Genomic DNA, 115,343 nt, shown 5'->3' on the forward strand with positions numbered 1-115,343 from the left:
CGCCGGCGCGAGGCCGCTGACCTCGAACTGCTCGACGACGTACGCAAGAAACTCCTCGTCACCGATCGAGTGGCCGGACAGATTGATCGTAAACAGTCCGCCACGGCCTACCTCGGTGGACGAACCGGCGATGTCACGCAGCGCCTCACGGACGACCCAGCGATCGATCCTGACCGACAGGCCGTAGCGTTCCGCCACCGGCAGAAACAATCCTGCCGGCAGGATGCCTCCCTGCGCGTCACGGTTGCGCAGCAGGATCTCGTGGCGCACCACCTCGACGGCACGGCCTGCGCCACCATGGCTTATCCGCGCAATCGGCTGTGCGAACAGAGTCAAGGTATTGTCCTTCAGCGCATGCGACAGTTCGCTCAGCAGCCACGCGTCGTCCAGGATCCGCCGCCGCGGCGTAGAGGTCTTGAAGAATCGTACCGTGCCACCGCCGTGGCGCTGCGCCTCGCGACAGGCATCGCGCGCCTGCTCGATAAGTTCGCCGGCCGACCGGATTTCGCCGCCCGTGGCGCTGATCCCGATGCTGATGCTGATGCTGACGTCCAGTGGCCGGCTCGCCGGCAGCAGGCGCAACGGCTGAACGCATCCAATCAGGGTCTGCGCAGCTTGAGCGACGTAGTCCGCGGAGCCCGGACTGACAACGACGCAGAACTGGTCACCGGCGAGGCGCGCCACGGCATACTCGTCACCCATCTGGCTGCGCAGCAACTCGGACAGCATTCTGATCACGCGGTCCGCGGCAACCGCGCCGCCGATCTCCTCGATGATCCCGAAGCGATCGACATCCAGGTACAGCACGTACGCCGACAGCGCATCGGCCTGCCCGCCCTCCAGCAGGCGCTGCAGGCGGTCTTCGACCGCGATGCGATTCAGCAAGCCGGTTTTCGGGTCCCGTGTCTCGCGTGCAACCGCGTGGCCTGTTTCGCCGGGCCGCTGCCCGGCGACGGCCGGCGACAGTTCGCCGCGACTTTCCTGGCAGCCGCTCTGCGGAGGTCCGGCGGCAACGTCGGGGGCGCGCTGATTGAGCGCCAGCTGCAGCACGCCGACGAACAGTTCGAGCATACCCTGGTGAGGGCGCACGCCATGCGGACGATCGCTGCACACCGCGACGCAACCGACCGCGTAGCTGCCTGAGTGGATTGGGAGTGCCAGCACGCTGCGACACGCCTCGAACGCATCGTTCGCGACGTCTGGCTCGACCACCGGGCTGTCGGTTTCGACCGCGACCCGACAGGCCTCGGCACTGATCACTGCCGCCTCATCGCTTGGCAGGCTGACGGCCAACGGCGCACAGGTATCACCGCCCCCTGGCACCTGGGCGTTCGCTTGCAGGCGAATGACGCATCCCGAGAATGCGGGGTGTTCCATCAGCACCCGGGCGGCATGCCGCAACAGGTCTTCGACTGGACGTCGCTGCGCCCCTGCCAGCAGGCGGCGCAGCGACACCAGGGCGTCGAGCAGGGAGAGGATGCCGCGGTTCGCGCGGCCGTGCGGGGGACGCTTGCCGCTCATCTGCCGACTCCAACCAGGGCGCGCGCGAGTTGTTCGATGTTCTCGACCCGCTGTTGCCAACGTTCCAGCGCCCGATGCAGACCCTCGGAACCGATTCCCAGGGTACGCAGCTCGTCCGCAATCGACGTCTCGCAGGCCGCAGGATCCAGGTCCCGCAGCTGGGCCTTCGCGAGGCAGTCGGCGACCCGGATCAACGCAGCCAGCCCGGCGAAGGGTCCGCTGTAGCCCGAGTCGCGGTGAGCGATCATCGCCATGGTGAACGGCGTTGGGAGGCCCCAGGCGATCGCCACCTCGCCCCCGGCGGCCGTGTAGTCGATGCCAAGGATCTCGCGCTGAATCGTGCACAGCGACCGCGACGGCTCCTGGGCGCGCCGTTTCAGCGCCTCATCCAGACCCTCGGGCGCGACATCGGCCAACACCAGCATTCCCAAGCTGTGCAGCAGGCCCGCGAGATACGCCGGGCGCAGCTCGTCCGCCGCACCCTCGGTCGCGAGCGGTGCCAGCAGCTGCGCCAGCGTCGCCACCATCATGGCGTGCTTCCAGTAGAAGGTCTGGTCGAACTGCGCGCAGTTCGACACGCTGAAGGGTTGACTGAGGATCAGCGATATCGAGATGTCGCGGACCAGATTCAGCCCAAGCAGGCGCATCACCGCATCCGTGATGTTCTGCGCAGGCTTGGGCGTGTGGAAATAGGCCGAGGATGCGATGCCCATGATGCGCGCGGCGAGCGCGGGGGTTTGCTCGATCAGCTCGATCAGCTGCAAGATATCGAGATCCGGGTCCACCAGCAGGCTGAGCAGCTGCTGGGAATGCCGTGGCAGCGGCGGCAGTGCGATCACGCCGCGTATGCGGTGCCGGTTGCGCGTGCCATTGGGCTCGCCACCTTGCCCGTTCATCGAGTTGTCGGAAGATTCACTCATGCCCCACGCACTGGGTTGTCGGGTACGCGGGATAAAGGAATATCAGGCCCAGGAGGCGGCGTCCTGAGCACCACCTGATGATTGTCTGATGTTTTCCTAAAGAATGGATTTTTATTTTTATAACAATAAATTAGGGACCAATCGTGCAACCTGAAACTCCAGACGAGGGACTGCGGATCGGCGCCTGGCGACTGCTCCCGTCGCTCAATCTGCTGCGCCGCGGCGGCGAGGAGGTGCGACTCGAGCCGCGCCATGTCGACCTGCTGGTCTACCTCGCCCGCCGACCCGGTGAGGTCGTCTCGGCCGAGCAGATCCTCGACGACGTCTGGCGCGGCCAGGTGGTGGGCGACAACTCGGTCTACCAGGCCATGGCCCGGCTACGCAGGGCGCTGGGTGACGACGCGCAGAACCCGACCTACATCGAGACGGTGCCGAAGCGCGGCTACCGCCTGATTGCCGCGATCCATCAGATGCCGAGCAGTGATGCCGAGGCGACGCCGCAGCACGGGCCGAACGCGGTATCGCCCCCACGCTGGTGGCCCCTCCTGGTGGCCGGCGCGATCGCACTGCTGGCTGCGCTGGCGTGGTGGCACTGGCGCCCAACCGACCCACCTGCTGCACCACGCACCGCACTGGTGCTGCCATTCGCGGCGCTGACCGACGAGGCCACCGACCACAACATCGCCGAAGGGTTTTCGATCGAACTGGCCGATGCTCTGGGAAGGGCCCCAGACCTGCGTGTCGTGGGACCGGTGTCGGCCGGTCTGGCGGCTGAATCGACCGCCAGCGACCTTCCGAACGTCGGGCGGCGCCTCGACGCCGACCTGGTGATCGCCGGCAGCATCCGGCGCTCCGGTGACGCGCTGCGCGTTGCCGCCCGCATCGTCGACGCGAGGGACGGCCGGCAACTGTGGAGCCGCATCGACGACTTCGCCGAGAGCGACATCTTCACCGCCCAGCAAGCGCTCGGAGGCAGAATGGCGGCCTTCCTCGCAGGCCGCGACACAGAAGACACCGCGGACAATCGAGACACGGACGCGGGGCACGATGTACAGGCCTACGACTTTTTCCTGCTCGGCCGTTACCACCGCGCACGACGCTCGCCACTCAGCCTGGAGCGCGCCGCGGAGTTCTTTCACCAGGCGCTACAGCGGGAACCCGGCTTCACCGCCGCACGCATCGAGCTGGCGACCACCCAACTGCTGCTCTCGTTCTACGGCAGACTGCCTTTGGACCAGGCGGTCGCGATCGCCGCACCCTTGCTCGATGGCGTCCTCGCCAAGGCCGGCAGCGCACCGGAAGCGCTCGCCGCGGTCGGCCTGTCGCACTACCTGAAGGGTGAATACGGCGTCGCCGAGGATTACCTGATACGCGCCACTACGCAGTTCCCCAACCGTGCGGAACCTTGGATGTGGCTCGGCCTTGCGCGCCGCCAGCAGGGCAAGCTGCTCGACGGTCTCGAGGCGCTGAAAAAGGCACACGAGTTGGAGCCCCTGTTCGCGACAGCGGCCATCAACTACGCCAATGCGCTGGCCTGGTCCGGTAAAGCCGCTGCCGCACAGGCGGTGCTCGAACCGCTGGCGGAGGCGGGCGACCCCCACCTGAAACGCACCCAGGCCGACATCGCGATCGAAAGCGGCGACCTGATCGCTGCGTACCGGTACGCACAGCAGGCAGTCGCGCTGGATCCGGAGTCGGAACTGGCGCGTGCCGGACTCGCGATGGTGCTCGCCTATCTCGGGCAGGAGGAATCCGCGATGCGCCTCGTCGGCGAACTGAGCGACGGCAACACGCCGAGCCGTGCGACCCAGCGCTACCTCGACCGGCTGGGCGCGACCGCAACGGGCCTGTTCGGCACCCCCGCCCTGACCAGTCCGGATCCGCAACCACCGGCCCAGGCCAACGTGCCCGAGATCAGCTGGCGCCTGGCCCAGGCCCGAATCGGATTGAGCGCCTACCTGGACGGCGACTTTGCCATTGCACAACCCCATCTGCGCAAAGCGCTCGAAGGCCGGATCTACCCCATCGAGCGCACCGACTACGACCTGTTCCTGTGTACCACGCTGGTGGACGTGCTGCGCCGTACGGGCGCCGCGGACGAATCCGCGCGATGGCTGGACCGCTGCACCGGCGAGATGTCCGCGAGCATCCGGCGCGGCTGGCGTACGCTCGCAACCGGCTATGTCAAGGCGCGTCTGGCGATGCTGCACGGCACACCGACACGCGCGCTGGAACGTCTCGCCAGCCTGGTGAACCGGGGGTATCGCAACCGCAACCTGCTGATGCGTGATCCGCTGTTCGAACCGCTGCGCTGCAAGGTGGGCTTTCGCAACAGTGCGCAGCAGATCGAGGACAAGGTCGAACAGGCCTGGGCAGAGGTCTCGACCGGCAGCTGAGGCAGCCGGATACGGAGATTCAATCGCGACCGCGAAACGGCAGCACCTTCTTCGCGCGCGGTTCACAGCCGTTGTCCCGGGAACGTTGCTCGACCAGATCGAGCGACTTGGCGAAATCGCCGATCAGCCGGTTGTGCAGCTCGCGCGCCTCATCGTGGTAGTAGACGAGCTCGATCGGCGCGGGGTCGTTCAGATCGTCGCGACCCTGATCGCGACGGAACAACCAGGCAAGCATGATCAACCGGCCACCCTCGCCATCGCGGACCGCGTAGGCCTGGTTGTCGACGAAGATCACCTCGTTCTCGTCGATCACCGACTGCATCTGCATGCTGCGCACCGGCACGAACACATGCGCATACTGGCAACGCGACAGCATGAGTCGGCAACGGTTGTACAGTGCGGCCGGGATGGTCAGCCGTTCGCGCGCGATCTCATCGGGTCGAAAGAAGGTCTCGGTGGTAACCGTCGCCATGCACTCGCGCCACTTCAGTCGTTGTCGCCCAACTCGGGGTCCCAACCGAGGCTGCGTGCATTGGCGATCGCGCGATCGTAGATCTCGCCGTGTTTCGCTTTCAGCTCGGGTGGCAGGTTGGAAACCAGATGTCCGTACTTGTCCCACTCCTTGGAGACCTGGTCGTACAATGCATCGATTCCCTGGATCGTCCAACCCGCGCAGGTCTCGGTTTCCGGTATCAAACCAAACAGCCAGGCGTCCCGAATGATGTTGCCGGTCGGGTTCATGGCGCCCATTGGTTCCTTGTCAATCCCCATGTAGATCTTCTGACGCATGCGCGGTATCTGCCTGGCAGTGTAATCTTGGGCCCATTCTAGCAAAGGCCCCGCACCGTTCGAACGCCGATGTCGCATCCCACCACCCTGCTCGATTTCCTGCGCCACGGCGAGCCCGTCGGCGGTCCACGCTTCCGCGGCAACGGCGTCGACGACCCTCTGTCCGAGAAAGGCTGGCACCAGATGCGCACCACCACCGGCGCGCTCGGCGGTTGGCAACAGATCGTGAGTTCACCGATGCGCCGCTGCGTCGAATTCGCCCGCGCGCTGGCGGGTGAACAGGGGCTGCCGATCACGGTGCGCGACGACCTGCGCGAGGTCGGATTCGGCAGCTGGGAGGGGGCTGATCGCGAGACCCTGCGGCGCGAGCGCAGCGCCGAGTACGATGCGTTCTACCAGGACCCGGTCAACAATCGACCGCCAGGCGCCGAACCACTGGTCGCGTTCGGTGCACGCGTCGCCACCGTGTTCGATGGACTGCTGGGCGACTTTCCAGGGCTGCACCTGCTGGTGGTGACGCACGCCGGCGTGATACGCGCCACGCTCGGTCATGTGATGCAGGCACCTCCCGCGAACTGGTATCGCAGCGAGGTCGACAACGCCGCACTCACGCGCTTCGTCCACGATCTCCGCGGTGCGCGTATCGTGACCCACAACTGGCGCCCAAACCTATAGAATGACCGGCCATTGGCCGCCCGCAGGCGGTCCGGGATTCCTGTCGCTGGAGGGTGAGATGGCCTTTGCGCGCCTCGCATTTCGCATCCTGTTGGTCGTATTCGTGTTGCTGCTGGTCATCGGCTTGCTGTTGCCCTCGTCTTCAGCGGTGGAACGCAGCATCGCGATCGACGCGCCTCCCGAAAAGGTGTTTCCGCACCTCAACGGCATGCGCGCATTCCACGCCTGGTCACCGTGGAGCAGCATCGATCCCGACACCGAATACACGTTCAGTGGCCCGGAACAGGGCGTCGGCTCGCGCATGGTCTGGCAGAGTGGCAACGCGCAGGTCGGCGGGGGCAGCCAGGAGATCACCGAAAGCGTTCCGAACGAACGCGTCGCCACTCGCCTGGAATTCGGCGACAAGGGTGACGGGGAGGCAAGCTTCCTGCTCGAACCGAGCGCCGGCGCGACCGTGGTCCGCTGGCAGTTCAAGACCGAATTCGGCTGGGACCTGTTCGGTCGCTACGTGGGCCTGATGCTCGACAACCTGATCGGCAGCTCCTACGAAAGAGGCCTGCAGACGCTCAAGGAGCACATCGAACAAACGCCGGCCGGCTGATCGGTTGTCGCCCTGCGAGCTCGCGCAATAGATAGGCTAGAGCTAAACAATATTGGAAACCGGGGGGTACTCCTATACTGGCGGTCCGTCTGGTGAATCAAAAGGCAATCGGCTCATGACCGAGGCACTCGGCAACGGCACCTATCTGATCGATGCGGCACTCTACCGGCCGCAGCATTGCGCCTGCTATCTGATCGAGGATCGTGGCGAACTGGCGCTGATCGACACCGGGACCAGCAATTCCCTACCCCAGGTGCTCGAAGCGATCGCCGAGATCGGTGCCACCACCGGGCAGGTGCGCTATGTGATCCCGACCCACGTGCACCTCGATCATGCCGGGGGCGCCGGGCGACTGATGGATGTCTGCCGGAATGCGATGCTGGTGGTGCACCCGAAAGGACTGCCGCACATGGTCGACCCGAGCAAACTGCAGGCCGGCGCGACCGCGGTGTACGGCGAGCAGCAGTTTCAGCAGCTGTTCGGCGACATTCTGCCGATCCCCGAGCAGCGGGCGACCGCCGCCAACGACCTGCAGAGCTTCGAACTGGGTCGGCGGACCCTGCAGTTCCTGCATACCCCGGGGCACGCCAACCATCACGGCTGCATTTTCGATCACGCAAGCGGCAACCTGTTCACCGGCGACACCTTCGGCCTCGGCTACCGGGAATTTCGCGAGCACGCCGAACCGTTGATCGTCGCCACGACGACCCCGGTTGCGTTCGATCCGGACGCCTGGTTCACCAGCCTCGACCACATGATGGCGCTCAGCCCCGCTGCCTGCTGTCTGACACATTTCGGCAGGATCGAACACCCGCAGCGCTATCTTGAGATGCTGCGCGAGAGCATCCGGCAGCACGTGCGGATCGCGTTGGACGAGGAACAACGCGATCCGGACGGGCGCGCAGAGCGGCTGCACCAGGCGGTCGAGCGCCTGCTGGTCGACGCCGGCACCGCACACAGCACCCTGCCGCCCGGGCGCGTGCGATCGCTGTTCGAATCAGATATCGACCTGAACGCCCAGGGACTCGACATCTGGCTGCAACGGCGCGCCAAGCGCGCATAGTCCCGGCCTATCGGGTCGTTACGAATCGCCGAATGCCGGCCGGCCCGCGCGCCGCTATAATCCGCGCGATCGCTCACAGACAGATCGACGCCATGCAGCAGACAGACGACTTACGCATCCAAGCCATCCACGAGGTCGAACCGCCCGCGGTCGTCCACGAGCGCCATCCGCTCACGATGGAGGCGGCACAGACGGTGCACGAGGCGCGTGCCGCCATCCACCGCATCCTGACCCGCGAAGACGACCGCCTGCTGGTCGTCGTCGGCCCCTGCTCGGTGCACGACCCGAAGGCGGCAATCGAGTACGCGAACCGGCTGCTGGCGGTGCGCGACCGGCTGACAGACGATCTGCTGATCGTGATGCGCGTCTATTTCGAGAAACCGCGGACCACTGTCGGCTGGAAGGGACTGATCAACGATCCGGATCTCGACGAGAGCTTCCAGATCAACAAGGGCCTCAACCTTGCCCGCGAACTGTTGCTGCAGATCAATCAGATGGGGCTGCCGGCCGGCACCGAATTCCTCGACCTGATCAGTCCACAGTATGTCGCCGACCTGATCAGCTGGGGCGCAATCGGCGCGCGCACGACGGAAAGCCAGGGGCATCGTGAACTGGCCTCTGGACTCTCCTGTCCGGTCGGCTTCAAGAACGGCACCGACGGCACCATTCGCATCGCCGTGGACGCGATGCGCGCCGCGAATCGGCCGCACGTGTTCCTGTCACTGACCAAGGCCGGCCGCTCGGCGATCTTCAGCACGCGCGGCAATGCCGATACCCACGTGATTCTGCGTGGTGGCAAGCGACCGAACTACGACACCGAATCGGTGGCCGAGGCCGCCCATGAGATGAGCGAGGCCGGCCTGACGCCGAACCTGATGATCGACTTCAGCCATGCCAACAGCCGCAAGCAGCATGACAAGCAGATCGATGTCTGCGGCGACGTCGCGGGGCAGATTCGGCGCGGAAATCGCGACATCATCGGGGTGATGATCGAGAGCCACCTGGTCGCCGGACGCCAGGACCTGAACGGCAACGGCGATGGACTCATCTACGGTCAGAGCATCACCGACGCGTGCCTCGGCTGGAAAGAGAGCGAACCGCTGCTGGATACCCTGGCACAGGCGGTCCGCAAGCGCCGCGAACTCTCCCGCAGGGGCTGAACGGCGCTCGACGGCACAATCCAGGCGTCGACCTGCGGATATCCCGGATTGTCCGATCCACCCGCGATCCGCCCCATTCGCTCACCCGCCCTGTAGCAGCGTACACAGTACCCGGCGGTCGGCGCGTGGTCCGTCGAATTCGCAGAAGAAGATGTTTTGCCAGCGCGACAGGCCCAGTCTGCCATCGACGATCGGCACGCTCTCGGAAGGACCGACCAGACCGGCCTTCAGGTGTGCGTCACCATTGCCATCCTGCCGGTCGTGCAACCAGACCCCTTGCGGTATGAGCTGCCGCAACAGGTTGACCACATCCGTCTGTACGCTGTCGTCCCAGTTTTCCTGGATCATGATGGCCGCCGTCGCACCCTGGGCATAGATGCTCACGATGCCCTGCCGGATGCCGCTGCGTGCGACGATGGCGGCAACCTGGTCGGTGATATCGACCAACTCCTCCCGCTGCGTGGATGCGAGTTCAATCGGTGCCTGCATGCGGTATTTGTCCTTCAGCGTGTCGCAGACATCAGTCTAGGTCATGCGGACAGGCCTTTTCACCACGTGGCAGGACCGGGGATGACCGGGGCCCGGATAGGTGAAGACGATGTTGCCGCGGAGTGTGCACCTCGACGGATCGAGCACCTCCCACCATTGCTCGCGGATCGGCGAACCGCGTCACGCCCATCGCGACGGTCGATCAGAAATCGTCGAAACCGGCCTTTCGGAACCACTCCCTGGCCTTGTCTTCGTCGCGGTCCACGCCGTTTCCCTCGCGATACATCATGCCGATACTGGTCATCGCTCCCTGCAGACCCTGATCGGCGGCGCGGCCGAACCATTCCAGGGCCTTCGAGCCGTTGCGCTCGACGCACTCGCCCTCCATGTACATGAAACCCAGGCCATGTTGTGCCAGACCCAGCCCCGCCTCGGCGGCAGACTTCATGTAACGAAACGCCAGCAACTGATTCTCGACCATGCCCAGACCATTCTGCGCCATGATCGCCATACGGTACTGCGCTTCAGGATCCCCCTGCTGCGCCAACGGGGCCAGCAGGCGGGTCGCCGCGGTGAATTGTTTGGACTCGAATGCGGCAATGCCGCTGCTGAGGTCCATGTCCAATCCGTCATCTTGCGTCATCGTCGTGTTCACTCCTGTTAAGTCCACCTCCGGCGCGATAGCCGGAGGGGCGGATCGCAACCTGACAGCGCACCACGACGCAGACACGTTCGTGGCGATCGTAAAACGCATACTCCAGCAGGGGAGTCGCCCGACCACGCCGCGCCAGTTCGGCACGCGTCGCCTGCTCCTGCTGTGCATCGAATGCAAACCGCAACTCCAGGTCCGACCGTCCCTCATGTCGAAAATCCAGGTCCAGACGCCGCGTCCAGACCAGGTGACCCGGGAACAATCGGTTGCAACTCAGCGCCGCGATCGGGTCTGCGAGACAGGCCACCGCACCGCCGAACATGCTGCCCCCGGGATTGCGATTGGCGCGCAACGGCAGGCGCAGGCGTACGCGACGCCAGTCGTCGCTAAGTTCCACCACCCGGACCCGCATCGCGCGAAACGGCGGGAACCACTCGAGCCGCCGTGCAGGCGACAGGTGACGTCGCACCCACTGAGGGATTCGCATACTCTTATACCACCACCCGGTCATCGACAAACGCCGCAGAATGGCAGGAAATACCAGTCTGATCTGCGTCGCAAACGCACGCGCCAGGCAGGTTAAACTGGCAACCGGTCAGATTCCATCGAACCCAGGGCAACATGCAGACAGCGCTCGCCGACTTCATTCGCGACACCTCTCAGGGCCGGGAGGCAGACCAGATACTGCGCGCCTGCGTGCATTGCGGCTTCTGTACCGCCACCTGCCCGACCTACCAGTTGCTCGGCGACGAGTTGGATGGCCCCAGGGGACGCATCTACCAGATCAAACAGGTGCTCGAAGGCGAGCCGGCAACGGCAAAGACCCGCGAACACCTCGACCGCTGCCTGACCTGCCGCTCGTGTGAGACGACCTGTCCCTCGGGCGTCAATTATCACCGGCTGCTCGACATCGGCCGCGACGAGGTCGAACGACAGGTCCCCCGGTCCGTTTCGCAGCGCCTGTTTCGCCGCCTGTTGATCGAGGTCCTCGCCTACCCAGGGCGCTTTGGCGCATTGCTGCGTCTCGGCCAGAGCGTGCGCCCACTGCTGCCGCCTCGCCTGCGTCGCGAGATTCCACCTGCCCGATCGCTGCAGCGCGCGACCTCGCAGGTGGATGCCGCACACCGGGTCATTCTGCTGGAAGGCTGTGTCCAACCGGGCCTCGCTCCGGAGATCAATCACGCGCTCGAGACGGTGTTGCAACATCTCGGGATCGCCATTCAACGCACCCCGGGAGCCGGCTGCTGCGGCGCCTTACCCCATCACCTCAGCGACAGCGAGCGTGCGCGCCAGATGGCGAGGCGCAACATCGATGCCTGGTATCCGGCGCTCGCCACGGGTGCAGAAGCGTTGGTCGTTACTGCGAGCGGCTGCGGCGCCCATATCCAGGACTATCCCAAGTTGCTGGCCGATGACGCCGAGTACGCACCGAAGGCCAGGGAACTGGTCGATCGACAACGCGATCCCTTGCAGTTTCTCGATGGCGCCGCGCTCGATCGGCTGAACATCCGGCCACGCAAGGCGCGTGTCGCCGTGCACACCCCCTGCACGCTGCAGCACGCACTGCACATCAACGGCGCCATCGAAAAGCTGCTGACCCGACTCGGCTACGAGTTATGCCCGGTGAACGATGCACATCTGTGTTGCGGTTCGGCAGGCACCTATTCGATCCTGCAGCGCGGCCTGTCTGCACAGCTCCGGGAACGGAAGCTGCGTGCGCTGACCATCGACCACCCCGATCTGATCGTGACCGCGAACATCGGCTGCCTGATGCACCTGCAAGAGCACGAAGGCGTCCCGGTCGTACACTGGCTCAACCTGGTCGCCGACGACCTGAGTCAATAGCAGGCGGTGCTCAGGCGAGTGCCTCACGCAGCCAGGCGCGCCAATCGGCGAGCAGTCTTGCATCCGTCGCCGCGATCGCGATCCGCGGTCCCAGTGCAAGCTGTTCGAACCACTGTTGGTCTTCGAAAGCGCTCAATACGCCACCCTGCACACCGCTTTCGCGGGCGACCAATCGGCCGGCAGCGTAGTCCCACAGTTTCTGCCCCCCGTGCAGATACAGTTGGCATCGCCCGCTGGCCATCCAGCACCAATCGAGTGCGACCGAGCCGAAACTCCGTTGTGACCGGTAAGGCGACCGCTCGGCCAGCGCCTTGATCAGCGCGGGCGGCAGCCGTTTCAGATCGACCATAGCCATGCATTCGCGCAGCGTAGACGGGGCATGCGCAACCGAAAGGCGTTTCCCGTTCAGCCAGGCGCCGAGGCCGCGCAGCGCGCTGAAACACTCGTCGCGCATCGGATCGTAGACCACAGCCGCCTGAACCTGACCGTCACCGAGCAGGGCCAGCGACACTGCGAAGAAAGGGATCCCGGCGGCAAAGTTGCTCGTGCCATCCAGTGGGTCCAGACACCAAAGGCCGCGCCGCGAGGAGTTCAACAGCGCCTGCTGTTGTTCTGCCGACATCTCCTCACCGAGCAGCGCAAACGCCGGCCAAATCCGCACCAGTTCGGTGCCCAGACGGCGTTGCATCGCGATATCTGCAGCGGTGATCAGCGAGCCGTCGGTCTTGATGTCTGCACCGACGACGTTGAAGCGCGCACATAGCTCTTCGCCAGCGGCAGCGCGCACGAGATCGCACAATTGTTTCAGCTCGGTTTCGTTGATCATCCTGGTTAAAGCCTGTCGAATGGCTGCCGATAACATAGTGGATCGATCTGCACTTCGTCTCAATGACATCGAAGGGGGAATCCCCTTATTGTCATGTATCGTCGCAACGCCTACGCTGAACGCGTTTGCCAACCGGGATGTCGCCACGATGCCTAAGCGTGTACTCTCAGTCTTGTTTCTGCTGGTCACCGCATGGTGGATGACACCCACCTCAGCCGGTGACCTGGAACGACAGAGAAACTCCTTTCTTGCAGCCGAAAAAGCACTGGACGGCGGCGCAAGCCGCGAGTTCAGACGCCTCAGCAAAGAGTTGCGCGACTACCCGCTCTACCCCTATCTCGAATATCGTGCGCTGTCCAAACGGATCGACCGGGCAGACAACGGCGATATACGCTCGTTCCTCGAAACCCATGCAGATACGCCATTGGCAGACCTCATGCGCAATCGTTGGCTCGACCAACTCGCGCGGCGTCAACGGTGGTCCGACTACCTCGCGTTCTACCGGCCGACGTCCGATATCACCCGCCGCTGTCACCAACTGCACGCGCTGATCGCTACGGGCAAGACGGCACAGGCGTTTACCGAGGTACCGGAGATCTGGTTGTACGGCAGGTCGCGTCCGAGCGCCTGCGATCCCGTGTTCGCGGCATGGGAACGCGCCGGCCTGCGTACTGACGGGATGGTCTGGCAACGTGTAGAAAAGGCCATCGACGCCGGAGAGACCCGGCTGGCGGATTACCTGGCGCGCAGCCTGTCGAAACCCGATCGGGCGTGGGTGAAACAGTGGATCGCACTGTTCAAGTCACCGGACCGTGCCGGCGAACTGGAACGGTTCCGCGAAGCCCATCCTTATCGGGAGGCGATGCTCGCATTCGCAGTTCGCCGTAAGGCCCGCTGGGACGGGTTGGAGGCACTGGCGCTCTGGCAACAGGTCAAGCCACGTTATCCATTCAGCACGGAGCAGATCAACGAGACCGAGCGCTACATCGTGCGTAATCTGGAACGCAGCTATGGCGACCTTGCCTACGATTTCGTCCGCTCGGTCGACTTTTCCGACGCCGATATCAAGTCCCACGAGGCACGAATCCGGACAGCGCTGTTGCGTGAAGACTGGAAGCGCGTCATCGCATGGATCGCAGTACTTCCACAGGCCATAAGAGAGCAGGACCGCTGGTCTTACTGGCTGGCCCGCGCGCTGGAAGGAAGCGGCGAGACCGCCGCTGCCAACGCACTGTACGCCAAGACCGCGGGTGAACGAACCTATTACGGATTCATGGCGGCCGACCGGATCGGTGGCGAGTACCACCTGGACCACAACGAGACGCCGGCGCGGACCGAACTGTTGGACGAGGTCGCCGCGATGGACGGCGTGCGCCGCGCCGAGGAGCTGTTTCGACTCGAGCGCTGGACCGAGGCGCGCCGGGAATGGCGCGAGGTCACTCGGAACATGGACGCGGAACGCCTGAAAGCCGCTGCGAAGATCGCCGAAAGACACGGCTGGCATGATCGGGCCATCTTCACGCTGGCGAAAACCGGCTACTGGGACGACCTGGAACTCAGGTTCCCAATGGAGCACGCCGACCTGGTCGACCAGAACGCCAAGCTGCAGGGTATCGAAAACGCGTGGATCTTCGCCGTCATGCGCCAGGAAAGCGCATTCATGAGCAATGCCTATTCGCATGCCGGCGCTGTGGGCCTCATGCAGCTGATGCCCGCGACGGCGCGCAACGTGGCACGCAATGTCCTGAAACGCCGGCCACCGCGTCGCCAGGACCTGCTCGAACCGGATACCAATATCGCGCTGGGTAGCGCCTACCTGAAGCAGATGAAAGGCGAGCTGGGCGACAGCGCGGTGCTGGCCACCGCGGCCTACAATGCCGGCCCGCACCGGGTCACCCGCTGGCTACCGGAGCGGACGCTGCCAGCCGATATCTGGATCGAGCTGGTGCCGTTCGAGGAGACGCGCGGCTATCTGCGTCGCGTGCTCGCCTACACGGTGATCTACGAGAAACGCATGGGCCGCACGCCGACGCGCCTGAACGAGCGCCTGCATCCGGTACCGCCCGACCTCGGATTGATCGGCAGCCGCGATACCGCCCCGCGCGCATCAGCCGGTTGAGGCGCCCCCGGTCATCCGCTCGCGAACCTGCTGGACCGTCGCCGGATCCATCCGCCTGATCAGGTGCTTGACGTAGTCTTCGGCCCGTTTGCTGCCGTTGATGTGCGCCAATGTCAGCCACTCCAGCGCCACGGCGTCATCCCGCTCGACCCCCTTGCCTTCCATGATCATCTTGCCGAGGGTGAGTTGCGCATTGGCCAGTCCCTGCTCGGCCGCTTTCAGGTACCAGCCGACCGCCGTCGCGACATCCTTTTCCACCCCGTACTGTGCGAAACGGTACATGGTGGCGACCAGGTACTGGGCCTTCGCGGACCCTCCCTCGGCGGCGATCAGATACAAGCGCCGCGCGCTGTCCTCGTCGACGGCGGCACCAACACCATTGGCGTGCATCCACGCGAGCGTCAGCAGCGCGCTTTCGTGACCCTGTGCCGCCGCTTTCCCGAACCAGCCTCGCGCCTGCGCATAGTCCAATGCGGCACCCTCGCCGTTGCCGTACATCACGCCGAGGCGAAACTGGGCCTCGGGATTTCCGGCCTGCGCCGCCTTGCGCAAGGCCGCCTCGGCGCGCAATTGGTCTGGGTTGAAGGTCGCGGTGGTGTTGTCGTCTGGCATGTCAATCTTCCGTCGCCTGCATCTTAACGGGCGATGTCAATCCGAATGCCCCATGGCCGACGCGGTTTCGGAGCTGGCCTCGGCGAGGCGTGATGCAACCCGGGCAGTCAACTGCGGATCTGCGACCACCTCGTAGAACCGACGACCTTCGTCGTTCTTCTCCAGCAACTGATTGCCGATCCAAAGTTTGACGGGCCGTTCGCGGATCACCAGCCCGTGCGCCACGCCGTTGGTATCGGTACAGCTACCCGCATACAGCGTGGCGCTCCGCAGGCTTCCACGCCTGCGCATGGTCAATTTGCGCAACGAGACCTCGACATGCAGTCGGGTGAACGCCGCCGGTTCCAACTCGATTCCATTCACGTTGTAGCGCACCAGTGTTGCATCGCGCTCATCACCCTGCATCGGCAAGGCGACACACAGGCCACGATGCCCCGGTTGCGGGCAGGTTTCTCGCAGCAGGGTATTGCACGACGCCAGGCTGCGGGCCCGGTTGATCGCCGGAGAGATCGTCACCCGCCGGCTCTGATCGTAGAGGTAGGTGGGCGCCTCGTCGGCGTAGCTGATGCCGATCCCCAGCTCGATCTGCGGCAGACCGATACGCCGGTGTTCGGCATTCATGGTGTCAACCAGATGCAGAATCCGGGTCGCGAGACAGCAAGCGCGTGCCACCGCGAGGCGATCGGCGGCCTCGCCACCGTGCTCGAGGATCGACAGCATCAACGCATCACCCTCCACGGCCACCTTCTGTGCGCCGAACGGATCGAGCAGACGCGTGATCGGGTCGTAAAAATAACGACTGAAATGCGCGGCCGGGTTCAGATTACGACGACGCATTTCGCCGGTGATCCGGTCTGAGCCGCGCACCTCGGTGCGGATGATCACGTGACCGACGACATTTCCCTGGGCGTCGAGCGCGAGATCGTCCAGGCAGAACACCTGCAGCGTGTTGTTGGCCAGTGACAACGCCTGTTCACGCTCGTCGTTCAACAGACGGATGCTGTCCATCGCCCTGAACATCCGCCATGCATGTTTCAGGTCGCGGCGTAATCGCAGCACGTCTCCTGCAAACCTGGCCAAGGTCTGACGTCGGCCGTAGGCCGGGTTCCTGGCGTGTTCACGGTTCAACTGGTCGATGCGGCGCAGCAGCTGCACGGCGTTGCTCACACCATCGACACCCGCCAAGCGTCGGGTCATCTCGCGCTTGCCAAGATCGCCCTTGAGATACTCGTAGACGAGCGTCTCGGCATCCTGCAGTCCGAGCGTGGGATAGATTGCCGACAACGCATAAGAGGCGCGTACCGCGCGCGCCAACTGGGCGTCGCGCAACGCGCGCTCGAAACGACGATTCAATGCGAGCTGGAGCGTCGCGATCCGCGGGTGGTGCCAATGGAACGGTTGTGGCCAGGCAACCTCCGCACCGCCCAACAGGGCGGTCGCATTGACAGGCAGGTCCAGCCAGTTGGCCGACCAGTCGGCCAGCTCACCTTCGCTGACCAGTAGACGCACGCGCCGCTCGGTCGCGATCAGTCCGAGCGACCCAGCCTTGTCACCACGTGCGGCGGCAACCGTGCCGGCGGCGACCGTCCCGTTGCCGGTAGCGATGCGCGCGCTTTGCGGCAACCAGTCGCCCAGTACGTCCAGCAGGCAAAGACCCGCGCGACGCGCATCGTCCTCGGCGTACAGCACGGCAGGATAGATGCGGCTGAAATCCCCCAGTGCGCCGAACCCGTCGAGTTGCAGGATCGGGTTGGTCAACAGGGTCTCGGCAACCGGCCAGGAACGGCCGAGCACCGATTTGCGCAACTTGCGCAGACTTTCGTGCTCCAGGCGCATCAGGTCGCGTACCGCGTGTCGTGCCACCCGATAGCGGACATGGCCGACGTTTCTCGCGAGGACCGACGACTGATGGTGGATCTGCAACCCCCGGCCATCGACTCCACGGTCCGCCTTGTGTCGCGCGTCTTCGAGATCGTTGCGCACACGCGTCAGCTCCGCATCGGTCAGATCCAGCAGCAGCCGCAGCACCGCCACCTGGAACAACTGCACGCGTTCCAGGCGGTGTGAACTGCGCGCCTGTTTGACCACGGCGTTATGCAGATCCAGCAGCACGCGCCGAAATCCTTCGCCGATCGAATCGCTGCGCGTATCGGCCGGTTGCCGCCAGATCCGCTGCAGGTTTTCGCGTACCAGCGCGGCGATGTAGATTTCTGCGGCACGGCTGATCGACGGCCCCAGCGCCACATCGATGTGCAGATTGTCGATGCCGCGCGGAAACCCCTCCAGGCGGAGTCGCTCGAATCGTGTGCGGGCGAAGCCCTCCTGAACCGCCTGTTCGGGCGGCAAGGAGGCTCGCAGACGGGACAACAGGCGGGCCATCGACTCAGGCGGGACAGATCATGGCCGGCAGCGGTCGGGCGTATGCCGAGACAGCTAGCGGGTGGTCAAGGCCTGGATGATGCGATCTTCCATCTCGATGCGCTGTGCCAACTCCTCGCCGAGTTTGCCCAGGTCCCGGTCGAGCTGTTTGAGGTCCAGGGTGTGATCGGAGGCGTCGTACTTATCGTTGAACTCCACCGCCACCTCCGAGGCCTCGGCGATCTTCGGATAGACCTCGCGGGCCACCTCGACGACCTGCGTTCGCCGCTCGCGTCCGGATACGATGCGCTCGTAGATCTCGAAATGGCCAAACGCGGAGTAATCGATCAGGACCTGGCAGAACTCCTGCAGCACGTCCACGCCCGGATTGTGTTTCGCGTAGGGTTCCAGGCCGGCGACCCGGCAGAACATGGTCAGCATCTGCTGACGCTCGTCCAGCAGCTTGCGCACCATCTCATGGGTACGTTGGCGGCGGTCTCTCTCTTTCGGTTCGCTCATGGTCATTGTTTTGTTCTCGACGTCTCCGCTGGCGACGCTAGTTTACCCCGAATCCCCCGCCCGTAAACCGCTGCGGCTCAAGGAGCTCGCCGACCGCCGTCGCACCCCCGATGGGGTTCCCAGTAGCCCCCCGCTGTGGAATATTGAGCCCGTGAAACGAGCCCTGACGATTTGCCTCTGCGGCGTGCTGCTGGCCGGCGTGCCGCAGCCGTCGAATGCGCTGTACGGCGACGACAACCCGTTCGTCGAGGCGATGCTGCGCATGATGGAGATCTTCGGACTGATCAACCGCGGTTCGCTGCCGCTCGGAGTCCCCTACCTGCCGAGCTACGGACAGTCCATGATGCCGGGACTCGGTGGAATGTCGGGGCTCGGCGGCATGCCCGGGATGTCGCCGTTGTATGGCATGGGTGGCATGCCTGGCATGTGGCAGGTCCCTGGCGGCGGCTGGCCCACCAATGCCCTGCCGGGCCAGTTTCCGGGGATGATTTCCGGGCGCTATGGTCAGACGGTGAACGCTGCGGTGAGCGGTTACCTCGACGGCATCTGGGATCTCACCAACGGCGGCATCGTGATCATCAAACGCCAGGCCGCGCGGCTGTACGTCGCGCGCGATCGTTATCAGGACTTCACGATCGGCTACGACCGCCAGTATTTCTGGTGGACTCCAAGGGGCGGCAATACCACCACGCACTACCGTTACCAGATGCGCGACGGTCGCATGGTGTTACGCGACAACGACGGCCAGGTCCTGCTCATGCGACGACGCAGTTGAACCCGCGACTGGCACGTTCGCGCTTGAGGCAGCCGGCAGTGCGCGGCACAATCCGCGCGGTGGCATCGGTCGCTTTCAACCTCTGAGACAGGTTCGCCTGAAATATTACTGAGCATGAAGATCGCAAACATCGCGCTGATTGGCGGTTCGGGGTTCGTCGGCAGACACCTGGTGCGACACCTGCGCAATCGTGGTTACCGGTGTCGGGTCATCACCCGCCACGCCCACCGCCACGCGGACCTGCGCACTGCGGCTGAATTGGTAGAGGCCGATCCATTCGACCGCGGCCAACTGACCGAAGCGTTGCGTGGCTGCGAAGCCACCATCCACTTGGTCGGGATCCTGAACGCCGACGGCGAGCGGCGCAGTTTTCGCCGTGTACACGTTGAACTGGTCGAAAACGTGGTTGCCGCCTGCCACGCTGCCAAGGTGGTGCGACTGCTGCACATGAGCGCGCTGAACGCCGACCAGGCGAGCGGCGGCAGCCAGTACCTGCGCAGCAAGGGCGAGGGAGAGAACCGTGCGCATACCCACGGCAAACCCGGGATCGCGGTCACCAGTTTCCGCCCATCGGTCATCTTCGGTCCCGACGACAGCTTTCTGAACCGGTTCGCGGCACTGCTGCGGATACCCGGTCCGATGCCGTTGGCCTGCCCGGGCGCGCAACTTTCGCCGGTCTATGTCGGCGACGTGGCCGCGGCATTCGCCAACGCGCTGGAGGACCCGGCGACGTTTGGCAAACACTACGAATTGTGCGGGCCACGTACCTATACCCTGGCGCAGCTGGTGCGTTTCGTCGCTGCGCAAAGCGGTACACGCAAAGTGATCATCGGGCTACCCGATTGGGCGTCGCGCCTGCAGGCGGCGATCCTGCAATATGTACCTGGTCGGCCCTTCACGCCGGACAACTATCTGTCTCTGGGCGTACCGAGCGTATGTCGCGAGGACGGACTGGCGGCACTGGGCGTCACGCCGACATCGCTGGAGAACGCCGGTGCACGCTTCCTGCGTGGCGAAGACAAGAACCGCCTTCTCGATCAGCTACGGCAGACCAGCGGCCGTTGAACAGGCATCAGTCGGCGGCAGCGACACTGGCGGTATGCGGAACACCCCGTGAGCCAGGGGCCAGCCGATCCAGATAGCGGGCACGCACCGCGGCCGGCAGTGTCGCAAGACGTCGGCAGGCCGTATGAAAGGCGTCCATCCGGCCGCCAAGCTGACGCAGCATCGCGGACAACGCAGGCTGCCAATCGGAATAGGTCGAGATACTCGCGAAGTGCGCATTGTTCAGCGGCCGCGCGAACCACCAGTCGTAGCCCGCGTAGCCACCCCACTCCACCTTCTGCAGACGGTACCGCTGCTGCAGTTCTCCGAGAATCCGCACCTTGCCGGTGCGCAGCGCCGCGCGGTCCGTCGTCGACGACGCGTAGAGCGCGGTGAGCTGCATCCGCGTGTCACTCAACAGCTGCAGGAAATCCGCCCGGCGCCGGTCACGCTCATCCGCCTGCCGACGCTGCGCCTCGTCGCCCCGGCTCTGCAACCAGCGCCGACGCCCCTCGTGCTCCACGACACTTGCGTAGGCCTCGTTGAACGCGCTGTCGCCGGCGAGGTACAGCGCTTCGTGCGCCAGCTCGTGGAATACCAGGCCCGCGATGTCCGCCAACGGCCAGTCGATCACGGTGCTGGGCAGGGGGTCGTCGAACCAGCCCAAAGTGGAGTACGCGGGTACCGGGTCGACCGCGACGTCCCAGCCGTCGCGCCGTGCCCGTTCCGCGTGTTCCAGCGCCGCGTCGTGACTGAAATAACCACGGTAGCTGGCACACCCTACGACCGGATAACACCATTCGCGTGGCTGTAAGCCGTCTGGCGGTGCGGCGACCAGGCTCCAGACCGCCGCCTCACGGTCAAGTGCGGCGTAGCGCCGGAAACTGCCACTGTGCGGCAGCGCGAGTTCGCTTACCGCGAAGCGACGCAGTTCCGGGAGCGCGCTCAGGCGTTCGCGAACCGCAGCGCTGGTCCGTGGATCGCCGACAACCTGATCGATCGGACGTGCAGCGCTGAGCAGGGCCGCTTGACCACGTGCTGACTGCGCATAGTACGCCACGCTGCTGCACCCGCTCAGCGCGAAAAGCCAGCAGCCGAGCAGAATCGCACGCCGCATCGTCTCAGATGGGGAAGAACACCGCTGACGCGACGCTCTGGATGACGTTCTTGATCTGGCGGTTGGTGCTGTCGACCACTACCTGTGCCATCGAATCCTGCAGCGCGATCAATTTGCCCGCGAGCCGTTCAAAGCTCAAATCGCCGTTACCGTCCAGCGAATTACTGAGCAGATAGAGCTGTCCGGTAGGGTCGCGGTCGTGCCGCAGCTTCCAGAATGCAATCTCGAAATTGCGCGCCAGGTAGTGCAGCTTTTGCGGATCGAGGCTGTCGTGCAGGTAGAAGGTCCGCTTGCCGCCGTAGCCGTCCAGCAACATCGTGCGCAGCCCCTCGACGAATGCGGCGACGCGGTCGCCGTAGTAGGCATCGTCGAATGCCAGACCGATGGCCTCGGCCGAGCGCCGCCCACCCAGATCCGGATGTCGCGACAGACGCCGCACCCCGAACAGCGCCTGAAGTGCCGCCCCCTCGGTGTGGTAGCGACCACGCCGCAGTTGATTGGGGTTGCGCACGTACAGTTTGCGCGCGAGTTCGCGCAGGTAGCCGAGACTCTGCCGGATATGGATCTCGGTGATCATGTCGACATCGCTCTTGGCGATCGACTGCAGCTGGAAATCGCTGCGCCGCACCGGTTGCTCCCGCGACGGCGCCGACCCGCAGGCGGCGAGCAGCGCGGCAAGAAAGACGGGTACGACTGGTCTAAAGGCGTTCACGCAGGTCCCTCGTCCGAAAACCGGCCAATGTGGCCGGCGTATCGGCTGCCAGTGCGATCACCTTGAACCGTTCACCCATCTCGCTCGGCAGGGCCAGGCGCTTGACCCCCTGCATGACCTGCATCGAGTGCGCGATATCGGCGAAATCCAGTTCGGAGACCTGCCGGTCGAGACCGTTGTCGATCAGGAAATGCGCCTGGGTGGTATAGCCGGCGAGTTGCATCCCGGCCGACACTGCGGACTGCGCGACCGCACTGAAATCGACGTTGGCGGTGATGTCCTGCAGCCCGGGCAGCAGGTAGGGATCGGCATAAGCGCGGTGCCGAAAATGGCAGATCAGGGTGCCTTGCCGGCGTTCCGGATGATAGTACTCACGCTGGGTGTATCCGTAGTCGATCAGCAGCAGGTAGCCGCGTTCCAGACGCGATGCCAGCGCCGCCAGCCAGGGACCGAGACGCAGGTTGATCTCCGAGCTGTAACCCTCAGCGACATCGACATCGCCGGGCCAAAGGCGTGCGAGTGCCTCGACCAGCCCGGGGCTGTGCACCGCTGTCCAGTGGTCTTCGAATGACTCGTCCCGCATCACGACCGCCAGTTCCTGCCAGCCGTCCGCGCCGCGCCGGAACCGGTGCACCGGCATCGCATCGAGCAACTCGTTCGCCACCACGACGCCGACGAAACCGGCCGCCGGCATACCATCCAACCACTCGACCCGGTCCAGCAGTTGCGGCACCCGCTCGGCCAGCGTTGCGCGCTGCAATGCACGCAAGTCCGGGCTGACCTCCAGGATCAGATAGCGCCGCGGGAGACTTTCCAGACGCGCCAGCTGCAGCAGCATATCGGCGGCCAGGCGCCCCGATCCGGCACCGAACTCGAGCACACTGCCACCGTCCATATGACCCAGGCACTCGGCAACCTGGTTCGCGACACAGGCGCCGAACACCGGTGACAACTCAGGGGCAGTGACGAAATCGCCACCCTCACCAAGTTTGCGTCGGCCGTTCACGTAGTAACCGAGACCCGGCGCATACAGCGCCAGTTCCATGTAGCGGTCGAACGGCAATGCCCCGCCGGCGGCACGAATCGCCTGCGCGAGATGCGCACGCATCGCGCTCAGCAGCGTCTGCTCGGCCTCGTCCAACGCAGGTAGATCCAAACAACGCCTCCGACACGCGGATGAACGGAAGACCCCGGCCGATTGGTATAGTCACCTCTGGGCCGGGTTGCTTTGCACAGTCTAACAATCGGGGGAACGCACTTGGAGCCATCACAGCGGCTGCAGGGAAAAATCGCGCTGATCACCGGCGGCGCGGCACGCATCGGCGCGGCGATCACGCGCCAACTGCATGCGGCCGGTGCCGGCGTGGTGATCCACTACCGCAACTCGGCCGGTGCGGCCGAGTCACTGCGCGACGAACTGCTGGCGACCCGCCCCGGTTCGGCGACCGTGGTCCAGGGCGACCTTAAGGATCCGACTGTATGGGCTCGGCTGATCGGCGATGCCTGCGCGTTCGGCGGCCGTCTCGATGTGCTGATCAACAACGCGTCGAGCTACTACCCCACACCACTGGATGACGCGACCACCGCGGACTGGGACGACCTGTTCGACAGCAATGCCCGCGCACCGTTCTTTCTCGCCCAGGCTGCCGCGGCTGAACTGCGCCGACACCACGGCTGCATCGTCAACATGGTAGACATCCATGCCGATCGACCAAATGCCGACCACCCCTTGTACTGCATGGCGAAAGCGGCCAACGCGATGATGGTGAAGGCGCTGGCGCGCGATCTGGCGCCGGACGTACGGGTCAACGGCATCGCGCCCGGTGCGGCGCTGTGGCCCGAGGGATACCTGGCGGATGCGGCGCGTCAGGAGATCCTCAGGCGCATCCCGATGGGACGACCTGCCGGTGCGGAGCAGATCGCCGAAGCGGTGCTGTTCATGGTCACCGGGCCGGACTACATCACCGGACAGATCCTGGCGGTCGACGGCGGTCGCAGCGTGCAACAGTAGGCAGCGTTCAGGGACTGACCCAGACCCGGTTGCGACCGGCACGCTTCGCCTCGTAACAGGCGCTGTCGACCAGATACAGGGCGTCTTCGGGTGAGGCGTGCGCGGCGTTCAGCTCGAGCAGCCCGATGCTCGCCTGGATGCGATGTTCGCCATGATTGCCGATGTAGAGGTATTCCTCTATCGCCTGCCGGATCGCCTCGGCGATCGACCTTGCATCACGCAGGTTGCAGTCCTCGAGGATCAGCGCGAATTCGTCCCCGCCGAGCCGGGCGACCGTGTCGATCCCCCGTACTTCCTGCAACAACAACCTGGAGACATCGCGCAGCACGTGGTCGCCGGCGAGGTGACCCTCCGCGTCGTTCAGCTCCTTGAAATGATCCAGGTCGATGTACAACAGCACCTTGCGGTCGCTTTCCGCAGCGTTCCCGGACAACAGGTCCTCGAGGCGCTGCATGAACGCATGACGATTGTACAGATGTGTCAGCGGATCGTGGTTTGCCAGCCATGTCACCTGCTCGCGTGCCTGCATCTCGTGCCGCGCACTGCTGATCATCATCCCGGTGAAGGTGACCACCCACAGCAGGCTGACGTCGAGGTAGAAGACGCCAAGATTGTGTTGCTCCAGGCTTTGCGGCGGCAGCCACGCCGAGGACAGCAGCATCAGCACGAGCACCACCAGGCCGAGCGACATCACCGCGAGCTGGTCGCCACGCTGAGCAATCAGCACGAACACCGGAATCAGCAGGTACAACACCAACGGCGAAGAGATGTTCACGACCTGCATCAGTCCGACCCCGGCGATCACCAACGCCGCGGCACTGGCAACCAACAGCTCGGCGAGCGCCCGAGCCTCCATCCGCAGCGTGCGGCGCGCGACGGCCACCAGACCGAAGCCACCGACCAGCAATATGCCGAGACTGTTGCCCATCCACCACAGCAGCCACAATTTGACGAAGTCGAACGAATTCACTTCGACCTGCTGCACGACGATGCTACCGAGCGTGGCGCTGAACACCGGGCCGATCAATGGTCCGACCAGTACGAACAACAGCGCGTCGCGCAGATGTTTGAGACCCGGGTCGATACCGAGGCGCCGCATCAGCCAGAGCGGAACGCCGGCCTCCAGCATGCTGCCCAGCGCCGCGATCGTCGCCACCGTCCACGGCAGATCCACCTGCCAGGCGAGGGCCAGCATTGCCGGCAGGATCGCCAGCAGGAAACGCATGCCGTACCAGTACGCCATCGCCAGGGCGAAACCGGACGCCGGCCAAAGTGGTGTCACACCCGTTTGGGCCGACTGGAGTTGCAGCCCGGCAATGCCGAGCAGGTAATAACCGACGATGAACAGGAGAAAGATGGCTACACCCCCGCCAAACGAAAGCGGGAGGCGCCGTGCCTGCGCGAACGCACGCCGCGTCAAGGATCCTCCCCGTCGGGGTCGTGCATCCAGGCGCCGTCGGGGATTCGGCGCAACGTCCGGCGCCCCTCCGGGTCGAAACGGCGCCACATCTCGGCGAAGCTCAGGCCGCGTTGGGGATGGATCTGCCCACCGGCCACGTCGGCGAGCGGTCCGAGCACAAAGGCGTAGCGTTCGATCTCCTCGCGCGGCAGCGCATGGCCGCCGTCTCCCACGACAGCATCTCCGTAGGTCAGCAGGTCCAGATCGAGGGTGCGCGCCGCAAATTTCTGCTCGTTGCGTTCGCGACCATGGCGCGCCTCGACCGCACGCAGCAGGCCGCGCACGCGCTCGGGGGGCAGCTCGGCGTCGAACCCGACCACCAGATTGAAAAACGCATCACCATCGAAACCCACCGCTGCGGATTCGTAGACCGGCGACACCTCGAGCTCTCCGAACAGGCCGCGCAGATCGTCAAGCGCCCCTCGGATGTGCCGCTCGCGGTCGATGTTGCTGCCGACGCTGACCCAGACACGCGGCATCAGTCCCGCTCACCGCGCTCGATGATCACACCGACATCGGTGGCACCGCGCACCGCGCCTTTCTTGTTGAGGGTCAGACGCACCCAGCGCACCGAGAACTCATCGCGGATGATCTGCGCACAACGTTCAGCGAGCGTCTCGACCAGTTGGAACTCACTCTCGCCAACGAACTCTGTCAGGCGCTTGGCGACTGACTTGTAGTTGAGCGTGTCCTCGATGTCGTCGGTCGCAGCAGCGCGGGCGATGTCTGCAGCCATCTCGATGTCGAAGATCAGCGTCTGCCGGGTGCAGCGCTCCCAGTCATAGATGCCGATCACGGCATCGATCCTGAGGTCTCGCAGAAACACGATATCCATCGTTCAGATCCCCTGTCCTGAGCGGATGTTAGCAGCTTGATCCACCGTGGGTGACCAACGCGCCTTGGCTTGACCGTGACCGGGGCTTGGCGCCTAATGTGGATCAATATGTCGATCCCATTGAGCATCCTCGACCTGGCACTGATCATCGGCGCCTATCTGCTCGGCTCAGTGTCCAGTGCGATCATCGTCTGCCGCCTGATGGGTCTGCCGGACCCGCGCACCCAGGGCTCGAACAATCCCGGAGCGACGAATGTGCTGCGCATCGGCGGCAAGAAGGCCGCGTTCGTCACACTGCTCGGGGATACGCTGAAGGGCGTGATTCCGGTCGCCGCATGCCATCTACTCGGGCGCAGCGAGTTGGTATTCGCGCTGGTCGGCGGCGCAGCCTTCCTCGGCCACCTGTATCCCCTGTACTTCGGGTTTCGCGGCGGCAAGGGAGTCGCGACCGCGCTCGGCGTTCAGTTCGGGCTGCACTGGATGATCGGTGCGGCAGTCGGGCTGACCTGGCTGTTCATGGCCAAGGTCGCCAACATCTCTTCTCTGGCGGCGTTGATCTCGATGCTGCTCGCGCCCTTGTATATCTGGCTGATCTGGCCATCGTATGCGCTCATCGCGATGCAGATCGCGGTCAGCGCGCTGTTGTTCTGGCGCCATCGCAGCAACATTCGCAACCTGCTCAGCGGTACCGAAGGGCGGATCTCCAAAGAGACACGCGGCGACTGAACGGCCCGTTCAGCGCGCGCCGGCGAGTTCCTGCATCGGCCACCGCGGCCGGATACCGAAACCCAAGGCTTCATGCTGCCCTGCCCGCAGGCGCTGCCAGGCGGCGTACGCGATCATCGCACCGTTGTCGGTGCACAACTCGGCCCTGGGATAGTAGGCGCGGCCGCCGAGTTCGGCAGTCAATGCGTCGACCCGCGCGCGCAAGGTGCGGTTCGCACTGACGCCGCCTGCCATCACCAGTGCCCGGCTGCCGGTCTGCTCGAGGGCACGCCGGCATTTGATGGCCAGGGTGTCGACCACCGCGTCCTCGAATGCCCGCGCGATGTCCGCATGCAACTGCATGAGCGCCTCTGGCGGAGTCTGTTCGGACATCTGCTGCAGCGTGGTCAGCGCAAAGGTCTTGAGACCGGAAAAACTGAAGTCCAGCCCCGGACGATCGGTCATCGGCCGCGGGAAGCGGAATCGTGTCGGGTCGCCCTGCCGGGCCAGGGCGGCCAGCGCCGGCCCCCCGGGATAGCCCAACCCGAGCAGCTTGGCGGTCTTGTCGAACGCCTCGCCCGCGGCGTCGTCGACCGATTCGCCGAGCATCCGGTAGTCGCCCACCGCGCCGACCTCGACCAACTGGGTGTGGCCGCCGGAGACGAGGAGCGCGACAAACGGAAACGCCGGCACCTCGTCTTCGAGCATCGGCGCGAGCAGATGCCCTTCCATATGATGGATGCCGATCGCCGGCACGTCCCACGCCCACGCCAGGCTGCGTGCGAATGCCGCGCCGACCAGCAGTGCGCCGGCCAGTCCGGGCCCCGCCGTGTAGCCAACCCCGTGGATCTCGGTGCCGTCCAGGCCCAAGTCGCGCAGTTGCGCGCGCAGCATCGGCGCCAGCTTGCGGACATGGTCGCGCGACGCAAGCTCGGGCACCACGCCGCCGAATTCGGCGTGCAGCGGTATCTGGCTGTAGACCGAGTGCCCGAGCAGGCCGCGTTCGCTGTCATACACCGCGACGCCCGTTTCGTCGCATGAGGTCTCGATGCCCAGCACTTTCATCTCTTTGAAACCTTTGCTTTTTCGACACCGAGGCCTTAGAATTCGCCGCCTTTGTGGGTCGATGCCCGCGATTGGCGGCCGTGATCGGCCGAGTTTAACCGTTTGCACAGCTGGGGAAGCAATGCCGCACGTACGCGTGAAAGAGAACGAACCCTTCGAAGTCGCGATGCGCCGATTCAAGCGCTCTTGCGAAAAAGCCGGTGTCCTCGCCGAGGTCCGCCGTCGCGAGTTCTACGAAAAGCCCACCTGGGAACGCAAGCGCAAGGCCGCCGCCGCGGTCAAACGCTGGCAGAAGAAGGCCGGACGCGACATCCGCCGGTTCGAACGCCTCTACTGATCCTGTCGTTCGTGCTCAAGCAGCAGATCACCGACGCGATGAAGGCCGCCATGAAAGGCGGCGACAAGGCGCGTCTGGGCGTCATCCGACTGATGCTCGCGGCGATCAAGCAGCGCGAGGTCGACGAGCGCATTGAGCTCGACGACAGCCAGGTGCTCGCGGTGCTCGACAAGATGGTCAAGCAGCGCCGCGAATCCATCAAGCAGTACAGCGACGCAGGCCGCGACGAACTTGCCGCGGTCGAGGCGGCCGAGATCGAGGTCATCCAGCAGTTCCTTCCCGAAGAGCTGAGCGACGCCGAGATCGCCGCGATCATCGAGGCGGCGATCGCCGAGAGCGGTGCCGGCTCGATCCGCGACATGGGCAAGGTGATGGCGATCGTAAAGCCGAAGGTCCAGGGACGTGCCGACGTTGGCAAGGTCAGCGGACTGGTCAAGGCCAAGCTCGGCTGATACGCCCCCTGCAGACCGCGTGCTAGCCTCTTAGCATGCCCGGCGCCATCCCCCAGCACTTCATCGACGAGCTGATCGCGCGCGCCGATATCGTCGAGATCGTCGGCCGCCGCATCCCCCTGAAGAAGGCCGGACGGGAATTCCAGGCCTGCTGCCCGTTCCACAACGAAAAAACCCCGTCCTTCACGGTCAGTCCGACCAAGCAGTTCTACCACTGCTTCGGCTGCGGCGCGCACGGCAGCGCGCTGGGCTTCTTGATGGAATACGATCGCCTGTCATTCCCGGAGGCGGTCGAGGAACTGGCCGGTTCGCTCGGCCTGGAGGTACCCCGCGAGGCCGCATTCGAGCAGGGCCCGGACCATCGCCCGCTGTACGACATCCTCGAACAGGCCGCGAAGCACTACGCCCTGCAGCTGCGTCAGCATGCGGATGCGCCGCGCGCGATCGGCTATCTGCGCGAACGCGGCGTCAGCGGTGAGGTGGCGGCCGCTTTCCGGCTGGGTTACGCACCACCGGGTTGGGACAACGTCCTGCAGGCCTTGGGGGGCGACGACACCCGCGTCCGCCAACTGCGTGAGTCCGGCCTGATCACCGAGCAGGACGGTAAGCGCTACGACCGCCTGCGCGAACGCATCGTGTTCCCGATCCGCGACGCGCGGGGTCGCGTGGTCGGTTTCGGCGGACGCGTGCTGGGCGACGCCAAGCCCAAGTACCTGAACTCCCCAGAGACCCCGGTGTTCCACAAGGGTCGCGAGCTGTACGGGCTCTACGAAGCCCGGCAGAAAAATGCCCATCCGGCACGCCTGCTGGTGGTCGAGGGCTATATGGACGTGGTCGCGCTGGCGCAGCACGGAATCGACAACGTGGTCGCAACGCTGGGCACGGCGACCACCGGGGATCACCTGGAAAAGCTGTACCGCGCGACGCCCGAGGTGGTGTTCTGTTTCGACGGCGACCGCGCCGGGCGGGACGCCGCTTGGAAGGCGCTGCAGACCGCGCTGCCGCTGCTGCGCGATGGCCGCCAGGCGCGCTTTCTTTTCCTGCCCGAGGGTGAGGACCCGGACAGCCTGGTACGGCGCATCGGCCGCGAGGCGTTTTCCGCCCTGCTGGACGAGGCGATCCCCTTGTCGAGCTTTCTGTTCGACAAGCTCGCCGAACAGGTCGATATACAGAGCATCGACGGTCGCGCGCGCCTCGGCGAGCTCGCCAAGCCGTTGGTCGAGCGTCTGCCGACCGGGGTGTTCCGCGAGATGATGTTCCAGGAGCTGCACGAGCGGATCGGTCTCAAGACGGCAGCGAAAACGCCACCCTCTCCCGATCCGGCACCCGCGGCCAAACGGCAACGCCGCGCCCAGCCGCAGGGATCGATCCCGCCGGTACGGCGCGCCGTGGCGTTGCTCTTGCAATACCCGGAACTGGCCCAACTTGAGCTCCCGAACGGATGGGAAGGACTGGATTCACCCGGTATCCCGCTGCTGTGCCGGCTGATCGACGCGGCACGCCACCAACCGGGGGTGCACAGCGCCGGACTGGTCGAGCACTGGGAGGACGCCGAGACCCGGCGGCACCTGGCCAGGCTTGCGGTGCTCGAGCTCGGGATCCTGGACGACGCCGAGGAGCAGTTCCTCGGGACCCTGCGCAGCCTGGCGCTCGAGCAGCGTCGCGCCGAACGCGAGGCCCTGCTGGACAAGAGCCGCTCGACGCCGCTGAGCGAAGAAGAAAAACAACGACTTAGGGAACTCTATCGGCCGCCGAAGGACTAACAGAAAGAGCTAATTTACTGGCAGGAAACAGCAATTACTGCTATCATGCTCGATTCAATTTCGCGCCCTCTCGCCAGGCCTACCGCATGGCGTGAGGGCGTTTGTGTCGAACCCCGAGGATCCAGATGGACCGCCAAGAGCAGCAATCCAGCATCAAAGACCTGATCGCGAAAGGCAAAGAACAGGGCTTCCTCACCTACGCCGAGGTCAACGATCACCTACCGGATTCGATCGTCGATCCCGAACAGATCGAAGACATCGTGCGCATGATCAATGACATGGGCATCTCGGTGTACGAATCGGCCCCCGACGCCGAAGACCAGACCCTGACCGACAATGCCGTGTCGACCGATGACGACGCCGCCGAGGCCGCGGCCGCGGCCTTGGCCACCGTGGACAGCGAATTCGGCCGTACCACCGACCCGGTGCGCATGTACATGCGCGAGATGGGTACCGTTGAGCTGCTGACCCGCGAGGGCGAACTGCGTATTGCACGGCGCATCGAAGACGGCCTGAATCAGGTCAGCGCGGCACTCGCCGCGTTCCCGCCCACTGTCGAGAAACTGGTCGACCAGTTCGATCTCGTCGAAAAAGGCGAGATCCGCCTGACCGACGTGATCGTCGGCTTCGCTTTGCCCGACATCGGCGACACCATCCCCAAACCCGCCAAGACGGTCGCGGACGTCACGGGCAACAAGGCTGGCGATGACGACGACTCCGACGATGATTCGTCCGACGACGACGACGATGACGACAGCAGCGATTCCGATGTCGAGGATACCGGTCTCGACGCGGAACTGGTCGCGGAACGCGTCGCCGACCTGCGCAAGCAGTTCAAGGCCTGGAAACGCGAACTCGAAAAAACCGGGAACAGCGAGAAGACGCAGAAGTGCTGCGAACGCACGGTTACCGCATTCCTCGAATTCCGACTGGTACCGCAGCTGTTTTCGGACCTCACCGACATTCTGCGCGACGTGGTCAATCGCATCCGCGATCAGGAACGCCTGATCCTGGACATCTGCGTCAACGAATGCGGCATGCCGCGGCGTGACTTCATCGCCTCGTTCCCGAAGAACGAAACCAACCTCGACTGGGTGAACGACCAGATCAAGGCGAAAAAGCCCTTTGCCGGCAACCTCGAGGCCCGCAGCGAGGACATCATGCGCGGCCAGCGCAAGCTCGCGGAGATCGAATCGCTGTGCACCATGTCGATCAGCGACATCAAGGAGATCAACCGCCGGATGTCGATCGGCGAGGCCAAGGCACGGCGCGCGAAGAAGGAGATGGTCGAGGCCAACCTCCGTCTGGTGATCTCCATTGCGAAGAAATACACCAACCGCGGTCTGCAGTTCCTCGACCTGATCCAGGAAGGCAACATCGGCCTGATGAAGGCGGTCGATAAATTCGAGTACCGGCGTGGTTACAAATTCTCGACCTACGCGACCTGGTGGATCCGCCAGGCGATCACGCGATCGATTGCCGATCAGGCGCGCACGATCCGTATCCCGGTGCACATGATCGAGACGATCAACAAGCTCAACCGGATCTCGCGCCAGATGATCCAGGAGATGGGCCGCGAGCCGACCCCGGAAGAACTCGCGCAGCGTATGGATATGCCGGAAGACAAGGTGCGCAAGGTGTTGAAGATCGCCAAGGAGCCGATCTCCATGGAAACGCCGATCGGTGACGACGAAGACTCGCATCTCGGTGATTTCATCGAAGACCAGCAGGCCATCTCGCCGGTCGACTCGGCGACGATGGAAGGCCTCGCCGAGGCCACCCAGAACATGCTCGCCGGCCTCACCTCGCGCGAGGCGAAGGTGTTGCGCATGCGCTTCGGCATCGACATGAACACGGACCACACCCTGGAAGAGGTCGGCAAACAGTTCGACGTCACCCGCGAGCGCATCCGCCAGATCGAGGCCAAGGCACTGCGCAAGCTGCGCCACCCGTCTCGTTCCGACAAGCTGCGCAGCTTCCTCGACGGAGACTGAGTCGGCTGCAAAAAGGCCGGGTGACCGGCCTTTTTGCTATCATCGCCCCGCTCTCGCAGCCTGCTGCAAGCAGTTCCCGGGCCGTTAGCTCAGCGGTTAGAGCAGGGGACTCATAATCCCTTGGTCGTAGGTTCAAATCCTACACGGCCCACCATTCGCATCGGCATCAATGGTTTTAGACGCCGGCACCATGGGACTGTAATCCCCCGGTGTATGGGACAAAATCCCTCGGTGGTCGCGCCCGGGTGGCCCAACTCGAACGGATGGGACTGCCATGCGTTGCTTCCCTACCCTCGCCCCTCGCTCACCCACTGACGGCACCTCCGGCTTGCCCTGAGGCGATTGGCTCCGTGGCATCCCCACCCGCTTTGGATCAAGTGTGCCGGGGCTCAGGGGCGCGCTCTGGGCGTCTGATGATGGGCCGTCGGGAGGCGCCGGGTCGTCGGGTACGTCGAGATGTGGGGCGAGAACCTGGGAACCTGGCTGACCAAAAAACAGTCGCTGGGCTTATGCCGATCAACTTCGCGTGTCGGCCAAGACCGGGCATTGCCCCGCGGTAGGCATAGCACTGAGGCACAGTCATAATGGCTCCATCCAGACGCGGACAGTTTCACTGTTCTCATTCTGGAAAAGCTTTTCAAGCTCCATTGGGAGCGGTTGATCTTGGGTATCGCTGAAGGCGATAGCACCGTCGCCGCGAAACGTAGCCGCAACCTCGAAGCTGGAAGCGCCTTTGTCTTTCGACTGGCTCGATGTGTTTCCTTTTCCTCCCCTCAGGCGCTGGCGCGGATACAGGCCAGTGTCCGGAATCGAGACATTGCCAAAGTCTCCGTTCTTGCCGACGGTGACACTCGCACCCCGAGGGCCCAACGAAACAGAAGCGCCGAAACCACTAAGGTTGATGTGAACGCCCGGTGGTATCTTGATTCGTTTCCCGAATCTCACCGTCAATCCTTCTTTTCTGCCTCCATCGATGAGCCGGAACTTGATGCATTGAGCCCGGTTTTGGCTTCCTTGATGTTCACGCGCTTCTGAATCAGCCAGGCAATGATGATGGCATTGAAGTAGGCGAAAAGAAGAAAGCCCACCTTGTTGAGAATGATCGTCAAGATCATACCTTCTTGGCTCACGGCGGTTGTGATGCTGACCTTCGCGTTCATGATGTTCAGGAAGGACCACCACAGCGCATCTCCGGCTGTGCGGATCGGCGAATCTTCGTGTCGCTCATACTCCAGAATCAGACTGGAACACAGTGTAAAGGCGAGAAACGTTACGAGAACAACAATGAGAGTGAGACTCTCAAATCGGCTGCGCTGTAATGATTGCGCGAGGATCTTGAACGACTTTATCGCGCGCAGGAACCGAATGATCCGAATAACGCGCGATAAGCGCCCCCAGCGTAGTGGGTCGATTGCTGGGATTGAAGAAATAAAGTCTATCCAACCCCATTTAAGGTACTGCCGCCGATCATCAGCCGCGTAGAGGTTCCAGAAAAAATCGCCAAGAAAAACGATGCAGATAGACAGGTCGATGAACTGCAGTACCCGCTGAATCTCGGGATCGGAAACGAACCACGTCTCGATCACCAGCACGGTCAGTACGTAAATGCTAAGAACGAGCAGAAACAGCTGGTAAGCCGCAGACCTTTTTTCAGCCGGCGATTCTTGTTGTGTGCCCATACATTTTCATCCGGCTTTTCTGTTTGTACGTTCTATCGATCGATAGCTAAGGGTAAAGCGCAACTGTCAAATCGAAAGCGCCCCGATTTTGCTACCCGCAGGGCACGGTCATACCCAATTGCGACCCCCAACGTCACGTTGCTCAGCCCTGTTTGTGCCACCGGGGGACATGTCTGCTGTTGGCTGTCACCTGGCGCCCCAGGAGAGTACAGGCATCTTCCACTCTTGACCGGTTTCAGTCGATCCCTGAAAGTCTGCTATTCGCGGCTGCTATCCACTGAAGGGTTTTTACCAAAACGGACGGTGGTTTGTGCGACGCACTCTGACCTGGGGGACCCACCTATGCCCCGGATGTTCGCAATTTCCACGAAACAGCGTACTGTCACAATGTACACATCCAAGAATCGATAACAATCAGACGATCCCAGACGCACCGTCCCAGGAAAGGTTCGACCAGAAGTGTTGCCGGTAGGTTCTTTTTCCGCAGATGTCGCGCAGCTGGCTAGGTGCCAACGAGGACTGCCGACAATTTCGATATCAGTTGATCACAGACGGAAGCCTCGGCACCCCGATTTAACCGCGAAAGCTATTAGCTATATTGCCGATAACAAACGGCGTGCGGCCAACTTCAATCGAGCCGACCACAGGAGCATGCGACGGCCATGTCGAAATTGCAGATCAGCTACCGCGAATTGCCGGTCTATTCGCTCGCGGCGCAACAGAACGCGTATCGATTGTTTGCCGACGCAAGCCTTCATTACCGAGTCCCGACCGAAACCGACGAAGAAGAAGCGCTGCCGACACTCTCGAACGTCACTGTTCGCCTGACGACAACCGACGATCTTCTTGAGCCCCAGGTCTGGGAGATCGGCCGGTTGATACCCGGGCAGGTGGTTCGGCTACAGGACCGGGTGCTTGAATTCGGACACAACTATCTGTTCGACCTGTCCGATGAAACCCGCCTGACTTTCACATTTAAGGTCACGAGCAAAGACCAACCGGATGAACCGCTGTTGGAACACAGTAGTGTCGTGACCGTTCTTCCAGCCAACTTCTGGGGCGGTGAGCGTCGCCAGCCGGAGCTGCTGGCGGCTTTTATCAGACCTAATGGCGTCTATGTCGAATCATTGGTCAAACAGGTCACTGAACTGCTTGAGCGCAATGGTCATGGGCGCTCGGCCGACGGCTATCAGTCCAATACGCGTGAACGCCCTTATCTGATGGCCGCAGCGCTATGGAATGTCGTGCTTGGTCAAAAAATATCATACGTCTCGCCACCACCAAGCTTTGCACGCCAAGGACAGCTGATCAGATTGGCGCGGGAGATCAGTAATAATCGTATGGGCGCCTGCCTTGACCTGTCGATTTTGTTCGCGAGTTGCCTTGAGTGTATGGGCCTAAATTCGGTAATCGCGCTAACCCGGGATCACGCGACGGTGGGCGTGTGGCTGATTGACAGCCAGTTCCCCCTTCTGACGAACGACGACCCGATGGATCTGCGAAAACGTGTCGATGCGCGCGACCTGGTGCTATTCGAAAGTACGATGGTCACGAATTCGAACCGGCCCACATTCGCTCAGTCCTGCGCACATGCCCGCTCCTTGATCGACGAGGACAAAGAAGCGGATTTCGTCTACGTGGTGGACATCGCCCAGGCGCGCGCGAGGAAGATCCGTCCGCTGTCGACGGTGGAAGAGCGCCAGGAAGAACAGTCATCGACTGAAAGCGCTCAGCATATACTGGCGCCACCGCCCCCTCTTCCGCCTGTCCGTTCAGATGAGAAAGTTGTCGAGGAAACACCTGAAACGCGCATCGATAGCTGGCAGCGCAAACTGCTGGATCTGAGTAAGCGAAACCCGCTGTTGTCGCTCCGCGAGAACGCCAGTGCAATCCGGCTGTATTGCACCGAGATAGGCGCTATGGAAGATATGCTTGCAGACGGAGGACACTTCGGATTCGTCTCGGCAGAGCAAAGTCCCATCAATGAACGCGAGCGCAGTGCCGAGTCGTTCCGTCTGGCAACGGGTAACGATCTGCACAAACAATACGCTAGAGAACAGCTTAGCCAGCATAAGCTTGTCGCGAACATGTCGCAAAATAAGCTCGAAAGCAGTTCAGTGTCTCTGTTCCGTCGAGCGAAGGAGGATCTCGAGGAAGGGGGAGCCAATACGCTCTTCATGGCGCTCGGGATGTTACGTTGGAAAGAGGACCCGCGGGATGAGCGATCATACAAGGCACCTCTGATCCTGATTCCCGTTGAACTGACTCGAAGCAGTGCAAGAGCGCCGATAAAGGTCAAGCAGCTGGCCGATGAGCAGCCGATATTCAATCTCACACTGATTGAATTCCTCAAAGTCGAACGCGATATCGATCTTAATCACCTACGTGAAGAATTGCCGGAAGACGACTCGGGCGTAGACGTTGCTCAGGTGTGGCAAATGGTACGGGACGCCATCCGGGAAGAACCGGGATTCGAGGTGGTCGAGGAATCGGTGATCGCCGCCTTCTCGTTCGCGAAATATCTGATGTGGAAGGATCTGAAAGATCGCATCGATGACCTGAAGACCAATCCGTTCGTCGCGCACCTTGTGGATAGTCCGCAAAAAGCCTATCGGCAGGAGGCAAAGTTTATTTTGCACGACCAAATTGATCAAAAGATCGATCCGGCCGACATCTATACACCGCTCAATTGCGACAGCTCACAAATGGTGGCGGTCGAGGCCTCGGGGCACCCACAGGATTTCGTGCTGGAAGGTCCGCCTGGCTGTGGAAAATCCGAGACCATCGCCAACATCATCGCCCACAACCTGGCGATGAGACGAAAAATCCTGTTTGTTGCCGAAAAGATTGCGGCACTTCACGTCGTGTATCGTCGGCTGCAGAAAATTCACCTCGATCACGTCTGTCTTGAATTGCATTCCAACAAGGCCAACAAAAAGGCAGTGCTGGATCAGTTACGTCGTGCTGTTACGCGGCGCGAGGAGCAAAGTACCCAAGCCTGGTCGGAACTGGCCGCCCGACTGCGCGATCGGCGCGACGCACTCAATGCGTTCGTGGAGGCGCTGCACCAACCGTCGGAGTTCGGAATTTCGCCCCGCTCAGCCATCGCCCGGGTAGCCGCCTACCGCAAGAACCATAAACTGAACCTCGGATGGGAGATGGCGATATCTGAGGCGCCAATCCGGGGCGAGGACGGGTATCAACGACTGATCGAGGGCGCACGTACCGTCGCCATTGCCTACTCGGATATCGAGTCCCTCGAGGCTTTGCCGTTCAAACATGTCAACGCTCGGGACTGGTCGAACGCTTGGCAGACGAGCGTCGTTGGAGCGATCTCTACGTTCTCCACCCAGGTGACTGCGACGATAGCGGATGCCCGCGCCGTCGCGGCGCAATTCAACGTGGCATTGGCGGGTTTTTCGCTCGACGTCCTAAAGCGCATGCAGTCACTCGTTGTTCTGACGAAACTGGCCGAGCGTCGAGACTTGGCCTACGTGTTCGGAAAAAACGCCAAGCAGAAGCTCGCATTAGTCGAAGCGATCGCGAAGAAAAAAGCAGCGCTGGACGCACTCGTGCAAACCATCGGCCACGGCGTCGTCGCTGGAACATTGGCTAAGACACCCATTGATGACTGGCTCGGTTGGGTCAACACGTCCCAAGCCAGCTGGTTCAAGCGACTCTTTCTGAAAGGGAAAGTCAACAAGGCCGCGAAAGCGGTAGGACTTGAACCGTTCAATGATCTGGGCGTACTTCAGCAGATCAAGGCAGCGCGCTCGGTACATGATGAAATTGCTCGCGTCGTGCCGACGGTAGAGGGGCTTGGCCTTTGGCATGGCTGGGACACCACGTCGAGTGAACTAAATGCTGCCTCTCGGGAGGGTTTATTGGCGCGCAAGTTGATGCAAAGCGCCATGGTATTGGTCGATGAACCGGCGACTCTATTGGCTCCGATCAAGGCGAAACTGATCGATGGTCGCGAGTATTTGGACTCGTCAAAGTTGGCGGCGGCATGCGTCCGATTCGAAGAGAGCCTTAACGTGCTGAAATCACGGCTGGAGGAAATGGGAAAGTTGGGGATCGAGGTGCCTGGCGCGCAGGACCTCGGCGAAGTTTCCTCCCAACTTCAACAGGTTGCTGAACAATCGCAGAAACTCAAAGTCTGGGTCGAGTGGAACTCGGCCAAGGAGCAGGCTAGCGTTATACAACTCGACGTGCTGTGTGACGCTCTTGAGGCTCGCACGGTACTCCCCGATGATGCCGAAAGTCAGGTTGTCACCGCCTTCTGCGACTGGCTCGCTCCCCGACTAATCGACGCGGATGAGAAGCTGGTCAAGTTCAAGGCGATTGAACACGATCAGCGCATTGAAGAGTTTCGCGAGCTCGACAAGCAGGTAGCGGACACCACTAGTCAGTATATTGCGGCACAGCTTGCTGAGTCGGCGCCGGATATCAATAGTCAGGAACACTCGCAGGCTTTTGGCTCGTTGTCTAAGGAGCTACAGAAAAAGACGCGCCACAAGCCCGTTCGACAATTGTTCGAGGACATGGGTGAGCGCCTGTTGGATCTGTGCCCGTGCATGATGATGTCGCCACTGTCAGTGGCGCAATTCCTGCCGTCCGATTTCAATGCGTTTGACTTGGTAGTATTCGACGAAGCCTCTCAGATGACGGTCTGGGATTCTGTCGGCGCCATCGCGCGGGGAAAAAATGTGATCGTGGTGGGCGATCCAAAACAGATGCCCCCGACTAATTTTTTCAACGCGTCGTTTGAAACGGGCAATACCGATGAGGAAGATCTCGAGTCGATCCTCGATCAGGCGCTTGCGGCGCGATTACCGCATCTTCGCTTGATGGGCCACTACCGCTCTCGCCACGAGACACTGATTGCCTTTTCCAATAGCAAGTACTACGACAATTCGTTGATTACCTACCCGTCATCTGAGACCAAGGAATCGGCCGTGACCCTCCACCGGGTCAATGGCGTCTATTCCAAAGGTAAAGGGCGGAACAATCCAATCGAAGCCCGGGAGGTGGTTGCAGAGGTTGTTCGTCGACTCAAGCATCCAAAGCTGTGCGAGTTATCTCTCGGCATAGTGACGATGAATACCGATCAGCAACGAACGATTGAAGATCTGTTGGATGATGCCCGGCGTCTACACCCGGAGATCGAACCGTTCTTCCATTCCAGCGACAACTACGACGCGGTGTTCGTGAAGAACCTTGAATCGGTTCAAGGTGACGAACGTGACGTAGTCATGTTCAGCCTCGCCTACGGCCCGACCGAACCCGGAGGCCGGACGATGAGCATGAACTTTGGTCCGTTGAACAAAAGCGGTGGAGAACGCCGGCTGAATGTTGCCATCACGCGGGCCACCACAGAAGTGGTCATATTTTCCAGCTTCGATTCCCAGATGATCGATTTGTCCCGAACATCGGCGATAGCCGTTGAACATCTGAAACACTATCTGGAGTTCGCCGAGCGTGGACCGATCGCACTGTCCCAACAAAGTTCGGCGGACTATGGCGCCGACCAGTTTGATAGTGATTTCGAACAAGCCATCGCCTGGAACCTGCGCGATAAAGGATGGAAAGTTCAAACGCAGGTAGGCGTCAGCAAATTCCGAATTGATCTCGGTGTCGTCCACCCTGACTTTCCAGGAGCTTACCTTGCTGGTATCGAGTGTGATGGTGCGACGTACCATGGATCGCCTTCCGCCAGGGACCGAGATCGTACGCGGCAAGCGATTTTGGAAAACCTGGGTTGGCGATTGGTGCGTGTTTGGTCCACGGACTACTTCCAGGATCCAGAAGCAGTTCTTGACCGTGTGCACGATCGACTCAATACCATTTTGGAGGAAGATCGTGCGCGCATGCCGGAGCCCATCGAAGTCGCCGTGGCAACGAGTGTGCAGGCGTCGAATGACGACGAACCCGAAAGTGAACAACAACCGGTCAAGGTGGTTGCCCGCCACGCGCCCGAGCCTGGATCCTTCGATGACGACAGCGAGAAGCCTGACGATACCGTCGAAGGTCAGATCTATTCGTCGGAGAGCTACTACGAACCACAGCATGAAGCGACGCTGGCGGAAATGGCGCGCGATATCCTGCGTCAGAAACCAGCGATTACCATCAAGGCACTTGCGCTTGATATTGCCCAACTACATGGACTTTCCCGTACCAGCAAACGCCAGATTGAGCACTTGGCGCGCATTCTGAAACCGTGGGCTGGTGTCTGGAGAGACGAGGAACACCTTCCCGTCTATTGGGAGGCACCGGAGTACGTGGCTGACTTAGTGGAATGGCGTGGCGTGGATACGTTTGGCTACGATCGGGATTGGTCCGAGATTGGCTTCCCAGAGGCCCGTGGTCTTGCACAGCAGGCGTTGGAAAAACAACCGGATGATCCGGTGGACTATATTTGCACCGCTTTCAAGCTCAAGCGCAGGCACGCAAAAACACTGAAAGAATTTTCACAATGGGTTGATTCTATCCGATGAGGGTCCGCACGAAGCATTTGCTGCGCTGCTGGGCCGTTAGAACCGATATGATGCTTCGTCAACTTCACTGTTTTTGCATCACTTGATCAGACGATCCCAAATGCCTCGATGGGCGTCATACCGACAAGACTGCCCTGTCTCCGCTTTCGCATTGTTCGTCAGGGACACCGCTCTTCTTGATTGGATTGATCACGTGTTTGATGCCGTGTTTGGCAGGTGAAGATGATTGCTAGTCGTCAATTTGAAATGGCCGAACAGCATGGTGTTTTTCAAGTATCTTCAAGGAACACATCATGTTGGATTTATCCGCAAATACATTTGGGTGAAGGCAAGCCCAGATTGAATATCAACAATTTCCCCGCGTGCTGAAGATCGACAGCACTTTCTTAGGAGCATCGTGATCGCCGAGTTTTTCGGCGCTTTTTGGACGGAAGGCGCGGCGTAATTTTATATATACTCTTAGGTATACAGATAAATATATAGATTAGATATTAAACATCAATCATAGGGTGACGCACTCGTTGCGTTGTCACCCACCCCCCTTAACCCTCGCCCGCCTCGCGCGGGCTTTTTTGTGCCCGGAGGAAACACACCATGTTGCACTTCAAATCCGCTGCGGACCTGCAGCAGCTGGACACCACGAATCCCGCCTTCCCCATCGTCGCCGACCTCGTGCACCGCTTGATCACGGAGTACCAGGCCGACGGCTACACCTATGACCCCGATGCTGACGGATGGGTGATCCTCGTCGAAGAGCACGACACCGACCGCCCGCTGACCGATATCTGGGACGCCGACGACCGGCTCGTCGACCTGATGTGGGAGGGCTTCACCAAGCAGGACGATCACTTCATCGGTGTCTATCTCGCCAACAACCAATGGGGCCTGGCTGTGGTGATCCCAGATGAGCCCTGGCTGGATGGCGAGCTGCGCGACGTGATCGAAGAGAACCTGGATCCGCCGGTGGAATCACGCAAAACCGGGGACCTTATGTGAGACAACTGGAGGACTGAACGATGCAAATCATCAAGAAGGGCAAGTGCCCGACCTTGTCCAACAAGAGCACGCTGACCTACGAAATCGGTCGGGACGAAGCCGACCACATCCACATGCGCATTTCATCGAACACCGGCGGTGGCTTCTACAGCGGCGAGTGGGTCGCCGTGAAGGACATCGAGGTCGCGCTCCAGAAGGAGCCCGAGGCTATCACGTCACTGGCGTTGTTTAGGCTGTTCAAGGGCAAGTCCGTGAACACGCCGGCGTTCCTGCTCGCAGCGCTCAAAGCCGAGGGCGTGGTCCAGGCCGTGAAGGGTCGGCAGCGAAAACATACCCTCGTGGATATCGGCCGCATCACGGAAGCTGGAAACACACCCGCCAGGAAGAAGTCCTCGGTCAAGAAGAAGGCGACGGCCGCTCGGTCCCGAAAGCAGTAGCCCGTCTCAGGGACTTCCTTTCCCCTGGTGTGTCGATGACGACGCACGCAACCCCAAGACACGCAACGCTTTTTCTGGTCCGTCAATGGCGCGTCTTTCAATGCCGGTCGTATACCGACCTTTCTTGGCCCTTTCTCTTTCAACGACTTACCGAATTCGGAGGTTCCGTGAGCTTCATCGCTGTCGCGGTGTTCAGCACCGTCTTGCTCGCCTTCCAGCAGACCCGCGTCTACGGCGCCGTCGGCTGGGCACTGCTGTTTCTCGCCTACCCCTACTGGACCGTCGGCACCGTGCTGGTCACCGGCTCCGGTTACTACCTGTACCAATGGAGGCAAAAGTGAACGACTACGAAGATTACTTGATCGACGCCCTCGACATGGTGGCCGCCTGGGAACTACCGGACGAAGATCTCGCCGATGCCGTCTTGGCCCAAGCCCGATTGATGGCCGGTCTTTCCGAAGACTTCGTCGCGCAACGCGACAACTTCCTTTTCTAACCCCCTCCCCTTTCTCCGACACCGAATCAATCCTGAACCGCACTGCTGCGGAGGATTAACTGTGTCCGTTAGAAAGGGTCATTCACAGGACGGTGCTAAGGATGGTGCCGATCCTGCTTTCACGAGGACCAAACCATGAATCCAATCGAACGCACGTTGATCAAGGAGTCGGATCGGGTAAACCATACCGCGGCTCTGTTCGGATTCCACTTCCCCCTGCACCTGGAGCCCTTGGTGTATGCGATGACCGAACGCCTGAGCGCTGACTACCGCGGTGGCTATTGGCATTTCTATCAGCTCGGCAACGGAGCCTTCTACATGGCGCCCGATGAGGACACGGTGTTCCACGTCGTCTGCGAGAATGGCTTTGACGGTCAGCTGTCGGCGGATGCGTTCGGCATCACCGCATGCCTCTACGCATACAGCCACCTGGCGTTCTCCGGAATGCTGGTCGCGGATGTATTTGCCCAGCAGTACCACTGGCTCAGAGAGTACGCGCTGGAGCACCCCGAGGCGGGGGCGGTGATGGCGGCGATCGACTGACCCAGACCCACCCGACGACTCGACGAGCCACTCGACGCCAGCAACTCATTGAAGTGCATGGGGTGGCGACGGGTGCGTCGAGTCGTCGGGTGTTTCTCGCTTTTCTATCGTCCCGATCCGCTCCCCACTGCGCCCCGCCCTGCCTCCTGTAGTCTCCATGAAGAAATCTTCGCTCCGACCCGACGCACTCGACGACTCGACGCCGGCCGATAGTTTTCATGGGCTTATGGGCGACGGGTGCAGCGACGAATGGCCCTCGGCGTCGGTTGACGATCACCGCCCACTCCACCCGCCACGCCCAGCCGACGGTATCAATCACCTCGTGTGGACAGATCGCTGTTGCTACCATCACCAACAAATTTTCGCCGTAGCATAAGGATTCACGATGCCGAAATTGCGAGAAGTCCATTGGTTTAGCTGCCTAGACGACGTTGATACGCTGCAATCCCTAACCCTTTGGCAAGCCATCGTCTACATTCTGCGCCACACCAAGGGCCTGCCTGATGAAGCGTATTGGCCATACATCGAAGAACTCCATGAGTTAGAAGTGGCATCTGCCGGCGACATCGTGGCTGACAGCAACAACCGCAACATTGACCCCAGCGTTCAATTTGACCTCGCTGACGGAAACGGCATTGAACATTTCAAAGTGTCCGACGCGTCTGGAGCGCCAATGCCACCCCTTGAAGATCTTGCGGTGCCTACCCCGGAACTTGACGAGTTCCTTGAGCTCCTGGAGCTCAATCGCAAGAATCTGACTGAGCAATTTGCCATCCCGAGCGTTCTATTCACGATCCTATCTGCAGAGCTAGCGAGAGCGACGATGGGCCTCCCCATCGCACTCCAGCTAAAGAACAAGACGCTTAGCTACCGGTGGCCATTGATCCGACGCACCAGTTTGAACGAATGGCAAAGAGCCAATGCACTTACTGCCTTGCACCTGCAGCAAGCCGGCGAAGCCATGCGGGCGAAGCGAAAAACTGTTGACCACACTGAGCGGCTGTATCTGCTGATCGGGATCATTGGCCGACTGATCACACAAGCGGACGATGGATTTCGAAAACAAGTCGCCCGAGGCAAGTTCAGTGTTGATGCCTTGGTCAAGCTCGTGCGCGATCGGGCGGCCGACGACCACATCCAATGCCCCGGCATCAGAACGCTCACGACTTACTTCAATGATGGTGAGCGAGCATGCATCGACCAGACACTTGAAGACCACGCTAAGTAGGCTATTCACCTCGCCGACTCCTCACTTGCCGGCCCCTGTGGCCTTTCACTGGCCACCAAACTTTTTTCCATTGTTTCACGAGCCCCCGCTCGATTCTTTGCCCTGAATTAGGCGCATTTTGCGAGGTATCGCGACCTTTTTTCTGACTTTTCCGGCACTTATCCACCCAATTCTTGCAATCCAGTCACCGCCCCTCCGCTGTTTCGTATCGTCGAATCTCCAATCTTTCGGAGATTCTTATGAAGACAAATGACAGTCCAACAACAACTGTAAATCCCGCGAAAGGGATTACCGTGACCAAACTCGGGCAAGCATCGCCCAACGGATCCTCTGGTGGCGAACCCACAACCGGCATCAGATCGGCAGAGAGTTCCAAAGTACCCGACGAACATGACGGTCCCGATGCAACGAGCAACGCCAAGGGCGCCATGTCGACGGGTTCGTCGAGCGGAGAGCTGATTCCTGCGTCGGAAATCAAATTTTCGCACGATCTGATGGTGGAGCTTCTCCTCTTCCGATCACAGCAAGGACAAGATTTCTTCGTCATGCCCGGCCCCGGAAACCCACGGTGCGTTCCCGTCGGTTCTCGTCAGGGCAACAACCTGATCCGCCGACTTGCTCAAGAAAAGGGCCATGTGCCTTCCAGCAGGGAGCTACGTGACATGAACGAGCACCTCATGTCGATCGCTGACGTAGGGGGAATCAGCGCCGAAGCTTGGTATCGAGTCGCGCCTTGCCTCGGTGGTATCGAAATTGACCTCGACGACGAATCCAACACTCGAGTCCGCGTCACCGCCAATAGTGTCGTTTTGCTTCGCGACGGTTCACCGCTGCTATTCCATCGAACGCCCATTTCGCGACCACTGGTCGAACCGGCAGAGGACGGTGATCTTGATCGACTAAATCAGTACCTGAACCTGACCGCCCCTGACATCCTGCTGCTGAAAGCGTGGATGTCGTACACCCTCGCCCACCCGAAGCAGGCGAGCGCGAAGTTCCCAATCCTCGTTTTGCAGGGCGAGCAAGGCACTGGCAAGTCCTTCCTTTGCCGAATCATCCAAACTCTGATCGACCCGAATGACGTTGGTGTGCAGATCCTGCCCGGAAGCGGCAAAGACCTCGCCATCGCCGCGCGCAATGCGCATGTGCTGGCCTTCGACAACGTCCGTGGCATCCCGCCGCAGATGGCCGACCTACTATGCATCGCGTCGTCCGGCGGCGCACTGACCTCCCGCCGGCTTTATACCGACGCCGACCAATCGACACTGCACCTTCACGCCGCTTTGATCATTAACGGCATCCACGATTTCGTGACGCAGTCCGACCTCGCCCAGCGCTGCCTTCCGCTTCATCTCAAATCGCTGGCATCCGCTAACCGCCAATCCGAGCGAGACCTGATTCGAAGGTTCCAAGCGGACCTGCCGACAATCTTTCGCGGTCTCCTCGACCTGATTTCGGCGGTGTTCGCACAGCTTCCATCGGCCGAACCGATCCACAACTACCGGATGATCGATTTCACGCACTGGCTCGCCGCGATGGAGCACGCAGAAGGCATTCACGGAACGCCGTACCAGGACGCGTACACCGATGTCCTGCGCAATGCACAGCGCGAGACCCTGCTGAATAGTCCGCTCGCGGCGGCCCTACTCGCGTTCGCCGAAAAGCTGAAGGTGCCTCAATGGGAGGGCACTCCCACCCAGCTGCTTGACGAGCTGAACGACGTCGCACCGCAGGGCACCGAATACTGGCGTTACTGGCCGAAGAATCCGATTTCGCTCTCGAAACGGCTCCAGCCGCTTATGGGCGGTCTCCGCGAACAGGGCGTCGACGTCCAGATCAGCCGGGGCAAGCAGCGCCGCATCACTATCACCGTCGCGGAGGACTTTGATCATGCGTAATCCGACGCCCGTCCCCACAGAAACCGTCAAGCTGGACAATGGCAGATGGGTAGAAAGAACGAACTACCGCACCATCGTGGCCGCCGTGGATGCGTTCATACCCTCGATGCGGCACGGTCACAGCTATACGGTCGAGACGATCGTGGGCCAGGCGTTGTGGCGGTCCCGGTTGAAATGGATTGCAGGCCCGGTGGTTGCCCATGCGGTTCGCCGGGACGAACTCCCGCTCCGGTTCGCACCTCACGGAAAACGCGCCACGAAGCAGTACGAGCTGTCGTCCTAGCCGCGGCGCTGCCGCCTCGACATCCGGGCCGGCAACTTCATCCATATCGCAATTTTCATCTTCCCTGCTTCTGGAGCACATTCCCATGCCTATCGTTAGACTGACCCAAGATCTGATCGACAACGATCAGCTGACCTGTCCCGCCGACAAACGTCGAATCGAATACTGCGACGGGAACCATAAACTCGCCGTCCCCGGCCTGTACCTTGAGGCCCGACAATCGGGGCAGACCTTTTACCTCCGCTACAAAAATGCCAATGGCAAATCCTCCCATGCCAAGATCGGCCGCATCACCGACATCGACCTCGCCACGGCCCGTGACAAGGCGAAGGAGCTGCGCGCGCGGATCGCCCTGGGTGCGGACCCCAGCGTTGAGAAAAAGGCCGCCAACGCCGCGCTGACGTTCGCTGACTTCTTCTCCGACCACTACCTGCCCTTCGCCAAGCAACGCAAACGCACCTGGAAGCGCGACCAGGAGTTGTTCAACCGTCACCTCAAACCGCAGTTCGGCCACCGCAAGCTGAACCAGATCACCCGGGCCCAAATCCAGACCTTCCATACCGGCTTGCGGAATCAGGGTCTCGCCGGCGCAACCTGCGATCACCAGGTCAAGCTCCTGCGCCGCTGCCTGAACCTTGCCGTCGAATGGGGTTTACTGCAGTCGAACCCAGCCACCGGCTTCAAGCTCTTCAACGACGACAACCGAATCGAGCATTACCTCGACGACGATCAGCTGCAACGCTTGCTCAGAGTCCTGCGCACCGACACGAACAGGGTCGTATGCAACGTCGCCCTCTGGTTGCTCTCGACAGGCGCCAGGCTGAACGAGGCGCTCCAGGCTCGCTGGGACATGGTCGACCGCGACAACCGCGTCTGGCGCATTCCCTCAGCCACGTCGAAATCGAAAAAGCCAAGATCAGTCCCGCTCAACGACGCCGCCCTCGCCGTGCTCGATGCACTCGACACAAAAGACAAGTTCGACCACCTCTTCATCAACCGGAAGACCAAGAAGCCATACACCACGATCCACAAGGTGTGGGAGCGCATACGGCACGAGGCTAGATTACCCGACCTACGGATTCACGATCTTCGGCACTCGTATGCGTCGTTCCTGGTGAACGCAGGCCGGTCGCTGTATGAGGTCCAGCAGATCCTCGGCCACAGCCAACCGCAGGTCACGCAGCGCTACAGCCATCTGTCCACCCGTACGCTTCGGGACGCCGCCGACACCGCCTCGGTCGCCATCACCCGGGCCAGCAAGACCGCCACGGACTGACCCACCCCATGGGGCACGGACGCCCCTCTCTCGCGACCTCCGCCCCGCTGCGCCAAGATCGCAGGGTGCCCCATACCTGCGTGACAGCTGACCGGCGAGTGGCTTACATGAACGCATGGAAGCGAGATAAATTGACCGTGGGCGATACCTTTTCGAAAGCGCCCAGACTAGGATGATGCATCGCGTCCAGCGGAAGCCCCTCTACACTTGAAGTCATGCTGGCCGGCGCGACACCTCGCGGCGCGGGGACGCATCGCATTTGGACGTTCGAGGAATCCGAGGCTCGACACAAATTCGATTACGTCGGTCCGCTTTCGAGTTGCGATTGAAACACCATGTGAACCGGCCACGGGTCCGGCGAGTACCCGGACGCCGCTAATCTTGCGAGTCGTGCTCTCCACGTTGACAATCGGTCAATCTCGGGCGCATGCAACAAAGAAAAGGAGTCTCACCATGATAGTCGAAGTAGTCCATCCCGAGACCGGCGAGCGCTACTCGGTAGATATTCCATCGCTGTCAGAAGAGAAGCTTGCCGCGATGAAGCGGGAATACGCGACCGATCAACAGCTAAAGGCGCATCTGGATAAACTGCCCCTACCTGCGGAAGTGAAAGCGATTCTGCACAAGATCGCGAAATTCTCGATCGAAATCGGCAAAACAATAATCGCTATCGGCAAACGGGTAATCGAGATTGCGCTATTGGTCGCCAAGAAGTTTCCCAACACGACGTTAGGATTGATCGTTGGCGCAATACTGACTGCGTTGCTGGCGCTCATCCCGTTTATTGGGCCAGCATTGTCTTCCATTATCGGCACCCTCGCGACGATCTACGCAACAACACGTGGATTCATAGACGACCTAAGGTCAAGCAATCCCCAGATAGTTGAAGAGATCAACGAAGCTGTAAGCGTTTTCCGTCCCCTCGGTGCCACGGCGTGACCTTTGATGAGCAACTGGAGGATTTCTTCAATGAAGACATCACCAGCGTCATCGCAGATCCAGACAAATTCAAGCGGCAACTCGGAATTGGTGCCGATGCCTACAAGTTGTTGTCGACAGCAGACCGAATTCACGAAGGAGGTTCCGCATTGCTCGGCGGCGCCGGGGTGGCTGGCACGGTCTACGCGGGTTGGTTCACTTCGCTGGGAGCATTGGGCCAAATCGGCCTAGCGGCGGGTCTTGTCGCGACCCCCATCGGGGCAATGGTGGCTGCCGGCACAGTGGGTGCAGGTGGAATGTTTTTGACGAGACGCTTGCTGGCGGCATGTCGTCGTGAAACCGTCGAAGAAATACCTCACTTCATCAATTCCCCGATCGATGTGCTGGGCGCATCCATAGCGGACATCATCATCCCGATCCTGCTTCGACTTGCTCACGCAGATGGGGTTATCCACGACGATGAAATCCATGTAATCGAGCGGTACCTGACCAACGAATGGGGTTTCAACGAACAATTTGTCCAATCCGCTATTGACCTCCATCAAACCCAAATTGCTGAATGGGACTGGAGTGTTGTTCGCAGTTTATTGAAAACCGCTCGCGAGACTCGGGATATCGACATAAAACAGTTTAAGGAGAAACTTCTGACAATCGCCCAGGAAGTGGCGGAGGCCGAGGGAGGCATTGTCGCCGAGGAGTCAGCGATGTTGGCAGTGCTTCAAACCAATCTCACCGAGGTACGCATGCGAGACAAGCTTCTTGATACGCTGCGCCAAGCTGAAAGATCCATCGATTCGTGCACAAAGGCAGTAAGGAGCGCGGCATCAAGAGCGCGGAGCGCGCTACTGCCGCGAAGCAAGAAATAACTGTACCGACTCGTAATCGTTTCGAACGTACCACCGCCAGGCACGGATGTCATCTTTCACCACTCGTGATGAGCCGCCAGTTCGGGCCAGAGCACATTTCCAAATTGGGTAGAACCTTCGTGCTTTCGCCGCCCTGACTCGGGAGGGGACCGAAGGCCAACAGGACCCACCGAAGTACGACGTGCTTGGTTTGCATGTGATCGGAGAAATCATCCACCGTTAAGACGATCCCACGGTCCGCGTTGCGACAAAAGCACCCATTTTTCGGCAATGCAGCCGTCTGTTGTTCGGCCGAAACTGCCGGTGGGGATTCGACCCGTCAACGACCGTATTGGGCAGGTTACCGGCCGTAGGGCACGGAATCCAATCGGAAAGCCGCCATCCGATTTTTCGTCCCACCGTTGTCTACCTCTTGCTGCCCATCGCGTCGAGTTGGTATGCGTCCGGTTTTTTTACATTTCGTTGAGTGCCCGCGGGATTAAGATTGCAACTGATGAGATGATATTCAGACGCCTTATAGTCCTAGGGGTAAGCAAATCAATCGCCTGGCGGTTTGGATGATTCGTAAGGCGACATAAATATAGGCGCCCCATTGCAATGGCATCATATTTGCTGAGTCGCAATACCAACTCAACAACTCAAAAAGCAATGGAAAGTGTCCGATGAACTTGTTTAAACCACGATGGGCTTTCGCCCTCTTCGTACTTTTCGCTCAATCTGCTAATGCCATCATCATTGAATATGATTTGACCCCGCTCGGTGGTTCGAGCTATCGGTACGATTACACTGTAGTGAATAGCGGGTCACTCGGTAGCGGCGTGTCGCTGGAGCTGTTTGACGTATTGTTCGATCCGTCATTGTATGACGAGACATCGTTGAGCATCGCAACGCCAGCGCCGTTGGCGAACGACTGGGATGAGTATTTCCTTGGATCGGGGATTGCATTACCGGCCGCTTACGAGGCATTCGCACTGGCAGGTGGAATCGCGGATGGGGCGACCGTCAGCGGGTTTGCCGTTGAGTTTACTTGGCTCGGTGCTGGCCTGCCCGGGCGGCAGGACTTTGAGGTCTACGATCCGAACACTTTCGACCTCTTGGCAGTTGGTTCGACGAGATCTCCGGAATCCGCTGTCCCGCTGGCTGCGCCTCTTCTGCTCATTTTATTTGGCATGGGTTTGATCCGTGTCCAAGCAAGAGCAAATTAGTGCCGCGACAATCACAACAACCAGTCCCGGCGTGGGTCGCTTACGCCACGACAATTTAAAATTGCAGGGAGCATCCAATGCGCATGGCCCGAGCCACGTCACTGTGCACCATCTTCGGTCTCTACTTGCTTGCCGCGTTCGTTGGCGCGATGGCCCCGGCGTATGCCGCGGATTCGCTTACGCTTGGAAACTACCAGCTAGTCTCGTCGAACCGATTGAGTCGTTACGAATTCGAGTACGGATACAAAGCGACTATTACCAACTCCGGACCCGATATTCTGAGCGCGTCGGCGAAGGTGGTGGTGGATGCACCCGGCGTGGTTGTTGTTGACGATGATCTGAACTTCGGCGAAGTAACTACCGGTGCTAGCGCACAGAGTACCGATACCTTCGTAATCAGACAGGACAGGCGCTTCCGCTTCAATGTCGCCTCTCTCTCGTGGGATGTGAACGCGACTTTTCCGCTGGCGCCGCCGAGCGACGTAGAGGTTGCCGAATTAGGCGATGGTCCTAGCGCGATCACAATCAACACGAGGGTATTCGAGGGTCAGATCGAATTGCCTCTGGCCGCGCCGTTCGTGTTGGATTCACTGAGAGTGCGAGTAGGTTTATTCGACGACTCGCCGGTCCTCCCGGATGGGCGATTCACAGCTCGGATGAACGCCGATGCGACAGCACTGTTACGGGTGGCGGATTCGGAGGGAAATATCCTTCTGTTGCAGCTGTTCCCGAAAGCGGAGGGGTTGGTTAGAGTCAACCCACAGATTGACTCGCTCAGCACAGCAGTCGCTTTAGTTGCTTTGACGCCGGGAATCATCACTTCCGATCCAATGCTAGATACGTTAGCCATTGCTGTTTTGGAAAAGCTCCCAGAAACGCATGCACTGGCGGATATTCTTGACGAAGAACTTGCGCAAGGAACGTTCGGGGTGAATAAAGACTTCACTCCGGAAACAGCGGCAGGCATTGAGACCGTTCTTCGCCGGATTGCTACGCTTAGCACCGACGATATAGTAGCAACCTCTTTAGTTGACCAAGTCACTCATTATCTCTCCAGGGTTGCTGCAGCTCTCATAACCCCAGCGTATGCGAACTCGGCCGTCGTGGAAGATTGCGCCGATGCGTTTACGGAAGATTTCGCTGGTGACACTGGTACAGAGGACGACGTGTGCATTGGTGCGGCGCTCGCAAATTCCGGTGAAACTTCTAGCTTCGCGTTCTGGAATCGAAGAACCCGATGGCTCTTTTTTAGTGACGTAACAGGCGGCGGCTCAGATACGATCGCGAAAATTCCACCCAGACATATCGATGTTCCTGGGTTCACCGATACGCTGATTGGAATAGGCGAACTGATCTTCCTTAGTTTTCGCGACATCGGCGAAATGCTCACCGATTTTGAAGGGTACTACGACGACGGCAGTGCGACCAACGCAAACCTCGAAGAAAGCTATGATGCCCGGTTTGGGCTCAGCAAGTCTGCGGAAGATCATGTGTTTGATGGCGCTGGACTCAAGAATTTGACAACCGTAGGCGTTGCGGGTTTCTTGCCGGCTGATCAGGCATTAAACAAATACGCGGTGTCCAGTTTTATCCTCACGACTGGCACGGAGTTTGTCATACCCCTAGCGTCTGTAATGCTCGATATATTTGAAAGAGACTTTTTTGGGCGTGCGTCGAGCGGAATAGATCCATGCATAGCGAGTTCTGGTCGTCTGCTGATTGATCAGGCCTCCGCGCTGAGCAGCCTTAACGAGAAAATTAGAGGTAACTCAGACAGGTCCGAGGTGGCATTGGAATATGCGACCTATTTCACTGAAGACGTCTTGTTGAATGATGATGCTTGGATTTTCATGTCCTGCATTATTGGGGACCTCGATTTATTTATTGCCAAGAAAGGTGCGGGTCTTCTAATCGATAAAATCGTCGAAGAGTTTGGCGGCCCTATAGGGCTAATAAAAAAATTGTCCTCAGGCGCTGAAGCGGCGGCAAATATTTCTCTATTCCTTACGACCCTGTTCGATACGGATCTTGCTGCAGATGACTACTATTTGGCGCGTATCGGGCCTATTCCGGCTCCAGTTGCGTCACTCACGGCAGTTCCAAGTCTGATAGCGAGTGGCGACAGCGCTATTCTTAACTGGAGCAGCATGAATAGCACATCTTGCACCGGTTTCGGATTCTCAACTGATAACAAAACCTCTGGAAGTTACACCGTCAGTCCATTGGTTACCACCGCCTACCAAGTGAATTGCTCGGGCGACGGAGGTACAACAACCGCGATTGCAGTTGTAACCGTCGAGGAGCCGCCCGAACCCAATAGTTGGTCGATTGGGGACTCTGTCGTGGTAACCGCTGATACGAATTGGCGGGAAGACATATCTGAAGGGTCCAGCGGCTTCGTTTCGTCTGGTGCTTATGGCACGATCGTGAACACCCCGGTATTCGCTGACGGTTCGTGGTGGTGGCAGGTCGAATTCGAAAACGGAATCACCGGTTGGGTCGCCGAAGACTATCTCAACCCAGCGGTCGCTCCCCCAATTGACAATGATCCGGCGACTGGACCCGGAAATGTTGTTGTAGCGAGTGGGAGGCAGTGGCTGCAGCCGGATCTCTTCAGAAATGTGTCATGGAGCGACATCAACGCCGCCTGTCCGGATGGACTATGCGTCGGAATCCTCAAAGGATTTAACGTGACGGGATGGAAATGGGCTACGGTCGAAGAGGTGAATGCCCTTTTTAACAGCTATGGAGTGAGCCCAGCGCTCGGCCCCGGGCCGGATACTGTGTGGTTTGAGAACTCAGCGAGCCCGTGGCTGATGGATTTCTTTGCCAATGGATGGCGTCCAACCATAGGGTCCCCAATTCCATCACGCGCGGTTGCTGGAATCATGCGAACACAGAGTGAATTGGGCCGCGCCACCATCGCTACCGCCTTCGACTGGCGGCCTGATTCGGGGGACAACAAAGACTATATGGAAACAAGTGGAAACGCTGAGTTGAATTGGTCAGACGTTCGGTATGGCGCTTGGCTTTATCGTGACCCCACAATTGCCCCACCAACCAACGGGCTCATCGCATCTTATCAGTTTGACGGCACCGCCTTAGACTCTAGCGGAAATCATAATGACGGCTTCACAGTCGGCGACACAAGCCCAACAAAAGACAGGTTTGGCGACAGCGATGCTGCATACGACCTTGATGGTGACGGAGACTATATCGAAGTGCCAAACACAGTCAGCCTCAACGTGTCTGAAGCAATTAGCATTTCCCTTTGGGCGAAGATGGACAGCTACGGTTACGCTGATGTGTTGATTTCGAAAGGTGATCTCACCGGTCGCCCTTTCTACCTACATTTCCACGGTGCATACAAAGTCTTATTTGGTCGATTCGCCACTGCGGATGGCCGTAATGCGGATCTATGGACTGACGTCCCGCCTCCACTGGATGGTCAATGGCATCACTATGCGATGACATTCACTTCAGGCGAGCAACGGCTTTATTTTGATGGTGTTCTAAAAGCGCAGACCTTTATCACCGGCAACTTAGCGCAGAGTGATTTTCCGATGCGGATCGGCAGTCTGACTCCGACTCCCTCTTACCATCTAGATGGACAAATTGATGACGTACGCATCTATGACCGAGCATTGTCAGAGCCCGAAGTGCAGGCATTGAGAAACGATACAGCAAAAACTTGCAACATCGTGTTTTCCGATGACTTCAACCGACCCAATTCACCCACTGTCGGGAATGGCTGGGCCACGGTAAGCGACAGCGCGGTTGACCTCCAGATCGAGGACAATCAGGCTGTCAATAATGGCCCCAACGGTCCCACCTCTGGCATCTATCATGCGCTTCCGGCCCTGAACGGCACCACCAATGTACGCGCAAAGCTCAAGGCCACCAACGGGTACATTGGTTCTGTCGATCGACACGGCGCATTCCTCTGTCTCAATAGCGAAGGCACGATGAGTTCGGGGTACTGCCTAAGATTTACGCAAGCTGCTGAGTCGTACTTGTCGCAGCTGTGGCTTTTCGATAACGGAGTTGAAGTAGCGCGCATTCCTGTGCCGGACCGATACGGTGAATACATTTACGTAGATGCGACCTTTTATCCGGACGGCAGTGTAGTCGGCACCGCCGGGGACGGTATTGCGAACAGCACGAACTTTTCGTTTGGTCCGCGACCAGTCGAAAGCTCTGGAACGAACTTGGCATACCTCACTATTCCACCGGGCTATCAATCCTCTCCGGTGCGGTATCCGGGAGTTGATGACGTGGTGGTGCAGGACAATTGTCCATAGCACAACCTACGAGACGGTGTGTGCATTGAGCGGCTGGCTAACGCACCGTCTCACCCCATGGATCTGCTTGTTGCGGTTAGTGATTTGACTCTCCAGTTTGAGGATGATCGAGCCGTGAGGGGGCTGTACTGAATTCTGTGTGTGAGCCGGTTGTTGAAATCAGTCTTCGAGCGTAAACCGCTCGCCGAATTGTATCGCTAATTGTGACTTGGCAGCCTGCCATTCCCTCGGTGGTCGCTTCCATTTCGCTTCTATCTGCCGCAGCGCCAGGTAGATCAGCTTGGTCGCTGCATCGTCGCTTGGGAAGTGCCCCTTGTTGCGGATCGTCTTGCGGATCTGGCTGTGCAGGCTCTCGATCGCGTTGGTCGTGTAGATGATCTTGCGGACCTCCGGCGAAAACGCGAAGAACGGAATCACCTGCTCCCATTAGCGGCGCCAGCTGGCGACGATCGGTGGGTACTTCTGGCCCCAGGCGCCTTCCTCGAACATGCCAAGGGCGGCCGAGGCGGCCTCGGCGCTGGGCGCCGCGTAGATCGGCTTCAAATCCTTCGCGATTGCTTTGCGCTCCTTCCAGGACGCGAACTGCATCGAGTAGCGGATCAGGTGGACGATGCAGGTCTGGACGACGGTATCCGGGAACACGGCCGTGATCGCCTCCGGGAAGCCCTTGAGGCCATCAACAACGGCGATCAGGATGTCCGTCGTGCCGCGGCTGCGGATCTCCGTCATGACGCGCATCCAGAACTTGGCGTCCTCAGTCTGCTCAATCCAGAGTCCGAGGATCTCCTTGGCGCCGGTACAGTTCACGCCGATCGCCAGATAGACGGCCTTGTTGCGGACCAGGCCCTCGTCGCGGATCTTCATCCGCAGGGCATCGAAGTAGACGATCGCGTAGGTCGCCTCGAGCGGCCGGTTCTGCCAGGCCACGGCCTCATCCATGACCGCCTCGGTGACCGCCGAGACCAGACTCGGGAAACCGTGATGCCGTAGATCTCCTCGATATGCGCCTGGATGTCCCGCGTGCTCATGCCACGGGCGTACAGGGCGATGATCTTGTCATCGAAGCCGGGAAACCGGCGCGCGTACTTGGGGATCAGCAGCGGATCGAACTGGCCATTCCGGTCACGCGGAATATCCAACACCACGCGGTCATCGACCATCGTGACCGATTTCTGCGAATAGCCGTTGCGGTGATTGCCGGCCGCCTGCTGATCATCGTCATCGAGATGAACGTCCATCTCGGCCGACAGCATACGTTCCGCCAGTCGCTTCTTCAGTTCTCCGATCAGGCCATCATTGCCGAGCAGTGCCGCGCTGTGTTCGCGGCCCTCCAGCAGCTTGTCAATCAGTTCGTCTTCAATCGTGGGCTTGGTGCGTCGTGCCATGAGATCCTCCTCGGATCGCTATCATGGCTCAACACACAGAATTTCCTACACCCTCGCCGTGAGCGCGAGTGGCCGGTTGGTAGACGGTACCTCCGGTCGGCGATAGGAATTGCCGCATGACCGTACTCGCAATTCCATTCGGCCTGCTCTCGGTCGGCTGCCATCGAGGCGATATGCAGAGGCGGCCACCGCAAAAGTCGCACTGCAGCCCTTTCGCTTTACCCACCTCGAACGGCAGCAATGGGATGCGGATTCAACCGGTCATTAAGCAATAACAATTCGTTCGGCGAGATGCTCCGGCCTACGACTGTCAACCAACCTATTGAGGTCGTTGCCGGACCTGGTCCCCAACGGCGGCTTCGGCCTACCAACGGACGATCACTGCACCTGAACCGGATCTCCGAAGTGGGCCGAACTCGGAAGAACCTACCCGCTTCACCAATATCAGCCCGTCCCCCTAAGCAGGCAATTCGACCAGAGCTGCGAAACGGAAGCCGAAAGCCACCCCGGCTCGGCCCAAGTTCGGTACCGACCCGACGCAACTCGATGACGCAGATCGACTTTTCCGCGGAAGTTCGGAGATACCGAACCGCCCGAGTTCGGGATAGGTTCGGCAGGTTCGGTTTTTCGATGAGGCACCCGAGAATTCCGTTGCGGATCTTCGGCTTATTTTTCAATGAGTTGAACCTCCGTGGTCCTCATAATCCCTTGGTCGTAGGTTCAAATCCTACACGGCCCACCAAACGCATCGGCGACAACAACGCACGGGGGCACGACCCGGGCATTTGGATCTCACGGCGTTGGCGGAACATCCGCCCGGGGTCGGCGCGGAACCGACGCCTCCCGGACTCACTCATGCACCCTGGCGACGACAACCCGGGCATCGGGCCTCTGCCGCTTCTCCCGGAAGAACGCCCCTCGAGCCTTCATCAGGGCATCGGCGACTCGTCGGTGATGACCATGCGGTTGAACTGGGTGGCATCGAATATCACCTCGAGCTCGACGAGCTTGCCATCCCGAACCCGTGCCAACTGCACCGTCCGCCGGGTACGCCGGGTTTCCAGGTTGACGGTGAAATCCAGCACGTGGCACACGAGCCCGTCATCCTCGAAGCGGTGGAGGACCGTTATCTTGTGCAGGATAGCGCCGACACCCTCCATGCTCGTGACAAAGTCGTCCGGATTGTCGAACTGCGCGATGGGACTCAGATAGCGAAACCCGGAGTCCGCCAGACAGCCGCGTACAGCGCTGAAGTCACGCGCAGCGAGGGCGGCGAGAAAGTTCTCGACAACGCGCACCGACTCGGTCATTGGCATGGCTTCCCACAAGGCCGTGGTCCCAGTTCGAATTCTAGACGGCCCGCCGATCTCATAGTCGCCAATCTCTCTGGGCGAGTGTCCCGGGGAACCCGGGTTTCGGTATGGAGCGCCTGGCCGCCGTATCGGCAGCCGGAAACGCGCTCCTCCCGAGACACCTGACCCTGCAAATCCGGGATGCCGGACCGTCCGGCGCCCCGATTCGGAGGGCGGGATCCAGGCGGTCACCGAGAATCGCGCAAACGCCGGTCACATCTCGACCCTGCTGGCCTGGGGCCGCCACGCGGGTCGAGCCGATCTGGCGTCGCACCGGCCCGATCGGGCACCGCAGGGGGAATGAACAGACTGTGATCGCCGTTTCTTCAGGTCCCGCCCTTTAGCCACGCTCTGATGTACCGCTAACAATGATGGACCGACCGATTTGGTGCCTTTGCTGTCGCCTGCGGTCGGTGGATCCTCAACAGATCGGAGCACACCATGCGTACGACCAGCACGACAGCTAAAACCGGCCATGCGTTTCCGGACATGAGTGATCTGCTCTACCTGATCGGTGTCGGCACCGCGGCCTACGCCAGCCTGTGGTGGGCAATGCTTGGCGTTATGAACGCCTGCCCGCCGAAGAAGTCGTCGCACTGACTGTAGCCACGCGCATCTCAGCTGTCGAGAAACCGGGATCCGTCCGCGGGGGAGTGGCTGGCAAGCCCCTCCAGCGTGATCCGGTTTCCGATGGACAGGCGCAGATGCCGCGTTGCGCATTCCGTGGCGCAGCTGTCTGCGCTTCCGTTGACACCATCGCTGCAGAGCCACCACGGGGACGCGAAATGAATATCGGCGCCTTGGGATCCATGCTGCTTGTGTCGCTTGTCCTGTCCGTATCGAGCCAAGCGGGCCCGTTCACGGACGACCTGTCGAAATGCCTCGTCCGGTCCACCAGCGATCACGAAAAGGGGCAGTTGGCACGGTGGGTGTTCGCCGCCATGTCGTCGCATCCGCAGGTCGCGGACCTGAGCGACGTGGACAAGCGGGAAGCCAGCGCGATCAGCAAAACGGCAGCGAACATATTCGTGGATCTGCTGGCGGTGAAGTGCCGAGATCCGGCGAGGCAGGCATTGCAGTACGAAGGCGAACAGACCATCGAGGCGAGTTTCGAGGTACTGGGCGAAGTCGCGATGCAGGCCCTGATGTCTGACCCGAGCGTTTCCACGTTCATCGAGGAAATGGCCGGCTATGTCGACTCGGAAACGCTCGGGCAGGCGCTGCAGCCGACCCCACAATAGCCCTGCGGTGTGTTCAGCGCCTGCACGGCACCCGCTTGACTCGTTTGACACCGCGCCACAGACGCCCGAACGCGTCGGGCAACGACCTGCCAGCCACCACCGACGACCATCACCGTCAATGAGGCGGGTCGAATCGACCCTGAATGACAAACCGCGTCGACGACGGCGAAAGAAACCGCTCGAACATCCGGCGAAGGCGGCTAGCCTTTAAAGCGGCGGTTGTCGCCGCGGCACAGCGAGGCGCGGATCAGGTGAAAATCCAGAACAGTTCCCTCGAATCGGTCGCGCTGAGAGCCGCCATCGCCCACTACGGCCCTTTTGTCGTCCTCGTCCTCGCGATCGTTGGACTTTCGTGGGTACTCGACAACTACCTTGGCACAGTGGCGTTCTTTCTGCCGCTTCTAATCGCTGCAGGCCTCTGGCTGATCAAGCAGGGTCTGCGAGACAAGGCCGACCACGACGCCATCGAACGGAGCCTTGGCGTGGAATCACCGGAGCCGGGCCAATGGACCGCGGTTTGCGGAAGGGCACGGGCGTTGCAACCCGATGCCGAGACCCCGTTCAGCGATGTACTGGCCTTCCGCTACCAGGTTTTCGACGAAGAACGCGGCGCAAGGACAGCGGGTGAACGCACCAGCAAACACATGACCTGTCGTTACGACGGCTTCTTCCTGGTACCGACCGGCATAGAAACACCTGCCGGAACGATCAGGCTTTCGGGCTTTCCGGATCTCATTCATCTCGAACGGCGCAGCCTGCCGGCGGGCGTGCACGAGCGAGCCCACGCGTCCGCGCAGTTGAGCCCCAGACTGTTGCCAAAGTTTCTCGCCCGGTCGCTGTTTCTCGCGCATGTCCGGGATCGGATCGAAGGCTATATCCGGTATGGGGACGAACCCGAGTCCAGTGAAGGGACCTGCAAATCCTGGCTGCTCCGCCCGGATGAACAGGTTTGCGTCTTCGGTGTCTGGCGTGATGGGGCACTTTACCCCGGCTCCGGCCGATCGCGCGGCCTGCCGGTCTATGCGGGAACCGCAGATGAGGTGCGCCAACGCCTCAAGGGTGACAGTAGCGCCTTTTTCGTCATCGGCGCGATCATCATCGCCGGGGGCCTGACGTGGGCCCTGTGGAGCACGCTGTAACACCGTGCGGAAAACGGTCCGGGCCGCGTTTGCACGACGCGACGGCTCGACACGTCACACCAGCGGATTCGTTCGATGCGGCATCGCCGGCTCCCGGCACAACGATGTAAGGTGTACTCAACCCTGGAGGCCGATATGACTGAGCAGACAATGCGAACCTTACTCCCCGCCGTGTTGGCCATCATCCTTCTGCCGGCGATCGCCACGGCCGATCTGCTGGAGAGCGCCCCGTACCGGCGTGCGTTCGTGCAGATGGCGGAGTCGACATTCACCGAGGTGTTTGCGACCGATCCCGAAACCAAAGACCTATCGGCTGACCAGCTCAAACAGAAGGCACGCGCGACGGCGGAGGCATTCGCCGAATGCCACATGATCGCGATGTCCGCATATTCCGATGACCTGCAGAATGTCGCGTACCGGACCATCCTCGAAGGAGGCAGCTACGCCGATGCGGAGTCGGCGTTCGAGTCGGCGTTGTCGGCGGTGCTGGAGGCCGAAGACGGCTCGTCCGAAGCGGCCATTGCGATGATGAGGAAATCGATCGAAATCGGCGGTGCCTGCGCCGAGCAGGTAAAAAACGATCTGTAACGATGTCGAATGGCCGGGGATACCGCCGCATACCGGCGGATACATCAGTCGCGGGTATCGCGACGGGTGCGCTGGCGGTCGGGACGGCCCGGCGCACAACGGGGGCCTCGCGGCGCACCCGAGTCGTGACGTGACCTACCGCCCCGACCAGTAGTCGGCCCGTTCCGGCAGGACCCATCGCACGCCCCCACGCGGGTCCTGCACGTCACCCGGCCGCCGTGGAATCAGATGGATATGGCAATGCCGAACGGTCTGTCCCGCCGCGCGACCGGCGTTCACGCCCACATTGAATCCGCGGATCCCCGCATCTTCTGCCATCAGGTCGCGTCGCAATATCGAAAGCAGTTCGCTGCAAGCGAGTAGCTCGTCCGTGTGCAGTGCGAAATAGTCTTCGACATGGCGCCGAGGTATCACCAGTACGTGGCCACGCGACACCGGAAAGGCATCGCGGATCGCGTAGGCGAGCGCATTCTCAGACAGGATACTGTCGGGTGACGGCGGGCAGAAGATGCAATCGGGTTGCTGCGTCACGTGTCTCACCCATTCACCGCGCGACCGCGGCCGAGCCGTCACCGTGCCGGTTCAGACCGGGATGGCGCGACGCTCATCCGGGATTGAACGAGAAATCACCGGTGAAAGATGACTCGGTCCACGGCGTCTGCAGACCGCCGGTCTCGGCGTTCACTCCCTGCAGCACGCGTTTGAACACCTGCTCGATGCTGATCCCCGGCTCCGGCAAACTCTCGAGCAGGTGCTTGGTGTAGACGCCGTGGTCCCCCTCCCCGTCCGCCGCGGTGGAACCCGGACTCGTCGCGAAACCAATGATGGTGCCCTTGGGACCGTGCACCTGGGCCAGACCGCGGGCGCTGCTGCGGAAACTGCGCGGCAATGGATTGTCGCGGCATGCATCCAGAATCACGATATTGAGATTGTCGGTCGCCTCACCCATCGCACCCAATACCTGACCAACGTCGACCGCCTTGTAGCGTACGTCACTCTGCCGCCGGATGGCCGCTTCGGTCGGGATCAGGTAGTTCGACCCATCGACCTGCACGCCGTGTCCGGCAAAATAGAACAGCGCCACGTGCTGGCCGCCGACCAGCTTGCGCCCGAATTCGTCGATGGCCAGTTCCATCTCGCGCTGGTTTGCGTCGAGCTTCAGGATCACCGAGAAGCCCAGCCGGCGCAGGCTCTCGGCCATGGCGTTGGCGTCGTTGACCGGATTCTTCAGCGGGCTCTGCTGGTAGTTGCTGTTGCCGATCACCAGCGCAACCCGGGGTACGCCCGATGCCGCAGCAGCCACCTGCGCGGCCAGTGCCGTCTGTGCGGCCGGGGCAGTTGTGATCTCCGGCTGGCTGCCGCCGAAGGCAGTGACCTCGACGTCGGCATAGCCTTCATTGTCGGCAGTCGCGCCGTAGGTATCGTTGATCCTGAAATACAACGGACCGCTTGCCTGGGCCACGAATTTGAGGTTGTCACCGATCGCGAACGGTGCACCTTCATCACCGATCCGCGCGATCAGTGTCGAATGACTGAAACCGCTGATCACTTCAGGAAACAGCGGCAACTTGAAGCACAAGGGCCCGTACATACCGACACCGTCGGGCCCGGTCACATTGCATGTCCCATACGTCTTCCACTTGCCTGTGGCGGTGACGCCGTATTCCTGCCCCTCGGCCACTTCGACGCCGGAGTTCCGCCAATCTTCGGCTGCGGCAAGCACCCTCGTGTGTACAGTGCCGCCGGAGGTCAGCGCCTTGGCGGTCACATCTTCCTTGTACAGCGACTGTTGCGGCGTACAACCTGCGCCTAGCAGCGCAAGCAGCAGCGCGATGCGGGGAATCGTCCGGTCATTGTATTGTTGTTTCATCGATCACTCGTCGAAAGCGCAAGATCTTGGTTCTCAATGGGTGGCCTACGGAGTTCACCGCGACCACAGGCTTCAGCGCAATCACTTTCCCTGACGACGACGCGCGCACACCAGGGTAAGGTCGTGGGCATTCGATGACACCACTTCCACTGCTGGCCTGCAAGCCCGCCGTGGGCAATCTCCCTTGCCGCATCCAGGTTTCGTGGCAAGGGCACCCGTGAGCAGCTCGACGGGGCGTTCATTGTAGTTGGCGGGAACAGATCGACTAATATGTTAATGGACCGCCGACCGGGCACGCGTGAGAGAGGGGTGGCGATGCGGAATACCAGCAGCGAACCCGTCGCAGTGGATCGCCGGAGCACCTGGCTGCGGCATCAGCCGCGCGCATCGAGCGGGCGGATGCTTGTACGGTATGCGAGGCTCACACTGCGGGAGAGCTGACAACCATGCGACTCTATCGATACGTTTGGGCGGCGCTGGCAATGGCTGCGCAGGCACTCGCGGCGCCTGGCCCGTCCGGACCGGCCGGCTACGAAAACGACGTCCGCACCTACAACCTCGCGCATGGACGGGTCGTGTTTTCCGAACGCTGCATGCGTTGTCACGAGAGTGGTCGCAAAGGCGCACCGGTGTTCGGTGACGCCGCCGACTGGAAGGCACGTGTCCGCCAGCCGCTCGATACCCTCATCGAGCATGCGCTGACCGGCCATGGCCGCATGCCGCCACGCGGCGACCAGCTCATCAGCGATCAGGATGTCGCAGCGGCGGTCGCCTATGTCGTCAACCGCGCCCGGGTGATCGTCGCGGTAGAGGATGGTGAGCTGCCTCCCCCGGCAACCGGTCCGGAGGGCTCCCAGAATGACGACACGGCGGACCAGGCAGTCCTGCAGATGCTTCTGCTGCTGCTCGAACGCGACCGCTGGAAATAGGCATCCATCGGGCGACCCTTGGCGGGGCGCCGCCACGGCATCCACCGGAAATCGATGTACGAACCTGCTAGGGTACCGGTCTAACGATGCAGCTTTGTTTGGCACCGATATGCAGATAATGCGTCTGAACGCCCTGACCGCGACACTGGTCGCCACGTCGATGAATGCATCGGCAATCGACGAGTCCGCGGTCAGGGAGAAGTGGCACACCCCCTTCGGCCTGTACCTCAGCGCACGCGAGGCCTACGAACTCAAGACCTCGCGCCCAGACGAGGTATTGTTCATCGACGTACGGACCCCGCTGGAACTGCGGTACGTGGGTGTGGCGGAACAGATCGATGCGAACATCCCCTATCGGTTTGACACGACCGAGTGGCGCGCGAAGTCGGGGGACCGTCACGGCACCTTTCGTCGAGAGCTGAACTTCCAGTTCGAAGCGGCAGTCGAGAACGCATTGCAGGCCAAGGGCCTCGACAAGTCCAGCCCCATCATCATCATGTGCACCTCGGGCAGCCGCGCCCCCTATGCCGCACGTGCCCTGTACGATGCCGGCTTCAAGACCGTGTATACCCAGGTCGAGGGTTTCGAAGGTGTCAAGGCGCGTTCCGGCCCGCAGACCGGCAAACGCGTGGTCGCCGGATGGAAGCACGAAGGCCTGCCCTGGTCCTACGAACTGCAGGCGGAAAAAATGTACTTCAATTTTGCGCCGACGCCGGCCCCGTCGACGGCACCCCGGACCGAATAGCACCCGCTCCCCACGGACGCGCAGAATTCTTCGCCCCGGGTGCCCATACCGGCACCGCGGCCGGCGCCTGTCCGCCGCGGGAAAACACCTGTCGACGTTCAAGATTTTGCCGATGCTGACGACTAACTGGCCAGTTGTAGCGACGACGGGAAAAGCAGGCGTGAAGAACAATCAACCGGTTACCCAGCAGGAACGCGAATTCAAGGCCGGACAGATACTGGCATCGCGGACCGATCTCAAGGGCATTACGACCTATGCCAACCAGGCGTTCATCGAGATCAGCGGCTTCAGCGAGGACGAACTGGTTGGGCGCAATCACAACGTGGTGCGTCATCCCGACATGCCGCCCGAGGCGTTCCAAGACCTGTGGGACACCATCAAGGCCGGCAAGCCCTGGACCGGGATCGTCAAGAATCGCTGCAAGAACGGCGACCACTACTGGGTCAAGGCCACCGTGACACCGGTTATGCGCGATGGCCATATCGTCGAATACATGTCTGTGCGCATCCACCCCACACGCGCAGAGGTCGAGCAGGCCGAGCAACTGTACCGCGCGATCAACGCCGGGAAAGCGACGCTCAAGCCGACAAGGGCGGCACGCCTGATGCATGCCGTGCGTTCACTGCCGACCAGTCGCAAGTTGTCCATCGCCTTCACCCTGCTGATCGCGGGGATCACCGCCTCGCTGATCGGCGCCGGTTTCTGGCACATGCACAAGGCCGCGGTCGACCGTGAGCTTCAGAATCTGAACGAACACTACGTCGAACTGCAGGGCAGACTCGACGCCGAGGTGCGCACGGCCGCCACGCTGGCCACACTGGTGGCCGAGATGCCGGATGCCCAGGACGCGTTCGCGGCCGGTGACCGCGAGCGGCTGCTACAGATGTTCCGCACACCGTTCGAACGCCTCAAGAAAGATTTCGGGGTGCGCCAGTTTCAGTTCCATACGCCGCCGGCCACCTCGTTCGTACGCATCCATAAGCCCGGCAAGTTCGGAGACGACCTGACCGGCAAACGACCGACGATCGTCAAAACGAACAATGAAAAATCACCCGTGACCGGCCTGGACATTGGTGTGTTCGGGCTTGGTCTCCGCGGCTTGACGCCCGTCTTCAAAGACGGTGTCCATCTCGGTTCGGTCGAGTTCGGCATGGCATTCAGCAAGGAGTTCTTCGAGGCCTTCAAGTCGAAGTACGGCACCGACGTGACGCTGGACCTCTTCAAAGGCTCGGATCTCGAGGCGTTTGCGAGCACCCTGCCCTCGGCGCTACCGTTCGGCAGCGAGGACGCAGCCAGGGTGCGTGCCGGGGAATCCTTCATGCAGATCACTGAGCTGGACGGCGTCCCGCTCAGCGTCTTGTCTGCACCGCTGCGCGACTTCGCCGGCGAGGTGGTCGGCATGCTGCGCATCGCGGCCGACCGCAGTGCCTTTGTTGCCGAGATGTCCGAGCTGCGCAACCTGGCACTCGTCGCCGCACTGTTTTCAATCGTGATCGGCCTCGTGGTCTCGTACCTGATCGCGCGCAGTATCACGCGTCCACTCGGACACGCAGTGGCCGTCGCGCACGCGATCACCGAGGGCAAGTACGACAACGACATTGCCAGCGACCGCGATGACGAGGCCGGCGAGGTGCTACAGGCGATGCAGACCATGCAATCGCGCCTCAACTACGACGTGCACACGGTGCAGGAGGCCCTACAGTCGAACCTGCGTGTGCGCTCGGCGCTCGACAACGTCGATTCCTGCGTGACGGTCTCCGACCGCAACAATCTCCTCATCTACATGAACAAGGCCGCGCACGACCTGTTCGACCTGATCGGCCGGCAGAAGGGCGCGGCCTTCCGAACCGATGGCTTGATGGGAACCAGCCTCGCCGACTTCTTCGACGATGCGGAACTGCGTGCGGCCTATCAGCGCCAGCTGACCGAGACGCGCACCTCACAGCTCACGGCCTGGGGGCGGACACTCAAACTGGTCACCTCTCCGGTGCGCGACGACGAAGGCGAGTACCAGGGTCGCGTGACGCAGTGGATCGACATCACCGAGGAACTGGCTGCACAGCAGGCCGAACAGGAACGCCTGCAGGAGGAACGCCAGACAGCGGCGGCCAACCTGCGTCTGAAGGTGGCGCTGGACAACGTCAGTTCGAACGTCATGGTTGCGGACCAGGACCACCAGATCATCTACATGAACGAGACCGCACTGAAGCTTTTCACCGGCGCAGAACAGGATATCCGTTCAGATCTACCGAACTTCTCGGCCAGCGCCATCATCGGTTCGAACATCGATGTCTTTCATAAGAATCCGAACCACCAGCGCGGCATGCTGAACCAGCTGAATGCGGCACACCAGTCGGAGTTCGTGGTCGGCGGCCGCACGATGCGGTTCATCGCGAACCCGGTCGTCGACATGGAAGGCAAGCGACTTGGCACTGTCGTCGAATGGGCCGATCGCACCACCGAGGTCGCGATCGAGCACGAGATCGATGGGATCGTCGAGTCGGCGCGTGCCGGCGACCTGACACAACGCATCGCCGAAGACGGCAAGCAGGGCTTCTTCCGACAGCTGGCTGGCGGCATCAATGCGCTGATCGACCAGATGGAGCGCGTGTTCGATGAAATTGCAGCGGTCATGGGGCGTCTCGCGCAGGGCGATGTGACACGGCCGATGACCGGCGAGTACGAAGGCACCTTCGGACGCGTAAAGGCGGACATCAACGACAGTCTCAACCACCTTGGCGACGTCGTTCGCCAACTGCGGGAAAGCGCGGACGCGATTGCGACGGCGTCCGACGAGATCTCGAGTGGTAACACCAACCTGTCGTCACGGACCGAGCAACAGGCGGCCAGTCTCGAGGAGACCGCGGCCAGCATGGAGCAACTCACCGGCACAGTGCGCAACAATGCGGACAATGCCCAGCAGGCCAATCAGGTCGCCAACAGCGCACGGCAACACGCCCAGAGTGGCGGCGAAGTGGTGAGAAGTGCGATCGAGGCGATGAACCAGATCAATGACGCGTCGGGCAAGATCGCCGAGATCATCGGCGTGATCGACGATATCGCGTTCCAGACCAACCTGTTGGCGCTCAACGCCAGCGTCGAGGCGGCGCGTGCCGGTGAACAGGGCCGCGGATTCGCCGTCGTGGCCACCGAGGTCCGCAACCTCGCCTCGCGTTCCGCCTCCGCGGCGAAAGAGATCAAGGAGCTGATCCAGGACTCGGTCGCCAAGGTCAAGACCGGCGCAGAGCTGGTCGATCGGACCGGGGCGTCGCTCGACGAGATCGTCGACGGGGTGAAAAAGGTCGGCGATATCGTCGCCGAGATCGCCGCCGCCTCGGCCGAGCAGTCGGCCGGGATCGACCAGGTCAACAAGGCAGTGACTTCGATGGACGAGGTCACCCAGCAGAACGCGGCGCTCGCCGAACAGACCTCGGCGGCTTCGTCGTCAATGAGCGACAAGGCGCGCGAGATGAACCAGCTGGTGGCCTTCTTCACGGTCGACGGTGCGCAACCTCGGGCCGCGACGACCAGGCCCGCGGCGTCGCCGGCCACGGCTCCCCCGCCGGCTGCAAAACCGGCAGCTGCCAAACCGAAGCCGGCCACCGCGGCGGCACCGCCCGCGCGCCGCAACAAGGTCGAGGCGACACCGGTCGACGACGAAGACTGGGAAGAGTTCTAGGCGGTCATTCCTCGGAGCGCGGTGGCCCGGGCCGCGCTCCCGACCCTTCCCGGCACGCCGGCCGACGCATCGCCGTCGAGGCCACGCCGTCGCCCCTCTCCACCCGATCTACCTTATAGTCGGAGCCACACCCATCCCACACGGCTCACCAGGGTAGGCCGCCGGGTATCCGCAAACATCGCCACCGGGAGCGCAGCGCCATGACCTCCGACTATCTGTTCACCTCGGAGTCGGTGTCCGATGGTCACCCGGACAAACTCGCCGACAGGATCTCCGACACCGTACTCGATCGCTGTCTGGAACTGGACCCGCATGCGAAGGTGGCGTGCGAGACCCTCCTGGCTGACGACTTCGTCGTCGTGGCCGGCGAGTTCCGACTTGGCCCGCCCGGGGCATTCGCGACGCTGCGCGGCGAACTCGACGGCATCGTTCGTCGCCTGCTGCACGACACCGGTTACCGCGCCGACTTCCCTGGCATCGACCCGACGGGCTGCGAGGTGCAGTTGCGTGTGCATGGTCAATCGGAGCAGATTGCCAAAGGCGTCGAGCGCGCCGACGGCGTGCTCGGCGCCGGGGACCAGGGGCTGATGTTCGGCTATGCATGCGATGAGACCGAGGAGCTGATGCCACTGCCGATCCAGCTCGCCCATCGGTTGATGCAGCGCCAGCATGCATTGCGCCACGCCGGGGAATTGCCGTGGCTGCGCCCGGACGCCAAGGCCCAGGTAACGGTGCGCTACTCCGGAGACCGGCCGGTCGAGGTCGATACCGTGGTCATCTCGACCCAGCTGCAGGGCGAACTGTCCGACGCGGCGATAGAACGCGCGGTGATCGGGGAACTGATCGAATCGGTGGTACCCGCTGGCCTGCGTAGTTCGCGAACGCGCTACCTGGTCAACCCTGCCGGACGTTTCGAGGTCGGCGGGCCCCACGGCGACACCGGCCTGACCGGACGTAAGATCGTCGTCGATACCTATGGCGGCAGCTGCCCGCACGGTGGTGGGGCCTTCTCCGGCAAGGACCCGACCAAGGTCGACCGCTCGGCCGCCTATGCGGCCCGTTGGGTGGCAAAGAATGTCGTCGCCGCGGGGCTCGCGCGGCGCGTCAGCGTGCAGCTCGCGTACGCGATAGGCCGACCCGACCCGGTGTCGATCCGGCTCGACACCCAGGGCACGCACAGCCTGCCCGAGCACCGGATCGCACAGGCGGTACGCGCGATATTCGATCTCACGCCGGCGGGCATCATCCGCGACCTCGACCTGCGCCGGCCGATCTATGCGAAGACCGCGGCGTTCGGCCACTTTGGTCGCGAACAACCCGAGTTCACCTGGGAGCATACCGATCGCGCTGCGGAGCTGCGCCGGGCGGCCGACGCCGGTTGAGCAGGCCACGCTTCCGCTCGCCCGGACACCCCGTCGGGCGTGGCGACGGCTGTCCCCGGTACTACGTCATTCGGCCCGCGTGGACGATTCCAGCAATGCCGAGATGTGGCCGGCATACCAGAACGGCTCGTTTTGAACGCCCGCACGCGCCTGTTCCGCCGCCGCTCTACCTTTCGCCACCAGTGCCGGGTCATCGCTGTGCAATGCCAGGCGCACCAGCATCGCCGAGGGCGACGGCAGCGCGCCTTCGGCCAGTGCCGATTCCTCGCCCATGCCGGGAATCAGCGGTTCGTCGTCCAGCCGCCAACCGGCCGGCCCCGAATAGCGCTGCCACGCGAGGTTGACCAGTGCCGCAACCAGCGTGCGGTCGGTCGGATCACCGCTCAAGGTTGCGTAATGCGACATGCCGTAGGCGACGTAGGCATAGTCGGCGAGCGACGCATCACCGAACGGCCGCCCCTTGTCATCGAGTGCGCGCCGAAGTTCCCCGCCGTCCCACAGGCGGTTGCGCAGGAAGTTCCGCAGACCGGCCGCCGCGCGACGCAGTGTCGGGTCCTGCCAGCGCAATGCGGCCTGCGACAGCGTGGCCAGCATCAGGCCGTTCCAGCCCGCCAGTTCCTTGCCATCGACCGGCAGCGGGCGTTGCGCGCGCACGGCGAGCAAGCGTGTACGGATATCGCCCAAGCGGTGTTCGATCACCGTCTGCGGTTGCTTCAGCGCATCTGCGATCGCCGACGCGGCCTCGCCACGTCGCGGCAGATAACGGTCGCCGAACGTCGCGACGTCCAACATCCGCCAATGACGCCGCGCCAACGCGGTGTCCTGCTCACCCAGCGCCGCATGCAGTTCCTCGACGCGCCAAAGATACACGGCGCCCTCTTCCCCTGAGCCATCGACCGCCGAGAAGCTCGCCACGTAACCGCCCTGGGCACCCGGCATCTCGCGCAACACGAAGTCGAGCGTGTCGCGCGCGATCCGCGCGTAATCCTCGCGGCCGAATACGTCGGCAGCGCGCAGGTAGAGCTCGGCCATCATCGCCTGGCTGTAGAGCATCTTCTCGAAGTGCGGGGTGTCCCACGAGGGGTCCACGGTGTAGCGAAAGAAGCCGCCGGCGAGATGATCGCGCAGACCCTCGTCCGCCATGCGGTCGAGGGTCAGCATCAGGAACTCGGCAAGCTCGGCCCGCGGCGCGCTCTGCTGCAACTCCAACAATGCCATCAGCTGCGGCGTCATGGGAAACTTGTTCTGCTCACCGAAACCGCCGCCGAGCACGTCTGCCAGACCCATTGCCTGCGCGAACAGGCCCTGCCGCAGAGCGGACTCGGGCAGCGACTCGCCTTGTTGCGAAATGTTCTCCAACGCGATCTGCAAGGAGGTGCGACGCGCGAGCTTGCGCAACTTGCCGCGCTCGTCCCGCCAGGCGCGCTGCAGGCGATCGAGCAACTCGCGGAACTGAGCGGCCGGCAGGTAGGTCGCACCGATCAAAGGGTAACCCTCAGGGGTCAGGAAGACGTTCAGCGGCCAGCCCGCCTGGCCCTGGGTACGTTCGAGAAAGTCGATCAGGTGCGTGTCCAGTGCGGTATGCAGTTCGCGGTCCAGCTTGACCGGAATGAAATGGGTGTTGAGCAGTGTCGCGATCGCGGGATCACGATAGCTCTCGCGCTGCATCACATGGCACCAGTGACAAGAGAAGTAGCCGCTGGAGACGAACAGCAGCTTGTCCTCCTTGCGTGCGCGCTCGACAACAGCCGGCCCCCAATCCTGCCAGGCCACCGGATCTGCACCATGCATCGCAAGGTAAGGCGACGGGTGTCCGGCCAGCTGGTTCTCCAGCGCTGCCACCTGCCCTGCGTACAGGCTGATCAGCAACAGCAGCCACCTCGGCATCGCCGCGATTCGCCTCAGCTGTCCAACTGTTCGAGGATATTGAGCGCCACCTTGCGCTGCGTCTCGTCGCCTTCGCTGAGAACCTCGTACAACAGGCGACGCGCCTCGCTGTCAGCGCCGGTGGCACGGAGTGCCGCGACCTGTTCCAGCTTGGCATCGACCAGTGCCTCGGTCGCAGTGCGCCGCGGGAAATCCTCTTCGTCGAGCATGTCGGCGGAGTCGTCCGCGGTCCATCGTACCGGTTCCTCGGCCGGGCCGTTCACGTCCTCACTGTCCGAATACTCGTCGTAGTCGTCGGACGCCCCGTCGGCCGGCGCATCGGATTGGGTATCCGGCGATGCCTGCTCGGCACGGGAGGCGCGGTCCAGCTCCTCGAACTCGGCCTCGATACGATCGAACTCGTCATCGGATGTGTGCTCGCCGCCTGCGACGCCTGCCGACGTCGCGCCGGCAACCGCGTGCCCGGCCTGTCCATCGACCACCGCCTCTTCGTCGCCGCCGGAAGGCGCGGCGCGGCGCTTTGCCATGGCGCGTGCGAACAGCAGTCCGATTTCGAACAACAGCCACATCGGCAATGCCAGCAACGTCTGCGAGATCACGTCCGGTGGTGTCAGCAACATCCCGATCACGAAGGAACCGACGATCACGTAGGGGCGCTTTTCACCCAGACGTTCTGGCGTGGTCGCGCCGGCCATCACCAGCAGGATGGTCGCTATCGGCACCTCGAACGCCATGCCGAAAGCGAAGAACATGCGGATTGCGATGTCCAGGAAGTCGGCGATGTCAGGCATCACCTTGACGTCTTCGGGCGTTACGCCGACCAGGAACGGAAACAGGATCGGCAGTACCACGAAGTAGGCGAACGCCGAACCGAGATAGAACAGCAGGATGCTCGACAGCAACAGTGGCAGCGCAAGACGTTTCTCGTGCTGATAAAGGCCCGGCGCAATGAAACTCCACAATTGATAAAGCAGGTAGGGCATCGCCAGAAACACCGCCGCGACGAAGGCGAGCTTCAGCGGTGTCAGGAACGGCGACAGCACCTTCGTGGCAACCATCGAGTTGCCTTCCGGCAAGGCATTGATCACCGGCTGCGCAAGCACGTGGAAGATGTCGTTGCCGAACGGGAAAAGCACCAACAGCAGCACGACCACGGCCAATGCCATACGCATCAGGCGATCGCGCAGCTCTACAAGGTGGCTTATGAACGGCTGCTCGGGCAGCGAGGCGTTATCACTCATGTTTGTCGTCAGCGGTTTCGGACCGGGGTTTCACACCCACCGCAGACTCGGCATCGGATTTGATCTGGGCGAAATCCTTTTTGGTATCTTCGACGATCTCGTGCATCGGGTTACTGCGCTTCTGCTTGTCGATGATTTCGCGCAGTTCGTCAGCCTTGATTTCACGGTCGATATCCTGTTTGACCGAATTGATGAAGCGCCGTCCGCGGCCGACCCACATGCCGGCGGTACGCGCCACCTTCGGCAGGCGTTCAGGACCGATGACCAGCAGGGCAACCACGCCGACCACCAACAACTCGAGGAACCCGACGTCGAACATTGAATCGTTCCGTCACCGGACCGTTATTGCTTTTCCTTCTCGCGCGTGGCCTCGCTGTCGATCACCTTTTCGTCGGTCTTCTCGAGGCGTTCGGGCTCATTCGACTTCTTGTCATCATCGTTCATCGCCTTCTTGAAGCCCTTGATCGCGTTTCCAAGATCGCCGCCCAGATTGCGCAGGCGCTTGGTGCCGAACAACAGCAGCACGATCACCAGGATGATGAGCAACTGCCAGATACTGATTCCACCGATACCCATGTCTCTCTCCGCTGATTTCCCACTCTCGTTGGTGGGTCGAAAACGTGGCCGCCATAATACCCCAAGGCCGGGCGTGCTGCGCTGCGTCGGCCTGCTGCCGGCTTGCGCTACTCGGTTCGACTGGCCTTTTCCTGCAGACCGGACAGGCCGAACCGGCGTTCCAGCTCGGCCAGTACATCGGCTGGCCGGAGTCCCTGCTGGGCCAGCAGGACCATGCAATGGAACCACAGGTCGGCGACCTCGTAGGTAATCTTGGCCGGATCGCCGTCTTTGGCCGCCATCACCGTCTCGGTAGCCTCCTCGCCGATCTTCTTAAGGATCGCATCGAGCCCTTTGGCGTACAGCTTGGCGACGTAGGAACTGTCGGGGTCGGCCTGCTTGCGCTGTTCCAGCACCGCCGCCAGCCTGTCGAGCGTGTCGTTCATCGCAACCACCCCCGCGCCGGCCTCACAGGCGCATCTCGATGCCGTGTTCGGCCATGTAGTGTTTGGCCTCGCCGATGCTGTATTCGGCAAAGTGAAAGATCGACGCGGCCAGCACCGCATCGGCACCACCGATCTGCACGCCGTCGACCAGATGCTGCAGGTTGCCGACGCCCCCCGAAGCAATCAACGGAATGCCCACCGTCTCGGCCACGGCCCGGTTCAATTCGTTGTCGAACCCGCTTTTGGTGCCATCGCGGTCCATGCTGGTAAGCAGGATCTCGCCGGCGCCGTACTCCGCCATGCGGCGCGCCCATTCGACAGCATCGATGCCGGTCGGTTTACGCCCGCCGTGGGTGAAGATCTCCCAATGATCGTCCACGCGTTTGGCGTCGATCGCCACCACGATGCACTGCGAGCCGAACCGGTCGGTGACGCGCGCAACGAATTCCGGGTCGAATACCGCGGCTGAATTGATTGCCACCTTGTCGGCACCGGCGTTCAGCATGCGCAATACATCCTCGGCCTTGCGGATGCCACCGCCGACAGTCAGCGGAATGAACACCTCGGACGCGACCTGTTCAACGACATGCACGATGGTGTCGCGCTCGTGTGCCGTTGCGGTGATATCCAGGAAGGTGATCTCGTCTGCGCCTTCGGCGTTGTAGCGACGTGCGACCTCGACCGGATCGCCGGCATCGCGGATATCGACGAACTTGACGCCCTTGACCACTCGGCCGGCATCGACGTCGAGGCACGGGATGATGCGTTTTGCCAGACCCATCGCCTTTCGCCCGCTATCCCGAAAGCTCGTCGGCCAGGCGTTGACCTTCGGCGAGATCCAAGGTGCCCTCGTAGATCGCGCGACCGGTGATCGCACCGATGATGTTGTCGCTGTCGGCCGCACACAGGGCGCGCACGTCGTCGATATTGGTGATGCCACCAGACGCAATCACCGGGATGCGGATTGCGTTCGCAAGACGCGCGGTCGCCTCGACGTTGACTCCCTTCATCATGCCGTCACGGCTGATATCCGTGTACACGATCGCGTGCACGCCGTCGTGCTCGAAGTGCTGTGCCATGTCGATCACGTCGTGGCGCGACAACTTCGACCAGCCCTCGACAGCGACCTTGCCGTCCTTCGCATCCAGTCCGACGATGATGTGCCCCGGAAACTGCAGACAGACCTCGGACACGAAGTGCGGTTCGCGCACCGCCTTGGTACCGAGGATGCACCAGCTCACGCCCGCATCGAGGTAGGCCTCGATCGTCTCGGCATCGCGAATTCCGCCGCCGACCTGGATCGGCAGATCGGGGAACGCCTGCGCGATGCGCCTTACCGCATCCGCATTCACAGGCCTACCGGCAAATGCACCGTTCAGATCGACCATGTGGAGGCGTCGGGCACCGGCGTCCACCCAACGCTGTGCGACCGCGAGCGGATCGTCGCCAAACACCGTGTCGTCCTCCATCACGCCTTGACGCAGGCGCACGCACTTGCCGTCTTTGAGGTCGATTGCGGGAATCAGGATCATGCTCAATACTCTTGCGGGGTTGCGTGTTCGTGCTTCGTAGCGGGCGTGTCCGTTCAGGCGCGCCAGTTGACGAAATTGCGTAACAGTTGCAGGCCGGCGTCGGCACTCTTTTCGGGGTGAAACTGCGTCGCGAACAGATTATCGCGCGCGATTGCCGAGGTAAATCGCACGCCATAATCCGTGGTCGCTGCCACCACGGAAACATCCTCCGGCACCACGCGGTAGCTGTGCACAAAGTAGAACCGGGTCGCATCCGCGATCCCCTCCCACAACGGGTGCTCGACCACCTGGTTGACCGGACTCCAGCCCATGTGAGGGATCTTCAACGGCAGCCCGTTGTCACCCATCGCGAGGCCGTCGAAACGTCTCACCTGACCGGCGAACAACCCGAGCAGCTCGGTACCGCCGTTCTCCTCCGAGCGCTGCATCAGGACCTGCAAGCCCATGCAGATACCGAGAAAGGGCTTGCTGTGCGCAGCCTGCAGGACGGCCTGATTGAGATGGTGCTTGCCGATCGCCGCCATGCAATCGCGTGCCGCTCCCTGGCCAGGAAACACCACCCGGTCCGCGGCAGCGATAAATTCGGGATCGTCGGTGACGCGCACCTCGGCGTCGCCAGCAACATGTTCCACCGCCTTCGACACCGAACGCAGGTTACCCATGCCGTAGTCAATCACGGCAATCTTTTGTGCCACGCGCTTGCCCTCTAGAGACTGCCTTTGGTTGAGGGGATCAGGTCGCCGAGCCGTTCGTCGGGTTCGATCGCCATGCGCAGCGCACGACCGAACGCCTTGAACACGGTCTCTGCCTGGTGGTGCGCATTGCTGCCACGCAGATTGTCGACATGCAGGGTCACCGCGGCGTGATTGACGAAACCCTGAAAGAATTCGTGAAAAAGGTCCACATCGAAACCACCAATCATGCCGCGGGTGAACTCGACCCCGAACACCAGACCCGGCCGTCCCGACAGATCGAGCACGACGCGCGAAAGCGCCTCATCGAGCGGCACATAGGCATGCCCGTAGCGGCGTATACCCTTCTTGTCACCGACCGCTTTTGCGAACGCCTGACCGAGCGTGATGCCGAGATCCTCGACGGTATGGTGCGCGTCGATGTGCAGGTCACCTTTGGCAATGACCTCGAGATCGATCAGGCCATGCCGGGCGACCTGATCCAGCATGTGTTCGAGGAACGGCACACCGGTGTCGAGGCGGGCCACGCCGCGACCGTCGAGTCCTATGGATACGCGGATCTGGGTCTCCAGCGTGTTGCGTTCGATGCTGGCACTGCGGGCCACCGATAGCTCCCTGATTTGGCGAATGATTTCGGTTGGATTCTACGCGAATTCGCGGACCCTTGGGCAATGCTCAGGTCTCCAGCCAGAAGGTAACCGGACCGTCATTGACCAGACTCACCTGCATATCCGCGCCGAAGCGGCCGCATTGCACGACTCGAAGACGCGATTGCGCCTGGCTGACCAAGTGATCGAACAACCGGTCACCCTCCTGCGGCGCCGCGGCATTCGAGAAACTGGGGCGACGGCCCTTGCGCGTATCCGCGGCGAGCGTGAACTGCGGCACCAGCAACAGTCCACCCCCGGTATCGAGCAGACTGAGATTCATCCTGCCCTCGGCGTCGGCAAACACCCGGTAACCCAGCAAGCGCTCGAGCAGGCGCGCCGCCCGGGTCTCGTCATCACCCCGCTGCACGCCGACCAGCACCAGCAGTCCCGCGCCGATCGCGCCGACCACCCTGCCATCGACCCGGACCTCGGCTTGACTCACGCGCTGCAGCAGACCAATCATCGTCGCCCTCCGGCCGGCTACCGGCCACCTGACGGCCGTCCGGCTCAAGTTATCCCACTTTGCCACCGATGAAGAGGTTAGTATCTCGTCCATCGGCGCGAACGAAGGGGTGTTTTTCCGGCGACGGAATGCAGTTTGATGCAAGCGAATACCAAGAAAATCCTGCAGGAGTGGCAGGGAGAGGTCGAGCGCAGCCTGGTCGAAGGCTTCCGCGCGCTGTTCGACTCTTCCAGCCAGGTCCTGCTCGAGTTCGCCGATGCCGCAGAGAACAACCGGCTGCAGCGATTGTTCTTCGACGCTCAACGCGAGTTCTACCTCAAGGAAGAGACCATCGTCGGCGAGTTCGAACGCAACCTGCGCGAAAGCCTGCTGTCGTTCACCAATGGCGCGTCGAGTTCGACCCGCCTGGGCGCGGATACCCTGAGCCTGGTCGAGGTCGAAGACTACGAACGCTCGCTGGCCCTCGAGACGATCGCCAAACGCACCGTGGACCGTCAGCTCGGCGAACTGCACGCGCTGGCGCAACGACTCTCGGCACTGTTCGGTGGCCGGCCGATCACGATTGAGAAGGTGCCGGCCAATCCGATGCAGGTGATCCGCCTTTTCGACCCGGTAAGCCGCCGACTGGAGGTCGAAAAAGAGGTCCGGCTCGTCTTCTACACCCTGTTCGACCGCTATGTCATGAGCCGGCTGGGGGAGCTTTACCAGAGTTTCAACAAGCGGCTGATCGATCAGGGCATCCTGCCCAACCTGAAATACGAATACCAGCGCTACGGACCGGGCGGTGGCGGTGGCGCGGCCCCGTCCGATGGCGCCGGTGCGCCGGACGATGCCATCGCGACGGCCGGTGAAGGCATCGCCGGTGATGCCTACGCCGGTGCCGGCGTACCCGGACAGCGCCTGCGGCCCAGTGCGCCGACCTCGGCCGAGACGCTTTCGGCGATCAGTTCGCTGTTGATGGCCAAACGCCGGCATCAACAGTCCGCCGAACCGCTGGCTACCTCGGCGCCGATCCTGCCGACTGCCGCCAACGTGGGCGAGGCGATCGCGGACGAACGCGTATTGCAGGAGGCACCGCACCCGATCCCGATCCCCACCGGACCGGTCAGCAGCAAGGTCGTCGCGGTGGACGCCGCGCTGCTGGTAAAGGTCAAAGGGGCGCTCGAGAAGCAGCGCCAGATCATAAAGAGCCTGGTGGGCCGGGAACGCCTGGAACGGCGCGAAGAGGATGTGATCGACATCGTCGGCATGCTGTTCGAGGCCATGCTCAACGAAAAGCTGTTGCCGAACTCGGTAAAGACGCTGCTCAGTCACCTGCACACGCGCTACCTGAAGATCGCGGTACAGAGCCCGGACTTCCTCGAGAACACCAAGCACCCGGCGCGTCGGCTGTTCGAGCGCATGCTGGACGCCGGCATACGCTGGGTGCGCGAAGACAACCTGCGTGCCGGCATCTACCCACAGCTGCAGGAGATCGTCACCGAGATCCTGCGCCGAGAAACGCATTCCACCGAGTTCTTCGACGAACAGATCGCCAGGCTCGAGAGCGCCGAGAAACGCCTCAGCCAGCAGTCGACAGCGGCCGAGGAGCGCACCCTCGAGGCCGAACGCGGCCGGGCGCGCCTCGACCAGGCGAAGGCCATCGTCAAGAAGACCATCGACGATATCGCCGGCGATATCGAGATCGCACCCGGCGTGGTGACCTTCCTGACGACGACGTTCGCCGACTACCTGACCCTGCTGCTGTTGCGTAGCGACCTCGACACCGAGTCGACCGCATGGAGCAATGCCTACAGCGTCGGCGAGGCGTTGATCGCGGCTGCGGTGTATGCCGCCAAGGGCCAGCCGCTGGCGCAGCCGTTACGCGACGACCTCACCAAGCGTCTCGAATCCACGGTCGGCAGTCTGATTCCGCACCACGAACAGAATATCCGCCGGGTCATCGATTCACTGGACGTGGTGCCGGAGCGCTCGACCACCACCGTGAGAAAGACCACGGCCGAACCAGCGCGGGCGCCGCAGGCAGCGGCCGGCAAGGCGTCGACGCCGGAAGCCGCCGCGCAACAGCCCGCCACGGAGCCGGCCGAAGAGCCCACGACCTCCGAGGAGGACCAACGAGTCGCATCCAAGCTGATGCGCGAGACCGGGGCCTGGTTCGTCTTGAAGACCGACGACGGAAAAGGCGAGCAGGCCGTCAAGCTGCTTTGGGTCAACCCACACACGCGCAACATGCTGTTTGTCGATCAGCACGGCGCGAAGGTGGCCCTGATGCCGGCGACGACCGTCGCCCGCAGGATGCGCGAGGGTTCGGTGCGACCGATGCAGCAAGAGACCTCGAGCTTCGTCGCGCGCTCGCTGCGCCGTATCCGGCGCGCACTGGAAGACTCTGTCAATGCCTGATCGCGAGGAAGGTGAAGCGTGGACGACCGTCGCAAAAACAATCGCATAGACGCGTACGACGCGGGACTGCGGGTCATCGACGGCATTGACGACAGCACGCTGGGCATTGTCGGCAACCTGTCGCTGGGCGGCATGATGCTGATCACCAACCGCCAGTTGTACGCCGACGGGATTCTGCAGCTGAAGATCGAGCCACCGCCGGGCTTCGACGCATCCGCGGTTTCCATGGGCGTGAAGATTCTCTGGTGTACACCGGCCAACAGTCCGGACGAGTACTGGGCGGGCCTCGAGACAATCGACATCGGGCCATCCGAGGAACGCGTCTTGCTGTCACTGCTCGACCACCTCGCGACACCGCGCTGAGCTGCCGCCGGCGCCAGACGGGAGAATCGCACTCTCCTCCGGCGCCTCCAAAACCCCTTGCCAGCAAGGGTTTTTCCCGATCGCCGGCTAAACAACCGCCGTTTTGTGCCGACATAGATCTCGATCGAGCGTGAACGCCTGAGCGCCGGGGACGGGTCGCGTCCAGCGTACGGGTCCGCGCTCGGGTGGCCGCAGCGGATCGGACAAGCAACGAGGACGGGTACGCGGAATGCACGCAACGGGTGACCGAAAGAGACGGCCATCGCCTTCGTTCGTGCATCGCACGTTGAACGCGCTGCGGGGTCTCTTCAGCGGACATTCGACCGACCGGGTGGCGCCCTCCGATCCGTCAAAGCCGCACGAACGGGCGCGTGCGCTGCTGGTGGAGGACGACTTTGTCAACCGCGAGATCGCCAAGGCGATGTTGGAATCGCGGGAATTCGCCGTGGACGTGGTAACCGACGGCGCGGCGGCGATCGACGCTGCCGCCGCACATGCCTACGGCATCATTTTCATGGACGCCCACCTGCCGACGGTCGACGGCTTCGCCGCCGCCGTCGCAATCAGGCAGCAAGAGCGGGAGCGGGCGACGCCACCTGTGCCGATCGTGCTGATGACCGCGGACAGCCACGAGACCGTGGCCGCGTCGATGCGATCTGCGTCGATCGACGATTACCTGGGCAAGCCGATCGATGGTGCGCGGGTGGACGCACTTCTGGACACCTGGCTGCATGGTTGGCCAGCACCCGGGCCATCGACGGGCGCAGACTCCGCTCCACCGGCCGCGCTGGATGCGGCCACCCTCGAGGAGTTGCGCCGGCTGGGGGAGGTACGTGGCAAGGACCTGCTGGGCGACGTCGTGCGCCTGTTTCTCGACAGTGCGCCGCGGCGGCTGGCCGAGCTCTACGCAGCGGCTGCGTCGGACAACTTTACCGCCGCGTATGAGGCCGCACACGGGCTCAAATCGGCAGCCGCAAATCTCGGCGCCACGGCGATGTCCACGCAGTGCGCGATGCTCGAACAGGTCGCCGCCGCAAAGGATCGCACGCAGCTCGCCGCCGCGGTCACGGCAATAGAAACGTCGGCCGAAGCCACCTTCGCGGCACTCGCCGAGCTGGACACCGGCAAATCGCATCCGCCACCGCTCGACACGACTGACCCGGAGCCGGTCCGGCGCACAACGGCGAAGCGCATCATGGTCGTCGACGACGACGCGCTGTTCCGTCTCGCGACCCGCGAATCGCTGCGTGCCGCAGGGTTCGATACCGAGGAGGCCGCCGACGGCATCGAGGCCATTCGGGTGTTCGCAGATTACCAGCCGGATCTGATATTGCTGGACGCGGTCATGCGCGGCATCGACGGTTTCGAAACCTGTCGCCGGCTGCGCGAGCAACCGGGCAGCGCGAATGTGCCGATACTGATGGTTACCGGCCTCAACGATGTGGAATCCGTCGAACGCGCGTTTCACGCGGGTGCAACCGGGTTTTCGACCAAGCCCGTGAGCTATCCGGTGATGATCCAGCGCATCCAGTTCATGCTGAGGGCCGGCGAAACCGAAGCAGCGTTGCGCGAACACAAGGCGATGCTGTTGACTGCGCAGCGTGTCGCCCGCCTGGGTTACTGGCGCTGGCATCAAGCCAGCGGCCGCTTCGACGTGTCGGAAAACCTGTGCGACCTGTGCGGCGTTTCGGCCGACACATCGCCGTCGGACATCGAAGGTTTTCTTGCGCTGGTTCACGACGATGACCGTGCCCAGGTTGGCGAACGGCTGCAGGCTGCGGTGCGCGACCGGCGTGCATCGACGTTCGACTACCGTGTGACCCGCACGAATGGCGACGTCGCGATCGTACAGCAGGACCTGGAACTGATAACCGGGACTACGGGTGACGTGCTGCTTGGCACGGTGCAGGATGTCACCGAACAGCGCAGGTCGGCCGAGCGCATCCGCAGGATGGCATATTTCGACACCCTGACCGGGCTCGCGAGCCGCAACCACCTCATGCAACACATCGAGGAGACGATCAAAGTCGCACGTCGACGCACGCAGGAATTCACCCTGCTGCTGCTCGACCTGGATGGTTTCAAGGACGTCAACGACAGCCTGGGCCATGACCTCGGTGATGCGATGCTGGTCAGCGTGGCGCAACGTTTGCAGAGCGTCGTACGCGATATCGACTTCGTCGCCCGTCTGGGTGGCGACGAGTTTTGCATCCTCCTGGACGACAGCAGCGATGCCGTGGACGCCGCCGATGTCGCGACACGCTGCCTCGATGCCATCAATCAGCCACTCGATCTGGCCTCGCACAGCTGGCGACCCCAGGCGAGCATCGGACTCGCGCGATTTCCGGACGACGGCGACAGCGCAAGTGACCTGTTGAAAGCGGCCGACAGTGCGATGTACGCGGCCAAACAGTCCGGCAAGCACCGCTTCGCGTTCTATCGCCCTGAGATGACCGAACAGACCGAACGCCGCCTGGCCCATGAACAGAACCTGCGGGTCGCCATCGACAACAGTGAGTTCGAACTGCACTACCAGCCGCAGATCGACCTGCACAGTGGACATATTGTCGCGGTCGAGGCCCTGGTGCGCTGGCGCAGATCGGAAAACGAACTGGTCCTACCGGTGGAATTCATCTCGACACTGGAACGCATCGGGTTGATCTGCCGACTCGGTAACTGGGTCTTGCTCGCCGCCTGCCGCCAGGCTGCGGCCTGGGCGGACGCCGGCCTGCCGGAGATCCGCATGGCGGTGAACATTTCACCGCTCCACCTGCATGATCCGACGCTGGTCGCGACGGTGCGCAGTGCGCTGGCCGAAACGGGCCTGCCGGCCAATCTGCTCGAGATCGAACTCACCGAATCGGCGGTACAGTCGGATGCGACGTCACTCAGGGTATTGCGCGAATTGCAGGGGCTCGGTGTACGCATTTCGATCGACGACTTCGGCACCGGATATTCTTCGTTGGGCTCGCTGCGCAACCTGCCGATCAATACCCTGAAGGTGGACCGGGTGTTCGTCGCCGACGTGCTGGATAACAGCAGCGACGCGGTAATGCTCGGCACCATCATCGGGCTGGCACACGCACTCGGCTTCAACGTTGTCGCCGAGGGCGTCGAGCAGCGCGAGCAGGCGGCCGTGCTCGCGGGACTGAGTTGTGACCTGGCACAGGGCTATCATTTTTCGTTCCCTGTACAGGCGGACGCCATCCCGGCACTCGTCGACCGCGGTCCATTTTTCAGCATCGCGACACGCACCCACTGGGCGCAGACCGCGGCGCAACGAGGAGCCAGTGATGCCTGAACATGCCCGCCCCCAGGACCTCCAACCGTTGCGTCCGACGCTGCGGGACCGCGTACCGGTATTGCCGCCGGGTGCACCCTACCTGTTGCGGGCACTACACGAGGACCTGCCGTTCAACGAGATTGCACGCGCGATCGAACGCGTACCCAGTGTTGCCGGCCGACTGCTCGCACTCGCCAACTCCGCCTGGTCTTCACCGATCAGTCCCGTCACCTCACTCGAGGCCGCTTGCAGCCGGCTTGGCTTGCGCGTCGTGCGTACCGCAAGCATCGCGCTTGCCGTCGCACAACCGTTCAATCCCGCACGCTGCCCGGCGTTCGACGCCGCGGCGTTCTGGATTTCGGCATTGCTGAATGCCGAAGCGGCCAACGCGCTGGCCCAGCGAATCCAACGCGACGAAGTCTCTACTGCGCGCACCGCGGCGTTGTTGAGCAACCTTGGCCTGCTGTGGCTCGCCGAGGCACTACCGCGAGAAACCGGCGCGGCGCTCGAAGCCACACACGACGGTCCCCCGGGCAGCCTGGACCGCCACCTCGAAGCGCTGTGCGGACTGGGTTACATCGAGGCCAGCGCTCAATTGGCCGAGGCCTGGAACCTGCCAGAAGTCCTGCAGGAGGCAATTGCGTCGCAGCAGCGGGCCGACGCCCAGGCGTCGGTCCTGGCCCAGTTGGTGAGCGCCGCCACCAGCATGCGTGCGACCCTGCAACGCGATTCCGGGTGGACCGAAGACCTGCGTCTTTTGCGACTTGGACTCGATCCCGCGGCACAGCAGGCCGCCTTTGCCCAGCTCAAGTTCGCGCAGGTGCGCACTGTGGAGTTGGCGGAGACCCTGTTCGCCGGCCACTGAGCGGCGTACGCGGTTCAATCACCGGCGAACGCGTCGGTCGCCTCTACGAGCCGACTGCGAATCCCCGGCTCGGTCGCCGAATGGCCGGCACCGGGAATGATCGCCAGCTCGCTACCCGCCCACGCACGATGCAGTTCCCACGCGTTTTCGAGCGGGCAGATCGCATCGTAGCGGCCGTGCACGATCACGCCCGGGATGCCATTCAGGCGGTGCGCATCCTCGAGCAGCTGGTTCGGTCGCAGAAAAGTGTCATGCATGAAATAGTGGCACTCGATGCGTGCCAGACTCAGCGCGACATGCGGTTGCACGAAATGCGCCGCAACCTGATCGTTCGGCATCAGGGTCGCCGTACGGCCCTCCCAAAGCGACCAGGCCTTGGCCGCCGCAAGACGCCGCAACTCGTCGTCGCCGGTCAGCAGACGGTGATAGGCGGACAACAGGTCGCCGCGCTCGGCGATATCGATCGGCGCGACGTAGTCCTGCCAGTAGTCCGGGAACAGACGGCTCGCCCCCTGCTGATAGAACCAGGCGATCTCGTGCGGCCGACACAAAAAGATGCCGCGCAGGACCAGCGCGCTGACGCGCTCCGGGTGGGTCTGTGCATAGGCCAGGGCGAGTGTCGATCCCCAGGAACCACCGAATACCAGCCAGCGGTCGATACCCAGGTGCTCGCGTATCCTCTCGATATCCGCGACCAGATCCCAGGTGGTGTTGTCGCGCAGTTCGGCGTGCGGCGTCGAACGCCCTGCTCCGCGCTGGTCGAACAGCACCACCCGGTAACGCTGCGGGTCGAAGAATCGGCGATGATAGGGTTCACAGCCGGCACCCGGACCACCGTGCAGGAACAGCGCCGGCTGCCCGTCCGGATGACCGACCTCTTCGACATACAACGAATGCCGGTCATCGACCGCGAGATGCTGCGCGCGGTACGGAAGGATCTCTGGGTAAAGGTCTCTCATGGCCGCCAAGTCTAAACGTTCTGTGGCAGCGGGTCGCGGTAAGGTGACTCAGCCGCGTGCAGACCTTTTGCGTTCGTGCTCCTTGAGGAATCGCTTGCGCAGGCGGATCGCATTCGGCGTGATCTCCACCAGCTCGTCGTCCTCGATGAATTCCAGCGCCTGCTCCAGGCTGAGACGAATCGCCGGGGTCAGCATCACCGCATCATCCTTGCCCGCGGCGCGAATATTGGTGAGCTGCTTCGCCTTCAACGGATTCACGGTCAGGTCGTTGTCGCGTGCGTGGATGCCGACGACCTGCCCCTCGTACACCTCGTCGCCCGGCTTGACGAACAGCCGCCCACGCTCCTGCAGGTTCATCAATGCATAACCCAGCACCTTGCCGGTGCCGTTGGAGATCATCACCCCGTTTTTGCGCGGCGCGATGCCACCGTGCTGCGCCGGTCCGTAGTGGTCGAACACATGGTAGATCAGGCCGGTACCCGAGGTGGTGGTCATGAACTCGGTCTGGAAACCGATCAGCCCGCGCGAAGGGATCAGGTAGTCGAGGCGGACCCGTCCCTGCCCGTCCGGCTGCATGTCACGGAGTTCGCCCTTGCGAACGCCGAGCGCCTCCATGACCGCGCCCTGGTCATCCGTTTCGACGTCCACCGTGAGCTGTTCGTAGGGTTCGCAGACCTCGCCTTCCACTTCGCGGAAGATCACCTCCGGGCGCGACACCGCCAGCTCGAAACCCTCACGGCGCATGTTTTCTAGCAGCACCGAGAGGTGCAGCTCGCCGCGTCCGGAGACCTTGAATTTCTCTGGATCGGTACCCTCCTCCACGCGCAGTGCCACGTTGTGGATCAGTTCGCGTTCGAGGCGCTCTTTCAGCTGGCGCGAGGTCAGGTACTTGCCTTCGCGTCCGGCGAACGGCGAACTGTTGACCTGGAAGGTCATGGATACAGTGGGTTCGTCGACCGTCAACGGCGGCAATGCCTCAATGGCATCCGGATCGCACAGGGTGTCCGAGACATTCGGGGCCTCGATCCCGGTGATCGCGATGATGTCGCCGGCACTCGCCTCGGCCACCTCGTGACGCTGCAGCCCGAGGTAGCCATATACCAAGCCGATCCTGGCCTTGTGCGTCTCACCGTCGTACTTGACGACGACCACCTGCTGGTTCGGCCGAATGCTGCCCCGGGTGATCCGGCCGACCGCGATCGCGCCCACGTAGCTGTTGTAGTCGAGATTCGAGATCTGCATCTGCAGCGGGCCCTTGGGATCGACCTCCGGGACCGGGCAGTGTTCGATGATCGCCTCGAACAACGGCGTCATATCGCCCTCGCGGACGCTGTCGTCGGCCGAGGCGTAGCCATTGATCGCCGACGCGTAGATGATCGGGAAGTCGAGCTGCGCATCGCTCGCCCCGAGGTTGTCGAAAAGTTCGAACACCTGGTTGACGACCCAGCTCGGCCGCGCGCCGGGTTTGTCGATCTTGTTGACCACCACGATCGGCCGCAGACCGTGCTTGAACGCCTTCTGGGTCACGAACCGCGTCTGCGGCATCGGCCCCTCCTGGGCATCGACCAGCAGCAGCACAGAATCGACCATCGACAGGACGCGTTCGACCTCACCGCCGAAATCGGCGTGCCCCGGAGTGTCCACGATGTTGATCCGATAGTCCTTCCAGCGAATCGCGGTGTTCTTCGCAAGGATGGTGATCCCGCGCTCGCGTTCCTGGTCGTTCGAATCCATCACCCGCTCGACGCGACCAAACCGGTCACCGAGCGTGCCGGATTGTTTGAGCAGTTCGTCGACCAGGGTGGTCTTGCCATGGTCGACGTGCGCGATGATCGCGATGTTTCTGAGGTTCTGGATCAAGGGGAATCACCGGGGCGGGACAGCGGGCGCGCGATTATACCTGCGCCGATGGGCCCGCGATATCAGATTGTGTGTCAACACCGACAGCAAAGACGCCGACCGGCGATTACTGCGCGCCAAAACCTGTGGATAACTCTGTGAATGGTTTGTGCTGGCCGGGCGGCGATCGGGGGCACGCTCACAGATCGCGCCGATGGCTCATAAAACATTCAGTCAATCAGTTGCTTAGAGCAGGAACCATTGGAATGACGGAAATTCGTCACAAAAAGCGGCAAAACCGCCGACGGCTGTGGTGTGGATAGATGACCACCCGCTGGATCGGCTTTCAGTTGCCGGCAGGGCGGTAGCCCATCGATTTGGAGCCGGTCAGATCCCAGGAGAAGGTGCAGTCGAGTTCCGAGAGCACCGCGATCATGCCGCGCTCACCGTCACCGAGCATGATCGCCAGCGGTGAGCGCCGACCGAACCGACGGTGCCCCTGGCGCACCCAGCGTCCAGCCATGCGGGGGTTCAACGGGTAGGTGGTACGTAGCGCGTCGGCAATGCGCAGCAGATAACCTGCGCGACGCAAGGTCGCCGGATCGTCCGGCAGCAGCTGGGTACCTTCACGCAGCTTGTTGAGTGCCCGGGCACGCATGGTGTCGGGCAGACACAACACGCCCTGAATCTCGCGCGAATCGAGCTGCCACGAATCCAGCAGACCCATGACGGCCTGGGTAATGTCGCTCAACGCCTCGCTCTGCTGCCGATCGCTCATCGTCACTGCCTCTCAAATACGAGTCCGGACTACGCTGCACTGCGCGGCCGTCAAAACCCCAGATGTCCGACGGATACTAGCACCGGCCCCTGGTCGAGCTACCCTGCGCAGGCCACGGCAATTCAACTGCCGAACAGTCGCTGCCACCAACGTCGTCGGCCCGCCGGCTGTCGGGCGGCGGCGAGATCAGGGGGCGGCAGCCGGCTCAGCACCCAGCCCGGGAGCGGCGGATTGTCGCTGTACCCGCAGCTGACGCCGAGATTGTTCGGATCGTAGATCTTGATCATCGATGGCGCGGCCGGATCGTCCGCGTAGACGATTCCACAGTAGTCATGCGCGTGTTCTCGGTGCAGCAGCTGGTCGATCTCATCGATAAAGCGCAGCAGATCCACCTCGGCCAGCGCCTCGACCGGTGGCGGCTCGCCCACCGCGTATACGAACCAACCCCTTGGTGCGGCACGCAGCCGATCCCACAACGCGTCGAGTTGCGGCCAGCGCAAAGCGGACGTGAAGCTGCCGCGAAACGCGCGGAGGTACGCTTCGGGATCCGCCACTGCGGGCGCATCGCCGCTGGCTTCGGCTTCGTGCTGGGTCATGCCGACACGATGCCACCAATCGTCCCGCGACGCTATACTGTGGCGCCCAAATCGACCCGAGCCTGAAATGCCTGCCCTGCACCAATCCGCGCTCTCCGGACTCACCTTGATCAACCGCGGCAAGGTCCGCGACGTCTACGAGATCGATGACGACCACCTTTTGATCGTCGCTACGGATCGGCTGTCGGCATTCGACGTGGTGCTGCCGCAGCCGATTCCGGGCAAGGGCGAGGTACTGACCCGCGTGGCCAATTTCTGGTTTCAACGCACACGCGACATCATCCCGAACCACCTCAGCGACCGACCGCTCGACCAAGTGGTCACCGACCCGGTGGAACGGGCGGCGCTCGGCGAGCGCGCGATCGTCGTCAGGAAGCTCAAGCCCTTGCCCGTCGAGGCAATCGTGCGCGGCTACCTGATCGGTTCCGGCTGGAAGGACTACCAGGCGAACGGCAGCATCTGCGGCATTGCACTTCCCGGCGGGCTGCGCATGGCGGACCGTCTGCCCGAGCCGATCTTCACCCCCTCCACAAAAGCGGGTGCCGGCGAACACGACACGAATATCGATTTTGCGCACACCGAACAGTTGCTCGGTGCGGAACTCGCAGCACGGGTACGCGACGTCAGTCTGGCCATCTACAAGGATTCCGCGGCGTACGCATTGGAACGCGGCATCATCATCGCCGACACCAAGTTCGAGTTTGGTGTCGATGACCACGGCAGGCTGCACCTGATCGACGAGATCCTCACGCCCGATTCGTCGCGTTTCTGGCCGGCCGATCAATACCGTCCGGGGATCAGCCCACCCAGTTTCGACAAGCAGTTCGTGCGCGATTACCTGGAAACCCTCGACTGGGACAAGACCCCGCCCGGACCGATGCTGCCGCAGGAAATCATCGACAAGACGGCGGCGAAATACCGCGAGGCCGAGACCCGGCTGACGGGTCGTTGAACCGCGGGTCGCCGCACGCCACCAGCCCCACGATCTAGCGCCATGTCGGCAGTACCACGCATCACGTTGTTTACCGCTCCAGACTGCCCCCACTGCCGTCAGGTCAAGCAGTACCTGCGTCAGAAGGGACTGCGCTTTCAGGAACTGGACATCCAGAAGAGCCCGCGCGCCCAGAAGGCCTTTGCGCGCCTCGGCGCCCGCGGCGTACCGGTGCTGCTGGTCGGCGACACGCGTATCGACGGTTTCGATCGCAGGCGCCTCGACAGGTTGCTGGCGAAGGATGGATCCGCTTGAGCCACCCTTACGAGTCCCTGACTCCCGACCTGATCCTGGATGCCGTAGCCGCCGCCGGGTTGGACCCCGACGGCCATCTCCTGGCGTTGAACAGTTACGAAAACCGCGTGTTCCAGGTCGGCGTCGAAGGACAGGCGCCGCTGGTGGCCAAGTTCTACCGCCCCGACCGCTGGACCGACCAACAGATCGTCGAGGAACACGACTTCTCCCACGAACTGGCTGCAGCGGAGATCCCGGTGGTTGCGCCTTGGCGAGACGCCAGCGGAGAAAGCCTGCTACGGCACGGTGGGTTCCGCTTCTCGCTGTTTCCTCGCCGGGGAGGAAGGGCGCCGGAGCCCGGTGACCTCGACCAACTCGAATGGATAGGCCGCTTCATCGGTCGCATCCACCTTGCCGGACAGGCCCGGCCGTTCGCGCACCGCCCGAACCTGGATGTCGCGGGCATGGGCTGGACCGCGCGCGAGGAGGTGCTGAACAGCCCACTGCTGCCACGGCATGAGCGCGCCGCCTACGCCACGATCAGCGAACAGCTGCTGACCGAGATCGAGCACCGCTTCGCGGCCGTCGATGCGGCCCGGATCCGGCTGCATGGCGACTGTCACCACGGCAACATACTGTGGACCGATCTGGGTCCGCATTTCGTGGATCTCGATGATTGTCGTAACGGTCCCGCGATCCAGGATCTGTGGATGCTGCTGCACGGCGACCGCACTGAGCGCACGCTCCAGCTCAGCGCGATGCTCGACGGTTATCGCCTGTTCCACGATCTGGATCTGCGCGAACTTGCGATGATCGAACCACTGCGCGGCCTGCGGCTGGTCCACTACAGCGGCTGGCTGGCGAAACGCTGGCCTGACCCGGCGTTCCCGGCGGCGTTTCCTTGGGCCGCATCCGACCATTATTGGTCACAGCACGTACAGGACCTGCGAGAGCAGCTGGCGGAACTCGACCTGCCGCCGCTGGTGCTTTACTGAATCACCCGACAATCCGCCGCCAGTAGGTGGGACGCCAGTAATACAGCACGGTCGTGTCCTCATAAGGATAGGAGTCCGCGTACTTCTGACCGGCTTGCGGCTCTTCGATGTTGTCCCGGCTGATATCCACAGGACGCCACTGTTCATCACGTGGTTCGCCTTCCAGCGGTCGGCGTGTCTGGCCCACCCTGCGCCGTTCCGACGTTCCCCGTGTCGCGTAGTTTTGCTGAGCTTCGACCAAACTGACATGATTGGCACTACCGGGCATTGTCGGGAACCGCAACTGATCCAGGCTGTCTTCCCAGCCACAGATCGGGCACAGCTGGTTGAACCCCGGCTGGTGGTCGAATACACGGTGCCCACAACAGGGACATGGAAACTTGTTCGAATACACGGACACTCCCGTTGAGACTTCGGTACCACTATACCGCCATTCATCCCCGCTTAAACGCGCACCAGTTGCGCCGTCAGCCCTCGGTCGCACATACAATGACCTTGGCCGCAAAGGAAACCGGACAGTGACCGACTACCGACAGTTCACCCCTAGGATCCTGGTCACGACAGATTTCAGCGACGCCAGCGAACGCGCATTCTTCCATGCGCTGGCACTGGCGGTCCGCTTGCAGGCGCGCCTGACGCTGTTGCACACCGGCGCGGAAGGCCGCGACAGCGTGCCTTGGGATCGCTTCCCGGGCGTCCGCCAGACGCTGACAAAATGGGGATTGCTGGCGCCGGATGCGCCACGTTCGGCCATCGCCGAATCCCTGCATGTCGGCGTCGCGAAGATGGCCATCCGTGATGACGCCCGCAACGGCATCACCGATTATCTGCGCCGTAATCCAACCGATCTGCTGGTGATGGCCACTGAAGGGCGCACCGGCATCGCACGCCTGTTCCGCCCTTCTGTCGCGGACAGCGTATGCCGTGCGACCCGCAGCCGCACGTTGATGCTGCCGAAAAGCGCCGGAGGGTTCGTCGACCCGGATACCGGCCGCTCCACGTTGAAGCGCGTCGCCTGGATATTCGACGCTGAAACTGATCCGCACGCCGCAATGACCTACCTCCGCGGTTGGCTGCCTATGCTGGCCGCCGACCAGGGTCTCGAGATCGTCGCGTTGAGAGTCGGCGACACCGCGCAGGCGCCTCCAATCGTGCTGCCGCAGTCGGCCGGGGGAGTCAGCTGGCGCGAGGAGAGCGCTGGCGGCGACCCGGTATCCGCTGCCACCCGCGCGGCGCGCGAGCTCGGCGCGGGCCTGGTCGCGTTGCAGATGCACGATCCGGTCGGACCCTGGAAACGAATGCGCGGCAGCCGCACGGACAAGATCCTGCGCGAACTGCAATTGCCGTTGCTCACCCTGCCGGCCGCGTGATCCCGACCCGAGCACCTTGTCGGTAGTGGATCACGGCCAAAAAAAGACCCCGTATCAAACGGGGTCCGAATGCGTGCGGGGCGCTGTGTCGCCCCGCTGAGTGTCGGCGCGCCGCCTTGTGGTCAGTTGACCTTCGGGTCGAGCTCGCCTGACATGTAACGACCGGTCATCGCGTCCAGGCTGAGAACCTTGATCTTGGAGGCATTCCCGGCAGTGCCGAACGCCTCGTAGCGCGCCCGGCAGATGTCCTTCATCGCCTTGGTCGCGGCCGTCAGGAACTTACGCGGATCGAATTCCTTGGTGTTCTCGGCGAGGAATTTGCGAACCGCGCCGGTCGAAGCCATACGCAGGTCGGTGTCGATGTTGACCTTGCGCACGCCGTGCTTGATGCCTTCCACGATCTCTTCGACGGGCACCCCATAGGTTTCGCCCATGTTTCCGCCGTACTCGTTGATGATCGCCAGCCAGTCCTGCGGGACAGACGACGAACCATGCATCACGAGGTGCGTATTCGGGATGCGCGCGTGGATCTCCTTGATACGCTCGATCGCGAGGATGTCTCCAGTCGGTGGACGGGTGAACTTGTAGGCACCGTGCGAAGTTCCGATCGCGATGGCCAACGCATCCACGCCGGTCTTCTTGACGAAGTCCGCGGCCTCCTCCGGATCGGTCAACAGCTGGCTGTGATCCAGCTTGCCTTCAGCACCGATACCGTCTTCTTCGCCCGCCATGCCGGTTTCCAGCGAGCCCAGGCAACCCAGTTCGCCTTCGACGGACACGCCACAGGCATGCGCCATCTCCACGGTACGACGGGTGACATCGACGTTGTACTCGTAGCTGGTCGGTGTCTTGCCGTCTTCACCCAGCGACCCATCCATCATCACCGAGCTGAAGCCCAGCTGAATCGAGCGCTGACATACCGCCGGCGAGGTGCCGTGATCCTGATGCATGCATACCGGAATATGCGGGAACTCTTCGATTGCCGCGAGAATCAGGTGCCGCAGGAAAGGCGCACCGGCATATTTACGCGCGCCGGCAGAAGCCTGGACGATGACCGGCGAATCGGTTTCGTCGGCGGCCTCCATGATCGCGCGCATCTGTTCGAGGTTGTTGACGTTGAAAGCGGGTACGCCGTAGCCATTTTCGGCGGCGTGATCCAGCATTTGACGCAGGGAAATCAGTGCCATCGTCTGCTCCTTGTTCTGAGAGTCTCAATCAAAATTTAATGCGCCACTGGGCAGTATGTGTTCCCCAACGCGCACGATTTTCATCACGTTGGTACCCCCCGAGACACCGTTCAGGTCGCCTTTGGTAATGATGACCAAGTCGTCATCACGCACCGCCCCGCGACGCTGAAGTTCTTCGATGACCTCGGTATTGGCTTGGCGCGAGTCAATACCGGGCTCCAAGTCGAAACTGACCGGATATACCCCCCTGAACAGGGTCACTTTTCTACGCGTGGCCACCTGTCCAGTCAAGGCATAGATCGGAATACCAGACGAAATACGCGACATCCATTTGCAGGTCGAACCGGACTCGGTCAGGGCGGCAATCGCAGCCACACCCAGATGGTTCGCGGTGTACATGGTAGACATCGCGATCGCTTCGTCGATGCGGCCAAATACGGAATGCAGCCGGTGATCGGATTTGCGCGTCTGGGACTGCTTCTCCGCCTCTTTGCATACCCGGTCCATCGCCTCGATCGCCTTGACCGGGTAATTGCCCGCAGCCGATTCGGCTGACAGCATCACTGCGTCGGTACCGTCGATCACGGCGTTCGCGACATCGAACACCTCGGCGCGGGTCGGGATCGGATTGAGGATCATCGATTCCATCATCTGCGTCGCGGTGATCACCACGCAGTTCATCGATCGCGCGAGGCTGATCAGGCGCTTCTGCACGGCCGGAAGCTCGGCGTCACCGATCTCGACGCCGAGGTCGCCACGCGCGACCATGATCACGTCTGACGCATCGATGATCTCTTCGATACAGTCCAACGCCTCCGCGCGCTCGATCTTCGATACGATTCCGCCCTGTCCCCCCGCCTCGCGCAGCAACTGACGCGTCTGATGCACGTCGTCGGCAGAACGCACGAACGACACCGCGACGTAGTCGGCTTCGATGCGTGCGGCAAAGCGGATATCTTCCCTGTCCTTCTCCGTCAGCGCGGGCGCGGACAAGCCACCGCCCAGCTTGTTGATACCCTTGTTGTTCGACAAGGTACCCCCGATCACGACTTTGCAGCGGACCTCGGTGCCCTGCACCTCATCGACCCAGAGCACAATCAGACCGTCATTCAGCAGCAGCGTATCGCCCCGTGCCACCTCCTGATGCAGGGTCGAATAGGTGACACCGACCCGCTCCTGGTTGCCCTGCTTGATATCCCAGCCGGTATCGAGAATGAACCGGTCATCGGGTTTCAATTCGACCTTGCCGCCGGTGAACTTTCCGCAACGGATCTTCGGGCCCTGCAGGTCGATCAGGACGCCCACCTGACGACCGCTGGCGCGGGCACGATTGCGCACCCAGTCGGCGCGCCGCTCATGGTCTTCGTGGCTGCCGTGCGACATGTTCAGCCGCACGACGTCGACCCCGGCACGTAGTACCTCGTCCAGCACCTTGGGGTCATCGGTGGCCGGACCCATGGTCGCTACGATCTTTGTGCGTCTAAGCATCTGTCCTTCTCGTGTAGAGGCGATCGGGATCGCCTCCACACCGATTGGTTTATTTGCTGGCGGCTTCTTCAAGCATCGCGACCGCTGGCAGCGTTTTTCCTTCGAGGTATTCGAGGAAAGCACCGCCCGCCGTCGAGATATACGACACTTTGTCATAGATGTCGTATTTCTGGATTGCGGCGATGGTATCGCCGCCGCCCGCGAGGCTGAAACCCTTGGCATTGGCGATCGCCATCGACACCGTCTTGGTGCCTTCGCCAAACTGGTCGAATTCGAACACGCCAACAGGTCCGTTCCAGACGATGGTACCGGCTTTGCCGATGATCTCGGCAAGCTCTGCGGCGGCCTTGGGACCAATATCGAAGATCATTTCGTCGTCCGCGACGTCGTCTGCACTCTTCAACACAGCCGGTTCGTTCTCATCGAATTTCTTGCCAACCACGACGTCGGTTGCAATCGGAATGTTGGCGCCGCGCTCCTGCATCTTCTTCATGAGCGCCTGGGCAGTGGGGACCAAATCGTCTTCGCACAGCGATTTGCCGACGTTCTTGCCAGCCGCCTTGAGGAAGGTATTCGCGATGCCGCCACCGACGACCAGCTGGTCGACTTTTTCCGAAAGCGCCTCGAGCACGGTCAGCTTGGTGGAAACCTTGGAACCACCGACGATCGCGACCATCGGCCGCGCCGGGTTCGCGAGCGCCTTGCCCAGCGCGTCCAGCTCTTCGGCCAACAACAGACCGGCACACGCGACCGGCGCGAATTTGCCGACGCCGTGGGTCGACGCCTGCGCACGATGCGCAGTCCCGAACGCATCCATGACGAACACGTCACACAGGTCCGCATATTTCCGCGCCAGTTGTTCGTTGTCCTTTTTCTCACCGGCGTTGAAACGCACGTTCTCGAGCAGCACGACCTCGCCTTCCGCAACGTCGAAACCGCCATCGAGATAGTCTTTGATCAGGCGGACTTCTTTGCCCAGCTTCGCCGACATGTCATCGGCAATCGGCTGCATCGAGTTTTCTTCGTCGACCTTGCCCTCTTCCGGACGACCGCGATGCGACATCACCATGACCCTGGCGCCGGCTTTCGCACAGTGCTCAACCGTCGGCATCGAGGCCGTGATGCGAGCATCCGAGGTAACTTTGCCCTCCTTCACCGGCACGTTCAGGTCGGCGCGAATCAGCACCCGTTTGCCCGCGAGGTCTAGATCGGTCAGTTTCAAAAAAGCCATTGCAGTGTTTCCTGTACAGATATGCTTTCGATTCCGCGAATTCGTGTGTCGCCGTTCGGACCACGTTGCTGGCGGGCAACTTCGCCATCCGGCACCGAGCGGGCAGGATTCTGGAGACGCGTGCCCGCGCCGGAAGGGCGGCACGCAGTACCCGGAACTCCGCACGCGGCTGCTTGCAGCTGCCTTTGATGGTGCGGCCGTCTTTCGGGCCTGTAACAGGCCACCTCGAGCGTCAGATCCGAACAGATCGCCAACACAGTCCGCCCCCGGTGGTCGTCGCGCCCCACGCCGGAACGTCGTCGCGGTGTCGCGTACGCCGAGGCATCCGCGCGATCGCGCGGCGTCCCCCGATCAGCACACGCCTGCCCGGCATCGTCGCCGGTGCCAAAAAGACTTGCGGTTCGGCCATCGTCGCCGGCCCACCCTGCCTGATCGTGTACCCGGTCGAACCGAGCCAGGCGTCCCGAATCACCAGCCCACCGGTGAGTCCGCAGGCCCATTCGATCAAACCCACGATCGGCGAGGCAGGGGCTGCCATGGTCACCGAATCCGCTCGCGATACCGCCACTCGTGCAATCCGTGGACGGCACGAGCGGCGCTCCGCGATCAGCCCGCGACGTGCTCGACCATGCGCAGCATGTTGCAGGTGTAGCCGTACTCGTTGTCGTACCAGGCAACGATCTTGACGAAGGTGGGATCGAGCTGGATACCCGCCTCGGCGTCGAAAATCGACGGCGTGCTGCGCCCACGGAAGTCGGTCGCAACGACTTTCTCGTCGGTGTAAGCGAGCACCCCGGCGAGATCGCCGGACTGCGATGCAGCTTTCATCGCGGCGCAGATCTCGTCGTACTTGGCTGCTTTGTCGAGTTCGACGGTCAGGTCGACCACCGAGACATCGGAAGTCGGCACGCGGAACGCCATGCCGGTCAGCTTGCCGTTCAATTCCGGCAGGACCTTGCCCACTGCCTTCGCGGCACCGGTCGACGAGGGAATGATGTTCTCGAGGATGCCGCGGCCACCGCGCCAGTCTTTCATCGACGGGCCGTCGACGGTCTTCTGGGTCGCGGTCGCTGCATGCACGGTGGTCATCAGGCCACGCTTGATGCCCCAATTGTCGTGCAGCACCTTCGAAACCGGTGCCAGACAGTTGGTGGTGCACGATGCAGCAGACACGATCGCCTGGCCGGCGTAGGTCTTATGGTTCACACCGTAGACGAACATCGGCGTGGCGTCCTTGGAAGGCGCGCTCTGCACGACCTTCTTGGCGCCGGCATCGATGTGCTTCTGGCAGGTCTCTTCGGTCAGGAAGAAACCGGTGCATTCGATGACCAGGTCTGCACCGACTTCGTCCCACTTCAGGTTGGCGGGATCGCGCTCGGCGGTCAGACGGATCTTCTTGCCGTTGACGACCATGTTGTTGCCTTCGACCGAGATGTCACCCTGGAAATTGCCGTGCACCGAGTCGTACTTCAGCATGTAGGCAAGGTAATCGGGCTCCAGAAGATCGTTGATGCCAACGACTTCGATGCCGGGGAAATCCTTGGCGATTGCGCGGAAAGCCATGCGACCGATACGGCCAAATCCGTTGATACCTACTTTGATTGCCATGTCGAATTCTCCTCAGTGCGTATTGCAGTCTTCAAAACTTGTTTTAGAGGTTCGACGGCGGCCATGGGCGAAGCCCGACCGCCGTCAGATGCTTTTCGGTCAACCCGCCACTTCGTCGATTGCCTTGCCGACGTTTTCAGCGGTGAAACCGAACAGCTTGAACAATTCACCGGCCGGGGCCGACTCACCAAAGGTGTCGATGCCGACGACCTTGCCCGCGCTACCGACATACTTCCACCAACCCGCGGTCACTGCAGCCTCGACGGCGACGCGCGCGGTGACCGAAGACGGCAACACCGACTCCTTGTAGTCGGCATCCTGGGCATCGAACACGCTGGTGCAGGGCATCGAGACGACGCGCACTTTCTTGCTGCTCGCCGCCGCGGCCTCGACCGCGATACCGACTTCCGAACCGGTGGCGATGACGATCACGTCCGGCGTACCGTCGCAGTCGCGCAGGATGTAGCCGCCGCGATCGATGTTGGCGATCTGCGCGTCGTCGCGGGCCTGGAACGGCAGTCCCTGGCGCGAGAAGATCAGGCAGGTCGGGCCGTTGTCCTTTTCGATGGCCTTGCGCCAGGCGACTGCCGTCTCGACGGTATCGCAGGGACGCCAGACATCCATCCGCGGAATCATGCGCAGCGTCGGGATCTGTTCCACCGCCTGGTGGGTCGGGCCATCTTCACCCAGGCCGATCGAGTCATGGGTGAATACGAAGATCGAACGCACCTTCATCAGCGCCGCCATGCGGATCGCGTTGCGTGCATACTCCGAGAACATCAGGAAGGTCGCGCCAAACGGGATGAAACCACCGTGCAGCGCGATGCCGTTCATGATCGCTGACATGCCGAACTCGCGCACACCGTAGTTCACGTAGTTCGCAGCGGGCATATCGCCACGCATCGGTTTGTAACCGGACCACTCGGTAAGGTTCGAGCAACCCAGGTCGGCTGAGCCACCGAACAGTTCGGGAAGCGCGGCCGCGTAGGCCTCGATGGAACTCAAGGACGCCTGGCGCGTGGCGGGAGACTTGGCTTCGCTGTTACACGCTGAAGTGAACGCACCGGCCTTGTCCGCCCAATCCGCCGGCAGATCACCACCCATGCGACGCTCGAACTCGGCGGCGAGTTCCGGGTGGGCTGCCTGGTAGGCCGCGAATTTCTCGGACCAGGCCTTCTCTGCGGCGGCGCCTTTTTCCTTCGCATCCCAACCCTTGTAGACATCGGCCGGCACTTCGAAGGCGCCGTGATCCCAACCCAGGGTCGCCTTGGTCAGGTTGATCTCTTCCTGACCCAGGGGGGCGCCGTGACAGGCGTGCGTGCCGGCCTTGTTCGGCGAACCGAAACCAATCGTGGTCTTGCAGCAGATCATCGTCGGCTTGTCGGTCATCGCCTTGGCGAATTCGAGAGCCTTCGAGATCGCGGCCGGATCGTGGCCGTCGACGTCCGCGATCACGTGCCACCCGTAAGACTCGAAACGCTTCGGGGTATCGTCGGTGAACCAGCCCTCGACATGGCCGTCGATCGAGATGCCGTTGTCATCCCAGAAGCAGATCAGCTTGCCGAGACCGAGCGTACCGGCCAGCGAGCATGCCTCGTGCGAGATACCTTCCATCAGACAGCCGTCACCCAGGAACACATAGGTGTGGTGATTGACGACTTCATGACCGGGACGGTTGAAGTGTGCCGCCAGCGCGCGCTCGGCGATCGCCATGCCGACCGCATTCGTGATCCCCTGGCCCAGCGGACCCGTGGTCGTCTCGACGCCCGGGGCATAACCGTACTCCGGGTGACCCGGCGTCTTCGAGTGCAGCTGACGGAAGTTCTTCAGGTCATCGATCGTCAGATCGTAGCCGGTGAGGTGGAGCAGCGAGTAGATCAGCATCGAACCGTGGCCATTCGACAGCACGAAACGGTCGCGGTCAGCCCACTTGGGGTTGGCCGGATTGTGCTTCATGTGGTCGTTCCACAGAACCTCGGCGATATCCGCCATGCCCATCGGCGCACCGGGATGGCCCGAATTGGCTTTCTGAACGGCATCCATACTCAACGCGCGGACCGCGTTGGCGAGTTCTCTGCGTGAGGACATGAGTCCCTCCTTCAAAGGCTAAGAATTCTCCGCCCTCTGTGCGCATGGCGCAGAGGCGAACTGATCCGTTTGTTTGCTGGGCGTGCCCCGCGCTCAGGCGGTGGTGCTTTACACCTGTGTGGGGACGTCGTTCTGCCGGCAACGTGCCCCAGCCCCGTCAGCTAAAAAGGTCGGCTATTCTCACCCAGGCGCTTCTGGAGGGGCAAGACGGGACTCCCCGAATATTCAAATACGCCCATAAACCCAGGAAATCTGCACCAGAATGGCGCGCAAATTACTGATTTACATTAATTAATCAGGAATGCCCGATCCATTTGATGGAACAGCCCATGCTCGGTATCTGCTCCTCCGGACCGCGACCGGTGGCCGCAACCTGCTTCATCGCCTCGAACAGATCGCGCCGGGCATCGGCCGGGGCGGCCTCTTTGCGGCTGGCGTCGAGCCGGCCACGGTACTGCAACTCCGCGGCCGCGTTGTAACCGAAAAAGTCCGGGGTGCAGACAGCACCGTATGCCTTGGCGACCTCCTGGGTTTCATCCAGCAGGTAGGGGAAAGGAAAGTTTTTGCTCTGCGCGACCGCCTGCATGTTGTCGAAGGAGTCCTCGGGGTAGTCGGTCGGGTCATTGGACATGATCGCGACGCAGTTGATGCCGAGCGGCTTCAGGTCGTTCGCGTCGCGGATGATCCGCTCGAGCACCGCTTTCACGTAGGGGCAATGGTTGCAGATGAACATCACCAGCAGACCCTTTTCGCCGCTGCACTGATCACGACTCCATGTACGACCATCCACACCCGGAAGATTAAAGTCCGGAGCGGGCGTGCCGAATTCACACACCGGCGTCTGCAGCGAAGCCATCGACGATTCCTCCGATTCGCGGTTGCTGGCGCCGGCCATTCTTCCAGAATGCGCACACCTGCTCAACCGTGTAGAATTCCGCGCCCTGTCTCACCCAAACATTGAGATCGCCGCGAAGTCCCAACCAGGAGAAAGCGATGGCCCGCAATTTCATCTTCACCTCCGAATCGGTCTCCGAAGGCCACCCGGACAAAATGGCCGACCAGGTGTCCGATGCGATCCTGGACGCGATCCTGATCGAAGATCCGCACGCCCGCGTCGCCTGTGAAACCCTGTTCAAAACAGGCATGGCAGTGATCGCCGGCGAAATCACGACTACGGCAAAACCGGATTACGAAAAAGTCATCCGCACGGTCATCCGCGACATCGGCTACACCGGCTCGGAGATGGGCTTTGATGCGGATACCTGTGCGGTGCTCACCGCGATCGGCGTGCAGTCGCCCGACATCAACCAGGGCGTCGACCGTTCGCGCCCCGAAGAACAGGGTGCCGGTGACCAGGGCCTGATGTTCGGTTATGCGACCAACGAGACCGACGTGTTGATGCCTGCAGCGATCCAATACGCGCATCGGCTGGTCGAACGCCAGTCAGAGGTACGCAAGAAAGGTATTCTCCCGCTGCTCCGCCCCGATGCGAAATCCCAGGTGAGCCTGCACTATGCCGACGGCAAACCGGTCTCGATCGACGCGGTGGTACTGTCGACCCAGCACGCCGCCGAATTCAGCGGCGACACGCTCCGCGAGGCGGTCATGGACGAGATCATCAAACCGATTCTCGATCCGTCGGGCCTGCTGACCAAAGATACGCGGTTCCATATCAACCCCACCGGCAGCTTCGTGATCGGTGGACCGATGGGCGATGCCGGGCTGACCGGGCGCAAGATCATCGTCGACACCTACGGTGGTGCCGCACGCCACGGCGGTGGCGCCTTCTCCGGCAAGGACCCGTCCAAGGTCGATCGCTCAGCCGCCTACGCCGGCCGATACGTGGCGAAGAACATCGTCGCCGCAGGACTTGCCGACAAGTGTGAGATCCAGGTTTCCTACGCCATTGGCGTCGCCGAACCGACGTCGATCATGGTCGACACCTTCGGTACCGGCAACATCACCGACGAACGTATCACCGAGCTGGTTCGCGAGCATTTCGACCTGCGCCCGTATGGGATCCTGCGCATGCTCGACCTGCTGAATGCCAAGAAGATCAAATACCTCAGGACGGCCGCCTATGGGCATTTCGGCCGCGAGGACGCCGGCTTTACATGGGAAGCGGTCGACAAGGCCGACGAGCTACGCGACGCCGCTGGCCTGTAACGCACGAAGGTGAGGTGGCCGGCCGATGATTTCGGGCCGGCCACGGACTGCGGGGGCCGGACTCGCTAGTCCGGAACCTTCACCGTTTCCCGGTACGCGTGCCACGAAGCGTGGCCGATCAACGGCAGGACAACGACCAGGCCGATGAAAGCGGTCGCAAAGCCGACCAGTACCAGGGCGAGAATCATCAGCGCCCACAACAACATCACGCCCTTGTTGTTCAGGACCGCACCGATGCTGGTCAGGGCACTGGTGATCGCGTCGGTACCACGATCAAGCATCATCGGCAAAGCGACCACGCTCGACGAGAACACGATCGCCGCGAAGATGGAACCCACCGCACTGCCGACCGCCAGAAATTCCAGCCAGCCGACAACACCGAGGTCCTCACCGATCGGGAAGAATACGTGCACCATCGACGCGGCGCGCGCCCAGACCAACAGCACAACCAACATCACGAGCGCGAACAACAGTTCGTTGCGCAGATGATTGCGACTTTCCGACCAGCACACGCCGAGTCGCGGCTCTCGACCCAGCTCCAACTGACGACTGATCGAATAGAGACCGAATGCCAGCACCGGCCCGGCCAGGATGAATGCCATCCCGAGACTGAACAATGCGACCACATTGCCACCCGACCAGACCAGCGCCGCGACGACGAAGGCGAATACCGCCAGGCCGGTACCGTACGTGAGGCTCTGCGCCCGGGCACGATTCAGGTCGTGCCACCCGAGCCGCAGCCACCGCAAGGGTGCGCTGAAATCAAGCCGGTTAGAGGGATAAAAAAGGGGTTCGATCTGAGGGTCCGCACCGTCCGGGCGGACCACGCCGGGTTCTGCCATCACTTCCTCCTGGGTTGCTGCGTGCCCCGTCGATCGGGGTCTGTGTCGGGCCGTCTGTGCGGCTTTGTCCGGAAAATAGCGCAAAATCGGCCACTACGGCAGCAACTTTTTGGCTTTTTAGACGCCTTCGGAGGCTTTTCGCACCCAGCAGGGACGGCATTCGGCGAAATCGCCCCATCACTGGGGTGAACGTGTAGAATCTTCCGCCCCGGATAACGGGTCGGTTAAAGTTTTTGCCGGCACGGCACGCTAAAAGGGGGTTACCAATCCACCGCGAGGGGCGCTGCAACCTGTCGATCAGGCCAGGCTCGGGGATGGATTTGCATGCGATAAACGGCGCTCACTCACGATTATTGAACAGGAGTCAACGACCATGAGTGAGTTCACTGATTACAAAGTCGCCGATATCGCACTGGCCGACTGGGGCCGCAAAGAGATACGCATTGCCGAGACGGAGATGCCGGGCCTGATGGCCCTGCGCGAAAAATACGGCAAGGACAAGCCCCTCAAGGGCGCGCGCATTACCGGTTCGCTGCACATGACCATCCAGACCGCCGTGCTGATCGAGACCCTGGTGGAACTCGGCGCCGAGGTGCGATGGTGTTCGTGCAACATTTTCTCCACCCAGGATCACGCCGCGGCGGCGATCGCCGCGGCCGGCATCCCGGTCTATGCCTGGAAGGGTGAGACGCTCGAAGAATACTGGTGGTGCACAGAGCAGGTGCTCAACTGGCCGAACGGCGAGGCGCCCAACATGATCCTCGACGATGGCGGCGATGCGACCTTGCTGGTACACAAAGGTGTCGAATTCGCCGATGCCGGGGCGGTTCCGTCGCCGAAGGAAAACGATCCCGACGAATGGAAAGTCATCCTCGGCGTACTGAAACGCAGCCTGGACGAGGATCCCAAACGCTATCACCGCATGGCCGAATCGATCCGCGGCGTGACTGAAGAGACCACCACCGGCGTGCATCGGCTGTACGAGATGCTGAAGAAGGGTCAGTTGCTGTTCCCGGCGATGAACGTCAACGATTCGGTCACGAAGTCCAAGTTCGACAACCTGTACGGATGCCGCGAATCGCTGGTCGACGGCATCAAGCGCGCCACCGACGTCATGGTCGCCGGAAAGATCGCGGTCGTCTGCGGCTACGGCGACGTCGGCAAGGGTTCCGCGCAATCGCTGCGTGGTCTCGGGGCGACCGTCTGGATCACCGAGATTGACCCGATCTGCGCATTGCAGGCGGCCATGGAAGGCTACCGCGTCGTCACGATGGAGGACGCGGCACCAGTCGCCGATATCTTCGTCACCGCCACCGGCAACAAGGACATCGTTCGCCACGACCACATGCTGGCGATGAAAGACCAGGCCATCGTCTGCAACATCGGGCATTTCGACAACGAGATCGACATTGCGAGTGTCGCCAAGTACCAGTGGGAAAACATCAAGCCGCAGGTGGACCACATCATTTTCCCGGATGGCAAGCGCATCATCATGCTCGCCGAAGGACGCCTGGTTAACCTCGGCTGCGCAACCGGCCATCCAAGTTTCGTGATGTCCAACTCGTTTACCAACCAGGTGTTGGCCCAGATCGAGTTGTACACCAAGCAGGCCGATTACCCGATCGGGGTGTACATCCTGCCCAAGCACCTGGACGAAGAAGTCGCGCGCCTGCACCTGCAGAAGATCGGCGCCAGGTTGACGGTGCTGACGACGGACCAGGCCGACTACATCGGCGTGCCGGTCGAGGGACCGTACAAGGCGGATCACTACCGCTACTGATACACAGCACCCAGGATTGCTGCCGACAACCCGCGACCGCGCAAGACGGGTCGCGGGTCCGTCGCTCAGCATTGGCGATCACGCCCGATTGAATACGCAGGATTCGCGCCATGACCTTTCCGCAACCAGCCGAAAAGATCTTCAGCTTCGAACTTTTCCCACCCAAGACAGAGGTCGGTATCGCAAAACTCCGCGACACCGTAATTGCACTGAACGCGCGCAACCCGGCGTACTTCTCAGTCACCTATGGCGCGGGCGGCTCCACCCAGAGCAACACCTTCGCCACGGTGGACTGGATCAGTGCACAGGGGATCGAGGTCGCGCCGCACCTTTCGTGCGTCGGTAGCAGCCGCGATGAATTGCTGGCGATCCTTGATCGTTATGCCAACCAGGGAATTCACCGTATCGTCGCATTGCGCGGTGATTTGCCTTCGGGTGCGGGGCGCGGGGCCATTGGTGACCTCAATCACGCGAACGAACTCGTGTCGCTGATCCGGGAGCGGTTCGGGACACGGTTTCACATCGAGGTCGCCGCCTACCCCGAAATGCACCCGCAGGCACCGAATTTTCAGAAGGACCTCGACAACTTCCAGCGGAAGGTGGTGGCTGGCGCCGACGCCGCGATCACCCAGTATTTTTACAACGCGGACGCCTATGGCAGCTTCGTCGACGCCTGCCTTGCACGCGGCATCGAGATACCGATCGTCGCGGGAATCATGCCCATCACCAACTTCAGCAACCTGGTGCGTTTTTCCGATGCCTGTGGGGCCGAGATACCGCGTTGGCTGCGCAAACGCCTCGAAGCATTCGGCGACGATACCGACAGCATCCGTGCATTCGGAACGGAGGTAGTCACCCGTCTGTGCAGGCGCCTGCTGGATATGGGCGCCCCCGGCTTGCACTTCTACACGATGAATCAGGCCGAACCCACCCTGGCGATCTGGGACAACCTCGGCCTGGACAACGCCGCACCCTGACGGGCAATGGCACTATCGATCGTCCCTTTGATCCGCGATCGACACCCGCCCAACGCGGGCACGGACGCTGCGCCAAGCGGCACCCGAGTCTGACCGCATGCGCGAACCCCGACTATTTGTCGCACAACCGCTTACCCCCGGATCCGAGGTGGAACTCGACGACCGCAGCCGCCGTCATGTCAGCCAGGTACTGCGGCTGCGTATCGGCCACCAGGTCATCCTGTTCGACGGCAGCGGCACCGATTTCGCGGCCGAACTGACACACTGCGACCGTGTCTGCTGTCGCGCGCGTATCGATGGGGTGCGGTCGACCGAGGCCACAGCATCGTTGCCGATCGGTCTCGCGGTTGGCATATCGCGCGGCGAACGCATGGACTTTGTCGTCCAGAAATCGGTCGAACTGGGCGTCGCCACGATCTGGCCGCTGACCACTGAGCGCAGTATCGTGCAGATGGATGCACAACGCCGCGACAAACGCATGGCGCATTGGCGCGGCATCCTGATCGGTGCCTGTGAACAGAGCGGTCGCAGTCGACTGCCGGTGCTACACGAGCCGACCGGGCTTGCGGAATGGCTGGAAGCCCATCCGCAAGGGCTGATGCTGCACCACGGCGCACAAACGGGACTGCACGCGCTGCCGGCACCGACAACCCCAATCCATCTGTTGGTCGGTCCGGAAGGCGGGCTGAGCGATGCCGAATGCACGCTCGCCGAGCGCCACCACTACATCGCGGTGCGGCTGGGCCCACGGATATTGCGAACCGAGACGGCTCCGCTTGCCGCGATCGCGGCGATCCAGACGCTCTGGGGGGATTTTCGCTGAACCGTCCGGTCTTCTCAGGCGGCCGGCAACTGTGATTGCAGATAATCGATGTCCGGCACCAACAGTTCTTCACCACCCGACCACAGCGTCATGCGCACCGGAGCCTTGCCCGGCTGACTGCTGCGCGCCGCATCGATCACCTCTCTATTGACGCGCAACAGACGCGGTATGCCTTGCGCGACCAAACCGAGTAACGGCCACCCTTTCTCCGGGTTGAGGCCGTAGCAAACGGCGATTCGCTGGCGCACCCCTGCGCCGATGACCTGACGCCCCAGGAGGCGCTCGAAATCCACGACCAGTATGCGGCGCTGGTGCCAGTTGATCTGGCCCTGGATCCACGAAACAGGGTGAGAAATCGGGTCGGGTTCGCGATATCCGATGATCTCGGCCACCGTTGCGTTGGGCAATAGCATTCTGCCTTCACGCATCGGGATCAGCATGCAGCGGATCTCGCTTTCCAGCCTGCTCACGACGCCGTATCCGCGAGAACGGTATAGATGTTTTCGAGCAACTCGGCTTCCTGGTAAGGCTTGCCCAGATAACGCTTGACGCCCAACTCAAAGGCGCGGTTGCGGTGCTTGTCGCCGCTGCGCGAGGTGATCATGATGATCGGGATGTCACTGAGTTCAGGCGTGCTGCGCATGTGCCGTGCGAGCTCGTAACCATCCATGCGTGGCATCTCGATGTCCAGCAGCATGACGTCCGGTCTGTGCTCCTGGAGCAATGCCACCGCGTCGACCCCGTCCTTCGCGGTAACGACCTGCATATTGTGGCGCTCCAGCAGACGACTGGTGACCTTACGTACGGTGATCGAATCGTCAACCACCATAACCGAGACGCCCTTGCTCTCGGGTTCCGCCATCTCCGGTTCGAGGACGCCCTGCTGGGTGCTGTCTATCCGTACCAGGCTGTTCGTATCGAGTATCAGGGCGATCTGTCCATCCGCGAGGATCGTGCCACCGGTGAACCAGCGGACTGTGCTGAGCTGCGCCCCTACCGATTTCACGACGATCTGGCGGTTACCAAGCAGACTGTCGACCTGGATGGCCACCCGGTGTTCGCCGGAGCGCACCAGCAGCAGCGGCATCCATCGCACGCCATCCGGCAGATGCGAGGCATGCGTGCCCAGCATGCTACCCAGGTACCTGACTACATAGTCACGTCCGCCGTAGTGGAAATGCTCCTGCTCCCCTGCGTAGATCGCACGCAGCTCATCAAGACCGATGCGCACCACGCCGTCCATGCTGCTGTGCGGTACGGCGTAGATATCTTCGCCCAGTGTCACCAGCAGCGCGTCGGTAATCGCCAGCGTGAACGGCAGGCGGATCGTGAAGCTGGTGCCGTAACCCGACTGCGAAGCGATCTCTAGGGTGCCACCAAGCTGCTTGACCTCGGTGAGCACGACATCCATGCCGACGCCGCGGCCCGACACCTGGGACAGCTCCTGGGCAGTCGAAAACCCGGGTTGGAGTATGAACTGGAACAGGTCGTCGTCTTCCACCGACATGTTTTCGTCCAGCAGACCACGCTCGACCGCTTTGGCACGGATGCGTGCGCGATCCAGGCCCGCACCATCGTCCGACAGAGTGAGCACGACGTCGGTACCCTCTCGTGCCAGTTGCAGCGTAATCAGTCCCTGCGGCGGTTTACGATTCGCAAGCCGCGTGTTGGCATCCTCGATGCCGTGCGACACCGAGTTGCGCAATAGATGCTCGAGCGGGCCCATCATGCGCTCGAGAATCGCGCGGTCCATGTCCTCTTCGCCACCGACGACATCGAGATTCGCCTGCTTGCCGACACTGTGACTGGTCTGGCGAACCACGCGTTCAAGCCGCGGTACGCGGCTCGAGAATTTCACCATCCGGGTGCGCAGCAGGCTGTCCTGCAGATCGGTGGTGACACGCGCCTGCTGCAAGAGCAGGGTGTCCGTGTCTCGGCTGAGGTCGCTCAACGACTGGCCAAGGTTCGACAAGTCCTCGACGGTCTCCGAAAGCGCTCGCGAGAGCTGCTGAATGGTCGAGTAGCGGTCCATCTCCAGTGGGTCGAAATCGGCGAGCGTCTCGCCCTCGCGTTCATGCCGGGACAGGATCTGCGCCTCGGTCTCGAGCTCCAGGTCGCGCAGCTGCCCACGCAGTCGGTGGATGGTCTGGCCGAGTTCGCCGAGGTTGAAGGCGAAACTGCTGTTTTGCTGCTCGATGCGGGCGCGATAGATGCTCACCTCGCCCGCGTTGTTGACCATGTTGTCCAGCGCCTCGGAGGCGACGCGCACCCGCTCACCGCCTGACGCCGGCGCAACGGGCTCTTCAGGCAGCGGCCGCCTAGGGACGAACCCGTCGTTTTCGACGAACTGCTCCCCGCCGGGGAACTGCACCACGGTCGATTCGTGGCCTACCGCCGGGACAAACTGGCCGTCGTCGTCCTCGACCAGAAAGCTCGAGTCGCCGAGCAATTCCGAGTCGGTCATCAGCTGCGAATCCGCCAGCAGCTCCGAATCCTCGTCGCCATCTTCGACCAGCGACGACACCGCAAACGCGCTCCCCGCCGGACGCAACACCGACTCCGACTCGAACGCGGCGCCCGCACCCTCGTCAAGCAATGCGGACTCGACGTCGAGCTCCTGGCTGTCGGGCTGGTACGACGAGGAGGCCTCGTCGCTCGCCGTTTCCACTGCTTCGAGACGTGGCGCCGGTTCGGTATCGAGCGCCGCGGTACCGGATGGCGCGAGGTCGTCCCAGGGACGGCCGTGCGCAGCCGCCTCGAGTCGTTCGATCAGATCCGGGTGAGCGTAGAGCCCCCCACCCTTCACGAGCGCATCGATGTCCAGTGCGAGCGCGTCGGTCGAATATCGAACGAGACCCTGTAGCCGTGCGTCGCCGCCAGTTCGTTGCTCGACGACGCTTTCAAACGCGGATTCCAACGCATGGCTCAGGTCACCGATCGACATCAGGCCGGCCAGTCGCGCGCCACCTTTCATCGTATGCAGGGTGCGCTGCAGCTTGGCGACCACCTGGCGATCGCCGGAGGGTGCCGATTCCCATTCGGACAGCTCTCCCTCCAAGGCCTCGAGCAACTCCTTGGCCTCTTCGAGGAAGATCTCCAGCAACTCGGGATCGACATCATCTGCCACCGGCGCCGGCGCAGCCGCAGGTGCCGGAGTCGGAGTCGGAGTCGGAGTCGGTGCAGGCGGTACCTCGACCTGAGGCTCGGCCGCTGATTCAACGGCCGGCGACGTGTGATGCGCAATACCGTCCACCAACGCCGCAATCTCTTGATGCAGGGGCTCCCAATTTGGCACTTCGCGGTGCGGATCCTCGACCATTGCGGCGAGTTCCGTCATTGCCTGATGACTACGACGCAGCAGCTCGAGCATCGGCGCGTCCGCCTGACGGCCCTCGTCGTGCATCAGGTTTCCGAGTTGCTCGAGGTCGCCGGCGAGTGCCGCGATCGAATCCACGCCCGCGGTGCGCGAACTGCCACGCAGGGTATGCATCGCACGGCGGATTCCCTCGTTGAAATCGCAAGTCTGATTCTGGTCCGTGCAGTGCGCGACAAAGTCGGCCAGGACTTGAAGGTGACCCTGGGCCTCGTTCAGGAACACCGCGTTCAGACTGGAGTCGCCAGCGCCGACGGATGCCGTGTCGGCTTCGATGAAATCGGAGTCCTGTACGTCGATGGCAGTCAGAATCGATTCTTCGGCAGACTCGATGACGGATGCCGCCTCGGCATCCGACGAGCTGTCAGTGGACCCGTCGTCCCGCAACTCAACGGCATCTTCGGGCACGGAGGCGATCTCGATTTGCTCGTTCTCGTGCGATACCGGCTCCAGCTCGAGGACAACGTCGCCGTCGGCCACACCATGTTCTTCCGGCGCGTCGAGCGGCTCGAAAACGGTGTTCGGCGCGAGATCCGAATCAACCGCGATATCGGTCGCGACGAACGCCTCCGGGATTTCGACCTGTAGTTCGTCGTCCGCCTGTTGTAGCTCTTCGTCCGAAGGCTCCACCGATTGCTCGGCGACGGCCTCGTACGCGACTTCGTCGGGCACATCGAGCGTTGCCGACGGCTCGTCGACCACCTCCTCGACGGCCTCCTCGACTGGCGGCGAGTCTGCCGCAGCCTGTTGCGGTTCGACGGCGGGGACGGTCTCGCCCGCGGCGACCGCGAAGGCACGCGCCGACAACGCCGACACGTCGGTATCCGTACCACCACGCTGTTGGCTCTCGGCAACCAGCGTCGGCAGGGTATCGACCGCCTCGTTAAGCAGCGCCAACAATTCGGGCGTGGTACTCACGGTGCCGTCGATGACTCGGTTGAGGAGATTCTCGATCGACCAGGCGAACTCGCCGATGTTCATGGCGCCGACAATCCTGCCGCTGCCCTTCAGCGTGTGGAAGGATCGCCGGATCGTGGCCAGGGACTCGCGGTCGTCGAGATTGCTGCGCCACTTCGGGAAATTTTCCTGGATGACCTGTAGCTCCTCGTCGGCCTCCTCGGCGAATATTTCGAGGATCTCGGAATCGACCGTTTCGACGTCCGATTCTTCGGTGTCGACCGCAGGCGGCGCCTCGGGCTCGATGACCGGTGCGGATCCGGTTTCTGCGGCGGTCTCGGCCGACGAGTCGGATTCGACCGACGCGGCTTGGGCACCGGGCTCGTCTACCGCGGTTTCCAGTTGATCGCCGGCGTCCGGCGTTTCCTCGACGGTGGCAGGTTCTTCGACCGCCTCCAGGTCCAGCGACAATTCGTCGGACACGTCTTGTAGCGGTTCGGAAGGCGCCTCAACCGCATCCGCGGCCAGTGCAGACGCGTCGTCCGCCTGATCGGATTCCTCCAAACCGGCTTCTTCGACTGACTCCGCCTCGGCTGCCTCCGCCTCTGCCACTTCCTGAAGCACGGGGGCTCCAGGCACCGCCTCGACTTCGCTGCGTAACCCGAGACGATCCAAAGCAGCCTCGGCGTATTGCAGTAGCTTGCCGCGATCACTGCCCGGCTCGATCGCCGATTGCATATACAGTTCCGCACTGATCACCACGTCCGCCAGCGCATCCCGCTCCTGCGCATCCGGCAATCCCGTCTGCCTGGATGGCAACGATGTGATGTACGGTTTCAGATCGAGCAGCAACTGGCCGGCTTCGGACAGACCGAGCATCTGCAGCGCACCAGCCACGGCGTGCAGGCGCGCGGGTACCTCGTCGAGTTGCTCAGCGGCACTCGGCGTGGGGTTGTCCAGATACTCGAGGATCGTGTCCTTGGTCTTGGCAAGTTCCACCAAGGCCTCTTCGATCGCCGCCCGGACATGCTGCTGCATCTCGCCATGCGACAGCGATGTGCCGCCGCCGGCGGCCTCGCCGGCGTCCTTCACCCCCTCGTCATCGCCGAGACTCGAAAGTGAGGATTCGACGTGCAAAAGGTCGGCGGCCAGCGCCATCAGGCGGTCCTCGGCCGGCGGCTGCGCCGACTGTTCGACCTCATGCAGTTCGTCGCAACGATGCTTGAGACGCGTACGCAGATCGCCTCGACCGACCATGCCCAGCGTGTCGCCGATACGCTGGATCGGCGCTGCCAGCGCGGTGAGCCTTTCGAGCTGGCTGCGGTCGCTTCGAATATACAGGTCGAACTGATCCTTCACCTCGCGCAGATCCTGCGCGAGTGCCTCGCTCACGGCATCAAACAACTCCCGGTCTGGCGCGCCAAGCGACCCGAGCACGCTGCCGTCCGATTGATGTTCGGGGAAGGTATTGACCAGATCGGCCGAGTGCTTGACTGCCAGCACAGCGGGATCGGTGGAATTGGACCGGGCGATGTAATAGAGAAGGTTCTTCAGCAGATCGACCGGAAACTCCAGCATCGCCGACTCTTCGCCCTGGTCGATCACGTGCTTGAAAACCCGATCGAGCTTGCCGAACAACGGCTTGACTGCAAGTGCAGGCGCCTCGCTGTCGCCGGCCAATGCGGTGGCAAGCGCTTCGGCGGCGTCCAGCAGGCGGCGCAGGCGCGTGGTACCGGCGGCACTGTTCAAGGTATCGAGCACCTCGCGCAACTGCGCCAGGGATTCCTCGACGTCCTGGTTCCGGATCCAGTTCAACAGGCCACGGTGGTAGCGGCTGCGCAGTTTCCCGACAAGTTTGGGAAGCTCACGGTTGCCGGAACCGGGGCGCACGGTCTCTGCGGCGATCACGGCGTCCAGCTTGGGCGCAAACAGCGATGTCTCCGAGACCAGCGGGGCGTCACGCGCCGCGCGCAAGTCGTTCATCAGCGGCAACAACACCAGCGGGATGTCGGCACCACCTCCCTCGATTTTTTCGAGATAAGCCGGTAGCTGCACCATCCCCAGCATCAATGCTTCGGCGGCGGGTTCGACCCGCTTCGCCTGCCCCTGGGACAGCGCGAGTGCGAGTTGCTCCATCTCGTCGGCGAGCATCGCTGCGCCGTACACCTGCACCATCTCCAATGCGCCGTGTACGTGATGCAACAACCCGACACATTGTTCGAGTCGGTTGTTCTCTCCGTCGACGAAATCTTCAAGCGACGCGCGCGCCTCGCGCAACGTCTGGTCTAGCTCACCGCGAATCCAGCGGAGCGCACTTCGGTCCTGTCGCAGTTCTGGCAGCATGCAAGCGGGTCCCTATTCAGCCTTCCATCGCGTCGTCATCGGGCAGTTTGAAACGCGCAACCGTCTGACGCAGCTGTTCGGCCATCTTGGCCAGGTTCTCGATCGATTGCGTGGTCTGTTCGGTGCCTTCCGAGGTCTGCCCTGTGATTTCCTGGATGACATCCATCGCGTTGTTGATCGAGCCTGCGTCCTGCGACTGCTGCTGCAGGCGTGACGCAATATCCTGGGTCGACTTAGCGATCTCCTGGGATACTTTTTCGATACGTTGCAGCGCCTCACCGGCATCCTCAGCGAGTTTGGCGCCGCTGACCACCTCGGAGGTACTGGACTCCATCGAGCTGACCGCTTCGTTGGTGTCGGCCTGGATGGTACGTACCAGCGCATCGATCTGTTTGGTGGCGTTCGCCGAGCGTTCGGCGAGCCGCTGCACTTCGTCGGCAACCACCGCGAAACCGCGGCCCGCTTCACCGGCCATGGCCGCCTGCATCGCGGCGTTGAGCGCCAGGATGTTGGTCTGGTCGGCGATATCCTCGATGAGTTCCACGATGTTTCCGATCTCCTGTGAGCTCTCCCCGAGGCGCTTGATGCGCTTGGATGTCTCCTGGATCTGGTCGCGGATGTTGTCCATGCCTGCGATGGTACGGCGTACGGTACTGCCGCCCGCCGCGGCGATCTCCACCGACTGTTGCGCAATTGCTGCGGATTCGCCGGCGTTTTCCGCCATTTCACCCATCGCACGGGACATCGCGCGTACTGTTTCCGAAGCCTTCTCGATCTGGTTACGTTGATGGTCCGATGCTTCCTCCAGGCGGAGTGCAGTACCTCGCGCCTCCTGGGCCGAAGCCGACACCCTTACGGACGTCTCGTTGATCGTGGTTACCAGGCTACGCATCTCTTCGACCGCCTGGTTGACCGAGTCGGCGATCGCTCCGGTGATGTCCTCGGTAACCGTCGCCTCGATGGTCAAGTCACCATCCGACAGGTCGACCATCTCATCGAGCAGACGCCGAATGGCTGCCTGGTTACGCAGGTTTTGCTGGTCTGAAGTCTGCTCTCGCGCCTTCGAATCACGCAGCAATGCAACTCCCAAGGCGAGCAGCAACAGGACCGCCAGCACACCGAGCACCGTCACCAATATCGTGTCGATCGGAACGGGTCCCAACATGGGCTTGTAGGCCCCGCTGTTGAACACCGCAGCGAGTTCATGGGTTGCGACATCCAGTGCGTCGGATGCGGAAGCCACTTCGCCGGTCGCTTCCAGCGCCGGGAGTATGTTCGGCGTCGTCTCGATGATTTCGGCGACGTGATCGTTGATGAGACGGAACAGCTTCGATGCCTCGGCCAGCTTGCCCTCTACCTCGTCATTGTTGATCGGCGAGATGTTCAGACCGGCATCGCCCGCCAGCATGCCGTTGAGCACCCGGCCGAAACGGTCTGCGTCCTGGCTGAACTGATCGATTGCAGCCGCGGACTGCGCGCCGCCTTCGAGCACCCGGCTGACGTTGTCGCGCAAACGTTGCGCCAGCATCAGCTGACGCGATGCCACGTAGACGTCTTGCTGTTCCGCCTTGGATCGGACCAAAACCCGCACCACGTCTTCGGAAACCGACTGCAGCTCGGGGATAGTCTGGTTGATGACGCCGACGAACTCTCGGGTCGACAGGATCGCGTTCTGATTGAGCAGAATCTCGTCAACGTAAGCCCGCAACGCCAACCAGCGGTCTTCCACATCTCGCAGGGGGCCTTTTACCGTGTCTGGCGAAGGCGGCAATTGTGTGTCCGGAGCGCCGTTCTTGAGCTCTTCCATCAAGGTGATGAAGCGATCGCTTGACTGCCGCAGCAGCGCGAAGGACGGTTGGTCACCCGCCGAGGCCTCAAGGGCGTACTTGGCGATCTTTTGCCCCAGCACCTGCTGTTCGTAGACGCGCGCCAGGTATTTTTCGCCGTGATCCTCACTGCGTGACACAATGGCGAATGCGACGATGGCACCAACGACAGCGAGCAGAACGAGTGTGGTCAACATCGCTACCGCGCGGTTGCCGGTAGCCTTCTTCCTTAGCGAACTCTTCATCTGTTTCTTATCCTGCGATTAGTGGCATTGCACCGCCAAACCCGAGTCACGCCCGCTACCGGTCGCTGCAGATTTGTCGATCGCGCGCCTCGCGGCCCCCTTATTTCGCAGCAGCGGACCGGAAATCCGGATCCGCTGTCAGCGCATGCATGTTGAAAACCGGCCAAATGTCGCCATCCGTGTCGAAAGCCTCGTATACGTATGCACCCAAAGCTCCTTTCATCCTTGCATTCGGCAGTCTGTCCTTCAGATTGAAGTGCCGCATCCCCTGAACCGAGGGGACCACCAATCCGACCACCATTCCGCGTAAACGCACCACAAGAATTCGGGTCGCCTTTGATGGCACGATCGGCTTTCCACCGATGTACACCTGCATATCGATCACTGGCAGCAGGCTGCTGCGCACGTTGGCCAGGCCGAGCATCCACGGCTTGGAACCCGGCACCCGCGTGATACGCTCCTGCCAGGGCAGCATCTCGCTGACCTCATTCATCGCCGACACCATACGGGCGCCAGCAATGGTGAATACCAACCCGTCCCAGATATCCGAGATCGGCGCCGA

The 115,343-nt window shown here is 62.0% G+C and carries 97 protein-coding genes, 1 tRNA gene, 1 pseudogene and 1 riboswitch (2 of these 100 only partly in view); of the genes and pseudogenes, 49 read left to right on the top strand and 50 right to left on the bottom strand.

What is annotated here, in order from left to right:
• Together H6955_06175 and H6955_06180 are read right to left on the bottom strand one after the other, a co-directional pair.
• Positions 1–1,521, bottom strand: partial view of a GGDEF domain-containing protein gene (locus H6955_06175; protein MCP5313122.1) — the 5' portion only. It extends 384 nt beyond the left edge of the window; 1,521 of the gene's 1,905 nt are visible here — the first part of the coding sequence; its start codon is at positions 1,519–1,521; its stop codon lies off the left edge, out of view.
• The gene (locus tag H6955_06180; GenBank protein ID MCP5313123.1) at positions 1,518–2,441 is read right to left on the bottom strand and encodes an HDOD domain-containing protein; all 924 of its coding nucleotides are present in this window, start codon (positions 2,439–2,441) and stop codon (positions 1,518–1,520) included. The genes H6955_06175 and H6955_06180 overlap by 4 nt, the downstream gene beginning before the upstream one ends.
• A gap of 143 nt (positions 2,442–2,584) precedes the next feature.
• On the opposite strand from H6955_06180, the gene H6955_06185 reads away from it, so the two are divergent.
• Positions 2,585–4,837: a winged helix-turn-helix domain-containing protein gene (locus H6955_06185; protein MCP5313124.1), complete on the top strand. Its 2,253-nt coding sequence runs from the start codon at positions 2,585–2,587 to the stop codon at positions 4,835–4,837.
• A gap of 19 nt (positions 4,838–4,856) precedes the next feature.
• Here H6955_06185 and H6955_06190 read toward each other — a convergent pair whose 3' ends face one another.
• Positions 4,857–5,309 carry a hypothetical protein gene (locus H6955_06190; GenBank protein ID MCP5313125.1) on the bottom strand — a complete coding sequence of 151 codons (453 nt, stop codon included), beginning with the start codon at positions 5,307–5,309 and terminating at the stop codon, positions 4,857–4,859.
• Positions 5,310–5,323: 14 nt separating this feature from the next.
• Positions 5,324–5,626, bottom strand: coding sequence for a hypothetical protein (locus H6955_06195; protein MCP5313126.1), 303 nt, complete (start codon positions 5,624–5,626; stop codon positions 5,324–5,326).
• A 69-nt stretch (positions 5,627–5,695) separates the two neighbouring features.
• On the opposite strand from H6955_06195, the gene H6955_06200 reads away from it, so the two are divergent.
• The 4 genes from H6955_06200 (at position 5,696) to aroG (ending at position 9,125) form a co-directional block, all read left to right on the top strand.
• On the top strand, positions 5,696–6,301 hold the full coding sequence (locus H6955_06200; protein MCP5313127.1) for a histidine phosphatase family protein: 606 nt from the start codon (positions 5,696–5,698) through the stop codon (positions 6,299–6,301).
• A 58-nt stretch (positions 6,302–6,359) separates the two neighbouring features.
• Positions 6,360–6,902 carry an SRPBCC family protein gene (locus tag H6955_06205; GenBank protein ID MCP5313128.1) on the top strand — a complete coding sequence of 181 codons (543 nt, stop codon included), beginning with the start codon at positions 6,360–6,362 and terminating at the stop codon, positions 6,900–6,902.
• Positions 6,903–7,017: 115 nt separating this feature from the next.
• On the top strand, positions 7,018–7,965 hold the full coding sequence (locus tag H6955_06210) for an MBL fold metallo-hydrolase (protein ID MCP5313129.1): 948 nt from the start codon (positions 7,018–7,020) through the stop codon (positions 7,963–7,965).
• Positions 7,966–8,057: 92 nt separating this feature from the next.
• Positions 8,058–9,125 carry a 3-deoxy-7-phosphoheptulonate synthase AroG gene (aroG, locus tag H6955_06215; GenBank protein ID MCP5313130.1) on the top strand — a complete coding sequence of 356 codons (1,068 nt, stop codon included), beginning with the start codon at positions 8,058–8,060 and terminating at the stop codon, positions 9,123–9,125.
• Between the two features lie 81 nt (positions 9,126–9,206).
• Here aroG and H6955_06220 read toward each other — a convergent pair whose 3' ends face one another.
• The 3 genes from H6955_06220 to H6955_06230 form a co-directional block, all read right to left on the bottom strand.
• A complete protein-coding gene (locus H6955_06220) occupies positions 9,207–9,614 on the bottom strand; it encodes a YjbQ family protein (GenBank protein MCP5313131.1) in 408 nt (135 codons plus the stop codon).
• A gap of 202 nt (positions 9,615–9,816) precedes the next feature.
• A complete protein-coding gene (locus H6955_06225; protein ID MCP5313132.1) occupies positions 9,817–10,257 on the bottom strand; it encodes a sel1 repeat family protein in 441 nt (146 codons plus the stop codon).
• The gene (locus tag H6955_06230) at positions 10,244–10,753 is read right to left on the bottom strand and encodes a DUF4442 domain-containing protein (protein ID MCP5313133.1); all 510 of its coding nucleotides are present in this window, start codon (positions 10,751–10,753) and stop codon (positions 10,244–10,246) included. Before H6955_06230 ends, H6955_06225 begins: the two co-directional genes overlap by 14 nt.
• Positions 10,754–10,887: 134 nt before the next feature.
• Here H6955_06230 and glcF point away from each other — a divergent pair, with 134 nt between their 5' ends.
• Positions 10,888–12,111: a glycolate oxidase subunit GlcF gene (glcF, locus tag H6955_06235; protein MCP5313134.1), complete on the top strand. Its 1,224-nt coding sequence runs from the start codon at positions 10,888–10,890 to the stop codon at positions 12,109–12,111.
• 10 nt (positions 12,112–12,121) lie between these two features.
• On the opposite strand, the gene H6955_06240 is transcribed toward glcF, so the two are convergent.
• A complete protein-coding gene (locus H6955_06240; GenBank protein MCP5313135.1) occupies positions 12,122–12,937 on the bottom strand; it encodes an inositol monophosphatase in 816 nt (271 codons plus the stop codon).
• A 148-nt stretch (positions 12,938–13,085) separates the two neighbouring features.
• Between H6955_06240 and H6955_06245 the strand changes: the two genes are divergently transcribed.
• Positions 13,086–15,056, top strand: a complete 1,971-nt coding sequence (locus H6955_06245) for a transglycosylase SLT domain-containing protein (GenBank protein MCP5313136.1) — start codon at positions 13,086–13,088, stop codon at positions 15,054–15,056.
• Here H6955_06245 and H6955_06250 read toward each other — a convergent pair.
• From H6955_06250 to H6955_06260, 3 genes are all read right to left on the bottom strand, one after another.
• Positions 15,045–15,668 carry a sel1 repeat family protein gene (locus tag H6955_06250; GenBank protein ID MCP5313137.1) on the bottom strand — a complete coding sequence of 208 codons (624 nt, stop codon included), beginning with the start codon at positions 15,666–15,668 and terminating at the stop codon, positions 15,045–15,047. The genes H6955_06245 and H6955_06250 overlap by 12 nt on opposite strands.
• A gap of 36 nt (positions 15,669–15,704) precedes the next feature.
• A complete protein-coding gene (locus tag H6955_06255) occupies positions 15,705–18,035 on the bottom strand; it encodes a hypothetical protein (protein ID MCP5313138.1) in 2,331 nt (776 codons plus the stop codon).
• A gap of 66 nt (positions 18,036–18,101) precedes the next feature.
• A complete protein-coding gene (locus tag H6955_06260) occupies positions 18,102–18,551 on the bottom strand; it encodes an Rsd/AlgQ family anti-sigma factor (protein MCP5313139.1) in 450 nt (149 codons plus the stop codon).
• A gap of 145 nt (positions 18,552–18,696) precedes the next feature.
• On the opposite strand from H6955_06260, the gene H6955_06265 reads away from it, so the two are divergent.
• A complete protein-coding gene (locus tag H6955_06265; protein ID MCP5313140.1) occupies positions 18,697–19,320 on the top strand; it encodes a hypothetical protein in 624 nt (207 codons plus the stop codon).
• Positions 19,321–19,428: 108 nt separating this feature from the next.
• Positions 19,429–20,385 carry a complex I NDUFA9 subunit family protein gene (locus tag H6955_06270; GenBank protein ID MCP5313141.1) on the top strand — a complete coding sequence of 319 codons (957 nt, stop codon included), beginning with the start codon at positions 19,429–19,431 and terminating at the stop codon, positions 20,383–20,385.
• Positions 20,386–20,392: 7 nt separating this feature from the next.
• Here H6955_06270 and H6955_06275 read toward each other — a convergent pair whose 3' ends face one another.
• From H6955_06275 to H6955_06285, 3 genes are read right to left on the bottom strand one after another with little or no spacing between them, the layout of a single operon-like run.
• Positions 20,393–21,481 (bottom strand): aminopeptidase, encoded by a 1,089-nt coding sequence (locus H6955_06275; GenBank protein ID MCP5313142.1) that lies wholly within the window; start codon positions 21,479–21,481, stop codon positions 20,393–20,395.
• Between the two features lie 4 nt (positions 21,482–21,485).
• On the bottom strand, positions 21,486–22,193 hold the full coding sequence (locus H6955_06280; protein ID MCP5313143.1) for a hypothetical protein: 708 nt from the start codon (positions 22,191–22,193) through the stop codon (positions 21,486–21,488).
• Positions 22,180–23,301 (bottom strand): SAM-dependent methyltransferase, encoded by a 1,122-nt coding sequence (locus H6955_06285; GenBank protein MCP5313144.1) that lies wholly within the window; start codon positions 23,299–23,301, stop codon positions 22,180–22,182. The genes H6955_06280 and H6955_06285 overlap by 14 nt, the downstream gene beginning before the upstream one ends.
• A gap of 168 nt (positions 23,302–23,469) precedes the next feature.
• On the opposite strand from H6955_06285, the gene H6955_06290 reads away from it, so the two are divergent.
• On the top strand, positions 23,470–24,204 hold the full coding sequence (locus H6955_06290; protein MCP5313145.1) for a pteridine reductase: 735 nt from the start codon (positions 23,470–23,472) through the stop codon (positions 24,202–24,204).
• Between the two features lie 7 nt (positions 24,205–24,211).
• Here the strand turns inward: H6955_06290 and H6955_06295 are convergent, their stop codons facing one another.
• From H6955_06295 to folB, 3 genes are read right to left on the bottom strand one after another with little or no spacing between them, the layout of a single operon-like run.
• Positions 24,212–25,624, bottom strand: a complete 1,413-nt coding sequence (locus H6955_06295; protein ID MCP5313146.1) for a diguanylate cyclase — start codon at positions 25,622–25,624, stop codon at positions 24,212–24,214.
• Positions 25,621–26,142 (bottom strand): 2-amino-4-hydroxy-6-hydroxymethyldihydropteridine diphosphokinase, encoded by a 522-nt coding sequence (folK, locus tag H6955_06300; protein ID MCP5313147.1) that lies wholly within the window; start codon positions 26,140–26,142, stop codon positions 25,621–25,623. The genes H6955_06295 and folK overlap by 4 nt, the downstream gene beginning before the upstream one ends.
• The gene (gene folB, locus H6955_06305) at positions 26,142–26,498 is read right to left on the bottom strand and encodes a dihydroneopterin aldolase (protein ID MCP5313148.1); all 357 of its coding nucleotides are present in this window, start codon (positions 26,496–26,498) and stop codon (positions 26,142–26,144) included. The genes folK and folB overlap by 1 nt, the downstream gene beginning before the upstream one ends.
• A gap of 108 nt (positions 26,499–26,606) precedes the next feature.
• Here folB and plsY point away from each other — a divergent pair, with 108 nt between their 5' ends.
• Positions 26,607–27,224: a glycerol-3-phosphate 1-O-acyltransferase PlsY gene (gene plsY, locus H6955_06310; GenBank protein MCP5313149.1), complete on the top strand. Its 618-nt coding sequence runs from the start codon at positions 26,607–26,609 to the stop codon at positions 27,222–27,224.
• A gap of 9 nt (positions 27,225–27,233) precedes the next feature.
• Here plsY and tsaD read toward each other — a convergent pair whose 3' ends face one another.
• Positions 27,234–28,268 (bottom strand): tRNA (adenosine(37)-N6)-threonylcarbamoyltransferase complex transferase subunit TsaD, encoded by a 1,035-nt coding sequence (gene tsaD, locus H6955_06315; GenBank protein ID MCP5313150.1) that lies wholly within the window; start codon positions 28,266–28,268, stop codon positions 27,234–27,236.
• Positions 28,269–28,389: 121 nt separating this feature from the next.
• On the opposite strand from tsaD, the gene rpsU reads away from it, so the two are divergent.
• The 5 genes from rpsU (at position 28,390) to H6955_06340 (ending at position 32,968) form a co-directional block, all read left to right on the top strand.
• Positions 28,390–28,605, top strand: coding sequence for a 30S ribosomal protein S21 (gene rpsU, locus H6955_06320; protein ID MCP5313151.1), 216 nt, complete (start codon positions 28,390–28,392; stop codon positions 28,603–28,605).
• A 2-nt stretch (positions 28,606–28,607) separates the two neighbouring features.
• Positions 28,608–29,057, top strand: coding sequence for a GatB/YqeY domain-containing protein (locus H6955_06325; protein ID MCP5313152.1), 450 nt, complete (start codon positions 28,608–28,610; stop codon positions 29,055–29,057).
• 35 nt (positions 29,058–29,092) lie between these two features.
• On the top strand, positions 29,093–30,820 hold the full coding sequence (locus H6955_06330) for a DNA primase (protein ID MCP5313153.1): 1,728 nt from the start codon (positions 29,093–29,095) through the stop codon (positions 30,818–30,820).
• Positions 30,821–30,945: 125 nt separating this feature from the next.
• The gene (gene rpoD / locus H6955_06335) at positions 30,946–32,814 is read left to right on the top strand and encodes an RNA polymerase sigma factor RpoD (protein ID MCP5313154.1); all 1,869 of its coding nucleotides are present in this window, start codon (positions 30,946–30,948) and stop codon (positions 32,812–32,814) included.
• 78 nt (positions 32,815–32,892) lie between these two features.
• A tRNA-Ile gene (locus H6955_06340) sits at positions 32,893–32,968 on the top strand.
• A gap of 425 nt (positions 32,969–33,393) precedes the next feature.
• Here H6955_06340 and H6955_06345 read toward each other — a convergent pair.
• Positions 33,394–33,759, bottom strand: a complete 366-nt coding sequence (locus tag H6955_06345) for a DUF4236 domain-containing protein (GenBank protein MCP5313155.1) — start codon at positions 33,757–33,759, stop codon at positions 33,394–33,396.
• A gap of 2 nt (positions 33,760–33,761) precedes the next feature.
• Positions 33,762–34,493, bottom strand: a complete 732-nt coding sequence (locus H6955_06350) for an ion transporter (GenBank protein MCP5313156.1) — start codon at positions 34,491–34,493, stop codon at positions 33,762–33,764.
• A 662-nt stretch (positions 34,494–35,155) separates the two neighbouring features.
• Here H6955_06350 and H6955_06355 point away from each other — a divergent pair.
• The 13 genes from H6955_06355 (at position 35,156) to H6955_06415 (ending at position 55,458) form a co-directional block, all read left to right on the top strand.
• Positions 35,156–40,990, top strand: a complete 5,835-nt coding sequence (locus H6955_06355; GenBank protein ID MCP5313157.1) for a DUF4011 domain-containing protein — start codon at positions 35,156–35,158, stop codon at positions 40,988–40,990.
• 594 nt (positions 40,991–41,584) lie between these two features.
• Positions 41,585–41,986, top strand: coding sequence for a hypothetical protein (locus H6955_06360; protein ID MCP5313158.1), 402 nt, complete (start codon positions 41,585–41,587; stop codon positions 41,984–41,986).
• A gap of 20 nt (positions 41,987–42,006) precedes the next feature.
• Positions 42,007–42,423, top strand: a complete 417-nt coding sequence (locus H6955_06365; GenBank protein MCP5313159.1) for a hypothetical protein — start codon at positions 42,007–42,009, stop codon at positions 42,421–42,423.
• Between the two features lie 167 nt (positions 42,424–42,590).
• Positions 42,591–42,764: a hypothetical protein gene (locus H6955_06370; protein ID MCP5313160.1), complete on the top strand. Its 174-nt coding sequence runs from the start codon at positions 42,591–42,593 to the stop codon at positions 42,762–42,764.
• The gene (locus H6955_06375) at positions 42,761–42,919 is read left to right on the top strand and encodes a hypothetical protein (protein ID MCP5313161.1); all 159 of its coding nucleotides are present in this window, start codon (positions 42,761–42,763) and stop codon (positions 42,917–42,919) included. Before H6955_06370 ends, H6955_06375 begins: the two co-directional genes overlap by 4 nt.
• 135 nt (positions 42,920–43,054) lie before the next feature.
• Entirely contained in the window at positions 43,055–43,462 is a 408-nt protein-coding gene (locus H6955_06380; protein MCP5313162.1) for an antirestriction protein, read from the top strand.
• A 385-nt stretch (positions 43,463–43,847) separates the two neighbouring features.
• Entirely contained in the window at positions 43,848–44,690 is an 843-nt protein-coding gene (locus tag H6955_06385) for a hypothetical protein (GenBank protein ID MCP5313163.1), read from the top strand.
• 239 nt (positions 44,691–44,929) lie between these two features.
• Entirely contained in the window at positions 44,930–46,588 is a 1,659-nt protein-coding gene (locus tag H6955_06390; GenBank protein ID MCP5313164.1) for a hypothetical protein, read from the top strand.
• 368 nt (positions 46,589–46,956) lie between these two features.
• A complete protein-coding gene (locus H6955_06395; GenBank protein MCP5313165.1) occupies positions 46,957–48,147 on the top strand; it encodes a tyrosine-type recombinase/integrase in 1,191 nt (396 codons plus the stop codon).
• Positions 48,148–48,600: 453 nt separating this feature from the next.
• Positions 48,601–49,086, top strand: a complete 486-nt coding sequence (locus H6955_06400; protein MCP5313166.1) for a hypothetical protein — start codon at positions 48,601–48,603, stop codon at positions 49,084–49,086.
• Positions 49,083–49,952, top strand: a complete 870-nt coding sequence (locus tag H6955_06405; protein MCP5313167.1) for a TerB family tellurite resistance protein — start codon at positions 49,083–49,085, stop codon at positions 49,950–49,952. Before H6955_06400 ends, H6955_06405 begins: the two co-directional genes overlap by 4 nt.
• Positions 49,953–50,614: 662 nt before the next feature.
• Positions 50,615–51,157, top strand: coding sequence for a hypothetical protein (locus tag H6955_06410; GenBank protein MCP5313168.1), 543 nt, complete (start codon positions 50,615–50,617; stop codon positions 51,155–51,157).
• A gap of 77 nt (positions 51,158–51,234) precedes the next feature.
• The gene (locus tag H6955_06415) at positions 51,235–55,458 is read left to right on the top strand and encodes a hypothetical protein (GenBank protein MCP5313169.1); all 4,224 of its coding nucleotides are present in this window, start codon (positions 51,235–51,237) and stop codon (positions 55,456–55,458) included.
• A gap of 159 nt (positions 55,459–55,617) precedes the next feature.
• Here H6955_06415 and H6955_06420 read toward each other — a convergent pair.
• Both H6955_06420 and H6955_06425 read right to left on the bottom strand, forming a co-directional pair.
• Positions 55,618–56,843 (bottom strand): annotated as a pseudogene (locus H6955_06420) (IS256 family transposase).
• 929 nt (positions 56,844–57,772) lie between these two features.
• Complete coding sequence (locus H6955_06425; protein MCP5313170.1) at positions 57,773–58,153, bottom strand: nuclear transport factor 2 family protein; 381 nt, start codon at positions 58,151–58,153, stop codon at positions 57,773–57,775.
• A 483-nt stretch (positions 58,154–58,636) separates the two neighbouring features.
• On the opposite strand from H6955_06425, the gene H6955_06430 reads away from it, so the two are divergent.
• From H6955_06430 to H6955_06445, 4 genes are all read left to right on the top strand, one after another.
• Positions 58,637–58,795 (top strand): hypothetical protein, encoded by a 159-nt coding sequence (locus H6955_06430; protein ID MCP5313171.1) that lies wholly within the window; start codon positions 58,637–58,639, stop codon positions 58,793–58,795.
• A gap of 185 nt (positions 58,796–58,980) precedes the next feature.
• Positions 58,981–59,436, top strand: a complete 456-nt coding sequence (locus tag H6955_06435) for a hypothetical protein (GenBank protein ID MCP5313172.1) — start codon at positions 58,981–58,983, stop codon at positions 59,434–59,436.
• Between the two features lie 251 nt (positions 59,437–59,687).
• Complete coding sequence (locus H6955_06440) at positions 59,688–60,575, top strand: hypothetical protein (GenBank protein ID MCP5313173.1); 888 nt, start codon at positions 59,688–59,690, stop codon at positions 60,573–60,575.
• Between the two features lie 135 nt (positions 60,576–60,710).
• Positions 60,711–61,163, top strand: coding sequence for a hypothetical protein (locus H6955_06445; GenBank protein MCP5313174.1), 453 nt, complete (start codon positions 60,711–60,713; stop codon positions 61,161–61,163).
• Positions 61,164–61,298: 135 nt separating this feature from the next.
• On the opposite strand, the gene H6955_06450 is transcribed toward H6955_06445, so the two are convergent.
• Positions 61,299–61,694 (bottom strand): HIT family protein, encoded by a 396-nt coding sequence (locus H6955_06450; protein ID MCP5313175.1) that lies wholly within the window; start codon positions 61,692–61,694, stop codon positions 61,299–61,301.
• 73 nt (positions 61,695–61,767) lie between these two features.
• A complete protein-coding gene (locus H6955_06455; GenBank protein MCP5313176.1) occupies positions 61,768–63,033 on the bottom strand; it encodes a caspase family protein in 1,266 nt (421 codons plus the stop codon).
• 446 nt (positions 63,034–63,479) lie between these two features.
• Here H6955_06455 and H6955_06460 point away from each other — a divergent pair, with 446 nt between their 5' ends.
• The 4 genes from H6955_06460 (at position 63,480) to H6955_06475 (ending at position 69,768) form a co-directional block, all read left to right on the top strand.
• Positions 63,480–63,962 (top strand): c-type cytochrome, encoded by a 483-nt coding sequence (locus tag H6955_06460; protein MCP5313177.1) that lies wholly within the window; start codon positions 63,480–63,482, stop codon positions 63,960–63,962.
• Positions 63,963–64,080: 118 nt separating this feature from the next.
• A complete protein-coding gene (locus H6955_06465) occupies positions 64,081–64,707 on the top strand; it encodes a sulfurtransferase (protein ID MCP5313178.1) in 627 nt (208 codons plus the stop codon).
• A gap of 160 nt (positions 64,708–64,867) precedes the next feature.
• Positions 64,868–68,386 carry a PAS domain-containing protein gene (locus tag H6955_06470; protein MCP5313179.1) on the top strand — a complete coding sequence of 1,173 codons (3,519 nt, stop codon included), beginning with the start codon at positions 64,868–64,870 and terminating at the stop codon, positions 68,384–68,386.
• 200 nt (positions 68,387–68,586) lie between these two features.
• Positions 68,587–69,768, top strand: a complete 1,182-nt coding sequence (locus tag H6955_06475; protein ID MCP5313180.1) for a methionine adenosyltransferase — start codon at positions 68,587–68,589, stop codon at positions 69,766–69,768.
• A gap of 66 nt (positions 69,769–69,834) precedes the next feature.
• On the opposite strand, the gene H6955_06480 is transcribed toward H6955_06475, so the two are convergent.
• From H6955_06480 to H6955_06525, 10 genes are all read right to left on the bottom strand, one after another.
• Entirely contained in the window at positions 69,835–71,655 is a 1,821-nt protein-coding gene (locus H6955_06480; protein ID MCP5313181.1) for a thioredoxin domain-containing protein, read from the bottom strand.
• Positions 71,656–71,669: 14 nt separating this feature from the next.
• Positions 71,670–72,896 carry a twin-arginine translocase subunit TatC gene (tatC, locus tag H6955_06485; GenBank protein MCP5313182.1) on the bottom strand — a complete coding sequence of 409 codons (1,227 nt, stop codon included), beginning with the start codon at positions 72,894–72,896 and terminating at the stop codon, positions 71,670–71,672.
• A complete protein-coding gene (gene tatB, locus H6955_06490) occupies positions 72,889–73,215 on the bottom strand; it encodes a twin-arginine translocase subunit TatB (protein ID MCP5313183.1) in 327 nt (108 codons plus the stop codon). Before tatB ends, tatC begins: the two co-directional genes overlap by 8 nt.
• A gap of 23 nt (positions 73,216–73,238) precedes the next feature.
• Positions 73,239–73,472, bottom strand: coding sequence for a Sec-independent protein translocase subunit TatA (gene tatA / locus H6955_06495; protein ID MCP5313184.1), 234 nt, complete (start codon positions 73,470–73,472; stop codon positions 73,239–73,241).
• 107 nt (positions 73,473–73,579) lie between these two features.
• Positions 73,580–73,897, bottom strand: coding sequence for a phosphoribosyl-ATP diphosphatase (locus H6955_06500; GenBank protein MCP5313185.1), 318 nt, complete (start codon positions 73,895–73,897; stop codon positions 73,580–73,582).
• A gap of 22 nt (positions 73,898–73,919) precedes the next feature.
• Positions 73,920–74,678 (bottom strand): imidazole glycerol phosphate synthase subunit HisF, encoded by a 759-nt coding sequence (gene hisF / locus H6955_06505; GenBank protein MCP5313186.1) that lies wholly within the window; start codon positions 74,676–74,678, stop codon positions 73,920–73,922.
• Positions 74,679–74,691: 13 nt separating this feature from the next.
• Positions 74,692–75,429, bottom strand: coding sequence for a 1-(5-phosphoribosyl)-5-[(5-phosphoribosylamino)methylideneamino]imidazole-4-carboxamide isomerase (hisA, locus tag H6955_06510; protein ID MCP5313187.1), 738 nt, complete (start codon positions 75,427–75,429; stop codon positions 74,692–74,694).
• A gap of 53 nt (positions 75,430–75,482) precedes the next feature.
• Entirely contained in the window at positions 75,483–76,124 is a 642-nt protein-coding gene (gene hisH / locus H6955_06515) for an imidazole glycerol phosphate synthase subunit HisH (protein ID MCP5313188.1), read from the bottom strand.
• Positions 76,125–76,135: 11 nt separating this feature from the next.
• Positions 76,136–76,726 carry an imidazoleglycerol-phosphate dehydratase HisB gene (gene hisB, locus H6955_06520; protein MCP5313189.1) on the bottom strand — a complete coding sequence of 197 codons (591 nt, stop codon included), beginning with the start codon at positions 76,724–76,726 and terminating at the stop codon, positions 76,136–76,138.
• Positions 76,727–76,796: 70 nt separating this feature from the next.
• Positions 76,797–77,234: a D-tyrosyl-tRNA(Tyr) deacylase gene (locus tag H6955_06525; GenBank protein ID MCP5313190.1), complete on the bottom strand. Its 438-nt coding sequence runs from the start codon at positions 77,232–77,234 to the stop codon at positions 76,797–76,799.
• Between the two features lie 138 nt (positions 77,235–77,372).
• On the opposite strand from H6955_06525, the gene H6955_06530 reads away from it, so the two are divergent.
• The 4 genes from H6955_06530 to H6955_06545 all read left to right on the top strand — a co-directional run bounded on the left by H6955_06530 (position 77,373) and on the right by H6955_06545 (position 84,145).
• On the top strand, positions 77,373–79,634 hold the full coding sequence (locus H6955_06530) for a DUF1631 family protein (GenBank protein ID MCP5313191.1): 2,262 nt from the start codon (positions 77,373–77,375) through the stop codon (positions 79,632–79,634).
• An 18-nt stretch (positions 79,635–79,652) separates the two neighbouring features.
• A complete protein-coding gene (locus tag H6955_06535) occupies positions 79,653–79,997 on the top strand; it encodes a PilZ domain-containing protein (protein MCP5313192.1) in 345 nt (114 codons plus the stop codon).
• A 286-nt stretch (positions 79,998–80,283) separates the two neighbouring features.
• Entirely contained in the window at positions 80,284–83,298 is a 3,015-nt protein-coding gene (locus H6955_06540; GenBank protein ID MCP5313193.1) for an EAL domain-containing protein, read from the top strand.
• The gene (locus H6955_06545; GenBank protein MCP5313194.1) at positions 83,291–84,145 is read left to right on the top strand and encodes an HDOD domain-containing protein; all 855 of its coding nucleotides are present in this window, start codon (positions 83,291–83,293) and stop codon (positions 84,143–84,145) included. Before H6955_06540 ends, H6955_06545 begins: the two co-directional genes overlap by 8 nt.
• Positions 84,146–84,159: 14 nt before the next feature.
• On the opposite strand, the gene pip is transcribed toward H6955_06545, so the two are convergent.
• The 4 genes from pip to H6955_06565 all read right to left on the bottom strand — a co-directional run bounded on the left by pip (position 84,160) and on the right by H6955_06565 (position 88,275).
• On the bottom strand, positions 84,160–85,104 hold the full coding sequence (gene pip, locus H6955_06550; GenBank protein ID MCP5313195.1) for a prolyl aminopeptidase: 945 nt from the start codon (positions 85,102–85,104) through the stop codon (positions 84,160–84,162).
• 48 nt (positions 85,105–85,152) lie between these two features.
• A complete protein-coding gene (gene typA / locus H6955_06555) occupies positions 85,153–86,964 on the bottom strand; it encodes a translational GTPase TypA (GenBank protein ID MCP5313196.1) in 1,812 nt (603 codons plus the stop codon).
• 325 nt (positions 86,965–87,289) lie between these two features.
• Positions 87,290–87,721 carry a DUF2384 domain-containing protein gene (locus tag H6955_06560; GenBank protein MCP5313197.1) on the bottom strand — a complete coding sequence of 144 codons (432 nt, stop codon included), beginning with the start codon at positions 87,719–87,721 and terminating at the stop codon, positions 87,290–87,292.
• 122 nt (positions 87,722–87,843) lie between these two features.
• On the bottom strand, positions 87,844–88,275 hold the full coding sequence (locus H6955_06565; GenBank protein ID MCP5313198.1) for a hypothetical protein: 432 nt from the start codon (positions 88,273–88,275) through the stop codon (positions 87,844–87,846).
• 109 nt (positions 88,276–88,384) lie between these two features.
• Here H6955_06565 and H6955_06570 point away from each other — a divergent pair, with 109 nt between their 5' ends.
• The 3 genes from H6955_06570 to H6955_06580 are packed head-to-tail and all read left to right on the top strand — an operon-like array spanning position 88,385 to position 90,537.
• Entirely contained in the window at positions 88,385–89,269 is an 885-nt protein-coding gene (locus H6955_06570; GenBank protein MCP5313199.1) for a phosphoribosylaminoimidazolesuccinocarboxamide synthase, read from the top strand.
• 42 nt (positions 89,270–89,311) lie between these two features.
• Positions 89,312–89,563 carry a glutathione S-transferase N-terminal domain-containing protein gene (locus tag H6955_06575; GenBank protein ID MCP5313200.1) on the top strand — a complete coding sequence of 84 codons (252 nt, stop codon included), beginning with the start codon at positions 89,312–89,314 and terminating at the stop codon, positions 89,561–89,563.
• Positions 89,560–90,537 (top strand): serine/threonine protein kinase, encoded by a 978-nt coding sequence (locus H6955_06580; protein ID MCP5313201.1) that lies wholly within the window; start codon positions 89,560–89,562, stop codon positions 90,535–90,537. Before H6955_06575 ends, H6955_06580 begins: the two co-directional genes overlap by 4 nt.
• Position 90,538: 1 nt before the next feature.
• Here H6955_06580 and H6955_06585 read toward each other — a convergent pair whose 3' ends face one another.
• The gene (locus tag H6955_06585; GenBank protein MCP5313202.1) at positions 90,539–90,931 is read right to left on the bottom strand and encodes a hydrolase; all 393 of its coding nucleotides are present in this window, start codon (positions 90,929–90,931) and stop codon (positions 90,539–90,541) included.
• A 124-nt stretch (positions 90,932–91,055) separates the two neighbouring features.
• On the opposite strand from H6955_06585, the gene H6955_06590 reads away from it, so the two are divergent.
• A complete protein-coding gene (locus H6955_06590; protein ID MCP5313203.1) occupies positions 91,056–91,907 on the top strand; it encodes a universal stress protein in 852 nt (283 codons plus the stop codon).
• A 122-nt stretch (positions 91,908–92,029) separates the two neighbouring features.
• Here H6955_06590 and H6955_06595 read toward each other — a convergent pair whose 3' ends face one another.
• From H6955_06595 to H6955_06620, 6 genes are all read right to left on the bottom strand, one after another.
• Positions 92,030–93,094 (bottom strand): fructose-bisphosphate aldolase class II, encoded by a 1,065-nt coding sequence (locus H6955_06595; protein ID MCP5313204.1) that lies wholly within the window; start codon positions 93,092–93,094, stop codon positions 92,030–92,032.
• A 24-nt stretch (positions 93,095–93,118) separates the two neighbouring features.
• The gene (gene pyk / locus H6955_06600; GenBank protein ID MCP5313205.1) at positions 93,119–94,582 is read right to left on the bottom strand and encodes a pyruvate kinase; all 1,464 of its coding nucleotides are present in this window, start codon (positions 94,580–94,582) and stop codon (positions 93,119–93,121) included.
• A gap of 49 nt (positions 94,583–94,631) precedes the next feature.
• Positions 94,632–95,813, bottom strand: a complete 1,182-nt coding sequence (locus H6955_06605) for a phosphoglycerate kinase (protein ID MCP5313206.1) — start codon at positions 95,811–95,813, stop codon at positions 94,632–94,634.
• A 606-nt stretch (positions 95,814–96,419) separates the two neighbouring features.
• Positions 96,420–97,421 carry a type I glyceraldehyde-3-phosphate dehydrogenase gene (gene gap, locus H6955_06610; protein MCP5313207.1) on the bottom strand — a complete coding sequence of 334 codons (1,002 nt, stop codon included), beginning with the start codon at positions 97,419–97,421 and terminating at the stop codon, positions 96,420–96,422.
• A gap of 99 nt (positions 97,422–97,520) precedes the next feature.
• Positions 97,521–99,509 carry a transketolase gene (gene tkt, locus H6955_06615; protein ID MCP5313208.1) on the bottom strand — a complete coding sequence of 663 codons (1,989 nt, stop codon included), beginning with the start codon at positions 99,507–99,509 and terminating at the stop codon, positions 97,521–97,523.
• A gap of 295 nt (positions 99,510–99,804) precedes the next feature.
• Positions 99,805–100,365: a thioredoxin family protein gene (locus H6955_06620; protein ID MCP5313209.1), complete on the bottom strand. Its 561-nt coding sequence runs from the start codon at positions 100,363–100,365 to the stop codon at positions 99,805–99,807.
• Between the two features lie 137 nt (positions 100,366–100,502).
• On the opposite strand from H6955_06620, the gene H6955_06625 reads away from it, so the two are divergent.
• Complete coding sequence (locus tag H6955_06625; protein ID MCP5313210.1) at positions 100,503–101,675, top strand: methionine adenosyltransferase; 1,173 nt, start codon at positions 100,503–100,505, stop codon at positions 101,673–101,675.
• 65 nt (positions 101,676–101,740) lie between these two features.
• Here the strand turns inward: H6955_06625 and H6955_06630 are convergent, their stop codons facing one another.
• A complete protein-coding gene (locus H6955_06630; protein MCP5313211.1) occupies positions 101,741–102,517 on the bottom strand; it encodes a DUF2189 domain-containing protein in 777 nt (258 codons plus the stop codon).
• Between the two features lie 269 nt (positions 102,518–102,786).
• A riboswitch (S-adenosyl-L-homocysteine riboswitch) is annotated at positions 102,787–102,866 on the top strand.
• Positions 102,867–102,890: 24 nt separating this feature from the next.
• Between H6955_06630 and H6955_06635 the strand changes: the two genes are divergently transcribed.
• From H6955_06635 to H6955_06645, 3 genes are all read left to right on the top strand, one after another.
• Positions 102,891–104,297, top strand: a complete 1,407-nt coding sequence (locus tag H6955_06635) for an adenosylhomocysteinase (GenBank protein ID MCP5313212.1) — start codon at positions 102,891–102,893, stop codon at positions 104,295–104,297.
• Positions 104,298–104,407: 110 nt separating this feature from the next.
• Entirely contained in the window at positions 104,408–105,274 is an 867-nt protein-coding gene (gene metF / locus H6955_06640) for a methylenetetrahydrofolate reductase [NAD(P)H] (protein ID MCP5313213.1), read from the top strand.
• Between the two features lie 97 nt (positions 105,275–105,371).
• Positions 105,372–106,097, top strand: coding sequence for a 16S rRNA (uracil(1498)-N(3))-methyltransferase (locus tag H6955_06645; protein ID MCP5313214.1), 726 nt, complete (start codon positions 105,372–105,374; stop codon positions 106,095–106,097).
• A 14-nt stretch (positions 106,098–106,111) separates the two neighbouring features.
• Here H6955_06645 and H6955_06650 read toward each other — a convergent pair whose 3' ends face one another.
• The 4 genes from H6955_06650 to H6955_06665 form a co-directional block, all read right to left on the bottom strand.
• Entirely contained in the window at positions 106,112–106,537 is a 426-nt protein-coding gene (locus tag H6955_06650) for a chemotaxis protein CheW (GenBank protein ID MCP5313215.1), read from the bottom strand.
• Positions 106,538–106,563: 26 nt separating this feature from the next.
• Positions 106,564–112,710, bottom strand: coding sequence for an Hpt domain-containing protein (locus H6955_06655; GenBank protein ID MCP5313216.1), 6,147 nt, complete (start codon positions 112,708–112,710; stop codon positions 106,564–106,566).
• 16 nt (positions 112,711–112,726) lie between these two features.
• Positions 112,727–114,619 carry a type IV pili methyl-accepting chemotaxis transducer N-terminal domain-containing protein gene (locus H6955_06660; GenBank protein MCP5313217.1) on the bottom strand — a complete coding sequence of 631 codons (1,893 nt, stop codon included), beginning with the start codon at positions 114,617–114,619 and terminating at the stop codon, positions 112,727–112,729.
• Between the two features lie 262 nt (positions 114,620–114,881).
• Positions 114,882–115,343, bottom strand: the 3' portion of a protein-coding gene (locus H6955_06665; GenBank protein ID MCP5313218.1) for a purine-binding chemotaxis protein CheW. Its footprint extends 111 nt past the window's final position; only the last 462 of its 573 coding nucleotides appear in the window; its start codon lies off the right edge, out of view; its stop codon occupies positions 114,882–114,884.

The sequence above is a fragment of the Chromatiaceae bacterium genome (assembly GCA_024235395.1).
GTDB lineage: Bacteria > Pseudomonadota > Gammaproteobacteria > Chromatiales > Chromatiaceae > Thiosocius.

Coding starts and splice junctions, on each gene's coding strand:
- H6955_06180 (MCP5313123.1), bottom strand. CDS start 2,441: ATGAGTGAATCTTCCGACAACTCGATGAACGGGCAAGGTGGCGAGCCC.
- H6955_06190 (MCP5313125.1), bottom strand. CDS start 5,309: ATGGCGACGGTTACCACCGAGACCTTCTTTCGACCCGATGAGATCGCG.
- H6955_06195 (MCP5313126.1), bottom strand. CDS start 5,626: ATGCGTCAGAAGATCTACATGGGGATTGACAAGGAACCAATGGGCGCC.
- H6955_06200 (MCP5313127.1), top strand. CDS start 5,696: ATGTCGCATCCCACCACCCTGCTCGATTTCCTGCGCCACGGCGAGCCC.
- H6955_06205 (MCP5313128.1), top strand. CDS start 6,360: ATGGCCTTTGCGCGCCTCGCATTTCGCATCCTGTTGGTCGTATTCGTG.
- H6955_06210 (MCP5313129.1), top strand. CDS start 7,018: ATGACCGAGGCACTCGGCAACGGCACCTATCTGATCGATGCGGCACTC.
- aroG (MCP5313130.1), top strand. CDS start 8,058: ATGCAGCAGACAGACGACTTACGCATCCAAGCCATCCACGAGGTCGAA.
- H6955_06220 (MCP5313131.1), bottom strand. CDS start 9,614: ATGCAGGCACCGATTGAACTCGCATCCACGCAGCGGGAGGAGTTGGTC.
- H6955_06225 (MCP5313132.1), bottom strand. CDS start 10,257: ATGACGCAAGATGACGGATTGGACATGGACCTCAGCAGCGGCATTGCC.
- H6955_06230 (MCP5313133.1), bottom strand. CDS start 10,753: ATGCGAATCCCTCAGTGGGTGCGACGTCACCTGTCGCCTGCACGGCGG.
- glcF (MCP5313134.1), top strand. CDS start 10,888: ATGCAGACAGCGCTCGCCGACTTCATTCGCGACACCTCTCAGGGCCGG.
- H6955_06240 (MCP5313135.1), bottom strand. CDS start 12,937: ATGATCAACGAAACCGAGCTGAAACAATTGTGCGATCTCGTGCGCGCT.
- H6955_06245 (MCP5313136.1), top strand. CDS start 13,086: ATGCCTAAGCGTGTACTCTCAGTCTTGTTTCTGCTGGTCACCGCATGG.
- H6955_06250 (MCP5313137.1), bottom strand. CDS start 15,668: ATGCCAGACGACAACACCACCGCGACCTTCAACCCAGACCAATTGCGC.
- H6955_06260 (MCP5313139.1), bottom strand. CDS start 18,551: ATGACCATGAGCGAACCGAAAGAGAGAGACCGCCGCCAACGTACCCAT.
- H6955_06275 (MCP5313142.1), bottom strand. CDS start 21,481: ATGCGGCGTGCGATTCTGCTCGGCTGCTGGCTTTTCGCGCTGAGCGGG.
- H6955_06285 (MCP5313144.1), bottom strand. CDS start 23,301: ATGCGTGCGCATCTCGCGCAGGCGATTCGTGCCGCCGGCGGGGCATTG.
- folK (MCP5313147.1), bottom strand. CDS start 26,142: ATGCCGCGTGTCTGGGTCAGCGTCGGCAGCAACATCGACCGCGAGCGG.
- folB (MCP5313148.1), bottom strand. CDS start 26,498: ATGGATATCGTGTTTCTGCGAGACCTCAGGATCGATGCCGTGATCGGC.
- plsY (MCP5313149.1), top strand. CDS start 26,607: ATGTCGATCCCATTGAGCATCCTCGACCTGGCACTGATCATCGGCGCC.
- tsaD (MCP5313150.1), bottom strand. CDS start 28,268: ATGAAAGTGCTGGGCATCGAGACCTCATGCGACGAAACGGGCGTCGCG.
- rpsU (MCP5313151.1), top strand. CDS start 28,390: ATGCCGCACGTACGCGTGAAAGAGAACGAACCCTTCGAAGTCGCGATG.
- H6955_06330 (MCP5313153.1), top strand. CDS start 29,093: ATGCCCGGCGCCATCCCCCAGCACTTCATCGACGAGCTGATCGCGCGC.
- rpoD (MCP5313154.1), top strand. CDS start 30,946: ATGGACCGCCAAGAGCAGCAATCCAGCATCAAAGACCTGATCGCGAAA.
- H6955_06350 (MCP5313156.1), bottom strand. CDS start 34,493: ATGGGCACACAACAAGAATCGCCGGCTGAAAAAAGGTCTGCGGCTTAC.
- H6955_06355 (MCP5313157.1), top strand. CDS start 35,156: ATGTCGAAATTGCAGATCAGCTACCGCGAATTGCCGGTCTATTCGCTC.
- H6955_06360 (MCP5313158.1), top strand. CDS start 41,585: ATGTTGCACTTCAAATCCGCTGCGGACCTGCAGCAGCTGGACACCACG.
- H6955_06365 (MCP5313159.1), top strand. CDS start 42,007: ATGCAAATCATCAAGAAGGGCAAGTGCCCGACCTTGTCCAACAAGAGC.
- H6955_06380 (MCP5313162.1), top strand. CDS start 43,055: ATGAATCCAATCGAACGCACGTTGATCAAGGAGTCGGATCGGGTAAAC.
- H6955_06385 (MCP5313163.1), top strand. CDS start 43,848: ATGCCGAAATTGCGAGAAGTCCATTGGTTTAGCTGCCTAGACGACGTT.
- H6955_06390 (MCP5313164.1), top strand. CDS start 44,930: ATGAAGACAAATGACAGTCCAACAACAACTGTAAATCCCGCGAAAGGG.
- H6955_06395 (MCP5313165.1), top strand. CDS start 46,957: ATGCCTATCGTTAGACTGACCCAAGATCTGATCGACAACGATCAGCTG.
- H6955_06400 (MCP5313166.1), top strand. CDS start 48,601: ATGATAGTCGAAGTAGTCCATCCCGAGACCGGCGAGCGCTACTCGGTA.
- H6955_06410 (MCP5313168.1), top strand. CDS start 50,615: ATGAACTTGTTTAAACCACGATGGGCTTTCGCCCTCTTCGTACTTTTC.
- H6955_06415 (MCP5313169.1), top strand. CDS start 51,235: ATGCGCATGGCCCGAGCCACGTCACTGTGCACCATCTTCGGTCTCTAC.
- H6955_06425 (MCP5313170.1), bottom strand. CDS start 58,153: ATGACCGAGTCGGTGCGCGTTGTCGAGAACTTTCTCGCCGCCCTCGCT.
- H6955_06430 (MCP5313171.1), top strand. CDS start 58,637: ATGCGTACGACCAGCACGACAGCTAAAACCGGCCATGCGTTTCCGGAC.
- H6955_06435 (MCP5313172.1), top strand. CDS start 58,981: ATGAATATCGGCGCCTTGGGATCCATGCTGCTTGTGTCGCTTGTCCTG.
- H6955_06445 (MCP5313174.1), top strand. CDS start 60,711: ATGACTGAGCAGACAATGCGAACCTTACTCCCCGCCGTGTTGGCCATC.
- H6955_06455 (MCP5313176.1), bottom strand. CDS start 63,033: ATGAAACAACAATACAATGACCGGACGATTCCCCGCATCGCGCTGCTG.
- H6955_06460 (MCP5313177.1), top strand. CDS start 63,480: ATGCGACTCTATCGATACGTTTGGGCGGCGCTGGCAATGGCTGCGCAG.
- H6955_06465 (MCP5313178.1), top strand. CDS start 64,081: ATGCGTCTGAACGCCCTGACCGCGACACTGGTCGCCACGTCGATGAAT.
- H6955_06475 (MCP5313180.1), top strand. CDS start 68,587: ATGACCTCCGACTATCTGTTCACCTCGGAGTCGGTGTCCGATGGTCAC.
- H6955_06480 (MCP5313181.1), bottom strand. CDS start 71,655: ATGCCGAGGTGGCTGCTGTTGCTGATCAGCCTGTACGCAGGGCAGGTG.
- tatC (MCP5313182.1), bottom strand. CDS start 72,896: ATGAGTGATAACGCCTCGCTGCCCGAGCAGCCGTTCATAAGCCACCTT.
- tatB (MCP5313183.1), bottom strand. CDS start 73,215: ATGTTCGACGTCGGGTTCCTCGAGTTGTTGGTGGTCGGCGTGGTTGCC.
- tatA (MCP5313184.1), bottom strand. CDS start 73,472: ATGGGTATCGGTGGAATCAGTATCTGGCAGTTGCTCATCATCCTGGTG.
- H6955_06500 (MCP5313185.1), bottom strand. CDS start 73,897: ATGAACGACACGCTCGACAGGCTGGCGGCGGTGCTGGAACAGCGCAAG.
- hisF (MCP5313186.1), bottom strand. CDS start 74,678: ATGGGTCTGGCAAAACGCATCATCCCGTGCCTCGACGTCGATGCCGGC.
- hisA (MCP5313187.1), bottom strand. CDS start 75,429: ATGATCCTGATTCCCGCAATCGACCTCAAAGACGGCAAGTGCGTGCGC.
- H6955_06525 (MCP5313190.1), bottom strand. CDS start 77,234: ATGATTGGTCTGCTGCAGCGCGTGAGTCAAGCCGAGGTCCGGGTCGAT.
- H6955_06530 (MCP5313191.1), top strand. CDS start 77,373: ATGCAAGCGAATACCAAGAAAATCCTGCAGGAGTGGCAGGGAGAGGTC.
- H6955_06545 (MCP5313194.1), top strand. CDS start 83,291: ATGCCTGAACATGCCCGCCCCCAGGACCTCCAACCGTTGCGTCCGACG.
- pip (MCP5313195.1), bottom strand. CDS start 85,104: ATGAGAGACCTTTACCCAGAGATCCTTCCGTACCGCGCGCAGCATCTC.
- H6955_06560 (MCP5313197.1), bottom strand. CDS start 87,721: ATGAGCGATCGGCAGCAGAGCGAGGCGTTGAGCGACATTACCCAGGCC.
- H6955_06570 (MCP5313199.1), top strand. CDS start 88,385: ATGCCTGCCCTGCACCAATCCGCGCTCTCCGGACTCACCTTGATCAAC.
- H6955_06575 (MCP5313200.1), top strand. CDS start 89,312: ATGTCGGCAGTACCACGCATCACGTTGTTTACCGCTCCAGACTGCCCC.
- H6955_06595 (MCP5313204.1), bottom strand. CDS start 93,094: ATGGCACTGATTTCCCTGCGTCAAATGCTGGATCACGCCGCCGAAAAT.
- pyk (MCP5313205.1), bottom strand. CDS start 94,582: ATGCTTAGACGCACAAAGATCGTAGCGACCATGGGTCCGGCCACCGAT.
- H6955_06605 (MCP5313206.1), bottom strand. CDS start 95,813: ATGGCTTTTTTGAAACTGACCGATCTAGACCTCGCGGGCAAACGGGTG.
- gap (MCP5313207.1), bottom strand. CDS start 97,421: ATGGCAATCAAAGTAGGTATCAACGGATTTGGCCGTATCGGTCGCATG.
- tkt (MCP5313208.1), bottom strand. CDS start 99,509: ATGTCCTCACGCAGAGAACTCGCCAACGCGGTCCGCGCGTTGAGTATG.
- H6955_06620 (MCP5313209.1), bottom strand. CDS start 100,365: ATGGCTTCGCTGCAGACGCCGGTGTGTGAATTCGGCACGCCCGCTCCG.
- H6955_06625 (MCP5313210.1), top strand. CDS start 100,503: ATGGCCCGCAATTTCATCTTCACCTCCGAATCGGTCTCCGAAGGCCAC.
- H6955_06630 (MCP5313211.1), bottom strand. CDS start 102,517: ATGGCAGAACCCGGCGTGGTCCGCCCGGACGGTGCGGACCCTCAGATC.
- H6955_06635 (MCP5313212.1), top strand. CDS start 102,891: ATGAGTGAGTTCACTGATTACAAAGTCGCCGATATCGCACTGGCCGAC.
- metF (MCP5313213.1), top strand. CDS start 104,408: ATGACCTTTCCGCAACCAGCCGAAAAGATCTTCAGCTTCGAACTTTTC.
- H6955_06645 (MCP5313214.1), top strand. CDS start 105,372: ATGCGCGAACCCCGACTATTTGTCGCACAACCGCTTACCCCCGGATCC.
- H6955_06650 (MCP5313215.1), bottom strand. CDS start 106,537: ATGCTGATCCCGATGCGTGAAGGCAGAATGCTATTGCCCAACGCAACG.
- H6955_06655 (MCP5313216.1), bottom strand. CDS start 112,710: ATGCTGCCAGAACTGCGACAGGACCGAAGTGCGCTCCGCTGGATTCGC.